This window comes from Lascolabacillus massiliensis (assembly GCF_001282625.1).
Classification (GTDB): Bacteria; Bacteroidota; Bacteroidia; order Bacteroidales; family Dysgonomonadaceae; genus Proteiniphilum; species Proteiniphilum massiliensis.
The window spans coordinates 348529-463871 of the sequence record NZ_CTEJ01000002.1 but is presented as its reverse complement, the minus strand read 5'-3'; the positions used below and the strand labels follow the sequence as shown (position 1 = coordinate 463871).

Sequence of the window (115343 nt, the reverse complement as noted above, 5' to 3'; positions counted from 1 at the left end):
CTTTAATTTGAAAATAAATCCCTTATCACCTAAAACTCTCCAACGTCCTTTTCATTCCCTCAATGGCTGAAACCGGCATACTCTCAATCCCAAGGGCTCTTTTTATCTTATCATTACTTACAATGTAGTTCTCTGTAAGCTTACGCAGCCTTATTTTATCCAAAGGAAGATGCAGAACACCACCAATTGAAGCAGCCACATTAATAAGCCCTTTAGGGAGCCTCCAGATGCGAGATCTTTTGCCTACCGACTCACTAATCATCCCGATCAGTTCGTTAGTGGAAATAGGCTCATCATCCCCCACATGATAGGTCCCACTTTCAATATCATCTTTCACTATCAGTTGTTCCACCACGAAACTGATATTATCTATAGAGCAAAATGATCGTAAGTTCTCATAAGAACCCAGTGGCCATGGAATACCCTTGCTTACCACATTGTAAAGTAAATTTAAATTACCTTTATTGCCTGGACCGTGAATCATACAAGGTCTTAGTATATATATATTCTTATCATGAACTCTGGGATCATTTTTCATGAAGTTAAGGATATACTGCTCTGCCTTTATTTTAGACTCACCATAAGGGCCAACAGGATGCGGAACCACATTTTCTGTAAGAATATCTCCCGGAACACTATCAGCTGCAGCTTTCACCGAACTGAAAAATACAAAAGTTTTAGCATCACTTTCCATGAAGTAGTCAAAAATCTTTTGTGTTAACCCAACATTTATATCAAAATAGCTATGAGTCAATCTCTTATTCTTAGTGTCATGCGCTTTACCTGCAAGATGTACAATGGCGTCCAAAGGAGGTAAATTGTCCAAATTATTCCAACCAAATATTTGTTCAACACCTTCTTTATTAGGTTGTATTATATCCAATCCGAATAACTTGTGACGCTTGCTCCAGCTGTTGGTGAAGTTAGTACCAACGAAGCCGTTTATGCCGGTTATGAGAATTCCTTTCATATATTATAAGTAACTTAATATTGATTTAGCCATTTCACGATTGATGTTGTTACGGCTGAATTTTGCAATAAAGTCTGTACGTTTTTCGTTTATGTAAGTATAATTTTGCAATCCAGATACCATAGCATCCACATCACAGGGGTTAAATAAAATCGTGTTACTAACATTTTCTGTGATGAATTTATTAGCGTAACCACCCACTCCAGCTATAATTGGTTTATCGAATGTTGCTAATTCAAATATCTTGGAAGGAAGCACCTTCTCAAAAGCTTCGTATACATTAAGGTGAAGGAATAAGAAATCCGAGCCGTTATATATCTCCAATAACCTTTCACGTGTCACTGGTGGAATTAAATCTACATTCTTCAAACCCAATTTCGCAATTTCATCCTCTAACACCTTCTTTGCTCCCCCATCTCCGATGACTTTAAACTGATAGTTAGGTCCTAGTTGTGATGCTACTTGAGGAATAATTTTATGTAATCCTTGGCCTTCACCAATGTTTCCAGCATAAGTTATTGTTTTTTTAGTACTAGCATTCAGGCTACTGCTCTTGTTGTTGTTTAAAAAGACATCATCGATACCATTAGTGAAAAAAGAGTATTTTGCGTTATTGTATTTTTTGAAATATGGTTTGAAACCTTCAGAGATAAGGTTTATATGAGATGCATAAGAAAACGTTCTTTTTTCAATTACTTTAAGAAAAGGAAGAATAGCTGTTTTAACCAACTTATTCTTCAACACATCGTCAATTGTATCAACAAAAATATCCCTGATATCCAAGTAAAGAGGTATTTTCTGTTTTCTGGCTATAACTAAACCAAGATATGCCGTAAAAAGTCTTGAAGAAGAAGCAAACACTAAATCATACTTTTCGTTTCTTGTAATCTTTAATGCTTTTGCAAAATAACGTCTGAAAGAGCGTACCTGATCTAGCATACCACTTTTATGAGAAGGAAGATCAATCCTATGAATACTCATATTTCCAATATCTTCTCTCGTTTTTGCTTCAACTTTAAAAGAACTATATCTATTGGGTTGTGTAGTGACCACATCAATATGGCAATCCTCTCCACACTGCTTAGAGAGTTCCATGGCAAGGGGTGTATTTCTAAAAGAACCGGCACATAAATCCGGTTCAAAGTAGAATGTTAAATATAAAATATTCATTTTAGTTTAATATTAGTAGTCAAGTTTCCACGGAAAGACACTTCAATAGACATGCTTTCAATACGTATATTAAATTCAGGCGAGTAGTGTGTGGTTTTTAATGTTAGTGACAATGCGTTTTTAAACACTACAACAAAATCCTTACCCATAACCTTATTCTCTGAGATTTTTATTTCTTCATTAGGATGAAAATGAAAATGTGCTATCCCTTCACCATTCAATATATCATCTTCAATAAAAACTTCAGTTTCATTTATTCTAATACCCCTTTTGTGAATGACTCCAAAACGCTTAAAATACCCATCGTGAGAAGCAGTTACACAAAAATCTGTATCTTCAACAACCTTCGTTTTAGCTCTTTTCCCAACACGATGTCCGGCCCATACCTGACTTGAATTTTCATTATTTATAGTCACAGTATTATGTGCAGCTGTGGAGCGCTCATAAAACCTAGTTTCGTTCATCTCATAAGTCGAAGTTCCGGTATCAACGATTACAGGACGACCTTTTATATATAGTTCAAAAGATAATGTATCCGCATGTGCATGACCCGGTTGATAAGTAGGGCCAACTTCACCTATGTCAAAGAATAATTCGATATTCTCAGAAGCCAGTTTTCTATACCCCGAATCTGACAATTTTAAATATTTTTTAGGAGCTAGATTTAATTCTTTTGCATATGATTGTAACTGATTTGGGGTGGGAGCTATACTGTTTGCTGCATCATTAAACAATGGAATATCACCATTTCTGAAAGTGAAGTTACTTATAAATGCAAGCATTTTCTCAGCCCTATCTTTTAACAACTGAAACAATTCTTGGTCGAAAAGATTATTATTAGATACTAAATTAAAACAATCCAGTACTCTGTAAGTCATCAAACAATGATACATTGGGCTTAATTCAAAATGTGCACCATCTTCTAAAATCTGTTCGTCAAGCTCATTAATCAAAATACTCCTCGCCTGTTTATATAAACTAATATCGTTGAAATAATAAGAGCCAAATAATAAAGCAAAACCATTTTCTAATAAATGATTTCCTAACAAATGATACTCTTTTTGTTTACACAACAAATGTAGTTGTAGCCATAAAGATTTATCATACTTAGAATCCTTTATATTATGAGTAATAAAAAATCTTATCCAATTAATTATTCTCAAAGAAATCGGATAAGGTTCCAATCCGACTTTATTATTACTGATTGTTTCTATAAACTCATCAATAAGTTTTAATCCTTCATTTACTGTAATAGTTCGTTGATTAAGAAATTCAAAATAGTTCAGATTATATGCCCATAACCTTCCGTACTCAGGGTAATTCCAATCTATTTTATCAGTAAATGAATGTTCTAAATTAAGAAAAGTAAAGCTATTACTTGATTTATAAGAATTACAATTGTGTATAGCTTTACTGAATTTAAGCTTTTCTACTTTAGGTTCCGAAATAGAAGTTCCGGTTTGCAATGATGGATTTTTACCAAACCTATTTCTAATAAAATACTTTAATCTATAGCGTATCTGAATTGGTTTCAGATAACGAACTGTATTAAATAGTAGCGCTATTTTAGAAATATAACCCATTACTAACTACCTCTCCCCGATAAACTCAATTATCCTCTCACAAGCCTGTCCATCACCATAAGGATTATTTGCCTGCGACATTGTGTTGTAGTATTCTTCATCATCCAATAAACGTGAAGTTTCGGAAACTATAAGATCATAGTTAGTGCCAACAAGCTTTACAGTACCGGCTTCCACTGCTTCAGGACGTTCTGTAGTGTCGCGCATCACCAATACAGGTTTACCCAATCCTGGGGCTTCTTCCTGTATACCACCGCTGTCGGTCAGTACCAAAGTACTCTGATTCATCAGATAGACAAAAGGAAGATATTCCAGAGGTTCAATAAAGTGGATGTTATTAATAACAGATTCTCCAAAAATCTCTTTAATTGGTTTTCTGACATTTGGATTCAGGTGCATAGGATAAACAAAATCCACCTCAGGATATTTCTCAGTGAGAGTTTTAATAGCGTTACACATATTTATAAACCCATCTCCAAAGTTTTCTCTCCTGTGCCCAGTTATAAGTACCAGCTTACGCTTATTTGGAAGAGGTGATGTAAAATCCTCTACCATCTCACCGGGCAGACCACTATTTATAAGAGTAGCTTTAATTTCAGACTGCAGACTCTTATCACTCTTGATCTTATCTAAAACCAAATACAAAGCATCAATAACTGTATTTCCTGTAATGGTAATAGTAGATTCATCAACACCCTCCTTTAATAGGTTCTCTTTACTAAGAGCAGTAGGAGCCAGGTTATATACCGAGATTCTGCTTGTAATCTGCCTGTTCATCTCTTCCGGCCATGGACTGTAAATGTTGTGAGTTCTTAGCCCTGCCTCAATATGAGCAACCGGAATCTGTTGATAAAATGCGGCCAGTGCTGCAGCCATTGATGTGGTTGTGTCTCCATGCACGAAAACAACATCAGGCTTTGATTCACTATAAACATCTCTTAGTCCTGTAAGCACACGAGCTGTAACATCATAAAGGTCCTGACCCTGTTTCATTATATTAAGATCATAATCGGGCTTTATATCAAAAAGATGTAGTACCTGATCAAGCATTTCGCGATGCTGACCTGTTACACATACAATTGTTTCAAATCTATCGGTATGTTTTTGAAACTCCTTCACCAGAGGAGCCACTTTAATTGCTTCCGGACGAGTACCGAATACCAGCATCACCCGTTTTTTTTGTTCCATTATATTTTATTTGAAAGATTAATTTTAATTGCCAAGACATCATGATTTATAATCATGTGTACTAAGTAATAATTACTATTTTCTAAATACCCCTGCGAAATCAAGAATCACCTTATCATCACTCCAGGGTAGTTCCTTGAACTGATTATGGGCAACCAGTATAGCTATAATATCAGCCTTATCATAAGCTTCTTTGTAATCAGTCAGTTTAAATACCTTGTGATCATCAATATTAGGCTCAACAATAAGGAAATCAGCATTATTATGTCCCTGCATAACCTTAGTTGCAATATACTTGGCAGGAGATTCACGCAGGTCGTCAATGTTAGGTTTAAAAGCCAGTCCCATCAGTGCCACAACAGGTTCTCTGCCGTGCTCCAGTTCAAAATTCTTAATAGCTGTCTGTGTTTTCTCTGCACACCAGAAAGCCTTGTAATTATTAAGCTCTCTTGCCTTACCAATAATCTGACTCTCCATAGGGAAAGCAGAAGTAATAAAGTATGGATCCACCGCAATACAGTGACCACCCACACCACTACCCGGCTGAAGAATATTCACCCTTGGGTGTTTATTAGCCAGTTCAATCAGCTCCCATACATTAATACCTGCTTTATCACAAATAATAGACAACTCATTGGCAAATGCAATCTGCACATCTCTTGATGAGTTTTCTGTAAGCTTACACATCTCTGCAGTGCGAGTATTTGTTTTGTGACAAACACCTTTTACAAACTTGCTGTAAAACTCAACAGCCTTTTCTGTTGATTCAGGATTAAGTCCACCTATAACCCTGTCATTATTCACCAACTCATAAATAATATTACCTGGAAGTACCCTCTCAGGGCAATAAGCAATATAAATCTTATCTTTTAGTTCCGGACGTTCACTGAAAATCAATTCCGCCATATTCTCAGTAGTTCCAACTGGTGAAGTTGACTCAATAATGTACAGATCCCCCTCTTTCAGGAAAGGAATAACATTACGGGTAGCTGCTTCCACGTAAGAAGTGTCAGGCTCGTGATCACCTGTAAATGGAGTAGGTACCACTATAAGAAACACATCACTTGATTCAGGCTCTGACTGTGCTTTAAGCCAACCATTACTTACTACTTTCGCAGCAAGGTCTGCCAGTCCCGGCTCCACTATATGAATCTTACCCTTGTTGATAGTCTCAACTACATGAGGGTTTACATCCACCCCAACTACTTCAACACCGTTATCCGCAGCAACTATTGCTGTAGGGAGACCTATGTATCCCAGTCCTATGAAACATGCTTTCATATTATATTATTATAAATTGCCTTTTATTTAACATCCACCCACCTATTCTCCTTCAAACTCTCAATAGCAGCAAAGCTTGCCTGCGTAGTATTTACTATACTATCAAATGGAATTAGAGCTTCTCCTCCTGATTGGATAGTATTAATCAATCTATGAAACTGATTCTTATGCCCCTTATCCATTGTAGTCTTTAGTTTAGAGAAACCTCTAACACCATACCCCTTAGTCTCACGGAAGTTATCCATGATAATAGTACGTTCCTGAGAAAAAACTTCCACACGCTCCTTAGAATAAGCCTTAGAGCCATTTGCAAAGTAGTTTATAACCCCTGTCGATCCATTCTCATACTTCAATAAAATAGAAGCATTATCTGTATTCTCCTCAGGATTAATTCCCATAGCATTCATACAAACAGACTTTACTTTACTACCAGTTAGAAAACTAATCAAATCGATATAATGACAAGCCTCACCAATTATTCTGCCACCTCCGGTTTTCATGTCATGAACCCACACATTAGCAGGAATAAAACCGGCATTCATAGTAGCTATTACATTCATCTGACTGTCGCCAACAAGGCTTTTAATCTTTTCGATATGCGGAGAGAACCTACGGTTGAAACCTACTGTGAGGGTCTTACCTGATTTCTCATAAACATCAATAATATTCTGAAGTTCTTTCTCATTAAGAGCAAGAGGTTTCTCTACAAACACATTCTTACCTGCCTGAAGACCCTCAACAACCAATTTAGCGTGCAAATCGTGTCGAGTAATGATAAACAAGGTATCAACCTCGTCATCCTTCAAGATCTCTCTGTAATCGGTAGTAGAATGCGAAAAACCGAACTTCTTAGCAAGGGTAGTACTTGAAAGCCCACCTTGACTTGCAATATATTTAAAATACGCCCCACTATTTTTAAGTGCTGGCATCAAAGTCATTTTTGTAAAGTTACCAGCCCCAACAACGCCTATAACACCCTTAGCACCCTTAAAGCTATTAATAGCAAACGAAACAGTGTGAGATGGTAAGTTTTTCTCACCACTATCATAACTTATTATAGTAGCAATAGACTTGTGAGAACCAATATCACCATAAATCTTTTTATACTCATCAAGTGGCACAACCTCCGTAATCATCTCCTTCACCTGCAGAGCACCCGAAGAGATGGCATAGAGTACCGACTCAAAATTCCTTTGTTCCGTCCATCGTACAAACGGTAGCGGGTAATCCATTCCTTTTTGTTCGTAGTTATCGTCGTATCTTCCCGGACCATAAGAACAGGAAACCTGAAAAGTAAGCTCCTTATCATAAAACTCGGCGCGACTAATATTTAAACCAATCACCCCAACAAGAACAATCTTACCCCTCTTTCTGCTCATCCTTGCAGCCTGAGAAATGATAGTATCCGTGTTAGCCGATGCAGTTATTATAACACCATCAGCACCAACACCACCAGTCTGTTCCTCCACGAACTTCACCACATCACCCTTACCCGAGTTAAAAGGTATTATACCCCACTTCTCGGCAAGAGCAAGCTTCTCCTCATCCAAGTCAGAACCAATCACTCTACAACCATTAGCTTTAAGCAACTGAGCAGTAAGCAAGCCAATTAAGCCAAGTCCAATCACCACTACAGTCTCACCAAGAGTAGGATTCAGCAATCTTATACCTTGAAGACCAATAGAACCAACAACAGTAAAAGCCGCCTCTTCATCAGAAACATTATCAGGAATATGAGCCACCAAGTTCTTCGGCACACACACAAACTCAGCATGCGCACCATTAGAAGCAACCCTATCACCAACCTCAAAACCACTAACACCTTCACCAACAGCAATAACCTCACCCACATTGCAATAACCCAAAGGGATAGGCTCACCCAGTTTATTAAACACCGCTTCAACCGTTGGTTTCAGTCCATCAGTTTTAATCTTATCTAGCACCTGCTTCACCTTATCAGGCTGTTGCTTCGCCTTTTGCAAGTAATTAGACTTGCCAAACTCCACCAGCATACGCTCCGTACCTATAGACACTAACGACTTTGAAGTCTTGATGAGCAAGCACCCCCTTTTAACCTGCGGTACAGGAACCTCTTCCAATATTGTTTCTCCTGTTTTAAAGGATTGTATTATTTGTTTCATCTTATAGTTTACGAGTTAATATGATATGTTTTTCGGTTATGGTATTTATCACCATTTCGGTTATATTTAACATAAGTTCTGTAGATGCAATTACTTCACTTAAATCTCGGTTTTCTTTCTTAAATGGTTGCATAACAGAACGTTTGTGCCCTACGTCTTTTGGGAAGTATTTTTGAGTATATTTCTTTTCATTATCCCAAATAGTTATTTTTCTAAAATCATCAATTTTAGCAATAATAGTGTCATATTGAAAGTTTATCGTTTCATTTATACCCTCAAATGGCTCTGTTCGAGAAGAAATTGTAATAGAAGTCAAATCTCCTTCTGGCGTAGTGATTGAAATAGAAATATTATCATCTGGTTCTTTCTTATTTGAATATGCTATTTGAACAAGAAAATCTTTTGGTATATATCCCCTCCAATTATAAATATGAATCATTAAATCTAACCAATGTCCAATATTTCCACATACACGTGTGCCTTCCTCTGGATTTCTATACCAATGATCCTTTTGAATATCATGAGCAGAGATAAAACAATTAAGTGTAAATTTTTTACTTATATTATTTTTTAATTTGTATTGACTTTTTATTTTTTGTATAGCTTTTGAGTAAGGTCTATTATAGCCAGCAAAAAAACTTGCTGAACTATTTTTGATAGTTTCCAAAAGAGAATCGAATTGATTGAAATTCACACAAATAGGTTTTTCACAAAATACATCAACATTCTTTTTTAAAAACTCTATTGCATACTCTGCATGGGTAGCATGATTTGAAGCTATATAAACAAGTTTTGTTTTTTGTAGCTTAAAAATATCTTCATAATTATTAATGATATGTGGAACTTTATAAAAACCAGCAAGTGAATTCGCATTATTTTTATTCACATCATAACAGAAATAAAAACGATTTGTGTGATATTTAGATAAATAAAAAGCTATAGTTGAAAATTGAAATTGTCCACAACCCAGCAAGCCAATAAATGGATCTTTATTAAAAAAGAATGGTCTGAAAATAAACAACCCTCTCTTTCTTCCAGCAACTTTGGTTAATGTTCTGGCTATTCCATAAATAGATGTATAACGTAATACCTTCTTTAATCTAATTGACATTTTAAATAGTTTCCCTTGTTTTACTTATAGCAGTTCTTAATAATTTAACAAATCAAATTTATTTTATAAGCGACTCATACAAATCGATATACTCTTTATACCTATCCTCTTTTCTGTAAAGTCTATGTGCTCTTTCTACACAAGCATCGGAATAATACATTTTACCTTTACTTTTAATTTCATTGATAGCATCCACCAACTTGATTATATTTCCCTGCTCCACTATTATACCTGTAGAATCATCAATAGCCTCCGGACTGCCTCCAGTTTTGTATGTAATTACCGGTGTACCGCAGGCTAATGATTCTAAATTAGTTGTTGGGAAATTATCTTCGTAAGTTGGATTCACAAATACATCGCTATCTTGATACAATTCAACGAGCTCATTTACACTTTCAGTTCTTTTTATACCTATAATATTATTAGGTAACTGTTTAATCTGCCTACTGTTCAATCCAACTAATACAATTTGGAATTGATCATTAAGTAATATACTCAAATCAAAAAAATCTTTTAGACCTTTTCGTGGTTCCCAAATGTTAGCAATACCAAGTATTATAAATTTATCCTGTAATTTGTGTTTCATTCGAAAACTAATACCAGAAGTAGGTCTGAAAACATTTGTATCTATACCATTGTGAATTACTTTTGTTGGTTTGTCTTTTAAGAATGATATTTTAATTAATCCTGATAACCAATCAGACACAGGAATTAAAGTCAAATTAGGGATATTCTTAAATAAGCTCTTCTTAAGTATATAGTTTTTTCTTGATCTATCGAATATCCAGCTGGCTGGGTATTCTTTTTTCTGGGGACATTTATAGCATTCTGTTTTCCATTTCTCACAACCAACATATGTAAAATAAATACAATGTCCGGTAATTGGCCAACAATCATGAAGAGTCCACACAATAGGAATATTAGTTTTGTTTAAATATTCAAATAATATATTATAATTCAGATAATAACCATGTATATTATGAAGATGTATAATATTCGGTTTGATTAATTCAATGTCATTTATAAATTTATTAGTAGCCCTATCAGAAGCCAGTCCATGATTATCAAATAATCTTGTTTGAATTCCATGTAGTTTTAGATCCCAACTACTTCCAATTCTTAGTGTTTTAGATGTGCTGGGTCGTTCATTTCTTCCGTATGCGATATAACTTTCCCAACCAACTGACATTGCAGCTTGACCTATTCCTTCAGCAATCCTACCTGTAGAACCTGTATTAACTACTGAATTTATTTGTAAAATTTTTTTAGTCATATAAGACGTATTGTTGATAGTAAGAGGGTATACTTCTAGTCTCTATGATCGTATGTTTGTTAAAAATAGAAACATAGGGGTAATTGACAAGATTTACATCGGAGTAATAAGGCCCTTGATCAATAAACGAGTTGATATTCTTAATATATAGAATAGTCATAATAGCGATAATAAAACTATAACTTAGGATTCTATTCCATTTCTTAAAGAAAAAATAAACTAAGAAATCAACAAGTAAAATTATCTCTAAATATCTCATATAGACATTTATTCGAGATGAAATCAATGGACTGGTCATAAATACCAAATAAATCATGAAACCGAGAATATATATTTTTAGAAATAGTTCACGTGTAGAATCTTTTTCAAATATTTTGTGAGTAAATAAAATAGGAACAAATATTATTATCCTTAATAGTAAACTAGTAATATCTAATCCAACATTTTCTGTATAGTAACTTATTTTTCCTGCAATTACCTCTATAGCAGTAAAAAAAGAAAATAGAAATTGATGCAATAATAATCCAATTGTTAAAGCAATTACTGAAACGATATAAACTTGAGAAGTTTTGTAATTCTTGATCAAATTGACAACTGGAATAACAAAAAGTATAATACTTGAATAATGGATAGTAAAAAGTAATAAGCTTAATAAATAGAACTTTAAATAGGACCTATTTTGAAGAAGAGGGATAAGATAGTATATAAATATGCTAATGGAAATTGATTGCCTTATAGCACTGAAAGGATAAATCAGATAGAATACGCAATAGAAAAACAGAAGGCTTGTAATTGGTTTAAGGCTATATTTATTTATAAATAACCATACCAGTACAAATGAAACAAATGAGAATAAAGCATTGAGAGATTCCGGTGAAAAATGCAGTATCTTTAACCATATATATGAGAGAGCTGTAAAACTTATCTCTTGTGTAAGAATACTAAAATCTTTATTCTGTAATGCATTTTCAAAACTGTTTGCAGAAACATCAAATAAGTAAATGTAATTAAAATAATCTGACCCTTGACCGTACCTAAATGTGACAAAAAGTAGCATCAGAATAAATAAGCATCTTTCTATTATTTTGTCGTTTTTACCAAAAAATTCAAAAAATGAAAAAGCTAACAATATGACAAATAAAAGATGATACATCTAACAATCAGTTTATATTATACTTTTCAATAAACTCTAAAGTTTCTTTAAACCAAGGCATTTCTTTATCAAAGTAAATATCTTTTCCATTCTCATCTCTATAATGTGACCAAATGATTACCCCATCACACAATGGATAAAGAGTTTCCAGTTGAAGTCTCCAGAAATCAGGTTCTACAAATTTATAACCTAAATCATGTTTACTTGGTAATGGATTATATTGAGGCCAAATAAATACATAGATTGGTTTATTCTTATTGCGCTTTTTAATGGCTGATATACCATTTTTTACCATCGCTATCCATTCATTTCTATTTGTGCCATGCGTGTAGTAACACGGATAAACCACATTAGAAGCATTATAAATATCACTTGAGATAGCCCCATAATGAAAAACAGAAACTAACGAATTAGAGTCTATTGCTCTATACAATTTAATCAATTGAAGATAAACCTCTTCAGCTTCTTTTTTGGTCTTTGCATCATATAACAAATGTCCCCAATATTCAACATCCAGAACAGTAGGAACTTTCTCAATTTTTTTAGATTTGTTTGCTTCCTTTGCAATTTTATTAAAATCAACAAACCTCCAACTAAAATCGCCCTTCTTTTTTTTATAATTAGTAGAAATTACTCCATCTTCATAGATCAAATTAATCTCAGAAAAACCGTATTCAGTTAAACTTGGTGTATCTTTAAATAATAAAGCATTAAATACCTTGAAATCTTTCTTCTTGGGATATAAATTAAACGGTAATAACAGAACTAAAAATACTATTACAAGAGTGTTATTTATTTTCATTATCTCTACAATATTTTATTTTCCACTAAATAAGTGCATTTATTAGTAATATCAATAAGATAATAAAATTGTCTTTTCGTTTAATTCTATAATCAATAGCTTTTCGTAACGCTTACAATTGGAACAGATTGATGATATTCATTTCCAAATCTATCAGTAGCTTTTATAGAAAAAGAGGCCTTATCATTTATTGGCTTTAACCTGTATAGATGATTAGTCTTCATATACCAGTTTGTACTTTCACTGATATTCAATGATTTATTATAGGAGTATACCTCGGGAGCATAATCATTATACCTTTCCATCTCTCCTCTGTTAACACCATCCTCAAATAGCTCTATTTTCCAGTCATCATCAGCGTTCCATACATTTGCAATAACATATCCATCTTTATCTGTAAATTTAAATGGTGTTATCAGATTTATTTGGTAATCCTTATCGCGTCTTACCGACTTATAATACCAATTCTTCATCTTGTTACCACTAATTTCATATACAGCATACCCATTCGGAGCGCCGCACTTATTCACTGTGCTGCTCCACCACATACCACTTGCTGCTCCGGTAATATGTTCATAGATATTTAATTCAGAGTTTATAATGTTTCTGTTAGCATGCCAGTGGCCTGACATAATATGAACCTCGCTATATCCTGAAATAGCCTCAAGGAACTGTGATTTACGCTCCATCGTCGTACTGTTTAATACAGGTATATGCACACTCACAATCAGCATTTTATTTTTTGGTACATGCTTTAAGTCAGATTTTAACCAATCTATCTGCTCTTCAGAAAACCCCCAGTTATTAGTAGTTACCCCATAATTAAATACATTATTCATCACTACAATATGAACGTTACCACGATTAAATGAAAAATCCAGTGGACCAAAATGAGATACAAACTCTTTTGACCCTTCCGCAGGATCATATTTTACAGCAGAAAAATCGTGATTGCCTATAGTATGAAAAACAGGGATATTAGTTGAAATAAATGATTGTTTTACTTCGCTGAATAAATTAAGACTGTCAAATGCAAGATCACCCAATGTCAGACCATAAACATTATCATACTCTTCTACAGTGCTGATAATATCAGGAATAGTTTCATTATTTAATCTTCTCAAATGATTTGCATTTTGTACCTGAGGATCTCCAATTGCAATTAATGTAAATTCCTCCTCGGCACCATTTATCAGAGGCTTTAAATTAAAATTAATCTGAACTGAATCTTTCTCTAAGTCAATTTGATTGAATATCTGAGGTATTCCGTTTTTCATTGGTATCTCAAATTCTTCAGGAACAGATATGAAAACATGCGTTGCACCCGGAGCTGTTTCAAATCGGTAATTACCCTGACTGTTTGTTAGAGTAGTCGAAAACCCATCACTGATTACAGCATTGCTGACAGGAGCCTTAGTTTCGTTGTTAATGACTTTTCCGTAGACAATTGTAACTGGTCCATCCGGTCTTACATTTGGGATGTCAACAAAGCATGAGCTAAGTGAAATTAAAGTTAATATAAATAATAACATTTGAATTTTTCTCATATATTTAATTAGCTATTTCTTTTCAATTGCTTATTAAATAAGCATTGAAACTATGATGGGGCTCTTGTTGTTCTTTTGGGGGCAGTTGCATATAATCACCAAATACATTTGTCAAATATTCTTCATAACCAGCCATTATCTTATACTTTCTCCCTTCAAAATCTTTAGTAATATAATCATTGTAAACACTCTTACTGCACCTCTCTTTACTGGCATAGCCCCAAACTATATTTCCGATATAATCAGACTCTTCGTAATCATTTTTAGTTGCAAGTCGTATTATTTTATTAAGTAAGTATCTTATAGGAACTAACAGTAATAAAATCCTGGCCAAAATTATAAAAACATTTTTATGAATGGCTCTTTCTTTTATAATTATTATTCTTTTTAATTCTAATAAATTTCGATAAAAATTACTCTTATTAAAAATTCTGACTGATTTTTTACAAGATGATGGCAGACCATCAATCGGAAAAATATCAATGTTTACGCCTATTTCATAATTATTATTGTAGTTTTCAATAAATAAAGTTCTTTCATCTGAAACTTTAATAAACGGATACGGATATTTTTTGTTTAACCGCAAATCATGTATTTTCAAATATGAGTTTTCAGTTTCATGAAAAGTTTTTAGAAATCTTTCGTAATCAGGTCTGGGCATTGAAATATCAATGTCATCATCCCAAGGTATATAACCCTTATGTCTTATTGCGCCTAAAAGTGTACCTCCATATAATGAATATCTTATATTATTCTCCTCGCAGAAAGTAGTTACTTTATCAAGTATACCTATTTGAATTCTCTTTAATTCATCTTTATTTATTTCAGTCATATTCTTTTTAGTAACTGTTTGGTGGCTTCTGATACTCTTTCGGAGCTATGATCGTCAATATAACAATGAAATCTCTGAATTGACTTATTTGAGATACTATAATAAGTTTTTTCTATTATTATCTCGAATAACTCATTCCAGTCATTAGCTTTTATCCCTTCAATTTCTTTATAGTAATCGTAATATAAAGGACGAGATTCTCTTGAATAACTCTCAATATCAAATGGAGCTAAGATAACAGGTTTTCCCGTTAAAATAAAATCAAAATAGACACTCGAGTAATCAGTAATAAGTATATCAATATCTTTTAAAAGCCTGTATAAATCTGTGAAATCCTGATTAGATAAGTTTATAAAACGTTCAGTGACCTGATCTGCACTCGATTGTTTCACTTCAAAATTGTGTCCCTTATTCAGAAAGACTGAATTACTTGTGTTCAGTATTTCCGATAGAGTTTTCGAGTCAAAACCATATGAGTCAAAAGGGTTAAATGATTTCCCCTTATTAGTAAATGCATCCCTCCATGTTGGTAGATACAATATTTTAGTTGGGTTATTATATTTCTCATTTAACTCTTCTATCAGAATCTCTTTATCTTTTACAAATAAACCATCATTTCTGGGATAACCGGTAATTAATATTCGATCATTTGTCAGATTAAATGCAGAACTAAAATATGGTGTAAAGAATTCAGAAGTATTTATTATATAATCAGGATTGTATGTAAATTCTGGAAAGATCAGTTTTTGAAAGAACTGAAAAATATTTTCTTTAAATCCATTTATCTGTTTTGAAAATAACCGGGCATCATGACCTATTTGCTTCATCATCAAACCATGCCAAAGCCAAATTTGCAAAGATCCATTTATTGCTCTCGCATTCACATCCTTGGGTGTATTGTTTATGAAAACAACACCAGCTCTTAAAGAAGTAATTATTCCTTTCAGCGAGTTTACCATCAGAACCGGTTTATTTTCTTTAGAGAGCTTGTTGTATATCTCCTTATTTCTGGTTATCCAAATAGCATTTATCTGTTTCTCATTCCTTAGAACATATTCATACAACCATTTTGAGTTATCAAAGTATAGTAATCCCGAACCGGCTCCAAATAACCAGATATGTTTATTCCGAGGGAATAGTTTCTGTATATACCAGAATGGGAGAGTAAAAATCTTTAATAATAATGTTATTAACTTGCCGACCATTAAAATTACAGCTTAATAATGTTATGTCCCTCCCTGAATTTCTGGATTATTCCTACAATTGCAATTGACTCTTCGCTATTTAATTTTAAGTAATTACTTTGTGGGTTATTAATAAGTGAAACGAATTCACTTATTTCGTAACGTAAACCATCATCTTCGAACTTCGCAAAATATTTACGATTTTTATTCAGATCTTCATACCTAAGTTCAAAGAACTCAGTCTTCCACCATGGTGCAGGCACATATGCATAACCTTTAGTACCGGAGATTATTAGCTCACCTTCAGTTTTTACACCCAATCCAACCTTAAGAGACGCTACGGCATTGTCAAATTGAATTATTGCACGAGTAAATACATCAATATTATTCTCGAATACTGAGTAGAATGTGATATCCCTGTACGATGTTCCGAATAGTTTAATAATTGGTAGTAAAGGATATGATGATAGCTCTGTCATGCTTCCTCCTGCTTGTTCAGCAGAAAGTTCTCTAAAATTACCAGTCATTAATTTTGTAAAAGAAGCCTCAATATCCCTGACTGTTCCAATTGCACCACTTTTTACATAAGAAATAAGTTTGTGAAACGCCGGAGCATAAGCAGTTTTAATTGCTTCCATCAATATCAGATTTTTTTCTTCCGCTAAGCTATAGAGCTCTTTTGCTTCATCTTCCTTAAGAACAAGAGGCTTTTCACATAAAACATGCTTACCATTCATTAAAGACTTTCTGATATAGTCAGCATGTGTAGGATGAGGTGATGCAATATAAACCGCATCCACTTTTGAATAAAATTCATTTAAATCATCAGTATAGAAGCTTATCTCGTGATTCTCAGCAAATGCTTTAGCAGAATTGATATTAGGGTTATAATTTCCATTCACATTAATTCCACTGACATACTTTGACTCAGGAATAAACCTGTTTGCAATTCTTCCGCTACCAATTACACCAATACTTATGATCTTTTGTGTTTCACCTCTTAACATCGTACTGGAAACACCTTTAGTACGTTCAAGATAGACAACCTCGCAAAACTCATTAAGATAGTCGAACTTACCTTTCCAGTCAGAACCAATAGCAAATATATCTACCCCATATTTCTGAATATCATCAATCTTCTGACCTTCATATTCCTCAATAATAATTTCATCTGCCAACCCGGTATTGCGCACATCCTCAATTCGTTCTAAAGTACTTTTACTCACATTTAGTTTCCCTCTGCCTCTGTCGTAGTTTTCAGTTGTTACACCTACAATAAGGTAATCACCAAGCTCTTTTGCTCTCTTTAAGAGATTGATGTGACCATGGTGCAACAAATCAAAAGTACCGTATGTAATTATTTTCTTCATTTCTTTAATTTTTAAAATACTTAGTATCTGACTGACAAGTATATTTTATATATTCTAAAGAATATGTTTATTTTTTTTGATAATAACCAAATATGTATTTTATGATGCAAAGATAAATTAGAACTAAAGATTTTTGAATCTGTTTCAGGAAATATTTCTCTTGCTTTTTTTACACCATACATCTTTGTGATAATTCGAATCTTGAGAATTAGCTTTGAATCAAGTATAGCTTTTTCATATTTTACTTTGTCATCAGTATTCATTAGAAAGTCATAAGCAAGTACTGATGCTTTAATTCTGTCTTGAACAAATACAGAGTTAAAATCTCGCATATTTTCAGACCTCGATATTGAGTGACCATGAATACGATAATGATAATATGAATCTGATATTCTCGAAATCTTTTTAGAGTAATAAAACAATTTTACTAGCGCATAAAAATCTTCACGTATATTTACGCCATCAGGAAAATCTATCTTATTATTATCATAGAGTTCTTTACTAATAAGTTTTGTACATAAGTAGGGAGTTAATTTAGCTGTTAAAATTGCTCTAATACACTCTATATTACTGTCACTATAAAAATCTATTATTTTATCTGTATTGCTATTTTTTTCTTTTATTGTGTCACATAATACTATATCAGCTTTATTTGCTTCAGCATTCAAATAGAGTTTCTCATAAAGATCAGGATCTACCCAATCATCACTATCACAGTGGATGATATATTTACCAGTTGAATTTCTCAACCCTATATTTCTAGTCGCTGCTATCCCTTTATTCTCTTTGTTGTGAATTATTTTGACTTGATTTCTTCTATTAGGATAGTCATTTAATACATTTGTCAAAATATCAAAACTCTTATCCGGTGTACAATCATTAATAAAAACAAACTCAATATCATCCAGAGTTTGTTCAAATAATGATCGTGCACAATTCTCAATATATCTTTCTACATTATACACAGGGATAATCACAGATATTTTGGGTCTATCTTTATACATAGTTACAATAGTACTTTCAATTTTTATTACTTTATTATAGATTCTCTTTTATAAACTGAATAGAAGATGTTTTCTCCCTTTCCAGAATACTATTTACATTTTTCCAATCAATTTCCTTATATCCAGTCAGATTAAAATCACTTAGTGAATGTACTAATTTATCTTCTAATTGAAATAACTTTAACAACGATGTAAATCGAGTTGTTCCTCTGCTTTCATTAGCAATTGAAATAAAGGGCTTGTTAAATATAATGGAAAATACAGTACCATGAAAAGAGTCTGTTACAACAAACTCTGCATCCATAAAACCACGTATCCATTCTTCCACAGGTGGGAAAACACATTCATCAATCCCATTTCTGTCTATATCAGAGAACCTCTTCGGTTGCATAACCGAAAAAGTTTTCAAATTATATTTATTAGAAATCTTTTCAATTATACTATTCTTATCATTTGTAGAGTCAAGAATATAAGTAAAAAGATTACCAGAGCTTTTTTCAATCTTCTCCTTTTCCACTAAAGATATATACTCATTTCTAGCAAGCAGCATTGTAGGATCCAGCATGTGAGCAGCATCCACGCCAAAGTGTTTTTTACATAATTCAATAGCAGTATCCTCTCTGACAGATACAGCATCAAAGAGTTTTATAAGTCTTTTATACTCTTTTGTTTGTGGCTCTGTAAATTCCCATTCATCAACTCCAAATGAAGCAGCAAAAGCAATCTTTTTGACTCCATAGTTATTCTCTAAAAAATCAAGAAAATAAGTAGACATCTGGGGAGAATATTTTGGTCTCCAAACCTGGTCACTTCCCACAATATAAGCATCAAAACTATATTTATCTATTAACTTTTCATCTAATTTTTTAGTAATTAAATCTGTAGTTGTGATATTTTTCTTAATAAATTGTTGGGTGTATTTAGATATAATTTCTTTTTCTTCTTCTGTTGGCCAGGCACGCACTCTAATTTTCTGACCAGATAACTTTAAAACAGTTCTTTTTAATAATGAAGCATATTTGCGCAATTTTAAATTCTCTCTGTTTTTTATATTTATAGTTTGAGATTCATGTCCTAATTTCTTTAGAGTTGTTTGTAAAGCAAAGTTTTGCAATAAACCACCATAATTATTGTGTAGAGGTTGTGTTAGAATGCCTATTTTCATATTCTTAATCTTCTTTTGATCGCCCTTACGTAATGATATATTCTGGTTCTTTTCCTTAAGTTCTCTCTAGATTTAAACATAGTCTGATCAAATTCTAAACTATCTTTTGAAACAGGCCATTGTACTAAACTTAGCTTTCTTACAGCCATCCGCTGCTTTTGTACTAATTTAAAATCCAGTGAAATATTTTCATTATCGTGACGCTTTGGTGGAATAATAAAACCTTTACTTTTAGCTAATTTTATTCTATATCCCAAAGCTTTTTGCCGATGGTTGAAACTTCCTTGTTGAGAAGACAGAAAATGATCAAACTCCAAAGTATCTACAGCTAACTCTTTGTGGATGATCCCATCATTAATTAATCTTTCAGCCAATTCTGTTCGTGTAACTATAACATTTGTCCCTTTTCCATCCTTGTTATATGGATTTATCCATGCATCACCTAACGAGATATCAGCTAATTCTGTTGTAACATCATCACAAAAATCACAAGCATTGTTTTTGAACATACCGGATCCCCACATATCACCTACTTTTCTCATTTTTATTGTGTGCTGTTGACCATTGATGTCATTACAGCCAAAAGAGTAGTCTGATGCAGTACTCTGTAGATCTTTAATCCTGAACTTTGGTTGACTGAATTGATCACTTGAAACGCCAGTCTTACCAGCTAGGTATTCGGCAAAAAATTTACTTTTTACTCCACCACATATTATACCAATTGTAAATTTTATTTTATCTTTTAATTCAGGATGATAGAATTGTAAAAGTCTTACAGATTTAATAAAACAAGCAATCCCGACAACCGCAAATCGCTCAGTTGAATTTTTCAATTGATCAATAACTGTTCCTAATGTTACAGGATAGTACTTGGTCTCAGAAGTTGATATTAACTCGTCTGTTGATCTTATAACAGAATATTCGTAGAAACTGTCTTTACCTTCCTTTACCGTAATAACTGCATCTATAATATCTTCTTTAAAAAGTTGATCTATCAGATAAGTAGCTAAACCACCAGATGAAGATGTCAGGCGATATTTATTTGAATAACCAACATAGGTGTTATAAAATTTCCCAACTCTCTTATGATGATTTGGAGCATCATTTAAAAATATATCAGCAATTTCGTTTTCAGTTCGTACCTCTTTGTCCGGAAAAGGATTGAAAGGACAAACCTTCAAACTTTTTTCAGATTCAAGCTCAGGTGTTTCTGAAGTTGGAATAAGAAAACCCTCCTTACTCCAATTCATAGATATATTGTCATTTGATGAAGAGTATAAACAAGCACCGCATCCTATGCACATATCTTGTTTTACTACAGCATCAAATATGTTTTTTTTCATTAAAGTCATTCTCTTTTTAATATTTTATTGAAACCACTGATTACAAACTTCCTTTCAGAACTGTTAAAACCTATAGAATATACGATTATTGAATTCCAAATTATAGTAACAAATACTATGATTATAAGACGAATAATTTTTTCGTCCATGTAGTAACGTATGAAAAGAGGTAGAGCAAGAGTAAGCAGAATAACAACAATATTTTTCAACAAAATCTCACGAATAAATGTTTTTACCGGAAATTCTAATAACTTCCATACCAGATATAATCTAAATGATAATGCAATTATTGAAATAATAATGTTTACATAAAGGGTAATCTCAGGAGAATAGCCCTTTTTTAATAATATATATGATATTGGTAATATGAGTGTTAAAAGTGAACCAACCACCGCCTGATACACTTTGATTTTGCCTGTTGCTTGAATAGCTGTCATTAATGGACCTGAAACACAGTCTATCAAAATAATAACTAACACTAAAATTGTAAATATTGAAGAATATTCAGGCACCGTCTTCAACCATAATTTTAATATTTGATCTATTTCAATGATAATAGGTAATGAGAGTATATATAATAGGTAAAATGAAAATTTTGAACTTCTAATTACCAATGACGACATATATCCTTTTTCATCAGCAGCATAAGATTTAATGATTTGAGGGTTTACAGCCATTTGAAAGTTGCTTACAAAACTATTAACAGCAGACTGCACTTGCATTGCAATGCCTCTGGCTGCATTTACTGTTGGACCAAAAAACATATTTAATAATATATTAACTCCTTGTCCTTTTGTCACACTCGCTATATTACCAAAAAGATTCCACCCCGAATAACTAATTAATGTTTTATAAAGTCCTTTATCCTTTACTACTTCAAATTTTGACTCTTCAAAATTTTTACGAGTATATATTCTATATATTGCAGCAATAAGTAACACTACTGCAAAATACAATATTCCATACAGTTTGAGTTTATCATAAGTAATCCAGGTCAGCATAAATACAATTAATAACTTAAGTAGTACCTCAATAATGCTTACATAAGCATAAACATTCATTCGCTCATGGGCTATGATGGTTGCGTTATAAGGTACTTGTATGATAGACACCATAAAAGAGAGCACCGAGAAATGGTAAACCCATATGGCTGCATTTAACCTTTCCGGTGGAATTACCAAGTAGTTTTTCACAAACCATAAACCAACCGTTTCTGCTAATATAAATATAAGTACTGCAATACCGATATGAATTATTTGTGTAGCGTTAAAGGTCTTTCTAAGTTGGTCATAATCACTTTTACCAATTTCATATGAAAGAAATCTTTGTGTTGCTGAAGACATTGCACTATTGAAAAATGCAAACATTGTCACAACTCCACCTACAACGTTATAAATACCATAGTCTTCAACACCCAGTGTATTCAGTATTACACGAGAAGTATAAAAGGATACTAACATTGTTAGTATCATCCTAAAATACAACATTAATGTATTCTTCGCAATACGCCTGTTTTTTTGTGAATTTGTTGCAGTAGTTTTTTCCAATGTTTTTAAATTAATGATTTTATTTTTCAAACACACTTCGTGCCCACCTGTCCCATTTTGCAATGCAGGCTTATCACAATAGTACTGAATATAATATTTAAAGCGATGATAATAAAAAATGGATTAATCAAAAATCTGCCCCGAGACATAAATGAAGTATATGTCTATTTAACAATTTTAGAATTAATCCGTTACAATTAGTCCGTTTTCTGACAAAATTAAATTTGCTCTAAATATATTAGTGCGAAATTACTAAAAAATACGATAAGTTTCATCTTATAAATTGCCAAATCCTATAATGATGAGATATCTTTCTACATAAAGAAACCCGAGTCAAATTTAATTGCTCGGGCTGATATAGATGGTTACTGTATTGGAAATGTCTTATATCCAAATACGAATGTTTATAATTAAGACAATTAATTTGTTAAAATTCCAAAGTTATACTTATGAAATAAAGAACGTTTTTATATTTCTATGATAATGTAACTTATTTGACGAATAGTATAATTAAGTTTGAATCTACCTTATTGTATAAACAATAGAAACCGCCCCTTTAGTTGGTCCATAATATTTTTTTCTGCCCATACCATCCTTAGCACCGGTACTAACTGAATATGTATCATATTCTATTCGTGCCATCCCAACACCGGCAGTAAACTCAATTGTCCATCTGTTTTCAATAACCCAGGCATAGCCATAGCTAATCCCTGCACCATATGCCGATCCCTGCACATACCTGTTTTTAAGCTTACTAAGCTTGTTAATCCCCAGATCCCAGCCACCAACATCAAAGCCACCTCCAACACCGTGAAAGCCAAAGAAATGACCGTTGAGCGACTCATAAGTCCAGTACCTCAATTCCGGCCACACCACCCAGTGCTTTAATCGTGCATCCTCACCAAACTTGAATGGGTTATATCCTCCAGTAAGTTCAAAGCTGAAATTCCTTGCAAAAGCATACTCAACACCAATATTTGGAGTCGTTGTCAACAGATAGGGTAGGTTAGTCTTCACCACCAGATCCTGTCCTATTGATTTAATAAGGAGAGATGATAGAGCTAGTAAAATTACTGTTAGTGTGATTCGTATATAGTTATTCATAAGCGGTCATACTATTTCAGATTTTAAGGTAACAAGTATAGATAAGATTTGTTAGAAATGCAAATCATGAAACACCAATCTCCTTCTCAATTTTTGATGACGAACGGATTGGAGCGTTATACCTGGCCAAATCCTTTATCACACCAACCACTCTGCGAAGATCCCAATCAGAAAGAGAAGCCCCCGATGGCAGGCATAATCCTTTACGGAACAGATCACTGCTGGTGCCATCACCATAGAAAGGCGCATCTTCAAATACAGGTTGCATATGCATAGCCTTCCAAAGCGGTCGAGTCTCAATATTCTCCTCTTTCATCTTCAGGAACAGATCTTTATTTGTAAATCCGGTAACCTCAGAATCAATAAGAATACAAGTGAGCCAGTGATTAGAGTTAAAATCAGATGAAGGATTATCAAAAACCGTGATACCATCAATAAGCGAAAGCTCCTTCATGTAGAAATCATGAATAGCCCTCCTTCTGGATACAAATTGTTCCACCTCAATCATCTGCCCCCTGCCAATACCGGCACAGATATTACTCATCCTGTAGTTATAACCAATATTCGAATGCTGATAATAGTGAGTATCATCACGAGCCTGTGTAGCGTAATAGAGAGTCGTTTCAGCCTCCTCCTCAGTACGGCAAATCAATGCACCCCCTCCTGAAGTAGTAATCATCTTATTACCGTTGAACGACAAGCATGCAAACTTACCAAACGTGCCGCATTTCCTGCCCTTGTACTCCGATCCCAGCGCCTCTGCAGCATCCTCCAATACAGGAATACCATACTCATTAGCGATTGCCATAATCTCATCCATCCTAGCCGGCATACCATACAGATGCACAGGAATAATAGCCTTAGGCTTCTTGCCCGTCAGTTTAATCCTATCCTTAATTGCTATACGGAGAAGATCAGGCGACATATTCCATGTTTCTATCTCACTATCAATAAACACCGGAGAAGCCCCCAGATACCTGATAGGATTTGCCGAAGCCACAAAAGTAAAGCTCTGGCAGATCACCTCATCCCCCGGGCCCACACCCAGCTGAAGCAGCCCAAGGTGAATAGCCGCAGTCCCCGAGCTTAGTGCCACCACATGCACATTCTCATTAAGATACAACTCCAGATCCTGCTCAAAACCATTCACATTTGGTCCAAGCGGAACCACCCAATTCGTATCGAACGCCTCATTAATAAAACCCTGCTCATGGCCAGTCATACGCGCAAGAGACAGCCAAATCTTTTTGTTCATATATGTGTTCTGATTTCTTATTTTTGATTTTAAATGTCCAAGATTGTAAAACTGTACACCTGAAATTGAATTAAAAATTAAAATAATTGTGTCTATGGAATTATTGAATAAAATTTAAGTTATAAAATGTAAACATTCATCTTCAATTTTCAAGTCAAAAAGTGTTAGAAGAGATTTCCACAACATTTGATATTATATTTATAAGTAACAAACATAACCTCTAATTTAAAAAGGCATGCTGAAATAAAATAACCAAAACTTTAAAGTGAATTTTAAAATTTAAGACTCTTAATCACCTTACATCTATTTCCAGCAGCAAGTGAATAATCAGGAATATCTTTTGTAACCACAGAACCTGCTCCAATAACACACCACTTGCCAATTTTCACTCCGGGAATAATAGTGACTCCGGCAGTTATCCAACTCCCTTCACCTACTGTAACATTACCACATAACGTAGCATGTGGTGAAATATGTACAAAATCATCTAAATGACAATCATGATCCACAGATGCACCTGTATTTATAATACAGTGCTTACCAACCACAGACGAAGCCTGAATTATCGCTCCTTGCATGACTACACTACCCTTATCCAGAGTAGCATAATTAGATACAATAGCAGATGGATGGATAGCATTTCCATATAAAATGTCTTTAGGAAGCCTATCAACAATCTTTTTCCTGATGTTATTTACACCAACAGAAATAATTAATTCATCATTCCCAAGTCTGTCTGCATCAAAAGGTCCAAAAACAGGAAATTCCAGAAGTGATTTCACATCAGGGTCATCATCAAACAGACCTAAAACCTGTATACCCGAGGCAATCAGCGAATCGATGATCACCTTAGCATGACCACTTGCACCAAATAAAAACATAATTGATTTAACAGTAAAAAATTAACGATTACCTTTAAACGGTTCCATTGTAGAACTTGTATCAGAGTTGATACCCTCACGTTTAAAGACTTTTTGTATAGTTCTAAATAATACCTTAATATCTAAACTGAACGAAATATTATCGACATACCAAATGTCGTACTCAAATTTTTTATCCCAGCTAATAGCATTACGCCCATTCACCTGTGCCCAACCAGTAATGCCTGGTTTGACTTCATGTCTTCGCTTCTGATTTTCATTATATAAAGGCAGATATTGCACTAATAAAGGCCTTGGTCCAATTAATGACATATCCCCTTTAATAACATTTATAAGCTGAGGAATCTCATCAAGAGATGTAGAACGTACAAACCTGCCAACCTTAGTCAACCTCTTAGCATCAGGTAGTAGTTTACCCGAAGCATCCCGCTCGTCGGTCATTGTTTTAAACTTAATCACCTTAAATATCTTCTCATCCTTACCTGGGCGTTCCTGAAAAAACAGAGCACCGGCACCTTTATTGGCAATTGTTAGCCATACCCAAACTATGATGAATATGGGGCTAATGACTATAAAGCCAATGAGTGAAAGTGTAAAATCAATTAGACGTTTGAAGAAGTGTTTGTACATATATCATGATTATCCAATATTTATTTATTGGATATCTTATTAAATACACTTAAATATTTATCTACTGCTACCTCCAATGAGTATTTTTCTTTTGCCACGGATAAAGCATTTTCTTGCTGTTTTAGTATATGATTCTCATCTAGAGTGTACTTTACAAATTCAGAGGCTTCTTTATTAGTTATAATAGGAGGTAAAACATACCCAATATTGTATTCTCTAATAATTTCCGCTTGCCAACCCTCATGATTAATTAAAATTGGTTTGCCAGCAGCTAAAGTATCAAAGAATTTATTGGCAGAATTAGCCCATAATTCTTTAATATTGATTACAAATGAGGAGCCCATTGAAGTAGTGTTATACCATGTAGGAAGTTCGTTTTTAGATACTGGATCTAAAATAAAAACATTTTTACTAAAAACACCGATTTGTTTAGCTAATTGAATTACATTTTCCTTTTCTGCCCCTGTTCCTATTAAAATATATACAAGTTTGTCATCAATTAAAAGAGTTTTCTGAGCAAGATCAATTACTCTATCAATACCATTAACTTTTCCAAATGTACCGGCATAAAGGACCGAAAATCTAGGTTTAAAACCAGTAATATTCTCCAAGTCAATCTCATCTTCAATATTCTGAAAACGATTAATCTCAGATATATTTTCTATAACAACTGACGATTTATCTGTAAATTGTGGATACCTATTTACTATCGACTTTTGCATATCGGTTGAGAGAGGCACAACAGCAGATGCATTTTTATATACTACTCTTTCTAGTAAATAAAGTAATTTCTGCATCATCTTGTTTCTTATAGCACCTATTGCAATAACAGCTTCCGGCCACACATCACGAACCTCAAAGATATAAGGAGTCTTACCAAACCATTTCTTAAATAGAGCAGGAATTCCTATTGTTAAAGGAGTTGAAGTAGCTAAAACAAAATCACCTTTAAGTTTTAATAAGCGAAAAGTAGAAAACCATAAAAACTTAAAAAACACAAAAGACCTCTGAAAGTAAGACAAATGGTTTCCATATGGTAGATAAATGTAATTAACTAATAAGCCATCTCTTTCTATAACCTTCCACTTCTTTTTAGATTTATGATTTATATCTGAAGTAGCTGTAACAACAACCACTTCAATCCCTTTCTTCACAAAAGATGTAGCTAAGTCATAAGATCGGGTACCTCCTGTTTCGTCAGGGAATTTGAAATATTGGTGAAGGTAGATTAGTTTCATTATTATAATAAAATTAATTGAATATATCGATGTTTAATAGAGTTAAAATTCTTCTACTACTTCGTTTTCAATTGGGATTTTATTGTAAGTTAATCTCTTAATGTCATCCATGTATCTTAACATCTCATCAGTTCCCTGGCCTCTGTTCACAAGGCAATTTATTGACTTGTTTGAAAATGGTTGCTTATCATATTTTAAATTAAATCTTTTTACTATGATGTCATTAATCCATTTTCTATTTATTGGAGATTCGCGTCTGAAAATTTTGAATTCATAATTAAACAGAAAATACAACATGGATATTAATTTGAAAACTTTGTCTCGTTTTCCAATTTCTCTATAAACTGAACCACTATACATACTACCCAAGTTAGGGTAAGAAAAATCCTGATATTTATGTCTCTTAGAATGAAATAACTCCATTTTACGTTCAATGTCGTATTGATTTCCTAAATCAACATTAAAAAAACATTTGGTAACTATTCCATTTATTTTACCCTCCCTTAAATAAGAGTTTCTATAATGCAAACCAAGATCTTTAGCTTTTATTATTTGTAGAACACCATCTGTATCTACCATTTCAATAGAATTAAGTACGTCCTTTATTTCATATCCATATGCACCAGCATTCATAAAAACTGCTCCACCAATTGTACCAGGTATTCCTTCTAATCCTTCAAAACCTTTTATAGAATTAATCAATGCAAATCGAGATAAATCTGACATCATTACACCACTTCCTCCTACTATTTCCTTCTTTTCAAGATTTAGTTCCATCTTTGTTAGTTTTGAGGTAGATATTAGACAACTGTAAGAAGTATCGTCTAAAAACATCAGATTCGAAGTTGCACCTATAACCTTGTACCCTACTCCATTTATCTTCAAACCTTGTATTAAAGATACGACCTGATCAGTTGTATTTGGATAAATAATTAACTTTGCGATTCCACCAGTTTTCAAATAAGTAATATCTGAAAGATTTATATTAGTGGAGTATTCAATGTTTTCTGTCTTTAATATTTGTAAAACTTCAGTCATAAATTAGTTGATAATAAATAGATATAAATTATAGTATACGAAAATCCAAGAAAATTTGAGCTGAAAAGAATATTTTAAAATAATACTCCAGTGATTCTGTTTTAAAATTAATAATTAAGCATTGATTGCATTTTTGAGAAATTGGATTGAAATTGATTTCATTGATTCCATCTTTTCATTGACCAAATCATAATCAATTGTCTCATTTACTTGTTTTAATGTCATTTTCTCAGAATAAATTCTATTTTCAAGACCTAGAATTTTCAATATATTTAGTATTCTTTCGTCCTTTCCTTTATCTCCAGTAAGAATCGCTACGAATGGTTTATTTAATATAATAGAAATTGCTATACAATGAAATGAAGCAGACACTATTAATTCAGAATCTCTAATAACACTGATGAAATCTGTAGGTGACATAGTATATTTAACATGTATCTTACTGTCTATAAAATCATTAATCGTTAAACTCCTAGATAGTTTATATACATGCTTACCTTTTAAATCATACTTTGTAGAATATAAAAAACTCTCGAGTTGATTAGGTTTATTTGTATAACTAAACACATATGATCTATTATCAATTTTCTTATTAGACATTTGTTCCCACCGAGTTTTAGAAAGCAGAAAAACAGGATCTAATACTAATTTAGCTTCTCTATTTGTAAGCTCTTTTACTAATTCAACTCCATATTGCTCTCTTACTGATAAATACGCAATACGAGACAAATATGTACTATAAATATTTTTTTGTTCTATTGGAATTTCAGAAATTCCAAAGCTTGAAGAATAGGATACTTTTTTTGAATCATCATCTACAAAACTTAATAAATAAGCATCATCATTGCCATTATTCTTATAATTCCATACCTGATCACTTCCTACAATAAACTTGAAATAATCGTTATTCAACGATTTAGCATCATTAGAAGTAGAGTATATTTTTGATGTACACTTAAGGTTATTTTTATAAAACTTATTAAATCTAATTTTCCTTAAATTCATAAAGGGAGCTCCTAATATATATTTAATTGCTCCTATGAAATCATTCTTTTTTAATGAATCTATTATATGGTGACTCATACTATATGAGTTTTTTCTGTGTTGATTTTGATAATTTATATATTCATTTTCATATCCCATGTCTAAAAGTGCCCTTTGTAAGGCGTAAGCTTGTAATGCTGCTCCGTAATTTGCTGCATTATGAAAAGATAAAAGAGCTATTTTCATATTAATTATTATAAAGTTCTAAATATCGTTCTGCGATATTTCCCCAATCAAAATCTTTCTCTAGATCCAACTTAGATATATTTGATGAAATCTGATCATAGTTATCTATAATTTGTTCTATCTTATTAGCTATATCGTTATAATCTCTTGCATTCACACCAAAACCAATACCAATATTACTATAGTAACCATCAAACCCTTGTCCTTTGGCATAAATTATTGGTAATCCTTGACTAAGTGCCTCCACATAAACTAAACCAAATGTCTCAGGAATAGATGGCATTACGAAAATGTCACTTTTGTTGAATATTTGTCGAAGTTCTTCTTTTGGTTTATAATCTAATACTTCAATCCATTCTCTTTCTGATGCTAATTCATATATTTTAGTTGTATATGTTGAATCTTGTTTTCTAAACTTCAACCCTTTACCAATTATAGTAAAATTAATATTCAATCCTTTATTAATAAGAACATCTAAAGCATAAATCACCTCTAATATATTTTTGCCTTTGTTAAATGCACCTGCAAAAATTATTCTAATTGGAAAGTTGATTCTTCTTTCTATAGTACTTCTATTTTTTAAATAAAATGGGTCTACTCCATTAGGAATAACTACACTTTTTTCTACTAACTCAAGTGCAGTTTTGTTATTGACTTTGTTTTTGATATTATCTAAAAAGGTTTTCTTGTATCTAGGAGATAAAAAAACAATATTTTTAGCTTTTTCTAATATTGTATGAAAATATTTTCTTTTCCAAAATAGCTTTTTGTAATATGTATTTACATCAGTATTTCTTACTGCCACTATATAAGGAATTTTATACTGGGAGTACAATTCGTAAGCAACAGCACCATCTGAACAAAACAACCCTGCATGTATCAAATCAACTCTTGATAAATCAATTTTTTTCTCAATTTCTTTTGTTATCTTACTAATTTTTGCCGTATAAAAATACCTGTGATATGTTTTTAAAATTGTAGAATATATTATTGATGACCCAGAAACAGAAAAAGGGACCATATGATTTCCTATCCTATTTTGATTCTTTGGGTTTAGTGGAACGAAAACTGTTTGTTTGACTCCCAAATGGTCTAAAGATTGTATAAGATTAGTATATACTTCTGTTCCACCGTAACTATTAGCGATGTGTAATATGTGCATTTTTTATTGATTAATTAGTCGATTCCTACTTATGTTTATATTTGAATCCCGATAACTCTGGATAGTTCATTTTCTTCATAGGTGATTTAACATTATCACCTATGAAAAAATCACAATTAAGTTCTTTGTCTATTAGTTTATAGATAGGAGCTCTATAGTGTGCTGCTAAATTAAAGATGCAACATGTTTTCTTCATTATATTTTTAAAAAAAAGACTTATTCTTAAATGTTGTTAATACCTGTAGTGTAATATCTTTCAAGTAAGTTTCTTTACCCTTTAGTCTAATTTCAATATACTTTCCTTTATAGTAAACAGGTATATTAGTGATTTCATTTTCTTTAGCAAACGGATTTGTTGCAACTCACATAAGTTCTCCATTTTTTCCAATTCTTCTTACAACTGACATGCTTTATTATAACAATTCACATGCTTTTACAGTTATAAAACTCTATTTATCCAGTATAACAAGATTTTAAATTGATTGTTCTTTCTGTAATACCTTCTTATACACACTCATTTCCTTCTCCAACGTTGTTTCCCATAAAAACTCCTTAGATAATTGTTTTGGCTTCTCCCCATTTTCTAATATTTCAATTGCACGCGTTGAAATATTCTTAAGAAAGTCATCATCCAAATTAAAGCAATTTTCTTCTCCTATCGATTCTGAAATTCCACCGACATTAGAACCTACTACCGGCACGCCATATGACAAAGCTTCTAGAGTAACTAGAGGCAATCCTTCATTAAGACTTGGGAGCAATAATAAATCAAGAGAATTCATAATATCTGGAATTTGTTCAGGATCCAACTTTCCAGTAAATTTTACATTTTGAATTTTATACTTCAGAATTTTGACTTTTAATTTATCTAATAATTTACCATCACCTACTATAATAAAACTTACATCATGTATTTTATTTAGAATTATTCTAAAGATATCAGGCAAGACCATAACATTTTTAATCGAAACAATATTTCCGATAAAACCTACAAGATATTTTGTTGATATATTAAGTTCATTTCTTATATACTCTTTGCTATGTTGTGGTGGATTTAAATAAATGTCTGCAGGACCGCTATACAAATAATCTTTTTTACCCTTTTTTGTTATTTTGTCAGACGTATGCATTAATCGTCTACTAACAAAAAAATTAAAATCTGCATTTTCAATAATCAGCTTCGTAGTTTTAAAGCCTTCTTTATTAACAAATGGCCAAACATTAATATCCGAGCCATGCCAGGTAGTTACAAATGGAATACCATATTTTTGTTTTACCAGATATGCAATATACTTATCCGGAAGAGCATGAACAGAAAGTAAATCATAGTCTTTAAACAAATCAACAAACTGTCCTAGCTGAGACTTACATGAAATATCCTTTAACTTCAATTTTTTAGATAGGATATAATCAATCATTTTATGTTCTACCCATAGGTTTCTATAACTCACCCCATCAATAGTGGTAATTCCTTCTTTAGGTGCTCTTTTTGTGTCAATGGGTTTAAACCTTTTGCGAACTAATCTAAACAACCAGCTGTCGTAATGTTGAATTAGATAAACATCCACCTCAACATCTTCCAAAGCTTTCAGATGTTTAATTCTACCGTGTACACTATTAAATACTCCCTTTCTATTATTGGTACTACCTGTACTTAAAATTGCAATTTTCATTTTCTTGATCTAAATAAATTTGAAGGATTCCCTCCAATTATGGAAAATTCAGGAAATGTCTTTGTTAGTACGGACCTTGCTCCAACAATACTCGCTGTTTTAATTTCTCTACTTCCTTTGATCATAAGATCTCGACCTATCCAAACATCATCCCTAAAACCTATAATACTGTCTCTGAGTATTCTTCCTTCAAAATGATAAAACTTCTAGCTACGTTCTCAATATTAAATCTTTCGATATTGTGTACTACTTTTCCTCTGCTGTAGTTCGCATCTAAGTACTCGTGAAAGATATCCTTCTGATCAAAAGATGTATCTATATCTAAAATTGGTCTTTTAGAAGTAGCATAATCAATTAATTTGCTAGGTTGCTGTACTCCTGATTTATTTTTAAAATTGATTAAAAAATCCATTTTAGATAATTCGTATATTAACTCTTCCCGAGGGATATAATCTCTTATTTCTAATTTATTACCTAACCTGTGTTTAAATTGGTTAAAAGCACTAACACTTTTTGTATAAACTATAAATCTAAAATCACTTTTTAAGGTGCTAAGGTACTTTAAAAACTCTGTTGGATCTCTTAAGCCATCATACACTATACCTGAATAAGCAAATGTAGGGATGGTATTGGGAGTATAATCAAATAACCTAATATCTCTAAAACTAAATCCTTGTGGTATAACTTTGATTTTTCCGCTAAACTCTGGATAATAAGCCTTTTTTGCTTCTTTAATTGGAACAGTAATATAATTACATAATTTTCCCCATTTTTTCTCAACATTTTTGAAGTAGAATGGATGTGGGTGGAATGGATTTTTCATAAATGGATCACCACAATCTGCCACCCAGAATTTCACTTTTCCTTTATTTTTTTTTATAAAACCAGACGCACCCCAATGAATAGTATGAGGACTAGCAATTGTTATTAAGTAATCTATATTATTTTCGCACTCCAATGCATTTTTAACCATACTTACAAGTTCTATATTTGGAAACTCAAGATATTTTCCGAGAAATTTTCTTATAGCACGATAAAAGTAATTGCGTTTACTAAATTCTGTATTATCTGAGATTCCGAACTTCGATATACCTAAATTCTTAACTTTTACTTTTGTCTCCTTTTCAAAACTCATATAATTATAGTTACCGAGCAATGCATACAAAACAACTTCATGTCCTTGTCTTGCTAATTCTTTTGCAAGCTCAGTTGCTCTGTGAGATCTCGGTCCCAATTTTGGAAAACAGTTGCGTGCTATTATTACAATTTTCATAAAAAATCTATCAACCCAATTTAAAAGGACTTGTAAACTAAAAAAAACAATTTTTACTTATATTTATGTATAATAAGATTGAGTGTATTATCTACTCCTTCTTTATGCTACAATCAAATATTTATAAATTAAATAAAAAGGGCTTGAAACAAAGAATTCAAAATCTAATACTGTAAGATAACGCTGAATCCACCCATAAAAAGAGAACCAAAAGATTACGGGCATTGCATAAAGAAATTTCTTATATTTTACTCCATTAAAATTTACTAACCAAATATAAGCAATTAATGGATAAGCCAATGTCATATACCGTCCTCCTAAAGAAGGAACAGCCATTGTAAAATTGACAAATGTCATATAAACCAACAGAAATAAGTAGAAGCTTTTAGATTTAGGATTCGCTTTAATTGTTTTTGAATTTCGTATGAATAGATAAACCATAAAATTCATATAAAACCTTACAAGGGTACTAAATAACCTTTGAACCCAATAAAAACCTGTTCCTCCTTCACTTCTCGATTGTATGTATTCTGGATCGGTATAAGACGCTATCATTCGTTGCATAAAAGCTGGTAATAAATCGGAAGTCTCTTGTAATAACTCAACTGCAATAGAGCCAACAAAGAAACTTATAAAAAATAATACTGCCCAAACTTTATCAAATCTCATAAGGAGATAAGCTAATACTACTACTGCTATAAAAATCCAAAAAGAACCGTGGAAAAAAGGTGTTACTAAAAGTAAGAGGAAATACCTTTTATTCTTCTTCCCAAATATCTGAAATAATGCATATACACCTACCCAAGCTGCTGTCCAAAAGCGCATCCCGTTGATATTGAATATCTGATTTGCCATAAACAGATATGCGAGAATAAAAGAGGCGAAAGATATATCAAACTTATTATCAGTAATGAATAACTTGAAGGTTTTTAGAGAAAAGAAAGCAAAAATAATGGCAAATACCATAAACATCACGTGATAATTATCTGTAATGCGCGAAACATAGAATGCCACAGTATCAAAGTAGTAATCTTTTTTACCTTCATCAAAAGTAAGAAACTCATTTAATCCTTCATAATAATAATTAGATGATTTGAGTTTATACTCTTCAAAGTGCGCTCTATAGCTAATACCATCAATAGAACCTTCTGTTCTGATGTTACCTACAGAAAACGACATACCAAAAAACACTGCAAACAAAAAGAAAACTACATAAGAGGATCGTGTATTCATTGTGCGCAATGAATACAGAAATGAAAAAAATGGAGATATCAAAAACAATACTATTTTTGCAGCTTTATCGTATCGGTTTTCTTTTTGCCAAACAGACATATAAATAAATTATTATAAAGTTATGGTGGAATCTACTGCGATTGATTTAAAATATTTCTTTAAATAGTCTATTTTCTATTCAAAAGTGGCTTAAAAATCGACAAATAATCTAACTTCATCCATAAAGAGCACAAAAAATACAAAACAAAATAAATGGTAAAACTAATAAGTAATGTCAATATATAATTCATGTCTAAAATACCTACAAACACAAAATATATAACAGTTAGAATCAATATAGACGGAAAAACAATTTGAAATAGTAGTTTCCAAGGGAACAATTGATATACTTTAATTTTGAAAAATTTGGATACCATCCAAAGTAATGCATAAGTTTTAACTAATTGGCATATTAGGGAAACGACACTTATTAAATATGGAGAATTAAATAATTTTACAGCCGCGTACTCCAAGATAATTACTGAAATCGCAATAATCATATGGACATTTGCATAATATTTGACCTTTCCAATATTAATTAGTAAAGGAGCGTAAATGATTATATTGAAAAAATTTATAATCACTTTAATTCTGAAGTATATAGAAGAATTTTCATACTGATTCCCAAACAGGACAACCATTATAATATCTGCAAAAAACCATGAAAAAATTACTAATGGGTAAATTAGCATTGCTGATTTTTCAAATACACTTTTCCAAACAGGGAATATTTCCTTCTGTGGATCTACTTTCTCATTGCTCATTCGTGAAAATATGGGTGAAAGTACCGTCGAAGTTGCACCGACAATCATAGATACAAAAGGCAGCTCTAATGATCCATTTGAAAATTCAGCAAAAACTTCATTACCAAAATATCGACTAATAAAAAATTGATCGGTTGAACTTATAAGTATTCCCCATAGACTTGCATATAATAAGGGTAATGCAAACTTAAATATTTCACTGTAGGTAATCTTACACTTTTCGTTACCACTGTTTTTTACAGGTTTGTATTTAAAGTGCAGTGCTATTAAGAATGATATAAAAGAAGCAAGAACAAAACCCATAATCGCTTCTTTATAACCTCCTCCTAAAATAATAACAGGCACCACTACACAGAGTAACATCAATATTCGAGTTAAAACTGTATATATTGCTATAAACTTTGTCATTCTATAAGTAGAAAGTATTCCTTCAAGACCCATAGTTGGTAACATTAATAAAGGAACCGGAGAAAATATGCGTATGGCTTCTTCAAGATCTGGGTTATTCAATATAATTGCAATCTCTGAAGAAAATAGAAATAGAATTAAAGAAAACAGACCACCTAAAATGAAAAATAAATTGGTAACCTTTTTAATTAGATTTTTGGCTTGCTCAATAGGTACTCGTGGTAAAAAATAACTGAATGCTTTAGGTAGTCCAAGTGTGAACACTGTTAGCAAAGTATTATACACGTACAATACTTGCTTATATGTCCCGTAGTCTTCTTTTAAAAAATATCGACTTAGAATCATCGAACTGACTATCGTAAATCCAAAAGAGAACAAACTGCCAATGGCAATCCAAGAAGCTTGTTTAGTATTGTTTGTTTTATGCATTTAAACCAGTTATCTTAAAACTGCTGTATTAATAAAAATATCTTGTTAAGATTGTTCTTAATAATCTAATTAAAACCCAAATGTAAAAACTCAATTATCCTCTCACAAGCCTGTCCATCGCCGTAAGGGTTGTTTGCTTGCGACATAGAATTATAATACTCCTGGTCGTCTAACAAGCGTGATGTTTCAGAAACAATCAGGTCGTAGTTTGTGCCAACAAGTTTAACTGTGCCGGCATCTACTGCTTCGGGGCGTTCTGTTGTATCGCGCATAACTAAAACGGGTTTGCCTAAGCCGGGGGCTTCCTCTTGAATACCACCGCTGTCGGTCAGCACCAATGTGCTTTGATTCATCAAATACACAAAAGGAAGGTACTCTAATGGTTCAATAAAATGTATGTTAGAATCAGAAGATTTCTCTTCTATATTCTTAGAAACTGCAGCTTCACCAAATATCTCTTTTATGGGCTTGCGCACGTTTGGGTTCAAGTGCATGGGATAAACAAAATCCACATCAGGATACTTCTCTGTGAGGGTCTTAATGGCATTGCACATATTAATGAAACCATCACCAAAGTTCTCTCTTCTGTGACCAGTGATAAGTACCAATTTACGTTTGTTAGGCAGTGGCGACATAAAGTCCTCTACCATCTCACCCGGTAAACCACTCTCTAGTAGAGTATCTTTTATTTCCGATTGCAAGCTCTTATCGCTTTTAATCTTATCTAATACCATGTATAAAGCATCAATAACAGTATTTCCAGTAACGGTAATAGTATATTCATCAATTCCCTCCTTCAACAAATTCTCTTTACTAAGAGCAGTGGGAGCCAGATTATATACCGAAATTCTACTTGTAATCTGCCTGTTCATCTCTTCAGGCCACGGACTGTATATGTTGTGAGTGCGTAACCCCGCTTCAATATGAGCAACTGGTATCTGCTGATAAAATGCAGCAAGCGCTGCAGACATAGATGTAGAAGTATCACCATGCACAAACACAACATCAGGCTTAGCCTCCTTCAAAACATCCCTTAAACCAGTAAGCACACGAGCAGTTACATCATACAAGTCCTGCCCCTGCTTCATAATATTTAAATCATAATCAGGCTTTATATCAAAAAGATGCAACACCTGATCTAGCATCTCGCGGTGCTGACCCGTTACACACACAACCGTTTCAAACCTATCGGTATGCTTCTGAAACGCCTTCACCAATGGAGCCACTTTAATAGCTTCAGGGCGTGTACCGAAAACCAGCATCACTCGTTTTTTTTGTTCCATAATATTTTTTTTAATGATCAATTATTTCAGATCATAGTTAGTTAATGGTATAGTTTAATTGTTATTTTCTAAAAACACCAGCAAAATCAAGAATCACCTTATCATCATTCCATGACAACTCCTTAAACTGATTATGCGCAACAAGCATCACAACAATATCAGCCTTCTCGTAAGCCTCCTTATAGTCGGTAAGCTTAAACACCTTATGATCCTCAATATTAGGTTCAACTATAAGAAAATCGGCATTATTATGACCCTGCATCACCTTCGTAGCAATATACTTAGCGGGCGACTCACGCAAATCGTCGATATTAGGCTTAAAAGCAAGTCCCATAAGCGCAACCACCGGCTCCCTGCCATTCTCCAACTCAAACTGCTTCATAGTCACCTGAGTCTTCTCTGCACACCAAAAAGCCTTGTAGTTATTAAGTTCACGAGCCTTACCAATAATCTGACTCTCCATCGGGAAAGCCGAAGTTATAAAGTACGGGTCCACCGCAATACAATGGCCACCCACACCACTACCAGGTTGAAGAATATTTACCCTCGGATGCTTGTTAGCCAACTCAATCAACTCCCAAACATTTATACCTGCCTTATCACAAATTATCGACAACTCATTAGCAAAAGCAATCTGCACATCGCGTGATGAATTCTCAGTAAGCTTACACATCTCTGCCGTGCGAGCATTTGTCTTGTGCGAAACACCCTTCACAAACCTACGATAAAACTCAATAGCCTTATCAGTCGACTCCGGATTAATACCACCAATCACCCTATCGTTATTCACCAACTCATAAATAATATTACCCGGGAGAACCCTCTCAGGGCAATAAGCAATATAAATCTTATCCTTCAGTTCAGGACGCTCACTAAAAATAAGCTCCGCCATCTGTTCCGTTGTACCCACAGGCGAGGTAGACTCAATAACAAACAGATCACCCTCCTTCAGGAAAGGCAAAACATTACGAGTCGCCGCTTCCACATACGAAATATCAGGCTCATGATCACCCGTAAAAGGAGTAGGCACCACGATAAGGAACACATCACTCTTTTCCGGTTGCGTTTGCGCCCTCAACCAACCATTCTTCACCACCTTAGCAGCAAGATCAGCTAACCCCGGCTCCACAATATGTATCTTACCTTGGTTGATAGTCTCAACCACGTGTGGGTTTACATCCACCCCCACTACCTCAACACCATTATCTGCAGCAACAATTGCTGTGGGGAGACCAATATACCCCAGTCCTATGAAACATGCTTTCATATTATATTAATCTATATACACACTGATTTTAAAAAGAAATAAATCTACAACTTCCCATCAATCACCTCTTCTCTCAGAACACCCTTCACATCATACACAACCCTGTTACCATTTGTAATCTTGGTTATATCAAGGTTTTTGAACTTGTCGTGTGCTACAGCAAGTATAATTGCATCATATTTGCCTTCAGGAATATTACTGTGAAGTTCAATTCCATATTCATGTTGTGCAATTGCAGGATCAGCCCATGGGTCGTGAACAACTACATTAGCTTTGTATTCCTCTAATGTGTGTACAATATCGATAACTTTGGTGTTACGCACGTCTGGACAGTTTTCTTTGAATGTGAAGCCTAAGATTAGTACTTTTGCACCTAATACCTGTATTCCTTTTCTGAGCATCAACTTTACAACCTGGTCGGCAACATATTCACCCATGCCATCATTTACTCTTCTTCCGGCAAGTATTATTTCAGGATTATATCCTGTGCGTTGTGCTGCCTGTGCAAGGTAGTATGGATCCACACCAATACAGTGGCCGCCAACCAGTCCGGGTTTAAATGGCAAGAAGTTCCATTTAGTGCCGGCTGCTTCAAGAACATCTTGTGTATCTATATTCATCCTGTTGAATATCTTTGCAAGCTCATTCACAAATGCAATGTTGATATCTCGTTGAGAGTTCTCTATTACCTTAGCTGCTTCCGCAACCCTGATACTTGGTGCGAGGTGAGTTCCTGCAGTGATAACAGATGCATAAACTTCATCTACAATCTTACCAATCTCAGGTGTACTTCCTGAAGTTACTTTCAATATCTTTTCAACGGTATGTTCTTTGTCACCCGGGTTAATACGTTCAGGACTATATCCGGCGAAGAAGTCTTTATTATATTCCAGTCCACTAAATTTCTCAACAACCGGAATACACTCATCTTCTGTTACTCCAGGATATACTGTTGATTCATATACAACGATATCACCTTTGGAGATTACCTTGCCCACTGTTTCACTTGCGCCAATTAATGGGCGAAGTACCGGATTGCGATTCTCATCCACAGGGGTTGGTACAGCAACAACGTAGAAGTTACAGTTTCGGATATCATCAATGTTAGTAGTGCAAACCAAACCTTTGTCGGTATGCTCTTTTCCCATATTGATTGCACTTTGAAGCAGATCATCAGCCACTTCAAGGGTACTGTCTGTTCCGCTCATAAGCTCATCTACACGAGCTTGATTCAGGTCGAACCCTACAGTGCGGTACTTAGTGCTGAAGAGTCTTGCAAGCGGCAGGCCCACATATCCCAGGCCTATTACGCAAATGCGTGGGTTATAATATGACGTTTGTTCTTCCATCGTTTTCTATGAATTGATTGTATAAATAGATTTTTCTAAGGTTAGATATTATTTAGTTAAAACTTATCTACTATTTTTCTTGTTTACATCTATTCTTTCATCCACTAACTATTCATTTACTATATGATTTAAAACTCGTTTCACTCAAACAATAAATCATATTTAACGCTCATTTCATAGAGTGGATCCTGAAAGAATATCTGAGACTTCGAAAAACAGTATTGAAATTATAGTCAACTAAATAAAATCTATAAATTTTCCCAGTACCACTTCACTGCCTCTTTAAGACCCTGCTTCATAGAAAACTTCGGATCATATTTCAGCAGCTCGCGAGCCTTGTCGATATTAGCAAGAGAGTGGGGGATATCGCCTGCACGATTAGGACCATGCTTAACCTCTACATCTGCAATTGCAGAATCATACTCAGAGAGATACTCCTTCAAGTATTGAACAAGCTGATTAAGTGTGGTTCTTTCACCGTAAGCGGTATTGTAAACAGTATTTACTGCTTCAGGATTTGTTGTCTCCATTGCAAGCAGATTCATCTGAATAACATTGTCAATATAGGTGAAGTCGCGACTATACTCACCATCACCATTTATAACCGGCGATTCGTGAGCCATAAGTTTCTTCACAAACAGAGGGATCACTGCAGCATAAGCCCCGTTTGGATCCTGTCTTCTTCCAAAAACATTGAAATATCTCAAACCTATAGTCTCAATTCCATATGTTTTAGAGAATACATCAGCATACAGTTCATTCACATATTTTGTAATAGCGTATGGAGATAAAGGCTTTCCAATAACATCCTCCACCTTAGGAAGCGATTTGCTGTCACCATAGGTTGAAGAGCTCGCAGCATAAATAAAACGCTTAACAGCTGCATCCCTGCTTGCCACAAGCATATTAAGAAACCCAGTTACATTCACATCGTTTGATGTAATAGGATCTTTAATTGAACGAGGAACAGAACCTAAAGCTGCCTCATGAAAAACATAGTCGATACCTTCAGTTGCTTTTTTACAATCATCCAGATTACGAATATCACCCACCTGAAGAGTCAATGCTTCCGGATATTTTTCCAATAGAGGCAGTAAATTCTCAATCTTACCTGTTGCAAAATTGTCTAGTATTCTTACAACATGTCCTCTCCCCAATAATTCTTCCGCGAGGTTAGAACCAATAAAACCTGCCCCCCCGGTAATTAATATATTACTCATATTCTAATGCTATATTCTTTTAGTTTTAATTTATTTTCGAAACATCAGTTATTTTTTGGGTACCTGTTCGATTAAGGTCACGTTAAGAAATATAATTTGTTTGAGCTTTGCGAGTTATTATATTTCAAGTGATCGAATCGCAAACAGGTCAAAAAATAAATGTAGTAAGAAAATAATTAAAAACGATACTTCCAAACACACTTCGTGCCCACCTGTCCCATTTTTGAACAAGCCTCACACACCAATTATTTTAAAAATTTATACTAGATCCCAATCAAAAAATGGTTCAATAGAAAACAATATGGAGAGGTGCATATTAATAAATAATACACCTCTCCAAACTGGTTTCTAGTTATACCATATTAAGTTGTTTGCTTGACAATGTCATAGAAGATCGGGTCTAAATCTGTCTGCAAAATTACGAATAAAAATGTTATAGAATAGTGTATTATTGTCAAAAAATTTTAAAGTGTTAGGCACAGTTTATATTGTCTGATTTGTTATATACTTGTCCTATATATAATTGCAAAAAAGAGAACAAAAATTGCAATAACTATTTTTTTCTTAATTCCAGACCTATCGGAACTTGCTTTTTTTAATTGCATATTTTCACTCTCCAACCTTTCGTTGTGAAGTTTCAGTTTACTATTTAAGACAGCAAGGTTCCTGTTCTCTATTAAAGATTTCTTAAGAAGTGACTTAAATTCCTGTAATCTCTCCTCGTAAAGAGTTTTATTTACCATGTAAGACTCACTTTTTACTACCGGTCTTTTCGTTATTGAGTCAACTGCTGTGTCGGTATCATAATTAATTTCATATCTAACTGTTTCACTTCTCAAATTGATATTCTCTCTCCTGGCACTTTTTAGTTCACTCTCAAGTGTTGCAATCTGCATCTCCCTGATATGCAAACTATCTTTTAACTGGAGTATGGTTGAGTCATTGCTTTGCGAAACTATACTCTCTGTTATTACCTTTTGAGGTTTGCAGCTATAAGATAATAGGAGAGTTGCAGAAGTTAAGGCAATCAGGAAGATTGGTTTTTTTACAAACCCTGTTTTAAAAACTGACTTTAAGAAGTTAATAACCCCAAGTATTGGTATTAATAATATCCCACATTTTAATATCCCTATGATTCGTCCCATAATAATCAATTTAATTCAGCTATTTCAATAGCTTCAAGAAACTTAAAATAATAACCTGCAATAATATTAGCCTGATCAAGACCGTTTATGATTTTTCTTGCGTTATATGGATCATCTCTGCGGTTGTTGAAGAAATTCTCCAGCGAAACACCTGTAAAGTCACCACGATTGGAAATCCCTCTTGTCATTCCCTCAATCATAATCCTTGCACTTATCTCTGGCTTCAATGCTAATTCAGGTTGATTTAAAAGCGGCATGTTCAACAGTCTGCCCATCATTTCATAGTTTTCGTACCAAGTGAGTTGTACATCACCACGACCATAATAAATCCTGTCCGGCGTACTGTATCTTGTGCCATCATACTTAATTTTCTTTCCATAAGGCTTGCCGGCACCTTTTCCAATCTCTTCAACCGGCTGCATTGTTCTTCCTGTCTCATGGTAGGAAGTGGCAAGCATATAAGCTCGCCATCGATTATCTGTAATATCATATTTGTCGAATACTTTGAGTTTTTGCCGGATTCCTGCTTTTTGGCTGCTCGTAAGTTGTCTGTTGAATAGTGTTTTTGCAATTTCGTTGAAGAATATTTGATTGTTTGTTCGTTTCATAATTTTCAATGCTGTCTTTTTTTATGTTGATTGTGGAGTTTTAAATGGATATTTCATGAATTGCTGACTGTGAGTTTTCTTTTTCGAACAGGGAGAGACTTGTTGTTTCGCAGACCTCAGATAAATTTATCGGGACCCGATCTGCGAAATGAGCGTAAGATTTGATTTTCTGTTTGAGCGAAGCGAGTTTAAATCAAATAGCGAACGAGCAGTAAACGGGTGATAATATTATCGTAGCCGAGAAACAATAAGTCAAATCCCAGAAAAAGAAACGTTACAACATCATCCCCTTTTATAACTCCCAATCGGCGGCTTCCGAATATTGCAATCAACGATCTTGCAATAGTGGAAGTCAGCATCCTTGCGCCACGACAACTCACGTTTAACAATCTTCTCAAGTCCTGTAATACGCCTGTGATCTTCTGTTCTCTGCAACTGCAAAAACTCAAGATCCTTTTTTAGCTTGTTGTTGATGCTGTCCTTCTCCCTTACCATCTTCAGCAGGCTTTCAGAGTTTGTCTCATTATAAGAGTTCATCTTCTCCATGTGGGCAACAGTACGCTCCAGTAGTCCCATCATCTCCGATGCTGCAGATGCATCCTCTCTTTTTGCCATTGCTTCGGATTGTATTGCCTCGCTCTTCTTTATACGCCTTATCTCTTTCCTGTTTACAATCCTGGAGATAAATCCTCCCAGAGCTCCACCACCTAAAATGGTGCTGATTGTTCCTATCAGCTCGTAATTGATATTTAGTAACTGGTTCATCACATTTTCATAGTTAAAACGAACCGCCCCCGGGTTAAAAGGAGCGGTTCAGAGTTAATTAAAAAAATAAGAATACAGGGTTATGCATCAGGTAACTTAAAGCAACCCATATACATGCTGTCAGATATCAGCTTGCCATCATCTGAAACGAAGCCAATATAGACTTCAAGCTCATCGCCCAGCCAGTGATCATGGAAATCAACTCCGGTATAACCTCTTGATCTGGTTTCCCCATTAACATCCACAATTACTTCATCTTTGGTTTTGTTGTAAAGCAGTACTATTGCGTAGTCATCTGAAGAACCGTTGGCCAGAGGCTTCGGATCCCAGCCAATTGCAATCTCGCCATTATCAATCATCGCCTCACACAATAGTGGTTTGTAAAGAGGACCTCTTGAGATCATCACCTTTTCATAATCTATCTCATATTCTCCATCCTGGCCGATAACTGCATTATGAATATGATATGACATCGCAGCATTGATTGCGGTCTGATTATTTGCAAAGTTCCTGAAACCAATATTTAAGATTGGTGTGAACTTGGTAAGGAATTTAATAACTGTTGCAAACTTACTCCTCTGGTTCACCTGAGCCGGTGTCCTTGGATTTCTAACGCTTGCCGGAAGACTTCTGATATAGTCGATACTCTTCCAGCTTGCTCCAACTACGGAGCCCACTTTTCCGGAGAATCCTCCGAGAATACCTTTTTTAATTCTACCCATTGTTTTTGTAATTTTTAAAATGTTAAACTTAAGGATCTCGAATGGCCATTTTTCTAATCCGGAAGCGAAGTTCAGCAATTTAAAAGAGGTAAAAAAATATCGGTCAGAATGTCGCGAAATGTCGGTGATTGGTATTGATTTGGTATGATTTGTCGTTTATATAAACTCGCTTCGCTCAAACAGTATATAAAAAGTTCGATTCCGCTATGCGCTACAATCTGTTTCTACACCTCCACTAACCCAAACTTATCAATCAAAGTAGTAAGCGAAGGGTTCTTATCAATCATTTTTTGCAGGGCCGGACTTGGTTCACGAGAGGGTAATTTGATATTGTTTGTAGGGCCTGTTTCCTCACCTGCAGGTTCATTTGAATCACTTTCATTTGAGTCACATTCACCTTTTTCATTCTCACCATCACCTTTCAACTTCTCTATAACATAATCGGCAAATCGTAACCGTTAATCAGTTGCTCTTCTGTTGCATGTTTTTCCACAACATCGGAGACTTCCATTGTGCAGTTGACTTCGCGACTGATTCTTTTAATCTTTTCTGCCCATTTTTCATAGCATCCGGCATCGGGGAAGAGCATTACGTTTCTGTCCCTTAAAACTCTTGATTTAGGTACATTAAGACCATTCAGGTTTCCTGCAGCAAGCCAGATGAAGTCGGGCGTGTGAATACTGCCTATTACAGCTGTTTTCTCTGCTTCAACGATTGCTACAGGCTTGTTGGGATAAAGCTTCAGCAGATGCTCTCCAAAATAGCACTGGCAAAGATTGTAATTCTGAAACACATAGCTCCTCTTTTTCAAGATATTATGCACCCAGTTTATACCGCCTCTTTCATTTCTGACACGCTTGCCGGTCAGTGGGTTGTACTGCATAATCTTGCCGGTACGAACATTGTCATCATTATCAATCTGCCAGAATATCACCCTTCTGTTTCGGGTTGCCCCCAGGGCATATCTGTCGATCGCCTCTTCAATCCTTTCGCCGGGGAAGTGATCATAAAGAAAAGATACAAAGTTTGAGTCGCTCGATTTTGAGCATATCACGTATCTGTGTGAGATACAGTCGATCTTTTCATCAAGAATTTTTATATAATCGATTGTTTCTGATTGATTGTTGTTCATCCCTGATTGATTACTGTTCACTCCAAACAGGTCTCCGGTCACAACAGTTTTATCACTAAACTTCCCATTTCTACTGATTTGTTTTCCATTTCCACTGATTTGTTCTCCGTTTCCCTTTGACTGGTTACCATCAAACAGATCTCCACATAGAGGAAGATTATCCCTGTAATACTCCCTGGGAGTGTAGTGATATCCACACTTGATTTCACGATCGCATCGGCCCACTGTCCTGTGAATCGGCTTCCCCGTTTCAGGATCAATATAAAAAGTGAAAGTTCTTGCATGGTTGCAGCGTGGACAACGGTGTCTGCTATCTCTGGTTGTATATGGTTCCAAATATGGTAAATTAGATATTTTCATATTATCAAAGTTTTTTAGTACTCATTATATTCTTAATACCTATTTTTCTTTCTTTCTTTCTTTCTTTCTTTCTTTTTATGAACGAAATGAATGAAATGAACGAGATATTATAACATATATATTCAGCTTGTGAATAAATAGGGATGTCAATAAAATAATGTTTGATTTTTTCGTTCATTTTGTTCATTCATTCATTCATTCTAAATATGCTACCAATGCATGACTCTTACGGACTATCTTAATTCCTGATTTTCTTAAATTGGAAGTAAACATTCGTTTTGTCAATATATATAGTTTATTCGTTACACAAAATATATGATAATGCTCATAAAGTTCACTGATAGTAATAAAATCTACAGTAGATTCAGTAAAGCCGGATTCTCTAAGGAATAACGTGACAGAATCAACCTCCTTCATATATTCATTTGTAATTGCATCAGTCTTCCAGCTTTCTGTAAACTCTTTTTGTGTCACCAGTCTTTTAAATCCTTCAAGAACCCAACTGAAAACCCCTGGCAGTTCGTTTTTGATTATCTTGTTTGCAAGTTGTTTGTCCTGCTCCTCTTTTGGTATTGTAACATCAAATGGTATAATAATAAATCTTCTATAAAATGCTTCGGAATAATCTTTTGTTTTAGGCAGATAATTGCAGTTGAAAATCATCTTGCCATAGTTAGTTAGTATAAATGGATCACCATATGGCATTCTTGCTTCAACTGGTTCTCCCGAAGCAAGTTGTTTGAAAATCGACTCATTAATCTTGCTACTTATCTCAGTTGCATAGTTCAGTAGTTTTCCTCCAAGCATTGCACGATGATATCCACTTGCACTTGTGAGATTTTCCAGAGAGAAGTTGCAAACGTTTTCCTTGCCACCCAATAAAGCATAGATAATCTCAAAGAAAACGGATTTGCCATTAGCTCCTGATCCGTGTAGCAGAAGCACTTTTTCAAGTTTCAAATATTCAGACTTGATAAATATATAACCAATATACTCTGCAAGAATCATCTGAAGTGTTTTATCTGGTAGTACTCTATTGAGAAACTTTTCGAACAGCGGACATTCAGCTTTCTCATCATATTCAAAATTGAGCTGATAGGTTAGGAAATCATCTTTGTCAGGCTCCCTTAATTTCAATACCTGATCGCTTAACTCAAATGTTCCGTTCTTCAGGTTGATCAATGCCTTGTGGCAATCTTTCTTACTTCTTTCTAAAACGCTATCTACATAAGCAGCAGACATGAATTGTTTTGCCAGTTGTTCTTTGAAAGTATATATCTCAGCAGTAAATTTGTTTACCCCCATTTTTACTGCCGATCTTCCCATGAAATTCTGAAATGCCAGCAGTGGAATTTGACGCCAGTACTCACCATTGAAGGCATATATCTGCCCATCCCGATAACAGAGTCCGAGTCCAAGACTATCCATAGCCTCTATTAATTTCTCAGTGCAGGTATATATGTAGTGCCTCAGGGTTGGTTTCTTATTTTTATCATCTTTACCAAAATCGGCCTCACTCTTGAAATCCACTACTTCGAGCTTTTTGTAGATATACTCCGGAATCTCGGAATGTTTAAGTTTTACCTCACATCTCGGTTTAACCTTTTTCCCATCCGTTGTTTTCTTGAATCTGTTCAACTCCTGATCCAGAAGATCCACCATATCCTTTTTTACACTGTCGCTCATTTGGGATCTCCTTTCTTTTTATTGTAGTTGCTCTTGAGAAGTGCTATGATGTCCGACTTGCGATAGTAGCATCTGCCTTTCACCCTTGAATATGGAATCACCCCATTCAGGCGCCATCTTTGAAGTGTTCTTTGTGTAATCTTCAGTTTTTTTGATACCTCATCAGCATCTGCCCAGTCAGGCCATTCCAAATAATCTTTTTCTTTCATGTTATTTAAATTTAGATTCGAAAATTTGAATGCCTACAAATATAAGTGTGAAAAGAGGCATGCTGAAAATTTAGGTTACTACAAATTTTCAGCTTAGGTTACTACAAGGTTACTACAAATACGACTATTTATAGATTGTTAACAGTTTTCCGACTGGTGGTTGATCAAAAAACCACCTGAATTTCTCATTGTGATATAAGAGAAAAACAGGTGGTAGTCAAATGTTAAGACTGATTTATCTATGAAAAACGCAATTATGAATATAGTTTGATGTTTTCCTTTATTTTCTTTGATAAAGAAGGTAATAACTCTTTAAAAAAATCTGCCACTACTTCCAGATCCTTTATATCTTTTTCATCCTTATAATTGATCTCCATTCTTATCCTGATATTTTGAAGATTTCTGCCAGTGATAACTTTAATTACTCTCGCTATAAAAATCTTGGCTGTATTATTAAAATTTACACCTAATTCCTTCAGTATTAAAACAATTGCTTTTGTCTGTTGAGAACAGGTTAATGCACCAAAGGTTGTGGTTTCATCCCTTTCTGATACTAAATCCGCCTCTTTAAGCTGCTTTATATATTTATCTTCTATAAAATCTGAAAGCAGACTTAGCATAACTCGTTGTTCTTTTGCTATATCAAAATTGTACCTGTCAGACAAATAACAAATTATCTCCTTTACAGTTAAGTCCAGAGCATCATCACCGGTATTAATATCTTCAACTGTAATTAATGCTTCATTAACATTACTTGAGTTTACTCTTATCTTATCAAAAATCTCGTATGCCATGTTAAATGCTTTAAGCCACCAATTGTAGTCTTTGCTCAGTTTATAGTTACTTTTATCATGGTAGTTTTTATTATCTATGTCTGTCAGAAACATACATAGTTTGTTTTTTGGGTAATCTTCCTTATAACTGCAAATTAATTTATTTATATTGTTTAATGTGTTTTCATCAACTACTTTTGGACTATACCCTTTTAACTTTGGATAGTTGGTGTATGTATTATCTCCATGCACTAAGTAATTGTATGCAAAAATAAAAGTGTCATCAAGTAAAATTGTGTTCAGTATCTCTAATCGCACCAGAGCAGCTATATTAGGATCAACTTCACCATCTATTAATTCAAAATTTTCTTTTGAAATGTCACCATTACAATTTTTTGATTCAGCCTCATACCTGGCGTCAGCATAAAGGTAGCGATTTAAATACTCAAATGTTTTAATTTTGTCTCTCCTTAATGGGTACAAATCATAGATAGTTTTTTTTACTAAATCATAATAACGAAAAGTATGCTTTTCATTTTGAAGGCATTCTTTGCTTCTCATAACTATTAATTTAAATAAAAAAAGTATTACAAACCAGGAAAAATACCCGATTTCATCTGTTAATAATTTGTCTTGTTATTGATTATATGGTTTTTCACAAATATACTAAAAATTTACGATATGTGGACAAATTAAAATGAATAAAAATGGCTGTCAGGGCTGTTCACGTGATTCGTTGTAAATGAGATAACTAATCGCAGCTAAATATTATAATTATGAAACCAATTTGGAATGGGGCTATTGGGTTCGGACTGGTGAATATTCCGGTAAAACTGTACTCGGCAACGGAGAGCAGTACGCTCGATCTGGATATGCTGGATAAAAAAGATCTGTCGATTCAGGATTTCACCATTCGCAATGCGCTGGATCGTATTGCTAAAAAGGGTGATATCTTTTCTCCTGTGCTGGGAAAGGGTGTTGATTTGATTAAGGCACTGGATAGTATCAACCGGTCTAAACTTTCCTGATATAGACTGAAACGGAGCCTTCTCCAACGGGGAAGTTGGCGTGACCATCTTCTTCGATTATTATTTCTCCTTCTGTATGGCCTAATTTATCAATCCATGCTGTTCCTGAATAGTCATCTCCCACAAATATTCGCTTATCGCCTGCTTCGTCATTGCTCATAACTACTACGCAGCCATCGGGATGGTTTTCATCGCCACGACGTATCCAGGCTACTATGCTGTTATGGTCAAAATAATCATCCTGGTCGCCATAGGCAAAATCGCGCCTTATATCGAGCAGCTGATCAATTATCCATTGTTGTCCTTCACGTGGATTGGGTCCCTCAATTCCATAGTAGTCGCCAAAGAATATACAGGGGTAACCATCTTTACGAAGCAGGACCAGTGCGTATGCCAGGGGTTTGAACCAATCCAGTACATAGAGATCTTCATCTTCAAGATGGGAGTCGTGGTTGTTTACATAGGTGACTGCCAGTTCGGGATATTTCTCCACAATGGTGTCGTTTAAAATGGTGCTCATGTCGTAGCCGGGACCGTCAAGACTGCATTGCCTGAAGTGGTAGTGGAGTACTACATCGTACAGATCGAGTCTATGTTCTACATTGGCAAGGAATGGGTCGAGGTCCATATCTACATAATAGGAGTATTCTCCTGCAATAAAAAATTCTTCTCCAAATTCTGCTCTAACGTGACCGATAAACTCCCTGATGAACCAGTCGCTCATATGTTTTATTGCATCAAGCCGCAAGCCGTCAACTTTTGTTTCATTGATAAACCAGCTGATCCATCTTTTCAGCTCTTCACGTACATCGGGGTGTTTGAAATCGATATCGTTGTAGAGGAGGTAGTCGAAGTTGCCGAATTGTTGGCCGACCGACTTATCATCGGGGTTTACTCCTTTATTTTCGCCTTGGATTACATAGATTGCATCTTTTGGGTCTCTGTGGTTATAGTCCGTTGCCGAGAAGTGTTCCCAGCTCCATTTGAAGTCGGAGTATTTTCCGTTTCTCCCGGGATAGGTGAAGGAGGTGTATGATTCAATCTCAAATGGTTCTGATATCACTTCGTTCCTGTCTTCAGGGTTAACTTCCACCACGGTGAAGGTCTGCAGCTCATCTCCACCCCCTTTGTGATTGAGCACAACATCGGCATATACGCCTATTCCTTGCTCGTGCAGGGCATCTATAGCCTGATGAAGCTCCTCTTTTGTACCATATTTTGTGCGTACAGTCCCTTTCTGGTCAAACTCCCCCAGGTCGTAAAGATCATACGCTCCGTATCCCACATCGTTGGAGCCTGTTCCTTTTATACAGGGTGGTATCCATACCGCGGTTATGCCTATCTCTTTGAGTCGCTCCGCATCACCTTTTAGCTTGTTCCACAAGCTTCCGTCATCTGAAAGAAACCATTCAAAGTATTGAAACATTATTCCATTTATACGCATATTTTTTGCTTTTAGTTTGATTGTTTATCTATTACTGAATCCCTTATTGGATTCTTCAAATTAATTGACTCTGATAGACTTATTAAAAACAGACAACTAAAAGGTTTGGTTTTCCATCTATCTTCTGCATTATAGATTATTATATATTGTTGTGAATTAGATTGATACAATTAGCGGTTAATATTGTTATAAGAGTAGTATTATAAAATTGGGACAATATGAAACTGCGTACACCTGAAGCTTTTTGGTTATTAAAAAACGGGATATTGAAGAGTTATCCTTCGTTGGAAAGTGATATTAATTGCGATATTGCTGTTATCGGTGGTGGTATCACCGGATCGCTTATCAGTCACGCCTTGCTGAAAGCGGGGTATGATACGGTGGTTATCGACAAGCGTGATATTGGTACGGGGAGTACTGCTGCTACTACCTCTATGCTGCAGTATGAGATTGATACACCGATGGTTAAATTGGCGGAGATGATTGGACCCGAAGGGGCGGTTTCATGTTACAATGCCGGTATTGATTCAATAAATATTCTGAATGATTTAGTTAAAACCGAAAATCTTGATGCCGGTTTCGAAATGAAGAGATCTTTGCAGGTTGCTCATAGTAAGGAGGCTGTAAAGGATCTGGAGAGTGAGTATGAGTATCGGAAGAAGTATGGACTGAATGTTGAATGGCTTTCCCCTGATACTATAAAGAGAAATTATAAGATGGAGTCTTTTCCCGGAATCCTTTCTGAAGAGGGTGCATCGATAGATGCGTTTATGTTTGCTCATGAACTGTTTCGTAAAAATAGCGAAAGGGGATTGCGTGTGTTTGATCATACATCGATCAAGAAAATAAACTATGGTTCTCCTGTTACAATAATTACTGAAGAGGGTTATAAAGTGGTGTGCAAACGGGTTGTTTTCTGTACTGGCTTTGAAACATTCAGGATGTTCAAAAAAAGATATGCAAATATAATTAGTACTTTCGCCTGTGTGAGCGAGCAGAATATTAACCTATATGATGAGTTGAAGGATATATTGATCTGGGATACCGATTTGCCATATATTTATATGCGTACTACTGATGACAGGCGACTGCTGGTGGGTGGTGAGGATGTGCCTTTCAGAAATGGTGAGATTCGTGATAAGATAAAGGACCGGAAAGCAGTGAGGCTTCAGGAGAAATTGAGGAGGTTGTTCCCGACTATCTATTTTAAGGAGGATTATAATTGGACGGGTGCTTTTGGTACAACTAAAGATGGTTTGCCTTACATTGGTGAGCATCCTGATTTTAAAAATGCAATTTTTGTACTGGGACTGGGTGGTAATGGTATCACTTTCTCTGTTCAGGGGATGAATCTGGTTCTTAAAATTCTTGCGGGGGAGTATGATCCTCTGTTGTATTATTACAGATTTAACCGTTGATTTTCTCCCGATTTGTTAGAATTATATAATTCTGCAACCTGTTGATAAATACAGCTTATTAGCAAAAATTTCAACCTGTTGTGGTTTTTTATGCCTTTTTCTGTTAATAAAATAATTATATATATCGATATGTAAAAATAAAATATTACATTTGCAGACTCAATTAGGTTGTAAATAATTAATAAATCCAGCTTCCATATTTAATCAATAAAATATATGAATTATAGAAGTTATCTGGCACAAGATGTCAGGCACCTGGAGGTGAAATTTAAAGATGGTACCAAGACTAACTTGAAGACGTCGTCCAACAATAAAATTGTTGTGATGAAGGTTTTACCCCGGGCAAAGAATCCTTTCGTTGTATCGGTTTACGAGAATTACTCAAACGGAATTACAGCTGCTGAGCTGGCTGAAAAGTGTGGTTATGAGTGTTTCAGGACTTTCCAGCGTCACTTTAAGAAGCATTTTGGTGACACAACTTATAACTGGATCTTTAGGACTAAAATGGAGGATGTTTCTTCTCTGGTCTTAAATACAGATCTGCAGATGTCGGAAATCGCAAAAAAGTTCAAATTTAAAAGTCCCGCTCACCTGACTAACGCTTATAAGAGACAGTTTGGAGTTTGTCCCCAGAAACACCGTGAACAGGAGGGTTTGAGCTGACAGGCTAACTGCTTCCTGCATAGTATCCTGCCGAATTCCTCCCATCTGTCGATGTGAGGTAAACCCAGAAGTGCAATTTATCTCTTTTGCTGCTTATTATGTCGCTAAGATTAATCTCTGCATTACCATTTTGACGCAGAGCGCAGTCTATAAAGCTTTTTGCTTTCGATATAGTTTCATTAAGACAGATAAAATTCACCTTGTCAACTGCTCCTTCCCTGTGGGAGCTGCTGTTAAACTCTCCATCCCATTTGAATGATGCTGTGGCCGATTCAATATCGCAGCTCATTGTCACGCCCGGAAGTGACTCAAGTTCTCCCTCTGCAATCTTTATCCTGCTGTAGTCAACGCTATAGTCGGGATACTCACCCTGTATAGCATTCTTCAGGATTTGGGAGACCGTTTTCCTGTATGCATTTGCCTGATTGCTGAAACTTCGTTTTAATGCTTTATTGAGAGGTGATGCCGCACTGTTGGCAAGTCCAAACCTCATTCTCGATGCCAGCTGTTTCTCAGTTCTCGGATCTTTGGGCACGACATATTTTTTAAATACCTGTTTTCCGGTTTTAGTAACATATGCAATAATTGGTCCTATCTTCCCGGAAATACCCAAACTGTTAATATCGATTTTTCCCATTTCGTTAGATTTTCGTTATCCTGCAATATAACTAAATTTGGACACTTTTCAAACTTTTTTTCCCATTTAGAACCTGTCTGAACAGCTGTTTTTTTAACGAAAAAAAAAATAATATATATCGATTCAAAAGAATTAATGTTTATATTTGGGGCCTTGAAACAAGAAGCTTACCACAGTCTTCTACATAATTAATTAATAACCATAATATATTGGGAAAACATTAATACTTGGTTTTTTAATCAGGTATAAATGTCCAATTATTGTAAATAAGTGATGAACAAACAGGGCTTAAAAAAACTTGAAGACAAACAATACGAAAAATTTCTGGCAAAGGATGTCAAAGGTTTGGAGATAATCTTCAAAGATGGCACCAAGGCAGAATTAAAATCGACATTCGAAGATAAGATTGTTGTGATGAAGGTTTATCCCAATTCCATCACCTCAGACTCTTTCAAATTTTCAGTTATACAGAACTACGCAACCGGGGTGAACGCCTCTGAGCTGGCCAGACGATGTGGTTATGATTGTCTCAGAACTTTCCAGCGACATTTTAAGATTCACTTTGGTGATACAGTTTATCAGTGGATACTTAAACGAAAAATGGAAGATGTTCATTCTCTCGTGATAAATACAGATATGCATATGGCAGAAATTGCCACTAAGTTAGGCTTTAACAGTCCCGCCCACCTAACCAACACTTATAAGAAATATTTTGGGGTCTGTCCACTCAAACATAGGGATAAGGAACGAAGGATTCCAACCAGGTTTATAAATCAACCACAGTAATCACTCTATATTATAGGTACATAGTCCGTACCAACATCATTGTTTGACGATGTTGCATTGATGTTGCATTGATGTTACATTGATGTTGTTACGGCCCAGGTATAGACAATTCATTGTTTATCTTTAAATAAAATGAACGATTTAACGGTTATATTGGTTTAATAAGAGAGTTATACCAAATTTAATTTATTACATTTGTATTAATAAGTTTCATTTCTGTTGATAGAAAATTGCAACTTGGTTTATAAAGATTAATTCAAATCTAAGCTCATGTAATGATCGAAAATGCCTGGATAAAATATTTGGATGGTGATAATGATTCACTTTCAGAGGTCTATCTTATAAGCTTTGAAAAGATGAAGGCATATGGATTGAAAATCGGGTTCGATCAGAAAACTTGTGAGGATGCTATTCAGGATATTTTTATTAAAATTTGTTGTAACAGGGAGAAGCTCACTCATGTGAAAAGGATTGAGTTTTATCTGCTAAATTCGTTGAAGAACCGACTGTTCGACTACCACCAGGAGGAGAGGCGCAGAAGTGTTATTGATAAGGATGAAGTATTTCAGAAGTATGAGGATAGTGTGATAGAGAGTATTATACTTACCGAAAGTGAGTTGTATATGAAGCTTGAGGTGGAGAGGTTTATGCAGTCGATCTCTCCCAAACAGCGCAGGATTTTGCACTATTATTACCAGCTTAACATGTCGGCAGATGAGATTGCCACAATTTTTGATATTACTCCGGATGCTGTGAGGAGGTCGATCTCCCGATCCATAAAGAAGATACAGAGTGCTCACCCGGAGATGATCTTATCATAAATAAATTATTTTTTATTCAACTTACGTTAATAACTGTTAATTATGTCTTGTTTCAATAGTTGTAATCGTCTTTGAACAAAAAAGGCGATGAAACCCTATTATAGCATTGAGGACTTTTTGAGTGATGAACTGTTCATTTACTGGCGGTTGTATCCCTCTAAAGAGCTGGATCGGTTCTGGGATGAGTTCATTACGAAAAATGATCACCTGAAGACTCCGTTTGAAAAGGCTATTGAGGAGTTTGAAAGTATTAATAATCTGCCTGCTGCTAAATTTGAAACCAAAACACTAAGGGAGTTAAAAGAGATTGAAAGAATTAATACTATTTCTTTGATCGGGGAAAAGCAAATTAATGGAGAAAATCAAATCTCCGGAGTTAATCATGCAACAGAGGATAAGATTACTTGGGAAAATCAGGTTTCAGGAAAGAATCAGGTTTCAGGTAACAATCAATTCTCAGGCAAGAATCAAGATTCCATTGATAATCAAAAGTCTAAGAAAGCAAAACCTAAAATTATATATTATATAACTTCTGCAGCTGCTGTTGCTCTTATCGCTCTTATCACAACTCTCTATTTTACTGACATAAAGAAATCTGAAAGTGAGCCGGAGGTTGCGTCAATTGGTGAGGTTATGCCCGACAATTCTGTGCAGCTTTATAGTGGTAACCGTGTTATGGCGCTCGATAATAACTCTGCACTGAAAATCTCCGGGAAGGATAAAACTGCATTGATTGAGGATGCTGATTCGGATCATGAGATGCTGCTGGATAATGTGAGCAACAGGCTGGTGGTTCCTTATGGTCACAGATCTTCGATTTTGCTGTCGGATGGTTCGATGGTTTATCTTAATTCCGGAACAACCATTGAGTTCCCTACAGAGTTTGATAACGACAAAAGGGAGATATCTGTGAGCGGTGAGATCTTTATAGAGGTGGAGAAAGATGAGAAAAAACCCTTTATAATTCGCACACCTAAGTCGATCATCACCGTCCACGGCACCTCTTTTAACCTCTCTTCATATGCCGACGAGATGAGCGAGTCGGTTGTGCTGTTGGAGGGTTCCGTTGAGATTGAGAATTCTGGCAGCTCTCTGTTGCTTAAGCCCAACCAGAAGGCTGAGTTTGCCGAAGGGAAGATTTTATGCAAAAATATTGATGTTTCGGAATATATAAGCTGGATGAAGGGTTACCTGGAGCTGAACAATATTCCGCTGACCGATCTGCTGATGAAGATAAGCAGGTATTATAATGTTAAATTCAGGTTTAGTAACGAGATGGATCTGTCGGTTCACAGATGCATGGGCAAACTGTTCCTGTCGGATAACCTTGATGATGTGCTGGATGCGTTTACAAACCTTACTCACCTGAGTTATGAAAAAGAGAGTGATAGTATGATATATATTAACGACCTAAATATTGAGCCTATGAAGAGACTGATTGAATGATACTGAAAAAACTAAAAAAGTCGGATTAATACCCCCGTACTATCCGACTATGTGAATCCTAATTAGCTATAACAAATTAAAATTCAAAGACAAAGTTATGCAAGAAAAACAAAACCGTAAAGAAAATATTACGAAAAAGGACAACAAGATTCTAAAAGTCATGAAATTATATCTCGCAATAACGTTACTTTTTGTTTTATCCATTTCTGCAGAGAACAGTTTCTCGCAGACAAAATCGATATCGGTTGACCTTAATGGAATAACACTGAAGCAGGCTTTCAACGAGATAGAAAATAGCAGCGATTATCTCTTTATCATTATTGATAATGCATACTCCGAACTCAACAGAAGAGTGGACGCTGATTTTCATGATAAGTCGATTAATGAAATCCTTGATATCATTCTGGATAAGACTGATCTTGTTTACACAGTTGTGAACCGCCAGGTTACCATATCCGGGGAAAAGGGTATGGAGAAAAACAGAGTTCCTGAAGCTGAGGCAATGAAGAGTGCTGTTGAGAAGGTTATGCAGCAGAACAGGAAGGTGATAACCGGAAATGTGCATGATGATAATGGTATCTCCATTATTGGTGCTAATATCGTGGAGATGGGTACTACAAATGGTACGATAACTGATGTTGATGGTAATTTCACTCTTGAGGTTGCCAACAATGCCTCTATCCAGGTATCATATATAGGTTATATTGCCCAGGTGATAAACACATCGGGGCAGACACGCTTTACAATTACTCTCGTGGAGGATATTGAATCGCTCGAAGAGATTGTTGTAGTAGGTTACGGTACACAGAGAAAGGCGAGTTTGACAGGGTCGGTCGACCAGGTATCGAGCGAGGTGTTTGAGAATCGTACTGTGACCAATGTTACACAGGGTTTGCAGGGTGTGATTCCCAACCTTAATATCAAGCCGCTTGATGGTAGACCAAATCAGGCTCCTGCATATAATATCAGGGGAACAACCTCTATTGGTCAGGGTGGTGATGCTCTTATTCTTATTGATGGTGTGGAGGGTGATCCAAGTTTGATCAACCCTAACGATATCGAGAGTATATCTGTACTTAAGGACGCTGCTTCTGCATCCATCTATGGAGCGCGTGGTGCGTTTGGTGTGGTACTGATCACTACAAAGAATCCTGCAAAGGAGAAGATGAATCTTACATATACAACCAATCTGTCGCTCAAGAATCCTGTGGTGATGCCCGACTATGTGTGGGATGGATATACATGGGCAAAGATGTTTAACGAATCGCACTACAACTGGGAGGGATCTTTCCCAAGTGCGGCAAACAAGACTATCCGCTTCTCTCAGGAGTATCTTGAACAGCTGAAATACAGATCGGAACACCCGAATGAATTTGCCGAGCAGTGGGAGATCAACCCTGCAAATGGTGAGTATGTTTATTATTACAGTACCAACTGGTATGAAGAGCTATACAAGAAGTTCACAGTTGCAAATGAACATAATGTGACATTGTCAGGCAGTACGGGCAAACTTAACTACATGGTTACAGGCAGGTATATGGGACAAAATGGTCTGTTCCGTTACAATACTGATAAGTATGACATGATGAACTTCAGGGGTAAGGGTAATATTCAGATCTTCCCATGGCTGAACATAGATAACAATACTCAGTTCTCAAGCACCTCTTATCATACTCCTCTGAATGTTGGTGAGGGTAGTGGTGTATGGAGAAATATATCTGACGAGGGTAACCCTATGTCGCCTATGTTCAATCCTGACGGTACTCTTTCTCACACTGCCGTGTATCATGTTGGTGATATGTGGTATGGCAAGAACGGGTATGACAATGTGAAGAGAATATTTAAAAATACAACTGGTTTCACTGCCAGCTTCTTCGAAAATGTGTTTCGTGTGAGGGGCGACTTCACTTATCAGATTACTGATGATAATGAGAAGCGCAGACAGGTGCAGGTGCCTTATTCAAAGAAGCCGGGTGAGATATCTTATGTGGGTGCTTCTACGAACGACCTGAGGGATATTTGGCGTGAGACTCAGTATTTGGCTACCAACCTTTATGGTGAGTTTGAGAAGATGTTTAATGATGCTCACTATATTAAGTTTATGGCGGGAGTCAACTATGAGCAGTCGCTCTACAAAAAACTTGAAGCTGAAAGAAATGGTTTGATCTTTGAAGATGCAATCGACCTGAGTTTGGCTTTGGGTGATGGTATCAACATTGATGGAAGCTATCAGGCATGGAATATTTTTGGTGGTTTCTCAAGGTTGAACTATGCATATAAGGACAGATATCTGATCGAGATCAACGGCAGGTATGACGGTTCTTCAAAATTCCCTGAAAATGAGAGATACGCTTTCTTCCCATCATTCTCCGCAGGATGGAGGGTGTCGCAGGAGCCTTTCTGGAAAGTTCCCTACACTGCAATATCCGACCTGAAGCTGAGAGCATCTTACGGATCGCTGGGTAATGGTAGCATCGCTCCATATCTCTATCAGGAGATATTCAATATCAGTCAGTCAGGCCGCCTGCTTGGAGGTACACAGCCACAGCTGACCAGTCGCCCCAGCGTATTACCCGACGGACTAACATGGGAAACTTCAACAACAACCAACTTCGGTCTGGATATGTCGTTCCTCTCTAACCGTTTGATTTTTGTGGGTGACCTCTATCAGCGTGATACTAAGGATATGTTTACAATTGGTATGACTCTTCCTGCTGTATTTGGTGCTACATCGCCAAGGGGTAATTATGCCGACCTTGAGACTAAGGGTTGGGAGGTTTCTCTTACCTGGAGGGATAAGTTCACAGCAGGTAATAAGCCATTTAATTATGATGTAAGGGTTACACTGGCTGATAATAAATCTGTAGTAACAAGATATAACAATCCTGAGAAGAGGCTGGACGACTACTACGCAGGTATGGTGATTGGTGAGATCTGGGGTTACACAAATGATGGTTTCTTCAAGGATCAGGCTGATATAGACAGTCACGCCGATCAGAGCAGGTTCAAGACTACCAACGCCAGAATCATCTATCCGGGTGATATCAAACTGAAGGATATTAATGGTGACGGAAAGATTGATCCGGGTACCAACCGTGTGGGGGATACAGGTGACAGAAAAATTATTGGTAACTCGAGACCAAGATATACTTATAGTATTAATCTGGGTGCCGACTGGAACAATTTCTTCTTCTCTTCTTTCTTCCAAGGTGTGGGTAAGCAGGATTGGTGGCCAAATTCCGAAGCGAGTGTGTTCTGGGGGCAGTATAACCGTCCGTACAACTATCTCCCAAGGTGGCATCTTGACAACCACTGGACACCGGAGAACCCGGATGCTTACATGCCGAGGTATGTTGGTCGTGTCGCCAACAGAACAGATGGTATTCTGACTGATAATCCGCAGACAAAATATCTTCAGAATATTGCATACATAAGAATGAAAAATGTACAGGTGGGCTATAACCTTCCGGAGAATGTGAAGTCTGTGATTGGGGCAGAAGCGCTGAAAGTATATCTTTCAGGAGAAAACCTGTGGACTTGGTCGCCCCTCTACAAAATCACAAGAGATATAGATGTTGAGAATGCCGGTCCGTCCGACATGAAACTGTCCGACGGTGGATCAGGTGATGGATACAACTACCCCATGCTGAAGAGCATCAGCGTTGGTTTATCAGTAACATTCTAATAACCTTTAAAACGATTCAAATGAAAATAAAATATTTTATACTCATAATAATTACCGCTCTTGTGGCTAGTTGCGACCTGGAACAGTTGCCGCAGGATACAGCATCTAAGAATGCAGTTTTTGGCAGCGAAAATGGATTAAGGTTATACTCATACTCATTTTATGATTTCCTGCCGAGTGCGAATAATATCCATACTGCCGATAATATGGCGGACTATACCGCGAGAAGAGGGGCACCTGCATTTATAATGGAGAATGCGTTCAGTCCCACTTCATCAGACGACAGCAGTGCATCTGGTGGTGATGTTGTAGCGTTGGGAAGTGACAGAAACTGGGGTTGGGGAAGTTTGAGGAATTTCAACTTCTTCATACAGAACTGTACAGATGAGAATGTGCCGCTTTCTGTAAGAAACCACTATATTGGTCTGGCACGTTTCTTCAGGGCTTACTTCTATTTTGAAAAGGTGAAACGTTATGGTGATGTGCCATGGATTGGAAAGGCGCTTGATGTTGAGGATCCCGATCTGTATAAACCTCGTGATCCGAGAACGCTGGTGATGGATTCGGTGCTGGCCGACCTGAACTTTGCTTGTGAGAATATCACTATGACTAACGACGGTACACGCAGTCTTGTTACCAAGTGGGTTGCCTATGCTTTTAAAGCGAGGGTTTGTCTGTACGAAGGTACATACCGCAAGTATCACACTGAACTGGGATTGCAGGGCAGTGCCAATGAATGGCTCAACGAAGCTGCCAATGCGGCGAAGAAGGTAATGGATGAGTCAGGTTTCAAACTTTACACCGGTGCCGGTACCGACAGATCATACAGGAATATTTTCTCCAGCGGTGCACCTGTTGCTGATGAGATTATGATGGCTGTGATAAGGGATGCTGATCTGGGATTGCTTCATGCTGCCAACTGGTATTATACCAGTACAACAACCGGTATCAGGTTTAATTTCACCCGCTCTTTCATTAATACTTATCTGAAGATTGATGGTACTCCTTTCACAGATACTCCGGGATATGAGACTATGCCGTTCTGGGAGGAGACTGCCGACAGGGATAAGAGGCTGAAGCAGACTATCAGGTTGGGTGATTTTGAGCGACTGAGAAATAATGTTCCGTTTAAGGTGGCTCCTGATATGCTCTACTCTTATACAGGTTATCAGCCGATTAAGTGGACGCTGGATGATACCAATATTGATACGCGTGACCTTAACTACAACTCTGTTTCTCTCTTCCGCTATGGTGAGGTGCTGCTGAACTATGCTGAGGCGAAGGCTGAGCTGGGTATGCTAACTGATGCTGATTGGGCGATGACGATTGGTGCGCTCAGAGAAAGAGCAGGGATTACGGGGGGACTTACAACGAAGCCTACCGTGGTTGATCCTTATCTGCAGGAGACCTATTTCCCTGATATCACAGATCCTGTTATCCTTGAGATCAGAAGGGATCGTGGTATTGAGCTTGCTATGGAGGGATTCAGGTTTTATGACCTGATGAGATGGAAAAGAGGTGAGCTGCTTGAGATGGAGTGGAACGGTATGTATGTGCCTGCAATTGATACTCCGCTGGATCTGAATCAGGATGGTACACCCGATGTTGTATATTATATTACTCCGCCTGCAACTACTCCTCCTTATCCTGCAATACCGGTGAGCGAGACTTATGGCGGACAGCCTAATCCATATAAGCTGAGAGAGGGTGATCATGGTGAGATCATCTGGCTGCACAATATAAAGAGGAAATGGGAGGATAAGAACTACTATTACCCAATTCCTGAAACTCATATTTTGACAAATCCTAACTTAACACAAAACCCGGGATGGGAGTGATATTTTGACAGGAATATAATTTGAACCAGGTTTAGAAATCTTAGGTAATAATTTTAGAAATCTAATGTAATAATACTGCAAACAGGTAAAGTTATTACTGAAAGATTGGAGAAGCAACTTTTTTAGAGAAAAGGTTGCTTCTTTTCTGTAATGATCAGTTTGTTAGTTTGCTGAAATTAATAACTTTGTAGAATTAACAAAGCTCCTAAAGCGAATTGTTTAGTGCCGCCTTATTGTAAAAATGATGAATAACATGAGAAAAATAATGACACTTATCGTGATTATGATAGCTGCTTTTTCTTGTAAACAGCAAGTACGGAATGAAAATATTGTAGATTTAAATAATATGATTATCAGAATCTCAGAAATAGTAATCGACCCCAATTACCTTGATGAGTATTTATCAATTCTGAAAGAGGAAGCTCAAGCTTCAGTTAGGCTGGAGACAGGAGTAATATCAATTTATCCTATGTATCAGAAGGAGAATCCTACCGAAATCAGGATTTTGGAAATATATTCAAGCAAAGAAGCTTATGAAGCTCATTTACAAACACCACACTTCAAATATTATAAAACCAATACACTAAATATGGTTAAGTCATTGAGGCTGGTAGATATGGAAGCTATAGATCCTGAAGCTATGCCTATGATTTTTAGAAAAGTGAAGTGAAGTACCGTTTTTTCTTCAAGAGTATAAGTTGTTATCTCACAATTACCACTGAACCACTTGTTGTTCACCTCGAATGGAATTTTATGGAATCCCATTACACTGAAATGCTCTTTACAATTTATCTCTACTTTTAAGCGTATAGGTTGCACCGGAGGTATTTCAGACTCCATCCTGAATAGCATTGCTCCCTCAAGAATTCATCACTAAATATATCCACCAATGCACGGCTGATTATCAAATCTTGTTCAACCATTGCAAAATCAGTCCATGGAACGAACTCATTCCAAGCCATTATAGAAGCTCTGTCTATCATAATTCATCTACTTCAGAAAACTACTCTACAAACTCTATATATTTTTTTATTAAAGAGTAAATTGATAAATTTGAGGAGGAATCATTTCTTAACATAATTTTAATTCAGAAAAACAACTCATGAATAATTTTTAAATAAGCTATGAAATACCCTCATCTAATTCTCAAAAATCCGTTGGGCATATCAACTAAAATTAACACATCCAGATATAGGAAAAATAAAAATAAAAATAAAAAAGTTGTAGTAAAAGATTATTCATTCCAGAAAGAACGGTTAAAGCATAGTCATGAGGATTTTAAACAAAAAAGAAATCTTAGGAAATTACAAAGAACTATTGAATTGCCATATATTTTGGAATATATAGAGATTAATTTCTTTGACCAGTTCAATAATGATATTCCAAATAAAGATTATTATAAAAAGATCTATGGCTTAATTCCTGTTAGTCAAAGAGCTTTCAATAAGACTGTTCTTTTCTATATAAGTAATGAAAAACTGTTTTCCAAATTCATTAACCTGATTGAAAAGTTTTATAATAGCTCTGATGCTGAAAAGCCTTCAGATCATGACTGGAGTATAATTACAATCATTCATTCCTTTGAGTTTTTATCATCCGACAAAATAAAGAGAAGCATTTCAGATGATATGATAACAGTCTCTCTTACAGATGGGTTAAAGGGTGAAGAACGCTGGGATACAATCCATAATGAGTTGATATCATATTTAGAAGCAAACCATATAGACTTTTCATCGGATACAAACGGATTAATAGAGATAAGAAATGCAAATAGTTATATTGATGAAATAGTAAATAATTTTGATGTAATTCAAAAGGTACAATCAAATCCACCTATGCATGTTAGTCCAAGTGCTTTTGGTACAAAAAAGCTTGGTTGGGGTTTTTACACAGAAAAGAATGATAATTTACCGGTAGTAGGTGTTATTGATACAGGTATAGGTGATATCGATCCATTAAAGCCATTATTGGTTGGAGAAATTTCAATATTGGATCGATCTTGCGGAATTGGAGACAGTCACGGAACAAGTGTAGCATCACTTGTGGCTTTTGGTACGGATTTAAGTAACGGTAAGAGACTTAAAGTGTCGTCCGCAAATCTATTTTCAATCCAGGTTATTTATAAAGAAGAGGGAAACTTTTCTTTTATAAAACTAAAGAATGCAATTATAGAAGCGCATAAAGTGCATAATATCAGAATATTTAACTTGTCGATATGTAATCCGTATAGTTTCGAATATAATGCTGATTATTCGGAATATGCTAAAATGTTGGATGAATTGGCTTATATTTATGACCTTTTAATATTTATCGCTGCAGGAAATTTATCGGAAGATTATAGAGAATATGTAAAGTGTGAGTTAAGTGAAGATACTAGTTTGGTTAATTATCCAAATCATTTTTATAATGAACATAATCAATGTTACAGCCAACCAACAAATATTGGATCACCTTCTGAAAGTATGAATAACATCACTGTTGGAGCAATTGCAAGTAACATTTATGACAACCGTACCGATTTAACAATATCACATGAACTACCATCTTATTTCAGCCGGAAATATCATATAGACTATACACAACAAATAAATGAGAGCGATTTTAATAAACATCAAAAGAATTATAATATTTTCAAACCTGACATTCTAATGCCTGGAGGTGATTGGGAAACCGATGATTCCAAGATGGAAGTTCTTGGTAGAGGTCAGCTGATGGATTACTATGTTAAACTCTCGGGAACCAGCTTAGCTGCTCCCTTGGCAGCGAATTTAGCAGCTAAAATAATAGCAAGGTATCCGGATATTAATATGCAAAGTGTAAAAGCACTGTTAATTAACTCAGCAGAGAGCACTAAAATAGGAACTCTCCTGTCTGATACTATTAATAAGTTGAAAGATATAGAATCAAAAAAAATATATGGCTGTCCCTTTAATGGTTTATCAAGTACAGAGAAAAGTTTAATATCCAGGAAATATAGTTGTGAAAGACTTGCTAAATACATTGAAGGACATGGTGTACCAGTCGAAGATAAATGTCTTAACTCGACAAATAAGAGAGTCACATTTATTATTGAGGATACTATAAAATCAGATCATTTTCAGGTCAGACATATTAAACTCCCAAAATATCTCTTAGAGTCCAGTAAATGTAGTGTCCTTTCGATTACCGGAACTATATGTTTTAAGTTCAATCCCATAAACAACAATTCAATTGAATATAATAGCCTGCATATTAGCTTTAACATATATAATGCTCAAAGCAGTAGTGATGAAACTGCAAGAATTTTGTCAAATGAAAAAGATAAGAATAGGGAACCTTTAATTAAAACTGAGGATCGGCATGATATATTAGATATTAAAAGCAGCAACTCATGGTCAGAAGATTTTGGCTTTGTTAATCGCCAGATATTTTCGAATACGCAAAAAATGAAAATGAATATCAATATAGGCGATTTGCAGAAAGTTGATAATGAAATTGCGGTAGCAGTGAGATGCTTAACTAAAAAGAGTGTGGCAAAAAATATTGAACACCCTTACTCTCTAGTTATTACAATTGAAGAGTATGATAGTATTGATTTGGAAGATAATCTATATGAAAAAATAAGTGCGATAAATGATGTTAAGGCAGTTGCTAGTTTAGATACATCCCTGGAAATAGAAATAGCGAATTAATATTCGCTATTTCTGTTTTGAATCTCCTTTTCAATTAGTGAGTTCCAAACTGTGGTGTTAATAATTATTTTATTTGGCAGAATGTCGACTTCCAGATCTAGTAAACTACGTTTAAGGGCTGTAAGAAGTGTATGCTGAATTATATAATAGGATAATCCTATACATTTATTTATGATTTGGTTTGCCTTTGTTTTATTGTCGAATGTGATTTTCTTGTTTTTAAGAGTATTCTTAACCAGTTCTTTAATCTGATCTTTATTTGGCAGATCTAACTTTAAAGAAAGATCAAACCTTCTGATCAACGCTTCGTCAATCATATTAATCTGATTTGTTGCAGCAATAACAACAGTGCGTTTTGGCAGGAAATCAAACAGCTGTAGTATTGTATTGACTACACGTTTCATTTCACCATGATCCTGGTCATAGTCTCTTACCTTACCTAGGCTGTCAAATTCATCTAAAAAAATTATAGAATCTTCTTCTGAAGCTATTTTAAAGAGTTTAGAAAGGTTCTTGCTTGTTTCTCCTAGCTTTGATGACACAATAGCTCCCAAATTAACCACATACATCATACGCTTCATTTCACCGGCAATTACATAGGATGCCAATGTCTTGCCACAGCCTGATGGTCCATAGAGTAATACTTTATTTGCTGCAGGAAGGTCCAGGGTATTCAGCATATCTATCGAGTGCTGCTCTTTGAGGAAATAGGATAATTCTCTTTTTGTTTCAACTGAACTTATTAAATCTGATAACTTATAATCTGAGGTTAACTTTTCAATAATAAGTTCCTGAATCTCCTTGTCTTCTTCAAGTTGTTTAAATTTTGATGAGCCATATAAAGACATTCCACCCAATTCCTGCCTTCTGATTCCATCCTTAATTATTGATTGAAGCTGAATTGCGAAATTGGTTCTTTTAGTACGTCTAGAATGCTCAACAAGATCATTTAATCTCTGAATAAGCTGATCTTTATCGTCATTAAAGCTGTATTTGGCTATATCTTTTATTAAATCGTACTGACTCATGATAATCTGTAATTTGAGTACAAAATAACTCCATTTTATTTATAATGCAAACTTTTGGTACCTCTATTTCAAATCTGTTTCATTTAAACAAACTACTCAACTGATTGATTGTATTCGGAAGTATTGAAATATTCTTCGCTAAAATAAACTAACTCTAAAAAAACCTTTTGTTAATACTTTATCCCTTATTGTTCCAACATATCAGAATTCACTGGTTCCTTATATAACCCTAACCAATATTGACTTTATTTATCTTAAATCTATAAATAATAACAAATTATTGAAAATGTTTTGGCTGTATAAATTTCTTTTATACATTTGCATGTTCAAACAAAGTGCGATATGATTAAACATGCTATGAAGAAATTCTTAGATAAAACATTAATTTTTAAATAATTATTCAAAATGTAAAATTATGGTACAATGTAACCGATTAAATTCTAAAATGACCTGCCGGCACTATTTAGTTGTCGTTTTTGCTCTTGTTTTTTTTACATTTGGTGGTAACCTATTGTATGCACAAACACAGCCAATAGTGGTGAAGGGGAGTGTAATGGCCGATGGCGAGCCTGTGATTGGTGCTACCGTAATGGTGAAGGATCTTTTAACCGGTACCGCAACTGATATTGACGGTAACTTCACACTGGAAGCACCTTCAAATGCTACACTTGTCATTTCATACATAGGGTATGAGACAGTGGAAGTAGCCATTAATGGAAGAAATTCTATAACTGTTGAATTAACTGCCGATACCTTTACTCTCGACGATATTGTTGTAGTGGGGTATGGTGTTCAGAGAAAAGTGAATCTGACCGGTGCGGTGGCATCGGTGTCAACCAGAGAACTGGAAGGTAAACTGGTATCCAATGCGCTTGAAGCTTTGCAAGGTACAACCCCAGGTCTGATCATTCAGCAGGGATCTTCAAATCCCGGTAGTCCCCCATCAATCAACATTCGTGGCTTGAATACCATGAATAACAATGATCCCCTTATCATCATTGATGGTATTGAGGGCTCAATGGCTAACCTTAATCCTGCTGATATCGAGAATATATCTATCCTGAAAGATGCATCTTCAACTGCAATTTATGGATCGCGTGCTTCAAATGGTGTTGTACTGATCACAACAAAGAAAGGTGCGAGTGGTAAGGCTAAGTTCAACTATGAATATATGATCGGTTACCAGAATCCTACCTCTCTGCCTGAAATTGCCGACTCATGGATCTATGCCGAGCTTTATAATGAGGCTGCCGTGAACTCGGGAAGAACTACAAAGTTCACTGCCGAGGATATTGCAGGTTTCAGGAATGGTGGAACCAACGTTAACTGGGTGAGGGAGCTATACAAGACAAATTCTCCGCAAAGTTCGCATAACCTGTCGATGGCTGGCGGAAATGACCAGCTCTCATATTTTGCATCTCTGGGCTATCTTGACCAGAATAGTATGTTCAAAGGTCCTGATTATGGCTATAATCGCTACAATGCACGTTTAAATGTGAGCCATAAGGCTACCAAAGATTTAACGATCTATCTGACATCTCAGTTTGCCAGAAATGATATAAAGGAGCATGCATATTGGACTGAATGGATCATTGAGCAGGCTAACCGTATGCCGCCTATCTACCCGATTATGAAAGAGGATGGAAGCTACAACTACCCGAGCGGTAGTAACTCCAACGGGTTGCAGCGACTGATGGATGGTGGCTATCGTTCAAATGCCAATGATGAATTATTGGGTACCGTGCGTGCTGAGTGGGATATTTTCAAGGGTTTCAAGCTTACGGGCAGTGTAGGCGGTCGCATATGGAACAACAATATGCGTGAGAAGAGAATTGCTTTTGAGGGTACTGGAGATGCAGAGAATAAGCTTACTGCCCAGTTCTATCGCTCAAAGAATATAACTACCAACCTGATGGCTTCATACAATACCCAGATTGGAAAGCACTCCATTGAGGGATTGGCAGGATTTGCTTACGAAGGGTTCAACGACTTTCAGTTTACTACCAGCAGAATTACAGAAGATTCTAAGTTTGATGTTTTTGTTGGTGAGCAATCTGGTGATGATATAAGGAACTCGGGAGGAGCGGGCGACTGGTCGATCTACTCCGGTTTCGCAAGGGCTTCATATAACTATGATCAGAAGTATCTTCTGGAGTTCAATATAAGGAACGACTACTCATCATATTTTGCAAAGGGCAACCGCTCTGGGCTGTTCCCCTCTCTTTCTGCAGGTTGGAGAATCTCTGAAGAGGAGTTCTGGGGAGATGCGGCCAATTATGTTCCTTCACTGAAGCTGAGGGGATCATGGGGCTTGGTTGGTAACAACAGGATTGGGGCTTATCAGTATATGAGAACTGTTTCTACAACCAACGGAATAAGTTTTGGCGATAATGTGGTGGAGACAGCCTACTTCTCATCGGCTAACCCTGATATCAAGTGGGAGACAACAAGGATGGCAAACATTGGGGTTGATCTTGGTTTGCTTAACAATAGTCTGAATGTGACGTTCGACCTGTTTAACAACCGTACCGACAATATCCTGGTAAATCTTCCTGTTCCGGGCCTGTTTGGCTTCAGTGCTCCAATTCAAAATGCGAGTGTAGTTGAAACAAAGGGCTGGGAGTTGTCGGTTAACTACCGTCTGACCACCGGTGCTGTTTCTCACAATATATCGGGTAATATCTCTGACAGCTTCAACGAAGTGATTGATAATAAGGGTACAGAGATTATTGGCGGATATGATGTACAGACAATAATTAAGGAGGGATATCCTCTGTTTTCATACTATGCTTACCGTGCTGATGGGTTCTTCCAGAACGAGGAGGAGGTTGCAAAAGGTCCGCACCTTGAAGGAATAACTCCTAAGCCCGGTGATATAAGATATCTTGATAAGAATGGTGATGGAATCATCAATCCTGACAATGACAGGTTTATTGTTGGTAATGATTTCCCGAGATATACGTTTGGATTTTCGTATGGACTTGAATTCAAAAACTTCTACTTCTCTATGCTGTGGCAGGGAGTTGGAAAAAGAAGCAAATGGATGAGGGGAGAGTCGGTCGAAGCATTCCATAATAACAACGAGGGTCCGTTGCATGTATTTCATATTGATCGCTGGACACCAACCAATACTGATGCAACCTACCCGCGCCTGACAATGGGCAGCGAGTCTGCAAACAACGCAGCCAAATCTGATTTCTGGATTCAGGATGCAAGCTACCTCCGTTTGAAGAATGCACAGATTGGATATGTTTTGCCAAAGAAATGGGTGAATCCTGTTGGAATTGAGAATATGAGACTATTTGTAAGTGCACAGAATCCATTGACATTTACCAAAATGAAGGGAGGATACGACCCTGAGTATACAGCTGACGGAAGCGGTCGCGCCTATCCAGTCTCCTCTACATACTCTTTTGGCTTGAATATTAATTTTTAAAAAGAATCAGTATGAAAACAATTATAAGATCACTATTTATATTTTTATTAATAATGTTTGGTGCGGTCTCTTGTATCGAACTGGATACAGTTCCGTATGACAGGGAGTCGGACCTCACATTTTGGGACGAAGATGAGGGAGCGGCACTCAAGGCTCTCAATACATGCTATACCTACCTGGCAGGGATAGAGGAGCTTATGTACAGTGAGGCGATGACCGACAATGCTTATACCAAGCAGCCAAATGATGCTACGCAGAATATTGGTAACGGTTCATACTCAACTGCAGATCCTTATGTAAGAAATGTGTGGAACAGTAGATATACAGGTATTCGCATGTGTAACCAGCTGCTGGAGAATATCGACCGTGTACCAAATCTTTCGGCTGAGTTGAAAAACCGCTATATCGGTGAGGCAAAGGCTATCCGTGCATACCACTACTATGAGCTTTACACCAAGTTTGGTGATGTTCCATATACTGAAAATGTGCTTTCCATCGAGGAGAGTATGACAATCGAGAGAACTGCCAGGGCAACTGTTGTGAGCAATATCGTTGCTGATCTTGATGAGGTTATCTCAGGAAAATACCTGCCTGAGTCGTACGACGCCAGTAACACGGGGCGCATCACTCATTGGGCAGCAATGGCTATCAAGGCAAAGATTCATCTATTTGAGGGCAACTGGACAGAGGTTCGTGATCTCACATCTCAGATAATGAATAGTGGTGATTATACTCTTTTTGCAAGCTATCCTGGACTTTTCGAGATAGCAAACGAGTATAACAGTGAGGTGATCCTTGATGCGCAATATCGTCCTTCAAGCCGTGAGCATCATATCATGTATGAGTTTTTACCACCATCAATGGGAGGATATTCACAGCTATCGCCATTACAGTCGCTCGTCGACAGCTACATCATGCTTGACGGAAAATCAATTGATGAATCTGATCTTTATGATGAGAATGCCCCTTACGACAATAGGGATCCACGCATGAGGGCAACAGTAATGTATACAGGCAACTCATATACTCTCGCTGATGGTAGTGAGGTTGTTATCAATGCTGACCCTGGACAGGGCAGAGATGGGTTTGGTGTATCATCGGATGTTACCGCTACAGGCTACTACATCAAAAAGTACTGGGACAATACATATAGGGCATCGCTCTATTCAGGTCTTAACCCGATCATTATCCGCTATGCTGATATTTTGCTTATGCATGCTGAGGCGGTTGCCGAACTAGGCAATTTCAACAGTGCAGCATGGGATATCACCATCAAGCCGATACGTCTGAGAGCAGGATTTACAAACCCCGAGGCTGTTGAGTTTCCTGCTGCTTCACAAAATGAACTGATCCAGATTATCAGGAATGAGCGACGCTCTGAACTTGCTCTTGAGGGTCACAGACACAAGGATATCTTCAGATGGAGAATTGCTGATGAGGTGCTGAATGGATGGTGCCATGGCATTAGGACAAATGATGCTGTGGGTACAGACAATGGCTATGTTCGCATTGAGAATAGAAGTTTTGATGCAAGCAAGCATTACCTCTGGCCTATACCTCAGGCTGAAAGGGACCTTAATCAAAATCTGACACAGAACCCCAATTGGTAAAATTGAAAACGCTTTAACAGTATAGAAAATGAAAAAAATAATATCAATATTTATAGTTGCACTGGCATTGTTAGGCTGCCAGGAAAATTATGAGCTGAATACCGACTTCACTGTTCCCACTGAGCTGAGCTCGACCTCTGCAATTTTGTTGGATGTGACATCAAATGTTCCGGTTCAGCTCTCATGGAGCGGCGGTGAAGCTGCCGATGGTGGTGTGGTGCTTTATGAGGTGTTGTTCGACAAAGCGGGAGGTGATTTTTCAAATCCTCTTGCAAGAATGAAAAGTAATCTTGGAGCTCTTCCAAACTTATCGGTTACCCAGGCTGTTCTAAATACGATAGCAAGAAACGCAGGTATTATGCCGGAAGAGACAGGAACGATAATATGGACTGTAATCGCATCCAAGGGGGGTGTTGTTAAAACCACAGATAAGGTAGCATCTATCCAGGTGACAAGGGGTGAGGGTATCGATAACATTCCTACTGCTCTGTTCCTGCATGGTTCGGCAACTGAGAATGGCGGGCAGACAGGTATTCCTTTCCGAATGGTTGAGGAAGGTGTCTTCCAGATATATACAACTCTTTCCGAAGGTGAGATGATATTCAAATCTGCTGCCTCCGGTGAGGCTTTCAGCTACTATATCGACGACACTTCAAAGCTGAGGGAGGGGGAGGTTGCAATGGCTGCTCCTGCATTGGATCAGGTGGTGAGGCTAACGGTCGACTTCGGCACAATGTCCATGAAGACGGATATTATTGGCAACTCGGTAAGATGTATCTGGGGTGCTACATTCGATAATATTGCTGTTCTGAACTATGTTGGCAATGGTAAGTTTGTTGGTGAGGGTGATATAATATTCATTGATCAATCGCGTCCCGAAACTAACCCTCCAAGCTGGCTGGGATGGACAGAAGAAAGATACTACTTTATTGCTGTTGTAAACGGACAGGAGGTGTGCTGGGGAAGAAATGATAATGTAAGCCCTGAACGCCCCGTAGGCGGTGAACCTGCTTCATTCTATTCACTTTATGAGTTCCCATGGAGCCAGTGGGATCACCTCTGGAAAATGAAGGGAAGTCTGGACTACACACATGCAACTATCACGATAGATACAAATGCAAATGGTTTGAAGATACATACATTTACTAATGTAACTTCAATAAAATAAACTGAGTTCAAAATGAAGAAGTTAATGTTTCCTTTAATATTCATCACCCTGATGCTAATATCATGCTCGGGGGATGATATTGAGGAGTATATACCGCCGGAGCCTATAACTCCGGAAGAGCCGGAGGAGCCGGTGGCATATCACACAAAAGCCAAAGATCTGTTTGATCTGATCAATCAGTTTTATGGCGTGAGGAGTGGGGCTGCGGTTGGACTGTTTAACGAGAATTATCCAAAGAAGAGTGGTGATAATATAGCATCTTATCTATGGCCATATGATGGCTTGGTTTCGGGTGCAGCACTGCTTCATAAGTTGGGTTATGATGTGAAATATGCCGATCTTGTTGACAATTTTGATGTCTATTACCGAACCTCTGCCGATGGTGTGAATATTGGAGGCTATGGTTCTTCCACAAACGGAACAACAGGGGGAGGAACCCGGTTTTATGATGACAATTCGATTGTAGGAATCAGTCTGGTTGAGGCTTATAAGCTTACAAACAATCGTGACTATCTTGATAAAGCCAGACAGATTGTGCAGTTCTTGAAGTCGGGTGAAGATAATATTCACGGTGGTGGACTGTGGTGGAATGAGAGTGAGAAAAATATTTCCGGAAATGAAAACTCAAACAAGCCAACCTGCTCCAACGGGTATGCAACTCTGTTTTTATTAGAGTATTACACTGTTTGTGATCAGAGTGAGAAGTCGGATGTCCTTGCCTTTGCCAGGCGTCTCTACACCTGGGTTTACAATAATCTTCGCGACCCTGCAGATGGCTGCTACTGGAATGATGTACAGGTTTCAGGGTCGGTGAATAAGATGAAGTGGACCTACAACACGGGGGTGATGATCTCCAATGGTATTCGTCTGAGTCAGATACTGAGTGATCAGAAATATCTTAATGAAGCGATAGAATCGGCACAGGGTGCATACAGTTATTTTGTTCGCCCTGCAGGCAAATTAGCTTTGGCATACCCCAATCATGATCCATGGTTTACTACAAAATTGATTCGTTCATTTGTTGAGATAGAACCATATTACCCGAGTGCTGCTAACTATATCAAGACATTTATAAATTTTCTTGATTATGGTTATACCCACGCGAGGTTCAGTAATGGTCTGTTTTACGAGGACTGGACAGGTTCTGATCCTAAAAGAGCAGAACAGTTATTAATGCAGGCTGCTGCGCTTGAATCGTTAGGGGTTGTTGCCCTGTATAAAGGTGAGTCGGCAAACGCCAAATAGAATATCATTGTATAAAACATGATGAAGAAGCTTAATTTACTAGTCGCAATTATGGTGGTGACGGCCTTTAGTTCTCAGCTAAAGGCCCAAACCCCATATAAGGAGAGGGCTGAGGAGATGTTTCAGCTTGTGTGGGACCTCTATCGGGTACCGCAATATGGACTCTTTTCAGAATATTATCCAAGTGAGCATAAACCAAATCTGACCTATTTTAATGACTCAGACAAGCAGGCTCAGGAGGTCTCTTATTTATGGCCGATGAGCGGTATCTTCTCTTCAGCTGTACTTATGGGTTCAATGGATCCTGAGAAATATGGAGTCTATATCGACTCTATGGTGGTAGCCATGGAGGAGTATTACGATACGAGTCGGGTTCCTTTTGGATATCAGGCTTACCCGGTAAGATTTGAGAAGGTTGACAGGTATTATGATGATAACGGACTTGTAGGGATTGATTATATAGATTCTTATATGGTTACCAAAAATCCTCACTTTCTGGAGAAGGCCAAGCAGGTGATGACCTTCATTCTAAGCGGATGGGATGACAGGTTTGAAGGTGCTGTGCCATGGGTGGAAGGGACTCGTGACCAGAAGCCGGCATGTTCAAACGGCAAGGCTCTGGTATTGGCACTGAAGCTGTATGAGGCGACAGGTGACAGTTACTATCTTGATCTTGGGAAACGTTTTTATGACTGGATGGACAGGTATCTGAAAGATCCTGTAAGAGGGGTAGTGTGGAACTCTCTGAGTACCGTTACCGGTGAGGTTGTTCCTGATCTGTATACTTACAATACAGGTACACTTCTGCAGGCTGCAGTTGCTCTGTACAGATTCACAGGTGATAAGGAATACCTGAATAATGCAGAGTTTTTAGCCGAAGGAAGTTATAAGGTTTTCTTTAAATATACCGATGAGGGAATACCCTATATAAGTGATCTGCCATGGTTTAACCTTGTATTGTTTAGAGGATATCATGATCTGTATGATGTGACAAAAAACTCCAAATATGTTGATACAATGATAAAGGGACTGGATTTTGCATTGGAGCATGCAGTGGATCAGGCAGGGTTGGTTTATCACGACTGGACCGGTCGCACAGACGAACGCAACAAGCCCAAATGGCTGCTCGATTCATCTGCCGTGCCGGAGTTTTTGATCAGAGCGGCAATGATTAGGGGGGAAATAGGAAAATAGTAAATAGCCGCCAATCTTTAAAGTAAATTTCCGTCAATCCATAAAATAAAAAAACCGTAAATCCTTAAAGTGATTTGCGGTTTTTTCTTAAAGTATTGGTTGTAACCGTTGGTTGCCTTAAAGATTGAGGATTACAATTTATTATTATTATTTGTAATATTCCTGACGGACTCAATCTTATAAGTAAAAGAATCAGCTCTGTACCAGCCGATGTTATATTCGATGGGGAGGCCATTCTTATCACTCACGGCTCTTTTACGGATCAGGATGGGATCTCCTGTTTCAATCTCCAGCTTTGATGCTATGAAATCATTTGCAGGGGCGGCGCTGATCTCTTCCCTGGATGTTTTGACTATAATATCATAATCGTTCCTGAGGATCTCGTAGAGCGGTCTGTTGAAGTTTTCCATGCCTGTAAGCGGTATCTGCGGGTTAAATTCAGATGAGAAATAGACAAACGGGAAGTTGGTTTTTCCTCTGAGTCGCTCAAGCTTAAGTACTCTGGTATCATCAGTTATCTGGAAAAATTCTTTTGCCTCTTTGCTGGGCGCCTGCTTACTGATGTGAAGCTCGAAATTCTCAATCTCCAGTCCCAGCAGCGCCATCTCCTGAGAGAAGCTGAGCCAGTTGGTTGCCTCACTGGCAATGTTTTTCTCGGCCACCTGAGTACCAATCCCTCTCTTGCGAATCAGTAGTCCCTCGCTAACAAGAGTATTTATTGCCTGTCTTAATGTATTGCGCGACATTTTCAATTGTTCAGACAATTCAATCTCGTTAGGCAGCATTTTGCCCTCTTTGTACTCATCTTGTTCAATCAAGTTTCTTAAGTATAATTCTGCCTGCTTATGTAAGGGTAACTTCTGTTTCATCATCTTATTTTTTTCTCAAATATATAAATTATAACAAAAACTTCAAAATTGTTTGGATATATTTACATTCTTTTTTACATTTGCATGTTCATACATATAATGATAATGATTAAACATATGCAAAATTACAAAAGTAACTACGACAAATTCCCTGCTACCTATATTGAGGATGGCGTTCTTTTTAGTGGGTGGAACAATATATTGGATGAGCTGATCTCTAAGGCTGACAACATGATTATATGTATTGAAACCTATCATGGGGTTCACAAAGATCAGCTTATAAATAACTTTAAGAATATACCACATGCACTTTTCATCGATTCAAGTGAGTATTTCAAATCTGAAAATGAGGTGAGAGGTATGACTGAAAATTTCATGAGGGATGATGCACTGTTCGGTTATTTGAGTAATCTGAAGATTGAAGATTATCTGGATAATGAAAAGGTTGAAAAGGCGAGAAAGCAGATAGCATCCTCAGAAAAGAGCGGGAATATTATTGTTTTTGGTTACGGAAGTAGTTTGGTTGCAAACCCCGATATACTGATATATGCTGATATGCCGCGCTGGGAGATTCAGCAGAGAATGAGAAAGAGCTCTGTTATGGGTATGGGTGTGGATAATCATCAGGAGCCTTTTTCGATACAGTTTAAGAGGGGGTATTTTATCGACTGGCCTGCATTGGATAATTATAAAAAGAGAATCTTTAAAAGGGTTGACTACTGGCTTGACTCGGTTAAGGAAAATCCATTGATGATTGACCGTGAGACTTTCTTCAGAGGAATTGAGAAGACTGCTAACTCTCCATTCAGGGTTGTTCCCTTTTTTGATCCTGCTCCATGGGGTGGTCAGTGGATGAAGGAGGTGTGCGACCTGGATAAATCGGTCACAAATTACGGATGGTGCTTTGATTGTGTGCCTGAGGAGAACAGTCTTCTCTTTAATATTAAGGATGAGCTGTTCGAGATGCCTTCTATCAATCTTATCTTCCTTAAAACGAGAGAGATTCTTGGTGATCCTGTTGAAGCGAGGTTTGGGGACAGCTTCCCGATAAGATTCGACCTGCTGGATACAATGGAGGGCGGTAATCTGAGTCTGCAGGTGCACCCCACAACTCAGTATTCAAGGGATAATTTTGGGTTGCCTTATACTCAGGATGAGAGTTATTATGTGGTGGATGCCAAAGAGGATGCACAGGTATATCTGGGTTTGAAGAAGGGTATTGACAAGGATGAGATGATTGCTGATCTGGAAAAGGCTAACAGTACCCCCGGCGTAACTTTTGATGAGAAGAAATATATAAATATACTGCCGGCAAGGAAGCATGATCATTTCCTTATTCCTGCGGGAACAATTCACTGTTCCGGTGGTAATGCTGTTGTTCTTGAGATCAGTGCTACGCCTAACCTGTTTACGTTTAAGCTGTGGGATTGGAACCGGCTGGGCCTGGATGGCAAGCCGCGTCCGATCAACCTGAATCGTGGTAAAAAGGTGATAAGATGGGAGAGGGATGCTGATTTTGTTAAAAAGGAACTGGTTAATCAGTTTGTAGAGATATCAAAAGGTGATGGATGGGTTGAAGAGAAAACGGGTCTCCACAAAAATGAGTTTATCGAGACAAGAAGACATACTTTCAACAAACAGGTGAAACATAATACCGGTGGTTCAGTAAATGTGCTGACATTACTTGAGGGCAGAGAGGTTATTGTGGAGAGTCCAACCAACTCCTTTGAACCATTTATCGTTCATTATGCTGAGGCGTTTATAGTTCCCGCTCACATTGGAGAGTACACTATAACTCCATATGGAGAATCGGAAGGACAAAAGTGTATAACCATAAAAGCAAGCGTACGTTACTAATATGGATCAGATGAAAACAAAAAGGAATATCATACCTGTGATTGCCGTATTCTTCGGTTTCTTTATCATGGGTTTTGTAGATGTGGTGGGAATTGCCACAAACTACGTGAAGATTGATTTTAACCTGTCTAACTCATTGGCAAACACTCTTCCTATGATTGTTTTCCTCTGGTTTGCACTGTTCTCGATTCCGGCAGGTATACTGATGGGAAAGATAGGCAGAAAGAATACTGTTTTGATATCACTCGCTATAACTGCATTAGCGATGATTATACCGTTTTTCATTTATAGTTTTGCATGGGTGCTGGTGGCGTTTGCGCTGCTTGGAATTAGTAATACTATTCTTCAGGTATCGCTAAACCCACTGGTGGCATCCATGTTTAACAAGGACAAGACGGCGAGTGTGCTCTCTACGGGGCAGTTTATCAAGTCGATATCATCTTTATCAGGACCTATCATCGTGGGTTTCTCTGCTCTCTATTTTGAGAACTGGAGGTTTACTTTCCTGATATTCTCGGCTATATCGCTTTTGTCGGTTCTACTTCTCGGCACTTCAAAGATTGATGAGTCAGGTAACATCAACCAACAGAGTTCTTTTGGAACAGTGGTTGCTCTCCTGAAAAACAGATATGTTCTATACAGTTTTCTTGGTATTGTTCTGATTGTGGGACTGGATGTGGGTATTAACACATCCGCTCCACAGTTGCTTATGAGCAGGGCGGGTATGGAGATAAGCAGGGCGGGACTGGGCAGCAGTGTCTATTTTATCGCTAAGACTATCGGTACTTTCCTTGGTGCATTTTTATTGCTTAAAACTAAGCCGTTGATGTTCCTGAGGGTGTCGATGGTTATTGCTATGCTATCTTTTGTTCCTCTGGTTCTTGGAACGAACATGTGGGTTATACTGATTGCGATTTTCCTGATTGGGCTTACCTGCGCTAATGTCTTTTCTATTCTTTTCTCGCTTGCTCTTAACAGGGTTACCGATCGTGCAAACGAGATTTCGGCTCTCATGATTATGGGAGTTTCCGGTGGAGCTGTGATTCTGCCGCTGCAGGGGGTTGTGAATGATGCATTCGGATTGATTGCATCGTTATTGGTGCTTCTTGCCTGCTTGGTCCTTATTCTGATTCTAACAAAAAATCTGAAAGAAAATGCCTGATAATAAACAGAATGCAATTTTAACTTTAGATGCCGGGGGAACAAGCTTTGTTTTTTCTGCAATAGTTGATAACAGGGAGGCAGTGGAGCCGATCTGTTGTGAAGCATACCCTTCAGATCTGGGTAGATGCCTGGACTCAATGGTAGCATCATTTAAAAAGGTGATTGATAAGCTGGGGTATTATCCCGCAGCGATTAGTTTTGCTTTTCCGGGTCCTGCCGATTATCTGAATGGGGTTATTGGCGACCTGCCAAACTTCCCTGCTTTCAGGGGTGGGGTGGCTTTGGGTCCCTACCTGGAGGAGAAGTTCAATATCCCTGTATTTATTAATAATGATGGTAACCTGTTTGCCTATGGGGAGGCGATTGCAGGTGCATTGCCGGAGCTGAACGGTGAACTGGCCGGGCTGGGGAATCCGAAGCAGTACAAAAATATGCTTGCTGTGACTCTCGGAACCGGTTTTGGCGGTGGTGTGGTAATAGATGGTGAGCTGCTCAGAGGTGATAATGGTTGTGGCGGCGATGTGTGGTTGTCTGCCAATAAGCTTGACAACTCGCTGATTGCTGAAGAGGGTGTTAGTATCCGCGCCGTGAAGCGTGTATATCGTGAGTTGTCGGGTGACAATAGTGAGCTGACTCCTAAAGATATATTTGATATTGCAGAGGGTGAGAGAGATGGTGACAGGGAAGCGGCTGTTGCAAGTTTTGAGCGACTGGGAGAGGTTGCCGGTTTCACTATCTCTGAATCGCTTAATATAGTGGATGGAATTGTTGTTGTGGGGGGTGGTATATCAAAGGCTTCCAAATATATCCTTCCATCTATGATCAGGGAGATGAATGGTGTGAGGAAGATGGTTACAGGTGAAGTTTTCCCACGTTTGCAGATGAAGGCGTATAACCTGGAGGATGAGAATGAGAGGGCGCTTTTCATGAAGGATGACTCTAAAACAGTGACTGTTCCGGGTAGTGATAAGACGGTTCTGTATCATCAGACAAAAAAGATTGGTGTGATGGTGTCGCGACTGGGCACGAGCAGGGCTATCGCTTTTGGGGCTTATAATTTTGCTTTAAACGAACTAAATAACAACTCTACAAAAATCAATAACAGGTAATGAAGATATTATTTCAAAAGCACTTTTTAATTTTAATCTCATTATTAATTATACCATCGGTAATCACTTCTCAGAATACCGCAATCTGGGAAATTGGAAGTAAGGATAATTCTGCTGCTGAATTTGCACTTTACCCATCGGGCTATAAAGATTTCCTTGAGCATAATTTTGGTTTTGAGGATGAGTTCTTCCTGATAAATCATTCGGAAGAGAAGAAGAATTTTCCATATGTGCTGCCGGGACCGGTTGACACGTGGGGTGGTACTTATCACACTGCGGGCTGGAGAACGCATGAGATAAATACAGGAGTGTTCTCAGCTACTAAATATTCAAGAGCTTAAGTTTTACAGAGTGCAACGCTTAACGGCAAGCCTCTTGAGACATTCTGGTTCCCGGCTTCGGAACTGCTAAAAGGAGGAGAACTTATACTGGAAATGGGTCCCAACCCAAATACTAAATGGGGAATAGGAGTTCCTGAGAGGTAGTGCAACGAATACGAATCAATACAAATCGATACGAAATATTATATATTAAAAGGAATCAGTACAGATCAATATAAATCAATACAATCAAATACAAAACAATAAAAACTAACTTATGAGATCAATTTCAATACTTGCACTAAGTATATTACTAATTACAAGCGCCTGCTCCACATCCGGCAGTAGGTCGATATCCCTTTCCGGAAGCGGGACAAAGACTCCCTCTGAGTGGGTGGACCCAATGATTGGTACAGCTCACTCAAGGTGGTTCTTCTTTACACCTGCAGCGCTGCCGTTTGGTATGGCAAAGCCTGCTCCTTCCACCGATGCGCATCTTGGAAATGCTGATGGATGGCAGGCGGTTGGGTATGACTTCAGACATACATCGATAGAGGGTTTTGCTAACTTCCATGAGTTTCAGGTTGGCGGTGTTGTGCTTATGCCTACGGTTGGGGAACTGAAGACTGTGCCCGGGGAGCTGGACAACGTGGAGAGTGGTTATCGATCCAACTTCGACAAACAGGATGAGATTGCAACGCCTGGTTATTATTCTGTTGTACTTAAGGATTATGGCGTTAAGGCAGAGCTGACATCAACTGAAAGAGTTGCCCTTCATAGATATACATATCCCGAATCGGATGAGTCGCATCTGATCTTCGACATTGGGAATCAGCAGGGAGAGAGCGGTCCGGTTAAAACAGCTCAGGTAACATATACCGAAGATGGAAGGATTGAGGGGTTTGTTACAACCTTGCCTGCCTACATTCAGAAATATCAGAGAGGTGCCGACCTGACAATGTATTTCAGTGCTGTGGCAGATGTTGAACCGGATGCGTGGGGTACTTTCATCAAGGATGATGTGAGACCAGGTTCACGCAGCGAAGAGGGCGTTGGAGCGGGTTTGTACCTTACCTTCAAGACAAAGGAGGGGAGTAGTGTTAATGTGAAGGTGGGACTTTCATATACCTCTGTGGAGAATGCGCGGCTAAACCTGGAGAGTGAGGCGAAGGATCTCTCTTTTGACAAGGCCTGGAAGAGTGCTGTGGATATGTGGAACGACTACCTTGGAAGAATAATGGTTGAGGGTGGTACGGATGAAGATATGACCAAGTTTTATACAGGTCTCTATCACGCACTTCTTGGAAGGGGTGTGGCGAGTGATGTGAATGGTGCTTACCCTAAGAATGATGGGGGTGTGGGACAGATTCCTCTGGATGAGAATGGTGTTCCTCTCTATAAGCATTATAATACTGATGCTATCTGGGGGGCATTCTGGAACCTTACGCAGTTGTGGAGTCTGGCTTACCCGGAGTATTATGCCGACTGGATACAGAGTCAGCTTCTTGTTTACAGGGATACGGGCTGGTTGGGTGATGGTATTGCCAACAGCAGGTATGTTTCGGGTGTTGGAACAAATTTTGTGAGTCTGGCCATTGCAGCTGCTTATAACGTGGGGATAAGGAATTTTGATGTGGAGACCGGCTACGAGGCTGCGCTGAAGAATGAGATTGAGGGTGATAATCGTCCTGAGGGTGCGGGTAAGATGGATGTGGGTCTTTTTGTGAAGTATGGTTATTCCCCATATAATGGCAATTACCACATGCAGAGCACTCCGCAGGGATCGGGCTTTGCTGCATCGCATACGATGGAGTATGCCTTCAGCAGCTATGCGGTTGCCCAGCTTGCCAAGCATCTGGGAAAGATGGATGACTACAACAAACTTATGGAGCTATCTAATGGCTGGAAGCATCTGTTTGACAGTGAGACAAAACTAATCCGTCCAAAGGATGAGAATGGTAAGTTTTTGGAAGATTTTGATCCTCTTGCACCATGGATTGGTTTTCAGGAGGGTAACGCTGTGCAATATACCTACTATGTGCCTCACCAGATTGAAGAACTGATCTCAATGGTGGGGGAGGATGAGTTTAATGAGAGACTCAACAAGTCGTTCGAGATTTCAAGAGAGAATATCTTTGGTGGGGGACAGACCATAGATGCTTTTGCGGGACTTCACACGATGTATAATCACGGAAATCAGCCTAATCTTCATATATCATGGCTTTTTAACTTCTCAGGTAAGCCATGGCTGTCACAGAAGTGGGTGAGAGCAATCTGTGATGAGTTTTACGGTACCGAGGGTATTCATGGTTATGGATTTGGTCAGGACGAAGATCAGGGCCAGTTGGGTGCATGGTATGTGATGGCCGCAATGGGTCTGTTCGACATGAAAGGGTTGACCGGGATTGATCCCAAGCTGCAGATAGGCAGTCCTCTCTTCGATAAAATAACCATCAAGCTCAATAAGGATTACTACAAGGGTGACACGTTTGTGATTGAGACAAGGAACAACAGCAAGGAGAATATCTATATTGAGTCGATAAACCTTAATGGAGCAGACTATAACAGTGTGCAACTGGATTATGCCAAGGTTGTTGATGGTGGAAAGATGGTGATAACCTTGAGTGACAAGCCTAACTTCAATGTTGTTTTAGAACCTTAGCCTTATAAACCGCGGTCGATATAGATTAGGGTTTTTATTGATCTCATTGAAGAAATCGAATGCATTTACATTGTAGCTGATGATCAGTTCCCCCGGCTTAGAGAGTCGGGGATGAGCCTTAGCATTGTAAACTATGTAGTTTTTCTGATCCGGTTCGCTGCATTTCCAGAGATTAATGACAGGGCCAAAAGGACCGTAGGGAGTTGATCCCAATCGGAGTCCAACCCACCTGCTCACTCCATTTACCTGGAAAATAAGCGCATATCTTCCATCAGGCAATGGAGTTACGCTAAGCTCGTTGGAAACGCTGTCAGTCACATAAGCTATACTGTTTTTGTTGGTATTCCATCCCATACCATCCCAGAAGCGCCATTCGTCGAACTGTTCAAACTGTTCAGGTTTGACACGTGCTATGATCAGGTTTTTCTCCACCCCTTTTACTCCATAGACATATACATAGCCATCCGGATTTGGTGCTCCTGCCTCTTTGGTGTTGACAAAAATGCCTGCTCCAAAAGAGCCATTATCAGGCTCGCTTTGACCCTTATAAAGAAATGGAGTCTCTATCTGCTGATGATCGTGGAAGGGTGGGCGACTGCCTTCAGGAATTTTAATGAGAACATTTCCTGCCTGGATGAAGCTCCAGTCGTCACTGCTCAAATTACGCATTCGGTATGCAAAGATATATATGCTGTTATCCATGGCTTTGTTGACAAAACCATCGCCAAGCCAGTAGTAATCGCCCGGCTCCGACTCAGGAGTGGTGGGGTTGAATATCGTTTCGGCCTCATACTCTTCATTTTCATCATAATAGAAACTGATATTTTCCTTGTTGGGATCAACGCCCTGCATATAGGCAACCGAATTGTGCACCATTCTGCTTCCCGGTTGTATTTTGCCATCAACAATATCACCAACCATTGTATCGCTGAAGATAAAGAGAGTACTATCGGAATCGTCGGGCGAATAAACACCATTCAGCGGGATTGAGAAGATGCCATCGGCACCAAACCACCCGGAAGTGCGGTTGAATAGTGCAGTCCATTCAGGAGCCTCCTCTATAGTGAAACTGAACTGAGTTTGGTTGGCACTTTTTTGACTATCCTTCTGCACAGATGCGCATGATGTTAATAGTGTTACTAATGAACTTATCAGTATTAAATTGAATATGTGGTTTACTTTCATTCTCTTTAGGTTGTTTTTTGAATTGAATTGATTTGTTATTAATTGATTAATTGAGAAATTGATTATTTAAATATGCTCTCTATTTCTCAACGACTACCTCTAATTGCTTCTCTAATTTTGCCGATTCTTTCTCTGCTTTCTTCTCAATATTCCCAATACTTTGATTCATGTTTTTTTCTCTCCACTGGATTGGACTGCAATTCATCTTCTGAGTGAATGCTCTTCCGAATACTGATAATGAGCTGAATCCGGATAGTTCTGCAATGTTTGTAATGTTTAAATCGGGACGCGAAAGGAGCAGTCGCTTACTCTCCTCAATTCTGTAACGCATAACAAACTGATAGAAGCTTTCGCCATAGCCCTCGTTGAAGAGACGTGACAGATAACTGCGATTGAGGGGAAGTATTTTGAGTGCATCGCTCAGCTTAAACTCCTTGCGCAAATAGGGCTTCTCTGTTTCCATCCACTGCACGAGTTTTGCTTTGTAGCCGGGGAGTCGGTCGGTAAACGACTTATTAATAATGGTATCATTTTCCTGTGTAATCTGAACTGTCTTCTCATTCATTCCATCTTTGAAGTGGTTTTCGGGGTAGGGACTTTTCCAGAACAGTACCCGGTAGAATCCATATAGGAAAAAGACCAGGAATATGATGTTGTGCATGAGGCCGGTTCTTACATCGTTGCCGAAAACTACTATCAGACAGGAGATTGTGATCATTAAATTGGCGTAGATATAATCACTAAGCCACTTGATATCGATATTTTCCATTGATGCAAAATTGTTCTCGCACCATTCTATATAGCCCTTACGGTACTTGAGCATGACTGCTATCCCGAAAATGGGGTAGGCAAGGATCAGTATAATCAGGAAGATATAGGATCTGCTGGACTCAAGCAGGAATGTGGACAAATCTTTGAAAGTGGGTGTTGTGATATTAAACACCCTGGTCTCAAATAAATATAATATGAGGATGAAGAGTGCCGGAGTGAAAAGCAGGGCTGCTCGCTTTATTGTAAGCCAGCCGGGACGGAAGGCTTCGAGTGGGTATAAAATGAAAAAGTATGCGTAGATAATGCCGTAAAGGAGCATGGGTGCCGACATGAAATTGTATTCAAAAACTGCTGCATATCCGATGGTGAACCCTCTGATAAGTGATAATAAATTAGTAAGCCCGACCATTATCATCAGAAATATAAATAGCATATCTGCCCGTACCCATTTTTTTTGTAACAGTAGCATGAATGCTCCGTAGAAACATATCACGCATATCATCGACATTGTTGACTGACGGATATACCTGAACAGGTCCATTGGAATCTGCATGAAGTAGTGATGTCCCAATAGAATTAATAACAAAAAAAGTACATAGATGATTGACCTCTTAGATTTTATTAGGAAACTTAATTGGGCGTTTTTCATAAAAGAAAAATTAGTAGTTTCATTTTCACTATTGCAATCAATTTTTATTGAAAAATTTATTCACAAATGTATGTCTATTTTCTCTATGATACAATATAAATGTAAAAATGACAATTTAAATGTATTGATTAACAGTGAAATAAAGGGGTGTTGAGGTGACCATTTTTTACTTCATGCAAAAAAATTTACTTATTGTATAGTGGTTTTTTTTACTCATAGTAGATATGTTTTTACCTTATGCAAATACAAATATTATTGCATATTTCGGAAATATCTACCTTTGCGATGTGAAAATTTGATGTCTATTTTCACATTTAATACTGTCGGTATTATATAATAATGTATCGTTTTTAATAAACTTGTATTTATATGATGTTTAAAAGTTTAACGCTGCTTAATTTGATTTTGTCTCTGGTTCTTTTATTAACACTAATCAGTTTTATTTTTGTTATTGTCTTGAATAAGAGGTTGTTGAAGCCAAATAATTTGATGATCTATTTCACTAAGCAGTTAGTTAACAGGTTAAATGGGAGTCTTGAAGTTCAATACTCATCTGAAGGCGACGTTATTTATAGTATGAAACTGCCTCTGGAAAAAGAGATTAAGGTTAATCAGAATGAATATATAAGAATACACCGACCGGTAATAAATGAAATTGCTGAAGAGAGTGTATCTGAAATGAAAATTGATACAGAGTTTCTTGATCGAATTACCACAATTATATATAGAGAGATCTTAAATACCGAAAACCTGATAGAGGTTATCTCTTCGGAACTGTGCCTGAGCTCATCACAGCTTAACAGAAGGATAAAACTGATGACAGGTATGACTACTTCTAATTTTATCCTTAAAACGAGACTGAACAGGGCAAGAAAGCAGTTGTCGGTTACTCAGAAACAGATAGGCGAAGTGGCCATGGATTGCGGTTTCAACGATTTTGCTTATTTCTCCCGCTCCTTTAAAAAGGAGTTCGGAATGACCCCCTCTTCGTTTCAGCGCTTAAATAATTCTTTGAATTAATATTAGTGTTACTTATGTTTAATAAAACATAAGAGAAATATCTTGGCGAACAACTAGTATAGAAAATATTTAGGTTATGTCAATAAAAAGGAGCTGTCCTTATGGACAGCCCCTTATATAATACTATTAACTATTATAATTTATAGGAATTAAAAATCCGGATTAGTTACCATACTTCCATTATTAGAAATTCTTGCATTGGATTTTGGAACTTTAATATCCAACACTACCTTATAATTACCATTAGTAGTTGGTTGAATATCTCTTACTATGAATACACCAAACTTGTTATTAATTCCTATAGTATGTCCCCAAGCCATAATACCAACATAATCTTTTATCAATTTATCGGTATTCATTCTGTTCGCAGATGGATAAGAGTATGTATTCCAGTAATTCTTAACCAACTGATTCATAGAGCTTACGTCTGTTACGCTATCGTAGTGTTCCGGTAAAGTTTCATCTGCATTACCTGGTCTGCGACCTCCTAACATAGTATATGTCAGTCTTTGGAAACCATTTACGTAAGGTGCTACGCGTTCTTTGTAATCGGGATGGCTGTAACCTATAATTGCAGAATAAAGTCTCACCTCGTCCACTGAATGAACTACAGGTGCAAAATCCATCATATTAGATTTGCTTCTTGCCTCTTCCTGAGTAAATGCAACCATATCAGGACTTGCATATGCCGAGAACCAGTTTTTCTTACCAGGACCAATTTCTGTTGTAAGTTCAACACCTTTATATTCTACAATTTCGTTTGATGGATCATATCCGGGATTGTCAATCACCACATTCTGTCCACTTGTACTTGCCGCTTCGGTTCTTGCATCAACCTCGGTGAATTTTATATCAAATACAACTTTGTAATTTCCATCTGTTGTTGGAGTAACTTCTTTAATAAGTAAAAATGAATAGTGATTATTCTGACCAATTCTTGGACCCCAACCTTGTATTAGTACACGGCTATCCCCTGTAATCTGAGATTGCAAATTATGGCTTGTCATCCTATCTGCTACAGGGAAATTATAACCGGTAGCTGTCAACTCTACTATTTTTTCTACAATATCTTCAGTAGTCTGAATCTCTTCAAACATTGATGTGGGATACAACCTATTCATGTTTGTGATCATAGTGAGTTTTTCAAACCCAATAGTGTATGGCCAGATATATCTTTGATAATCACCTCCATGTTGCCATCCTATAATCGATGGGTGAAGTTTAATATTTGAACCATGTCTTACCAAAGCAAAATCCATCATATGAGATTGTTCTGCTGCTTCTTCAACTGTAAAAGTGTGACCACCCTCACTGTTTGTAGCATAAGCAGCGAACCAATTCTTTTTGCCTGGTCCAATCTCTGTTGTCAATTCAACATCTTTTAAATGGATTAATTTAGGAGGTGGTAATTTGGATACAATCAGATAGATTACATCTTTATTTGTATTTATAGATGCATTCTCATCACCACTTACCACAGTCATCTGTATTGGTAACAAATATTTCACTCCATTTTGCATATCACCAGAGGTGAAAGAAATATTTACGTGAGAAGACAGATTAGTATATTTTGGAAATATAAACTCTGCTACATCAATATTATAGGAGCTTGGCGGTAATGCCAAATAATTAGTTTGCTGCTTTTCGTTGTACTCATCAACTAAAGTACTGTTGGGTTCTACACCAACAACAATACCGTATGCACTAATTTGGTCAACCTCAGCCTGTAGCTCAACTTTATTCTGTCTTGCGGGATCAACAACAATTTCAATTTCGTTGCTATCATCCTTTTCAACCATCGAAATCACCTTAGGTCCCGTCTCATAGATACTCTTCTCTTCGCTACAACTGAAGATTGTTCCAATCAGAACGACACCAAGAATGAAATTAAATATTTTATATTTGTTCATATGGTTTTTACTTTAAAATTTAATCGTAACTATTAATCTCTTCCTAAAATTTTCACATCCACAATAACAGGCAGGTGATCCGAAGCAGTAGCCGGGTTTCCTGATTTTAAGAATCTTATCACCTCTGTATGTAAAACTTCGCACTTTACACCGTTATTATATTGAAAAACGTAATCAATGCATCTGTTTGGACTATGTGAAGGAAAAGTAGGCTGAGTGCTTGAAAGCAAGGTCCAGTCTTCTTTTAAATAGGCAATTGTTTCACTATCAGGATAAGCGTTGAGGTCGCCTGCTAAGAATACAGGCTTATCTGAAAACTTGTATTCCTTCTCAATAGCTTCATTTATTACCTTTACCTGATCAATTTGAGCCTCAGAACTAACATGGTCTAAATGAGTTGTGGCGATAACAAAATCTTCCATTTCCATTACTACCAAAACTCTGGGCTCTGCTCCAACACCTTTTGGAAGCCCCACAGTAAATTTCCTAACAGCCTTTTCCCTGGTAGCAACACCTTCACCGTAAGATCCACCTGAATAAGGCATGGCAGTACCAAACTTAAAATCCCAATCACCCAAAGCCTTAGCAAACTTTTCCAATTGATAGTCTCTGTTTGATCTCATGGTAAAACTATCTAATTCATTAACACAAACCGCATCCACATCTTTTTCATTAACCATGTTTGCAATAGTTTGGTAATTATATTGATCGTTTTTGTCATGAACAAATCTTAGGACATTATATGCCATAATTCTAATGGCTCCTTCCTCTTTCTCGTATTTTGTTTTATGTGGCGGAATCTCAAAATCTAACTCATTATTATCTTTACCACATGCGCTAAAGCTAAAAAGTATCGACAGCGCTAACAGAAAATAGAACTTCATTCTTTTCATTTTTATATTTTTTTTCATTTTTATTGTTTACTAAAACTCTAATCCATCGTCCCATCCGGGGTTCTGTGTAAGAACACCACCAGTTAGAATTCTCTCATCAATTGGTATAGGATATAAATAGTCTCTCTCTTCATTCCATTTTGCAGTCATGTTTTTATAAGGTGAGATATATCCGTAATCACCTTCAGAAAGAAATATTTCCTCATCCACTTTACGAGCGAGTACACCTGAAGGGATAGATGGCGTGGCACCTTTATAAAAATGAACATCGGGACTACCATCTCCATCAAAATCGTAAGGACCAAGTTCCGGGATATATACACCATGATAATCAGTCTCAAAAGTTTTTCCCTCTTTCCATCTCATCATATCGTCATAGCGGAAACCTTCCATAATAAGCTCAATGGTTCTTTCTCTTCTGATTTCCAAAATAACTCCCTGATTCTGACCTCGAACATGTGGATAACCAGTTTTTGGGTCTAACAAATATGGATCAGGATCTGCATTTGCATCTACCATATCAAGCGGAGGCATTCCCACACGTGCTCTTATCTGGCCAATAGTCCTATCCAAGTCGCTCTGTGTTAGTGTTCCTAACTCTGCTTTTGCTTCAGCATAGTTCAGGTATACTTCTGCTGTGCGAAAAATAGGTAAATCGTTTTCACTCTCAGAGTTTGGACCGTCGTATTTGGTTTCCATCACAAATTTAATTGGCTGGTAACCGGTAGAACTTGTCAATAAATCAGGAACAAGAGTGTTAGTTCCATCTAAGCGTTTATACCCTGGAGTTCTAATTGTTTGAGAAAGGCGAGGATCTCTGTTTGCTGTTTCATCAACAAAACTATATGTCTCATAGCCGGGATTGTCTGTAAAACGACTTCCGTCTGCCATTAAATAACTATTAACCATTCGTTTTGTAAGACCGGGTCTGCCATAAGTAACACCTAATGTATAAAAATTAGCGTTATGAGACTGACCTAACGATTTGTTATAATTGCGTGCAAGAATAATCTCTTCGCCACGTGCATCATATGATGCAAAAAGGTCCCTGTATGCAGTTGTTGTACTTGTTCCTTTGTAAAGAGTATAACCACTCTGGTTAATAAAATCTTCACTTGCTTTTGCTGCCTGTTCAAGATAATACTCATAACCTACACCATCCACCGTTAAGTTATGATACTTTCTGAATGTACCTTCAAAAAGAGCGGCTCTCGATTTCAATGCCAATGCAGTCCATTTTGTAACCTTATATAGCTCTTTACCGGCAGGAAGATATTGAATGGCAAAATCCAGGTCTTCCATCACTTTCGACATAATAAATTCACGTGAATCGCGTGGCTTCACTAAATCCGGATCATTAGATGCTAACTGTTTGTCATACCAGGGTACATCGCCAAAGCGTTTTACTTTCTCGAAATAGAAATATGCTCTGAAGAAGCGAGCAACAGCATCATATCTATTTCTTACTTCACGATCAGGACAATTTACTGAATACTCTAAAAGAGTATTGATGTCGCGTAGTTGAGACCAAGACCACCCGCTTCCTGAACCGGGTATAATCCTCGTTCCTTTGAGCTCATCGCTCATATCGTTTTTAGCAATATGATCTACACCCTCTCTTATTATAGCGCTTTCTCCCGGCAATTGGGTGTAAAACTTGTTACTAAACATTTGCAGCTCACTCTCATTTCTGAAAAAATTCTCCGGAATCATCCTATCCTTAGGCATTACGTCCAAAGAGTCATTGCAAGAAATTGCACTAAATATTAATACAAGTGAGAAAAATAGTCTGTTTCTTAATATTGTTTTCATTTTTACATTCATTTTTTAGTTAGAATCTAATATCTATTCCCACAGTATAAACTTTCGACCATGGATAATTACGTGCAAGGTTGCTTGCATCACCATATATACTATTTGTAACAACCGACTCCGGATCGATATAATCCGATTTAAGTCCTGGAGACCAGGTTAATAGATTCTCTCCTGTTAAGTATAATCTTACATTTTCAAGCTTGACCGCTTTCATCCAGTTTTTAGGTAAAGTGTACCCCAGAGTAAGATTCTTTAAACGAAGGTATGCTAAACTTTGTAAGTATCTGTCGTTCACAGCAGTAAGCTGTCTTCTCTCACCTTGAAGTGCTGTATAGCCTCTTGGGCGTGGGAAATATGCATCAGGATTTTCTTCAGTCCAGTACTGCGTGTGGAAATTCTTAGGTATGTATGTTGCATATGGTCTTGCATACATGTGCCAGAATGCCATTGTATTAGGTTCAGGATACCAGTCGCGTTTACCCACACCTTGTAAGAAAGCTGAGAAATCGAAGCCATACCAAGAAACATTAAATGTTCCACCATAGTGGTATCTTGGTTCAGAATTACCAATTATTTCTTGGTCACCAGGATTATTTACTGAAGTTCCGGGACGTATAATATTATCACCGTCAAGATCAAGGAACATAAGATCGCCTCCCCTTGGTTTACCTTCAGGACCTGCAGATTGAAGAATTATTTCATTCACATAACTTTGATCAACTCTTGAGGTGTATTCTGTTGCCTCAGCATCACTTGCAAATAAACCGCCAACTCTATATCCCCAAATTTCTCCTAATCGTTTGCCTTCGTAATGCTTTTTAGCAAATGATTTATCAGGGTTGTCATATTTGGTTATAAAGCTAATATAATCATTAAATGTTAAGGTTACGCCATATGTTAACCTATCGCCTAATACCTCATAAGAATCGCGCCAGCTTAGATTAAGCTCATAACCTTGAGTTCTAAGATCGGCCGAGTTTGCTCTTGGAGCAGAAGCACCATATACAGCCGGTAATGCAACACTCTCTCCAAGCATATCTTTAGTATCCCTTATATACACATCTGCTGTTAAACTAAGTCTGTTTCTAAGAGTAACAATGTCTATCCCGGCATTATAGTGAATTGCTTTTTCCCAAGTTAAATCTGCAGTTGTTGGAGCACCAATACTTGCCTGTACCGGTCTGTTGTCCCCACCAAACAGATAGTTATTTTGAGTACCCATTGATATTAATCTCAGATGATCATAATAACCAACCTGTTGATTTCCCAATGTACCATATGAAAGTCTTAACTTCACATCCTCGAGCCAGTTCTTAGCGCTTTCGAAAAACGCCTCATCACTAATTCTCCATCCTGCTGAAGCCGAAGGACTAAATGCCCATCTGTTGTCTCTTCTAAAGCGTGAAGTACCATCATATCTACCACTAAATTCTAAAAGATATTTACCGTCATAATCATAGTTTAACCTACCAAAAAAGCCCATAATGGCAAACTCATTATAACCACCTGAAACATCAGTTAGCTTATTGCCATCAGCATCCTGTCCAATTAAATTCATATCACTCAATGAATCATCAGTCAGGTTCCATCCAGTAGCTTTAAGATCTTTATAAGTTTGTCTTTCCCAGTTGTAACCTAACATACCTTGTAAATTATGCTTCTCTTGGAGTGATTTTGTGTAGGTACCGAAGGCATTAAATGCGTAATAATTATGGGTATTTACCCTTTCATACAGTTTATTTTCAAAACGTGCTCCTGTTGTCAAAGTTTCTATCACCCCAGGGTATTTAGAATACTCAACATTTGTTTGGCGGTTCATAAAACCTTGACTGTTGTATCTGTAGTTGAAATTTGTTTTAAACTGCAACTCTTTAGTAGGCTTGTATGTTAGCTCTCCAATAAGAGATGTCTGATCACGTTTGTCTCTGTTAGTATTGCCCGGATTCTTTAAAACCATTGGGTATCCATCCATAATTACATAACGCGATAGCGAAGTTGCGTATACCATTGTACCGTCGGGGTTCTCTGGTTGCAGACTTGCGAGTCCGTGCACCTTGTCGTAGGTGAAAGCATTATTAACTCCACCTATACCCGGATATGTGTATGAATTATTCAAGTAACTAACGTTAGTTGAAAAATCCAACTTGTCGTTTATTTTAAAATCAGTCTTTGCTCTAAAATCAATCTTTTTGAATCTATCTGTATTTGTTTTTAAAATACCATCAGACTGATGAAATCCTGCCGAAACAAAATAAGATGCAGCATCAGTACCACCTCTTAACGAAACGTTTTGATTAGTAGAAGGACGAGTTCTGTTATACAAATAACCATACCAATCAGTATTAGCGTAATATGTATAAGAATCCCTGCCATCTCTCTGATCAATAACTGTCCAAGGTCTGTCCGGATGCTCTACCTTATCGTTTCTTCTTATCCATAACTCATCATAATCCTGTTCGGTATATGTAGTATAATTATTTCCTGCGTAATTTCTCCAGAATAAATCGTTAAGATAGGCAGAGTAGTAACCTCTTGTTTCGTAGTCTGTTGAAGTAGTATTTTTTCCCCAACCAAACTGACCATTATAACGAACCTCAGTCTTACCTTTTTCACCCGCTTTTGTAGTAATCAGAATTACACCAAATGCAGCTCTTGCTCCATAAATTGCTGAAGCAGAAGCATCCTTTAATACTGAAATACTTTCAATATCATTTGCATTAATAGTTTCCAAATCACCCTCAATACCATCAACAATAACGAGTGGATCCCCTTTATTAATAGAGTTAACACCCCTGATATTAATACCAGAACCTGCACCCGGACGCCCTGATGAAGGAGTAATAGTAAGTCCGGGAACCTTACCCTGTATCATCTGACTTACAGAATATCCCGCTCTATCACTAAGTTCGCTACCGTCAATGGAGGCAACAGCACCAGTTAAATTTACTTTCTTCTGTACACCATAACCCACAACAACTACCTCTTCCAGCATTTCTGAGTCTTCCTCGAGTCTAACCTCAATGAAGTTTCGCCCATTTCTTCTGATCTCGATACTTTCGAAACCGATATATGAAAATACTAATGTAGCATCTGCATCAGTACTTAAAGAAAATCGTCCATCATAATCGGTAATGGTACCATTGGCGGTGCCTTTTTCTAAGATATTTACACCAATGAGTGGCTCATTGTTAATATCTACAACCACACCTGTAACTACAGACTGTTGTTTAATCTCGCGAACTTCATTTGTAGTCTTTGATACCTCGCTCAAAATCAGATAGTGATTTTCCTCTTTCTTTTCGTAAGTCAAATCTGAATCGGCTAATGATTTGTTCAACCATTCTTCCATGTTGTTAGTCTCCACTTCAATCATGGGTGCATACTTACCGTTCAAATCCTTCATGTTGTAAGAAACGGATTGTCCATCACTTTTTCCCAATTCATTAAGACGTTCAATACGCTCAACAAGCGATTCCGCAGGGAATGCTGTAATACTCTGAACGTTTGCATTAATGGCAACTGTTCCAATTTGTTGGAATAAGAACAGTACCAAAACATTTCTAATTAGTGTTTTTAATGTCATTTTTGTCATAAATATTATACATTACTATATTTATTTTGTTAAAAAAATCTGAGATCCTTCAATTTTATAGGTAGATTTTGTAAGCTTACATATAGCTGTCAAAACATTATCGATTGATGATGTGGTAGTGAAAAATGTATATATGAAGTCATCGCCGAAGCTTGTTTCATCATATACCATTTCTAAATTGTAAACTTGTTTAATCCTAAACGCAACTTCCGAAATGGGAGCATTTTCAAAAACTATTCTTCCGCTTCGCCAATCCGAAACAGCCTCTGCATCTGTTGTGCCGAGCTCAAATTGTCCTGCAGAATTCGAAATTGTAACTTTATAGTTAGGATCTAATATAATCTTGTCCTCGTTTTCGTTAATAACCTGTACCCTTCCGGTATTTACCGAGATAACCTGATTACTTAAATTAGAATATGACTTTATATTGAAAGAAGTGCCAAGTACTTGTGTGCTTATACCATTACTTGTATGCACTATAAAAGGTCGGGATTCATCTTTAGTTATATTAAAAAAAGCTTCACCTTCATCTAACCATACCTCTCGTGTATATTCATTAAAGCTTTCTTTTCGTAAAGAAAAACTGGTTTCTCTATTCATGAACACCGTGGAACCATCTGGTAGAGTAATTTCTTTTAAATCCTTTTCAGTAGAATATCTTTGGTCCTCAATGTAGTTTTGAGCATATTCATAACCCAAGTTGTTAGATGGTTTAAGAAAATAATTATATAGCGTTAGCACTAAAATTATGGCTGCAGAGGCAGCAGCTGAGCCAATTATAATTCTATATCCTAACTTGCTGTTTTTCTTAACCTCTGTTGAGCCATTCCTCTTTTTAAGTAATAGCTCCTTATTGCGTTTTACAGCCCTGTTCAACTCACGTTTAGAGAGTTTTCCGGCCTCACTTGTCTTAGAATTCCTCTTGAGATTTCTAATAAGTGAAACCTCTTTTTCCGATAGATCATTACTCTCCATTTTACGAAGAAGACCTTTAATGAGTATCCTTTTATTATTCATTACATTCCCTTTTACATATGTTACGTAAATACTTGTAAGTTTTTCTTGCGAAATTAAGTTAATAAAACATAAAAACGTCTATCTGTTTTCAAACCAGCTTATTGGCAGAGACTTATATCACGCTTAACATAAATGTAATTAAATCTTCACATTAAATTAATTGTGTTGTTATTATAGGTTAATAATAATATTGTATCTTTATCGCCTTTGAAGGAACCCACTATATGAAATCTAAGGACAGTAAATTATTAAACTTAATTGCTAATAAGGATGAGAAAGCATTTGATCTATTTTATCATAAGTATATCAAGCTGATTTACAAATTTGTATATAGCGAATTAGGAGATCAGGAGCAGACTGACGACTTAATACAAGATTTTTGGGTACGTGTTTGGGAAGATCCTTCCTTCCTCAAATGTAACGAATCGGGCTCAGTAAGATCTTACATGCTGCAACATTTAAAATTCAGAATCCTCGATCTTTACCGTAGAACGCTCTCTCAATTAATAAATGAAACTGACCCCGATGAAATAGAAAATGAGATATTTGAATACAACAATATTATTTCTCAATTAAGCGAACAAGAGTTATTAGCCATAATCCAAGAGGCATTAGAAGATGAAACTATGCTAGTGCGCAATGCTTTTATAATGAGAATAAACAACTGGTCGGTAAAAGAAATTGCAAAAACCTTATCTATAAATCCAAAAACAATCTATAATAATTATGCCTCCTCTCTTGCCATAGTTAGAAAGCATATAGAAGATAATTATCCTGAATTTGTAAAACTAAAAGAATCGAGATAGTCTTTATTTTATTCTTAGACTCCATTTACATATCTGAATCCGGAATGAATTATCACAAATAAAAGTAGAATTAATATTAGTGTTACTTATGTTTAATAAAACATAAGAGAGTTCAGTGGTGACGAACAAAGAGAACATGTATTTGGTTTTATATATGTAAATGAGTTGGTTACCGGGGTTTCTCATGTATATCACTATCAATTGCAAACGATTTAATAATTAAGGGTCAATTTAATAATTAAGGGTCAATTTAATAATTAAGGTTCATGAAAGAAAATGACAGTAGTAAGAGCAAATCTGAAAAACAGCAAGATTTAGCCGTAAACAAAGGAAGCGGTTACGGCAAAAGACTCACAACCAACCAGGGGGTGAAGATTAATGATGACAACAATACTCTGAAAGCGGGTGAACGGGGTCCTTCTCTTCTTGAGGATTTCATCATGCGTGAGAAGATTACACATTTCGACCATGAACGTATTCCTGAAAGGATTGTGCATGCTCGCGGTTCAGGCGCTCATGGTGTTTTTAAAGTTACTAACCCTATTCCTCAATTCACAAAAGCGAAATTTTTATCTGAAATGGGAAAAGAGACCTCGGTATTTGTTCGTTTCTCAACGGTTCAGGGCAGTAGGGGGTCAACTGATATGCCTCGCGATGTGCGTGGCTTTGCTGTAAAATTTTACACAGAGGATGGTATTTATGATTTAGTGGGAAATAATATTGCTCCTTTTTTTATTAATGATGCTATAAAATTTCCCGACTTTGTTCATGCAGTGAAGCCTGAGCCCCGTAATGAGATACCTCAGGCTGCTTCGGCACATGATACATTCTGGGATTTTGTTTCCACATCACCGGAAACATTTCATGCTGTTTTTTGGCTGATGAGCGACCGCTGCATACCGCGTAGTTTAAGAATGATTGAGGGTTTTGGTACTCATACATTCAGGTTTTTAAATGATAGTGATGAGTCTTTTTTCGTTAAATTCCATTGGAAGCCTGTTATGGGTCTGCAATCTCTGGTATGGGATGAAAATCAGAAAATATCAGGTAAAGATCCGGATTTCCATAGGAGAGATCTCTGGGATGCCATTCAGGTTGGTGAGTTTCCTGAATGGGATCTTGGAGTTCAGATATTACCGGAAGAGGATGAGTTTAAGTTTGAATTCGATCTGCTTGATCCTACCAAACTAATTCCTGAAGAGCTTGTGCCTGTGCAGATTGTAGGGAGGATGACACTGAACCGCAACCCTGACAATTTCTTTGCAGAAACGGAGCAGGTGGCATTCCATCCGGGACATATTGTGCCGGGTATCGATTTTACCAATGATCCGCTTTTGCAGGGAAGGCTTTTCTCATACACTGATACTCAACTATCACGTTTGGGAGGTCCTAACTTTCATGAAATCCCAATTAATCGTCCTGTAGTGCCTGTGGTAAATAATCAGCGAGACGGGATGCATCGTATGACTATAGATGTGGATGAAACCAGCTATCATCCCAACACAATTAACGATAATTACCCGCATCAGACATCAAAAGCGGAAGGAGGATTCATAACTCATCGCGAGCGAATAGATGCCTATAAAGTGCGTGCCAGAAGCAAAAGTTTTCTTGATCATTATTCCCAGGCTATTCTTTTTTATCACAGTCAGACCGAAATTGAGAAAAGACATATTGCAGATGCATTCAGTTTTGAACTTGGTAAGGTAAAAAGGATAGAGATCAGGAGAAACGTGATCAAGATGATTAATCAGGTTAATAAAGATCTTGCGGTTTATGTAGCCGGCAAACTTGGTCTGGATATACCAAAAGACATTCCTGAAAACATGCAGCATAGTCCCAATGCAATGCCCGAAGATTATAATACTATATTCGTTAAGCCAAAACTGCAGGAATCGAAGGCACTTAGCATACTTAAGAACAGGAAAACAGATAATATCCGCACTCGTAAGATTGCTGTATTGTGTGATGATGGTGTTGATGGGGACCAGGTGGATGCTTACAAGGACCAGCTGAATGGTGAGAAAGCAATGGTGAGGGTGGTAGCGTCGCACTTGGGAACCATTAAGGACGAGAACGGTAAAGAGGTGATGGTGGATGACACTGATATCACAACTTCATCTGTACTTTTTGATGCTTTGTTTGTACCGGATGGAACAGAGGAGATGTTTGAAACAATGAGCTCTGATACATCTTTCAAAGAGTTCGTAAGAGATACATATCTTCATTATAAACCGATTGCAGCTAATGGTAAGGCTGTTGGATTTATCAAGAAAGTAATTGGCGAAGATTTAACCACTACGGAAGGTATTGTGGAGGATGGAACCGTTGAAGAGTTTGTAGATGCTGTTAAGGAAGCCAGATTCTGGAACAGGTAGTTCATAAAAGGTTGAATTCAATTAACAAGGTTAAAAATGAGTATGGAGAATAACGACTATAATATTACAATCTGCCCGCAAAACGTAGGGAGTGCAGAGAGAATAATCTCGATTGTGGCAGGAGCGTTGATTTTTTCAAGAGCTGGAAGCGGGAGTAACAAGCTGCTAAAGGCAGTTGTTGGCGGTGCCCTGCTCTATAGGGGTATTAAAGGTGTTTGCCCTGTTTACAAAACTATAGGTATGAACACTTCAACGAACTCTAAATCTGTTCTTGTTGAAGCTGATGTTACTGTAAACAGACCACGGGATGAGGTGTATGCCTTCTGGCGTCAGATCGAAAATCTTCCTCAGTTTATGAATCATCTTGAATCGGTGCGTGCGCTAAGTGATTATCATTCTGTATGGAAAGCAAAAATCCCCGGTGGTTTCGGAACTATAGAGTGGAAATGTGAGATCACTTCTGACGTGCCGGGTGAGTATATTAAATGGAAGAGTATGCCTGATTCGCAGGTTGAAAATACGGGACTCGTAAGATTTATCGATCTGGATGATGATAGTACGCTGATCAGGGTGAATATTTCATACAAGGCTCCGGCAGGAAAACTGGGCTCAGGGGTGGCTAAGCTTTTCACTCCTTCGCTGGAGAAAATTATTCGTGATGATATAAAAAACTTCAAACGTGTTATTGAGGCAATCTGATTGTCGAATCGTCTGATAGTTTGTAAAATATGACTGTCTGAATGTATAACTGATTGTCTGTAAAAATATGACTGTCTGTAATATAACTGATTGTCGGAGGAATAACCGTTAAAAAAAGAGATGTAAATTGATAATCCTGATTTAAGGTTGTCAAGTAATGATTGGAATATCACACAGGTTTCAATCGTACAAAAAAAGAAAATTCGTTTTAAAATTCGAATAATGTGTGATCAACTAAATTAAATTAATTATGGCAACAAAAAAAGATGAGAATAAGAGTAAATCGACGAAGAGCAGCACAAAGGCGCAGTTGAACAAAGAGGATGAGGGTAAACTCAAGGAGTTTCTGACAGATTCTTTAAAAGATATATATTACGCTGAGGGAGAGATTCTGAAGGGTCTTAAAAAGATGGAGGCTGCTGCAACATCGGGAGATCTTAAAAAAGGTATCAATAAACATTATACTCAGACGCAGACTCAGGTTAAGCGACTTGAAGAGGTTTTCAAGCTGCTGGGTGAGAAGCCTGAAAAGAAAAAATGTGATGCTATTGATGGTATCCTGAAAGAGGGTGAAAGTGTTCTGGAGGATACCGAAAAAGGAACAATGGTGAGGGATGTGGCTATAATAATTGCTTCTCAGAAGGTGGAGCATTATGAGATAGCAACATATGGAAGTTTGGCTGCTCTGGCAAAGACGTTGGGACTGTATGAGGCAGCTAACGTTCTTGAGGAGACTTTGCTTGAAGAGAAATCTACTGATTTGTCTCTTACTGATCTGGCAGTGACGGCTGTAAATAAAGAGGCGAAAGCTGAGTAGAGAACCTTAACTGAGAGAATGTTCTTTTTGATGCGACTTTCATGCGTATTAGAAAGAACATTTTTTTTATAAACTGGATTTATGAAGACAAAACAGCCTGAGAAAATAAGACCAAAACAGGAGCAGAGACGTCCCGGTACGGAGAAACGGATGAAGCCTGAGCCGGAATCGACTCCACTGGACAATTATAAAAAGCTGGATGGGAAGGTGGCTTTGATTACGGGTGGTGATAGCGGTATAGGTAAGGCTACTGCACTGCTTTTTGCTTCTCATGGAGCGGATATTGCAATTGCATATCTGAGCGAGACTGAGGATGCTGAATCAACGAAAAAAGAGATTGAACAAGCAGGCAGGGAGTGTTTGCTTATCAAGGGTGATTTATCAAGAGAGGCCAACTGTAAAAAAGCTGTGGATAGAACTATTGCTAAATTCTCTAAGTTAGATATCCTTATAAATAATGCTGCGCTGCATTGGGAGTCGGAGAAAATAGAGGATATAACGACCGAACAGCTTGAACGCACTTTCTATACGAATGTGTTTTCCTATTTTTGGGTAACTAAATATGCTATGCCTCATTTGAAAAAGGGGAGTGTTATTGTAAATACGGCATCAGTGACTGCCTACAGAGGTAGCTCCAAGTTAATTGATTACTCGGCAACTAAAGGTGCAATAATTAGTTTTACAAGGAGTCTGGCTCAGAACCTGGCTCCTAAACATATTCGTGTTAATGCTGTAGCACCCGGACCAATCTGGACTCCGCTTATTGCATCCTCTTTCGATAAGAAAAGGGTTTCGGAATTTGGTAGTGATACTCCTTTTGGAAGAGCGGGTGAACCTAATGAGGTGGCAACATGCTTTCTGTTTCTTGCATCTGAAGATTCAAGCTATATGAGCGGGCAATGCCTGCATCCGAATGGTGGGGAGATAATTAATGGTTGATTAATTAATGGTGTTAAACACTGATATTGATAAGAGTTGTTGTTAATGATAGGAATCATTGTTAATGTTAGGAGTCATTGATAATAACGTTATGAATCATTGATTATGACAGGAAACGTTTTTGAAGTCAGTAATCGTTTATAATGATTTTAAACTGAAATGAAGATGTTTCGAGACTTCAGTATTAGTATGACTTAAAAATGATGTATAGTCACTTTTAATAGTCCCACTTCAATCTGCTGAAGTCCCGAAATGTTTTATATTTATATTAACTTATAATCAATAATATTATTGCCTCCGGGTGAGTTATATACCTCTTCCAGGTTGCATAATATCATGACTTCCCTGCCTCGCGCATCTTCATTTTCTTTCAGATTAAGCCGATCTTTTGCATCCCTTCCGACTCCAAATTTAACAGGCAGTATTTTTGTAATATCTTCTTCCTTTGGGATATCTGCAAGAACTATACTTTCCGTTGAATTTGTTAATACATATTTGTTACTTAACTCATAGGTATCGCTATTATTACAATCAGCAAATCCAACGATGTATCCTTTTACCCATACTACTGTATCTCCCTGATTTGAAATAGCCTCGGCAACGGAATAGGGAAAGTCTGATGTGCCATCACCTGTATATGATTTTTCGCTCTCGGCAGGTATGGTTGCTTCGGTGTCGTCAGGCTCTACTTCGTGGATAGTCTCTTCTGAAATATCTTCCCATGGTAATATCGTGATGCCGCCGGGTATGACTACTACCGTTTTGGGTGTTAGCTTGTAACTGCAGATTATTCTTTTATTTGGTAATAGCTCTGATATATCAGGCTTAAGGGTGTAGATGTTTCCATTAGGTGTCTGTACAACTGTCTCTGCATCTGAGAGGTTCCATCCGGGAATCATAATTGCTGTTGCGGTTATCCTGTTTTCTAATGAATCATAATTTATTACTGGTTTGATTGTGTCCCCTGATATCTCTGAAGGGGTTACTGTTCCATCTTTCAGATTCATAACTCCTTTTGTGACTGCGTTGATAATGTTTATCTCAACTCCTTCGAGTGAGATATCCTCCGAAGCAGTGATGTTGAGACAGAACTGTGAAAGTGAGTGTGTGAAATGTAAATCTACTTCGGGGTTATCTCTGTTGTAACCGGTTGCTTTTGCATATAGAATATCGATTGCTGAGTGTGGTGATTGTTGTGAGATATCGACTGATAAACTGAAATCGTTTACTCCGATATACCCGGTATCTGTATAGGGGTAATAGGCGGTAAAATCGAGCATTTCTTTGGTGTCGGGATACTTTATAGCTGTTTCTGCAGCCTCAAAATTGGCTATGCTGCCATCACTCTTATTTATATATTTAATGTTTTTATAGTTGTTGTAGATTGATGAATCTGACAGAATCTCTCCGTTGCTGATTGCGAAAACCCCTATTGCATCACCCGATTCCCACTTGTCGTCCGACATCCGGGTTGATGGCCGGATTGTTGTAATAAAGGTTGCTTCTACATCTTCTCTGTTTTCACCGTAAAGATCCAATCCTTTTTCTTCACAGGAGGATAAGCCTGCAGTTAAAATTAATCCTAGCGCTAAAGCTGAATTTCTTACATTGCATTTGAAAGAATTTAGTCTTAACATTTGAAATAAATTTAAAATAGTTAATAAAATAGATAAGAAGTTGTCCAATATGTTAGATTGGGCAACAAAAAATAGCTTTATCGAGAAGCTATATAAATTGTTAACTTAAAATTATAAATAGTTTGAGTAAAGTGCAAATTTATAGGTCGTTTGTAGTCCCAAAAAAGAGAATGACAAGTTTCAGACTGGTGTAGCTAAGACCAATTAGAAGTGATTTTTCATAGCAAATTTAAACATTTTTTGTACATTTGATGTTCAAACATCATTACCTCGTTGGTTGAATGCCATGGGTACTGTATACTGATGCTATAAAACTATAAAAATGACAAAAACAGCTTTGATTACCGGAATCACGGGACAGGACGGATCGTATCTTGCGGAGTTTCTTCTGGAGAAAGGGTATGAGGTGCATGGACTTATGCGCAGATCTTCTTCTTTTAACACAGGGAGGATTGAACATCTTTACCTGGATGAGTGGGTGAGGGATATGCATCAGAAGCGACTGATCAATCTGCATTATGCTGATATGACTGATTCGAGCTCTCTTATCAGAATAATTCAGACAATTAAACCGGATGAAATATATAACCTTGCCGCTCAGAGTCATGTTAAGGTGAGTTTTGATGTTCCGGAGTATACTGCCGAGGTGGATGCAGTGGGTACGCTGAGACTGCTGGAGGCGGTTCGTATTCTCGGCCTGGAAAAGAAAACCCGTATTTATCAGGCTTCAACGTCTGAGCTGTTTGGACTGGTACAGGAGGTTCCTCAGAAGGAGACTACACCTTTTTATCCCCGAAGTCCTTATGGTGTTGCTAAGCTTTATGGCTTCTGGATTACGAAGAACTACAGGGAGTCGTACGGTATGTACGCTGTTAACGGTATTTTGTTTAATCATGAGAGTGAAAGGAGAGGGGAGACTTTCGTTACTCGTAAGATAACTATTGCTGCTGCACGTATAGCACAGGGGATGCAGGATAAACTTTATCTGGGCAATCTTGATGCTAAGCGTGACTGGGGATATGCCAGGGATTATGTTGAGTGTATGTGGCTGATTCTGCAGCATCCTGAACCTGAAGATTTCGTGATTGCAACGGGTGAGATGCACTCTGTTCGTGAATTTTGTACTCTTGCTTTTGCTGAAGCCGGTATTAATCTGCGCTGGGAAGGTGAGGGTGTGAATGAAAAGGGTATTGATGCTGATACAGGTCGTATTATTGTTGAAGTGGATCCTAAGTACTTCCGCCCGGCAGAGGTTGAACAGTTGCTGGGTGATCCTACTAAAGCACGCACTCTACTTGGCTGGAATCCAACTAAAACTCCTTTCAAAGAGCTTGTGAAAATTATGGTGCAGCATGATATGCGTTTTGTTAAAAAACTTAAGTTGAAAAGTGATATCGATCTGGAGGTTAACGGGAATAAATGAATTGAAAACTGATTCATTGGAATGAATATCCTTTATGTTTCTACACTATGTTCAGACAGACTAATAAAAGAGTTGTTTGATGCCGGATATAAGCCAATACAGGCAATACAGAAGTTTAACAAGTTGCTAGTTAACGGATTGGCAGAGAACGGATGTGATCTTTATGCACTTACTGAAATTCCTAAAACTGTAGGTCCAAGGTTTCTTAAAAGAAAAAGGGAGACCGAAAATGGTATTGCCTTTACTTACTGCAGGAAGATTGATATCAAGCTGTTTTACAACCTCTATATGTTCTTGTCGGGTTTCTTTCTGACTCTCCGATGGGGGTTGAAGCATCGTGATCAATCTGTTGCTATTATGGATGTGCTGCAGACTGAGTTCTGTTCAGGTGCTCTATACGCTTGCAAGCTTCTGAGAATTAAAACTGTTGCTGTTGTTACTGATTTGCCGGGACTGCCGGGGATGCTGGCCGGAACCAGGAGAACTTTTATTCACCGCTTTGTAGAGAAAGCGATTAACAGGTATGCTAACAGCTTCGATGCATATATCCTTTTGACAGAGCAGATGAATGAGGTTGTGAACCTGAAAGGCAGGCCTTATATGATAATGGAGGGACTTGTTGATGTGAACATGGCTGATGCGGGCGCAACTGTTAATGGTGATGGCAGAAAGATTGTGATTTATGCCGGGGGACTCTACGAGGAGTATGGTATTAAGTATCTTATTGATGGTTTCAAGATGCTGGATGACAAGGATGCTGAGCTGCATCTGTTTGGTCACGGTCCCATGGTAAACGAAATAGAGGAAGAGATTAAGAGGGATGGTCGCATCCGCTTCTTGGGTATAGTACACAATAGTATGGTGGTGGAAGCGGAGCTGCAGGCCACATTACTGGTTAATCCCAGGCCTACTGTTGAGGATTTCACAAAATACTCATTCCCATCTAAGAATATGGAGTATATGGTATCAGGTACTCCGGTTTTAACAACTAATCTGCCGGGAATGCCAAAGGAGTATCACGACTATGTATATCTTCTTGAGGATGAGTCGGCTCAAGGTGTCAGTCAGGTATTGAAAAAGCTGCTTGTTGATACTCCTGCTTCTGAGCTTAAAGATAAAGGATTGAGTGCAAAACAGTTTGTGTTAAAGAATAAAAATAATATATTTCAATCAAAAAGAGTTATAGATTTTATAAAACAACAAAATGTCGGAATTCACTAATAAAACACTTCTTATAACCGGAGGTACAGGTTCCTTTGGTAATGCTGTTCTGGACAGGTTTCTTGATACGGATATAGGAGAGATTCGTATCTTCAGCAGGGATGAAAAGAAACAGGATGATATGCGTCACAGGATTCAGAACGCAAAAGTGAAGTTTTACATTGGGGATGTACGTGATAAACGCTCTGTTGACACTGCAATGCGTGGTGTTGATTATGTTTTTCATGCTGCAGCTCTTAAGCAGGTGCCATCGTGCGAGTTTTTTCCAATGCAGGCTGTGAGAACAAATGTTATAGGTACAGAGAATGTGCTTGATTCGGCTATCGAATTTGGAGTTAAGCGTGTGGTGGTGCTTAGCACTGATAAGGCTGCTTACCCTATAAACGCTATGGGAATAAGCAAAGCGATGATGGAGAAGGTGGCAATTGCAATTGCACGCTCTCTGGGTAAGGATGCAACCACAACTATCTGCTGTACGCGTTATGGTAATGTGATGGCTAGCAGGGGTTCGGTTATTCCGCTTTGGGTTGAGCAGATAAAATCTGGAAATCCTATCACGATTACTGATCCAAATATGACCCGCTATATGATGACGCTGCAGGATGCGGTGGATCTTGTGCTTTATGCCTTTAAAAATGGTGAGAATGGAGATCTGTTTGTTCAGAAAGCTCCTGCGGTTACACTATCAATTCTTGCTAATACTCTTCTGGAGCTTTATAATGCGAATAATGAAATAAAGATAATTGGTACCCGTCACGGCGAGAAGCTGTATGAAACGCTTGTTACACGCGAAGAGATGGCCAAATCGGTGGATATGGGCAACTATTTCAGAGTGCCGGCTGATGATCGTGACCTGAACTATGATAAGTTCTTTATCGAGGGACAGGAGGATGTCTCTAATGTGGAGGACTATCATTCTCATAATACTTATCGACTGAACAGTGAGGAGATGAAAGAGTTGCTCCTCAAGCTCCCGGAAATAAGGGAGGATTTGCAGAAATAGTAGTGATTTTTTATTATTCGATGTTTTACTAAATTGTTTATCGGCTCTACTAATTCATTCTCTTCTAAACAACATAGTAAAAGCAATGACGAATTATAAAAACCTAAACAATAAATTATGAATATACTGATTACCGGAGCGAACGGTTTCATAGGGAAGAATCTTGTTGCAGAACTGAGCAGTTCAAGACCTGATTATACTTTGCTTAGGTATGATATGGAGACTGATCCTGCTCTTCTTGATGATTTCTGCAGAGAGGCTAACTTTGTATTCCATCTTGCCGGTGTGAATCGTCCAAAGGAACAGAGCGAATTCATGGAGGGTAATTTCGGATTCACTTCTAAGCTTCTGGATTGTCTTAAGAAACATAATAACAGTTGTCCAATAATGTTGGCATCATCTATTCAAGCAGAACTGGATAATCCTTACGGAGCCTCAAAAAAGGCCGGGGAGGATCTCCTGTTTGATTATGGAAGGGAGAACGGTGCTGATGTGCTGATTTATCGCTTCCCTAATGTGTTTGGGAAGTGGTGCCGACCAAACTATAATAGTGCTGTTGCAACATTCTGTAATAATATTGCTAATAATCTGCCAATTAAGGTGAACGACCCGAGCGTTATGATGACTCTGGTATATATCGATGATGTGGTTAATGAGCTTATATCTGCGTTGGAGGGTAACCCCAACAGAGAAGGAGAGTTTTGTAAAGTGGCTGTGGAGCATCGTATTACCTTGGGTGAGATTGTAGATCATATCTACTCGTTCAGGGAGAGCAGGAACTCGCTGCAGTTGCCCAACCTGTCTGATCCTCTCGTAAAGAAGCTATATTCTACATATCTTAGCTATTTGCCTGTTGATGGATTCTCGTATCCCCTGAAGATGAATGTGGATAACAGAGGTTCGTTTACAGAGTTTCTTAAAACGCCCGACAGAGGGCAGGTATCGATAAACATCTCCAAACCGGGTATCACTAAAGGTCAGCACTGGCATCATACCAAAAATGAGAAGTTTCTTGTGGTTAGCGGAAGGGGAGTGATCCGATTTCGTAAGATTGGTGAAGAGAAGGTTTATGAGTATTTTGTTTCGGGTGACAAACTGGAAGTGGTTGATATACCCGTTGGATATACTCATAATATCGAGAATCTGGGTGATGAGGATATGGTAACGGTGATGTGGGTGAATGAGGTATTTGATGCTGAGAGGCCGGATACTTATTTCCTGCCGGTATAGATCAGTCTGACAAACCTGTAGTCTGATTTTGCTGACAGGAAACAGTTCAGAAACAGTGTCAGTAACGATTTCAGAACGGTTATTGAAACTGCCTCAGAAATAGCAGGTGAACATTTAATAGAATTATGAAATAATCAGAAACTAAATATATTCCTAAAGTGAAAAAATTAAAAGTATTGACAGTTGTAGGCACACGTCCTGAAATAATCAGGCTCAGCTGTGTGCTGCAGAAACTTGATACATCAGAAGCAATAGAGCATGTTCTGGTACATACCGGTCAGAATTACGACTTTGAACTTAACGAGGTGTTCTTCGAGGATCTGGGTTTGCGTAAGCCCGACTATTTCCTGAATGCTGCCGGTAAAAATGCTACTGAGACTGCAGGGCAGATACTTATAAATATTGATCCTGTGCTTGAGAAGGAGCAGCCTGATGCTTTTCTTGTGCTGGGTGATACAAACTCATGTCTTTGTGCTATTGCAGCGAAAAAACGTCATATACCAATATTCCATATGGAGGCGGGTAATCGTTGTTTCGACCAGCGTGTGCCGGAGGAGAGCAACCGCAGGATTGTGGACCATACTGCTGATATCAATCTTACTTACAGTGATATTGCCCGTGAGTATCTGCTGGCTGAGGGGTTGAGGCCCGACAGGGTGATAAAGACGGGTAGTCCGATGTATGAGGTGCTGATGAATTATCTTCCAAAGATTAATGCTTCAAATATACTGGAGACTTTAGGTCTCGAAAAGGATAAGTTTTTTGTTGTTTCTGCTCATCGTGAGGAGAATATCTCTTCTGAGAAAAACTTCTTTAATCTTGTTGAGATTCTTAATACTATTGCAGAAAAATATGATTTCCCGGTGATTGTCTCTACTCATCCTCGCACAAGGAATATGATTGAGAAGAAGGGGGTAACGTTTCATGAGAATGTGAGATTGATGAAGCCGATGGGATTGAGCGACTACAATAAGTTGCAGATGAATGCTTATGCTGTGTTGTCTGATAGTGGTACAATTTCGGAGGAGTCGTCTATTCTTAACTTCCGCGCGCTTAATATTCGTGAGGCTCACGAGCGTCCGGAAGCAATGGAGGAGGCGTCGGTTATGATGGTGGGACTTAATCCTGAACGTGTTTTACAAGGTATTACGCAGCTGAAGTATCAGAATGTGGGTGCGCGTGACCGCTTCCCGATTGGTCAGCCTAATAATGTGTTCTTCCGTCCTGTTGCCGACTACAGCATGCCTAATGTGAGTGATAAGGTGGTGAGAATTATAATATCTTATACTGATTACATAAAAAGAGTGGTTTGGGGGGAGTAATTCATATAGTTAGTTGTTTAATATAAAAAAACTAAATTATGGCTTGCTGAGGAACGGCGATGGTCCTGTTGTTATGCTGCGTGCCGATATGGATGCGCTCCCAGTGACAGAGGCTACCGGTCTGCCCTATGCAAGCAAAATTGAGGGTGTATCTCATGTTTGCGGACATGATTTGCACGTTGCATGGCTGATGGGGGCATCGGAGACTATTCTCTGAGTTGAATTAATCAAGCTCTTTCAAAAGGTCTCGCCAGTCGAGTGCTTCTGTGTACATATCAATACCTCCCTCGGGAGTTGAAGGCCACTGATCTCTTGGCTTATCCCAATAGAGTTCAATTCCGTTGCCATCAGGATCATTAAGATATATCGCTTCTGATACACCATGATCACTTGCACCAGTAAGTGGATAATCAGCCTCTAAGAGTCGCTTGAAGATCATCGCCAGATCTTTTCTCTCCGGAAACAGAATTGCCACGTGATAGAGTCCTGCCGAATTTGCAGGTGCAGGCGCGCCTCCCTTGCTTTGCCAAGTGTTGAGACCTATATGGTGGTGGTAACCTCCGGCTGATAAGAAAGCGGCCTGACTACCATAATTCATTGTGACCTCAAATCCAAGGAGTCCGCTATAAAATTCAATAGCCCTATCGAGGTCGGATACTTTAAGATGTACATGCCCAATGCGTGTTTGAGCCGGAATAACATATTTATCGTTGTTCATAATTTAATTTTCTGTTTTATTACTGACTATTATCTTGTGCTGACTTTTGTCAATTCCAACTATAGTTGTTGCTTTTATGTTGACTTTAGTCTCTTGGTACGACATTAGTCTTTCTGTTTATTTTGTCTCTATTAACGAGATAAAGTCAGATTAGTTTAATACTATTTTTATGTTTATTATAGATGCCATCAATTACACCCTCTCCTTTTACTCCAACTATTGTATGCCCTAATAATTGTTATAATTCAATTATTTTTCTAATTTTGAGGCTTATACTTATTATCAGCATGAAATCTTTGAAAAATCTAATTATCGCTTTATCAATTAGCTTGATATCGTGGGGATCTGTTTACGCCCAAGACACCCGAAGTAACGAAAATGGTGAGGAGTCAGTACAAATAGTACTTGCCGACACTGTAGGAATTAACATTCAAAACAAAAATTTTGTCTACGTTGCTAAAAAAATGAAAGGTGAGATCACTCTGGATGGTGTTCTTGATGAGGAGGACTGGCTGAATGCCAATCAGATGGAAAACTTCAGGCTGGTAACTCCGGTTGACAGTGGCTACCCATATCAGAAGTCGACAGGGATGATAACCTACGATGATAAGGCTCTCTATATTGCAACAATCTTCTATGACACTATACCGGGTAAAAGGATCATGGAGTCGTTCAGAAGAGATTACAGATTTAATTATAATGATAACTTACTAACGGTATTTGATACCTTCAGGGATCAGACCAATGCCTACACTTTTGGTAGCTCTCCCTCGGGTGCTATCTGGGATGGTATTGTAACCGGATCGCAGACAAACCTTAACTGGGACAGCAAAATTGAGGTGGAGGTTAAGAATTATCCCGATAAATGGATCACCGAAATAAAGGTTCCGTTCAGATCACTCCGATATCCCAAAGACAGCAAGGTGTGGTATGTGAATTTTGGTCGCCTCGACCTCAAAACCAATCAGAAGTCGGCCTGGGCCCCCGTTCCCCGTCAGTTCCCCCACGCTTCTCCAGCATATACGGGGGTACTTATCTTTGATGAGCCTTTGCCTGAGCCTCGACTCAACTTCTCTCTTATTCCCTATGTTCTGGGTGGATATCACCGTGATTTTGAGGCTAATGAAGAGGCGGGTTACCGTAAAAGCTTTGGTTTTGATGCCAAGATAGGGTTCACTACTTCAACTAATCTGGATCTTACTTATAATCCCGATTTTGCACAGGTGGAGGTGGATCAGCAGCAGATGAATCTTGATCGTTTCGAGCTCTTCTTCCCCGAAAAGCGCCAGTTCTTCCTTGAGAATCAGGACCTGTTTTCAGAATATGGTCAGTATGATATTACACCTTTCTTCTCCAGAAGGATCGGTCTGGATGCGCCTGTTCTTGGTGGTGCCAGGTTTACAGGCAAGATTGGGAATGATTTCAGGTTGGGCTTCATGCATATGGTTACCGATCAGACCAGCATGATGCCTACCCGTAATTATTCTGTCCTCTCAATGCAGCAGAAGATATTCTCTCGCTCAAACATCAGCTTTATGTTTGTTAATAAGGAGTACTCCGGCAGTGATCAGTTCAACCGCGTTGCTGCTCTGGATTACAATATGGCAAGCAATAATAATGTGTGGACCGGTAAGTTCTTCTATCATCGATCTTTCAGACCGGGTAATCCTGATAAACAGTATGCCCAGGGTGCATATATCAACTATAACAAGAGGAATATTAAGCTAGAGCTCAGACAAGCGGCTGTGGGTAAGAATTTCCTTGCGGAAACAGGTTATGTAAGACGAAACAACTATATCTTGTTCAATCCTGAAGCGCAATATACTTTCGTGCCAAATAAGCTTGTAGTGGCTCATGGTCCCTTTATCGATATGGAGGCATACTATTCACATGAATATGAGAAGCTTGATCATGTGTATGAGGCAGGTTATTTTGTGAATTTCGATGGAAATACAACGGTAACAACAGGTATTTCTGATAACTATGTTAAGCTGATGGAGGATTTTGATCCAACGCATGTGAGTGATGTATACCTCCCTGCCGGCAGTGAATATGATTTCCTTTTATGGTTTGGCAGGATAGAAACCAGTCCCCGCCGCCCTCTTAACGGAACACTGCAATATTCAAAAGGTGAATTCTTCAATGGACATGGCGATATGATTGAGACCAACATTGCATACAGATATCAGCCCTATATCAATTTCTCTTTAAACACTGTTTATACTAATCTAAGGCTTCCTCAGCCATTTACAAATCAGCAGTTCTGGCTGGTTGGTCCCAAGCTCGATATCACCTTCTCGCCAAAGGTTTATCTAACCACATTTGTTCAGTACAACGAGCAGGTCAACAACACCAACGTTAATATCAGACTGCAGTGGCGCTACAAGCCTGTGTCGGATCTTTTCATAGTATATACCGACAACTATTTCGCCGATACACGCGATGTTCGCAACAGGGCGCTTGTTCTGAAGCTTACATACTGGTGGAATTAGGGATTAGGGTTGAACCTGTTGTTTGTGGAACAATCTTAATGGTAAGATAAAATTTAAATATTTGTGGAACAATACTAAATCTAAATTATACTATTATTAATTTTATTTGAATCAATTAAAAAAATGAGACTACTATTTATTGCAGTTGCTGCACTCTTGGTTTCCTGTGGATCAGGAAAAAATGTATCCGATAACAAGGATAATGCGTTTAAAAATTTCAATTACCCCGAGGTTAACTTTATAAACAAGGCCGAGGGTACAAAAGGATGGGAGATATACAACAGAATTGTACCGGACCCCGTGGCTCTTATTCAGGAGAGCAGTCTGGGCGTGGTAAAGACACTCTATTGGAGCGATGCGGACAGCATCCCATCTGTTAAAAAGATCAATTACTCATTCGAAGATAAGAGAGGAATCTCTGCAAAAGGCGGCAGTGTGCCTGAGATAAGCATATTCTATAGTAGTCGCTGGGTGGAACAATCTGCTGAGAATGGTGGTGACGACAAGGTGTTGTACGAAACAGAAGGTGTTTTGTTTCACGAGCTTGTGCATGGTTATCAGCTGGAGCCACAGGGTATAGGATCTTATGGTACAAACAAGGTGTTTTTTGCATTTATAGAAGGAATGGCAGATGCTGTTCGTGCCGATAATGGTTATTTCCCCGAAACAAACAGAAAGCCGGGAGGTCACTGGCTGGATGGATACCAGACAACAGGATTCTTCCTTCAGTGGCTGAAAACCAAGGACAGCGATTTCCTTAAGAAGTTCAACAGATCAGCTCTTGAGGTTGTTCCATGGAGCTTCGACGGAGCTATCAAGCATGTTCTTGGAGACAACTATTCAATCGATGAGCTTTGGGATGAGTATCAGGAGTTCCTAAAAAGCTAACAGTATTATCATATAAAAATAAATCAGGGATAACTTAATTGCTATCCCTGATTTTTTTATAAGAATGGTATCATTAAATCAATCTACTTGAGCTTCGGTCCAAACAACGTCCACTCTGACAGCTGGAACAGGTTGCTACCATTGTTCTCAGTAATCTGCAGCTTGTAGTACTGATATAACTCATCGTTTTCAACTTCAAACCTCTGAGTACTTTCTCTTCCAGGGAATGTTATGTTCCTGCGTTCGTCAAGAACTACCCAGTTTTCACCATCATTAGAA

Annotated in this window: 91 protein-coding genes and 1 pseudogene (1 of these 92 running past the window's edge); 34 read left to right on the top strand and 58 right to left on the bottom strand. The window is 37.3% G+C overall.

All coding sequences use genetic code 11. The annotated features are described in order from the left end of the window. Nucleotides 1–25: 25 nt before the first annotated feature. From BN1354_RS06735 to BN1354_RS06520, 43 genes are all read right to left on the bottom strand, one after another. On the bottom strand, nucleotides 26–970 hold the full coding sequence (locus tag BN1354_RS06735; protein ID WP_053826640.1) for an NAD-dependent epimerase/dehydratase family protein: 945 nt from the start codon (nucleotides 968–970) through the stop codon (nucleotides 26–28). 3 nt (nucleotides 971–973) lie between these two features. Next, nucleotides 974–2065, bottom strand: a complete 1092-nt coding sequence (locus tag BN1354_RS06730; protein ID WP_231623084.1) for a glycosyltransferase family 4 protein — start codon at nucleotides 2063–2065, stop codon at nucleotides 974–976. 71 nt (nucleotides 2066–2136) lie between these two features. Then, entirely contained in the window at nucleotides 2137–3723 is a 1587-nt protein-coding gene (locus BN1354_RS06725) for a heparinase II/III family protein (RefSeq protein WP_053826638.1), read from the bottom strand. A gap of 6 nt (nucleotides 3724–3729) precedes the next feature. Then, on the bottom strand, nucleotides 3730–4911 hold the full coding sequence (wecB, locus tag BN1354_RS06720) for a non-hydrolyzing UDP-N-acetylglucosamine 2-epimerase (RefSeq protein WP_053826637.1): 1182 nt from the start codon (nucleotides 4909–4911) through the stop codon (nucleotides 3730–3732). Between the two features lie 75 nt (nucleotides 4912–4986). Then, the gene (gene wecC / locus BN1354_RS06715; RefSeq protein WP_053826636.1) at nucleotides 4987–6192 is read right to left on the bottom strand and encodes a UDP-N-acetyl-D-mannosamine dehydrogenase; all 1206 of its coding nucleotides are present in this window, start codon (nucleotides 6190–6192) and stop codon (nucleotides 4987–4989) included. Nucleotides 6193–6215: 23 nt separating this feature from the next. After that, the gene (locus tag BN1354_RS06710) at nucleotides 6216–8333 is read right to left on the bottom strand and encodes a bi-domain-containing oxidoreductase (RefSeq protein WP_053826635.1); all 2118 of its coding nucleotides are present in this window, start codon (nucleotides 8331–8333) and stop codon (nucleotides 6216–6218) included. 1 nt (nucleotide 8334) lies between these two features. Then, nucleotides 8335–9444, bottom strand: coding sequence for a Gfo/Idh/MocA family protein (locus BN1354_RS06705; protein ID WP_053826634.1), 1110 nt, complete (start codon nucleotides 9442–9444; stop codon nucleotides 8335–8337). Nucleotides 9445–9502: 58 nt separating this feature from the next. Next, the gene (locus tag BN1354_RS06700; RefSeq protein WP_053826633.1) at nucleotides 9503–10717 is read right to left on the bottom strand and encodes a glycosyltransferase; all 1215 of its coding nucleotides are present in this window, start codon (nucleotides 10715–10717) and stop codon (nucleotides 9503–9505) included. Beyond that, nucleotides 10710–11870: an EpsG family protein gene (locus BN1354_RS12200; protein WP_053826632.1), complete on the bottom strand. Its 1161-nt coding sequence runs from the start codon at nucleotides 11868–11870 to the stop codon at nucleotides 10710–10712. Before BN1354_RS12200 ends, BN1354_RS06700 begins: the two co-directional genes overlap by 8 nt. 7 nt (nucleotides 11871–11877) lie before the next feature. Beyond that, entirely contained in the window at nucleotides 11878–12672 is a 795-nt protein-coding gene (locus BN1354_RS06690; protein ID WP_053826631.1) for a hypothetical protein, read from the bottom strand. 92 nt (nucleotides 12673–12764) lie between these two features. Next, complete coding sequence (locus BN1354_RS06685) at nucleotides 12765–14219, bottom strand: calcineurin-like phosphoesterase C-terminal domain-containing protein (protein ID WP_053826630.1); 1455 nt, start codon at nucleotides 14217–14219, stop codon at nucleotides 12765–12767. Nucleotides 14220–14241: 22 nt separating this feature from the next. Then, nucleotides 14242–15051: a LicD family protein gene (locus BN1354_RS06680; protein WP_053826629.1), complete on the bottom strand. Its 810-nt coding sequence runs from the start codon at nucleotides 15049–15051 to the stop codon at nucleotides 14242–14244. Next, nucleotides 15048–16256, bottom strand: a complete 1209-nt coding sequence (locus tag BN1354_RS06675; protein ID WP_053826628.1) for a CDP-glycerol glycerophosphotransferase family protein — start codon at nucleotides 16254–16256, stop codon at nucleotides 15048–15050. The genes BN1354_RS06680 and BN1354_RS06675 overlap by 4 nt, the downstream gene beginning before the upstream one ends. Nucleotides 16257–16261: 5 nt before the next feature. Then, nucleotides 16262–17605, bottom strand: a complete 1344-nt coding sequence (locus BN1354_RS06670) for a Gfo/Idh/MocA family oxidoreductase (RefSeq protein ID WP_053826627.1) — start codon at nucleotides 17603–17605, stop codon at nucleotides 16262–16264. 20 nt (nucleotides 17606–17625) lie between these two features. Then, nucleotides 17626–18609, bottom strand: a complete 984-nt coding sequence (locus BN1354_RS06665) for a glycosyltransferase family 2 protein (RefSeq protein ID WP_053826626.1) — start codon at nucleotides 18607–18609, stop codon at nucleotides 17626–17628. Nucleotides 18610–18643: 34 nt separating this feature from the next. Continuing rightward, complete coding sequence (locus BN1354_RS06660) at nucleotides 18644–19774, bottom strand: polysaccharide pyruvyl transferase family protein (RefSeq protein WP_053826625.1); 1131 nt, start codon at nucleotides 19772–19774, stop codon at nucleotides 18644–18646. Next, nucleotides 19771–21117 carry a Coenzyme F420 hydrogenase/dehydrogenase, beta subunit C-terminal domain gene (locus tag BN1354_RS06655; RefSeq protein WP_154904832.1) on the bottom strand — a complete coding sequence of 449 codons (1347 nt, stop codon included), beginning with the start codon at nucleotides 21115–21117 and terminating at the stop codon, nucleotides 19771–19773. Before BN1354_RS06655 ends, BN1354_RS06660 begins: the two co-directional genes overlap by 4 nt. Before the next feature lie 5 nt (nucleotides 21118–21122). After that, entirely contained in the window at nucleotides 21123–22664 is a 1542-nt protein-coding gene (locus tag BN1354_RS06650) for an oligosaccharide flippase family protein (RefSeq protein ID WP_082331586.1), read from the bottom strand. A gap of 522 nt (nucleotides 22665–23186) precedes the next feature. Further along, nucleotides 23187–23768 carry a DUF3575 domain-containing protein gene (locus BN1354_RS06645; protein ID WP_053826623.1) on the bottom strand — a complete coding sequence of 194 codons (582 nt, stop codon included), beginning with the start codon at nucleotides 23766–23768 and terminating at the stop codon, nucleotides 23187–23189. A gap of 64 nt (nucleotides 23769–23832) precedes the next feature. Then, nucleotides 23833–25023 (bottom strand): DegT/DnrJ/EryC1/StrS family aminotransferase, encoded by a 1191-nt coding sequence (locus BN1354_RS06640; RefSeq protein ID WP_053826622.1) that lies wholly within the window; start codon nucleotides 25021–25023, stop codon nucleotides 23833–23835. Between the two features lie 272 nt (nucleotides 25024–25295). Beyond that, on the bottom strand, nucleotides 25296–25904 hold the full coding sequence (locus BN1354_RS06635) for an acetyltransferase (RefSeq protein WP_053826621.1): 609 nt from the start codon (nucleotides 25902–25904) through the stop codon (nucleotides 25296–25298). A gap of 21 nt (nucleotides 25905–25925) precedes the next feature. Next, nucleotides 25926–26534 (bottom strand): sugar transferase, encoded by a 609-nt coding sequence (locus BN1354_RS06630; RefSeq protein ID WP_053826620.1) that lies wholly within the window; start codon nucleotides 26532–26534, stop codon nucleotides 25926–25928. A 20-nt stretch (nucleotides 26535–26554) separates the two neighbouring features. Next, entirely contained in the window at nucleotides 26555–27772 is a 1218-nt protein-coding gene (locus tag BN1354_RS06625) for a glycosyltransferase family 4 protein (RefSeq protein ID WP_053826619.1), read from the bottom strand. A gap of 42 nt (nucleotides 27773–27814) precedes the next feature. Further along, a complete protein-coding gene (locus BN1354_RS06620; RefSeq protein WP_053826618.1) occupies nucleotides 27815–28810 on the bottom strand; it encodes an FAD-binding protein in 996 nt (331 codons plus the stop codon). Nucleotides 28811–28924: 114 nt separating this feature from the next. Beyond that, nucleotides 28925–30040: a polysaccharide pyruvyl transferase family protein gene (locus BN1354_RS06615; RefSeq protein WP_053826617.1), complete on the bottom strand. Its 1116-nt coding sequence runs from the start codon at nucleotides 30038–30040 to the stop codon at nucleotides 28925–28927. 1 nt (nucleotide 30041) lies between these two features. Continuing rightward, nucleotides 30042–31202, bottom strand: coding sequence for a glycosyltransferase family 4 protein (locus BN1354_RS06610; RefSeq protein WP_053826616.1), 1161 nt, complete (start codon nucleotides 31200–31202; stop codon nucleotides 30042–30044). A gap of 473 nt (nucleotides 31203–31675) precedes the next feature. Continuing rightward, entirely contained in the window at nucleotides 31676–32875 is a 1200-nt protein-coding gene (locus tag BN1354_RS06605; protein WP_053826615.1) for a glycosyltransferase family 4 protein, read from the bottom strand. Between the two features lie 160 nt (nucleotides 32876–33035). After that, the gene (locus tag BN1354_RS06600) at nucleotides 33036–34148 is read right to left on the bottom strand and encodes a glycosyltransferase family protein (protein WP_053826614.1); all 1113 of its coding nucleotides are present in this window, start codon (nucleotides 34146–34148) and stop codon (nucleotides 33036–33038) included. 102 nt (nucleotides 34149–34250) lie between these two features. Continuing rightward, entirely contained in the window at nucleotides 34251–35480 is a 1230-nt protein-coding gene (locus BN1354_RS06595; RefSeq protein ID WP_053826613.1) for an EpsG family protein, read from the bottom strand. Nucleotides 35481–35548: 68 nt separating this feature from the next. Next, nucleotides 35549–37021 (bottom strand): oligosaccharide flippase family protein, encoded by a 1473-nt coding sequence (locus BN1354_RS06590; RefSeq protein WP_053826612.1) that lies wholly within the window; start codon nucleotides 37019–37021, stop codon nucleotides 35549–35551. A gap of 65 nt (nucleotides 37022–37086) precedes the next feature. Next, nucleotides 37087–38304, bottom strand: coding sequence for a non-hydrolyzing UDP-N-acetylglucosamine 2-epimerase (gene wecB / locus BN1354_RS06585; RefSeq protein WP_053826611.1), 1218 nt, complete (start codon nucleotides 38302–38304; stop codon nucleotides 37087–37089). Between the two features lie 61 nt (nucleotides 38305–38365). Next, nucleotides 38366–39571 carry a UDP-N-acetyl-D-mannosamine dehydrogenase gene (gene wecC / locus BN1354_RS06580; protein WP_053826610.1) on the bottom strand — a complete coding sequence of 402 codons (1206 nt, stop codon included), beginning with the start codon at nucleotides 39569–39571 and terminating at the stop codon, nucleotides 38366–38368. A gap of 44 nt (nucleotides 39572–39615) precedes the next feature. Next, complete coding sequence (locus BN1354_RS06575) at nucleotides 39616–40920, bottom strand: nucleotide sugar dehydrogenase (protein WP_053826609.1); 1305 nt, start codon at nucleotides 40918–40920, stop codon at nucleotides 39616–39618. A 248-nt stretch (nucleotides 40921–41168) separates the two neighbouring features. Next, complete coding sequence (locus BN1354_RS06570; RefSeq protein WP_053826608.1) at nucleotides 41169–42140, bottom strand: SDR family oxidoreductase; 972 nt, start codon at nucleotides 42138–42140, stop codon at nucleotides 41169–41171. A 500-nt stretch (nucleotides 42141–42640) separates the two neighbouring features. Continuing rightward, nucleotides 42641–43285 carry a hypothetical protein gene (locus BN1354_RS06565; RefSeq protein WP_053826607.1) on the bottom strand — a complete coding sequence of 215 codons (645 nt, stop codon included), beginning with the start codon at nucleotides 43283–43285 and terminating at the stop codon, nucleotides 42641–42643. A 5-nt stretch (nucleotides 43286–43290) separates the two neighbouring features. Continuing rightward, nucleotides 43291–43893, bottom strand: a complete 603-nt coding sequence (locus BN1354_RS06560; RefSeq protein WP_053826606.1) for a glycoside hydrolase family 19 protein — start codon at nucleotides 43891–43893, stop codon at nucleotides 43291–43293. A gap of 282 nt (nucleotides 43894–44175) precedes the next feature. Then, the gene (locus BN1354_RS06555; protein WP_053826605.1) at nucleotides 44176–44658 is read right to left on the bottom strand and encodes a hypothetical protein; all 483 of its coding nucleotides are present in this window, start codon (nucleotides 44656–44658) and stop codon (nucleotides 44176–44178) included. An 80-nt stretch (nucleotides 44659–44738) separates the two neighbouring features. Beyond that, nucleotides 44739–45380: a DUF6266 family protein gene (locus tag BN1354_RS06550; RefSeq protein ID WP_074010775.1), complete on the bottom strand. Its 642-nt coding sequence runs from the start codon at nucleotides 45378–45380 to the stop codon at nucleotides 44739–44741. Between the two features lie 224 nt (nucleotides 45381–45604). Next, the gene (locus BN1354_RS06545; protein ID WP_053826603.1) at nucleotides 45605–45805 is read right to left on the bottom strand and encodes a hypothetical protein; all 201 of its coding nucleotides are present in this window, start codon (nucleotides 45803–45805) and stop codon (nucleotides 45605–45607) included. A gap of 5 nt (nucleotides 45806–45810) precedes the next feature. Then, nucleotides 45811–46872 carry a DUF6371 domain-containing protein gene (locus BN1354_RS06540; RefSeq protein WP_053826602.1) on the bottom strand — a complete coding sequence of 354 codons (1062 nt, stop codon included), beginning with the start codon at nucleotides 46870–46872 and terminating at the stop codon, nucleotides 45811–45813. Between the two features lie 195 nt (nucleotides 46873–47067). Continuing rightward, entirely contained in the window at nucleotides 47068–48558 is a 1491-nt protein-coding gene (locus tag BN1354_RS06530) for a DNA primase family protein (protein WP_053826600.1), read from the bottom strand. Further along, complete coding sequence (locus BN1354_RS06525; protein ID WP_053826599.1) at nucleotides 48555–48767, bottom strand: helix-turn-helix domain-containing protein; 213 nt, start codon at nucleotides 48765–48767, stop codon at nucleotides 48555–48557. The genes BN1354_RS06530 and BN1354_RS06525 overlap by 4 nt, the downstream gene beginning before the upstream one ends. Nucleotides 48768–49021: 254 nt before the next feature. After that, a complete protein-coding gene (locus tag BN1354_RS06520) occupies nucleotides 49022–50101 on the bottom strand; it encodes a hypothetical protein (RefSeq protein ID WP_053826598.1) in 1080 nt (359 codons plus the stop codon). Nucleotides 50102–50316: 215 nt separating this feature from the next. Between BN1354_RS06520 and BN1354_RS12075 the strand changes: the two genes are divergently transcribed. Further along, nucleotides 50317–50568, top strand: a complete 252-nt coding sequence (locus BN1354_RS12075) for a hypothetical protein (protein ID WP_053826597.1) — start codon at nucleotides 50317–50319, stop codon at nucleotides 50566–50568. On the opposite strand, the gene BN1354_RS06510 is transcribed toward BN1354_RS12075, so the two are convergent. Beyond that, entirely contained in the window at nucleotides 50555–52012 is a 1458-nt protein-coding gene (locus BN1354_RS06510; protein WP_053826596.1) for an alpha-amylase, read from the bottom strand. The two genes, BN1354_RS12075 and BN1354_RS06510, sit on opposite strands and share 14 nt — an antisense overlap. Before the next feature lie 218 nt (nucleotides 52013–52230). On the opposite strand from BN1354_RS06510, the gene BN1354_RS06505 reads away from it, so the two are divergent. Then, a complete protein-coding gene (locus BN1354_RS06505) occupies nucleotides 52231–53430 on the top strand; it encodes an NAD(P)/FAD-dependent oxidoreductase (RefSeq protein ID WP_053826595.1) in 1200 nt (399 codons plus the stop codon). Nucleotides 53431–53646: 216 nt separating this feature from the next. Continuing rightward, a complete protein-coding gene (locus tag BN1354_RS06500; protein ID WP_053826594.1) occupies nucleotides 53647–54093 on the top strand; it encodes a helix-turn-helix domain-containing protein in 447 nt (148 codons plus the stop codon). A 4-nt stretch (nucleotides 54094–54097) separates the two neighbouring features. Here the strand turns inward: BN1354_RS06500 and BN1354_RS06495 are convergent, their stop codons facing one another. Then, nucleotides 54098–54730 (bottom strand): DUF6266 family protein, encoded by a 633-nt coding sequence (locus BN1354_RS06495; protein ID WP_053826593.1) that lies wholly within the window; start codon nucleotides 54728–54730, stop codon nucleotides 54098–54100. Nucleotides 54731–55003: 273 nt separating this feature from the next. Between BN1354_RS06495 and BN1354_RS06490 the strand changes: the two genes are divergently transcribed. From BN1354_RS06490 to BN1354_RS06465, 6 genes are all read left to right on the top strand, one after another. Further along, nucleotides 55004–55516 (top strand): helix-turn-helix domain-containing protein, encoded by a 513-nt coding sequence (locus BN1354_RS06490; protein WP_053826592.1) that lies wholly within the window; start codon nucleotides 55004–55006, stop codon nucleotides 55514–55516. A gap of 275 nt (nucleotides 55517–55791) precedes the next feature. After that, nucleotides 55792–56337, top strand: a complete 546-nt coding sequence (locus BN1354_RS06485) for an RNA polymerase sigma factor (RefSeq protein WP_053826591.1) — start codon at nucleotides 55792–55794, stop codon at nucleotides 56335–56337. An 87-nt stretch (nucleotides 56338–56424) separates the two neighbouring features. Beyond that, complete coding sequence (locus tag BN1354_RS06480) at nucleotides 56425–57783, top strand: FecR family protein (protein WP_053826590.1); 1359 nt, start codon at nucleotides 56425–56427, stop codon at nucleotides 57781–57783. A gap of 97 nt (nucleotides 57784–57880) precedes the next feature. After that, a complete protein-coding gene (locus tag BN1354_RS06475) occupies nucleotides 57881–61468 on the top strand; it encodes a TonB-dependent receptor (RefSeq protein WP_197272025.1) in 3588 nt (1195 codons plus the stop codon). 20 nt (nucleotides 61469–61488) lie between these two features. Next, nucleotides 61489–63306, top strand: a complete 1818-nt coding sequence (locus BN1354_RS06470; RefSeq protein WP_053826589.1) for a RagB/SusD family nutrient uptake outer membrane protein — start codon at nucleotides 61489–61491, stop codon at nucleotides 63304–63306. A 253-nt stretch (nucleotides 63307–63559) separates the two neighbouring features. Next, the gene (locus BN1354_RS06465; RefSeq protein ID WP_053827230.1) at nucleotides 63560–63976 is read left to right on the top strand and encodes a putative quinol monooxygenase; all 417 of its coding nucleotides are present in this window, start codon (nucleotides 63560–63562) and stop codon (nucleotides 63974–63976) included. Nucleotides 63977–63987: 11 nt separating this feature from the next. Here BN1354_RS06465 and BN1354_RS11920 read toward each other — a convergent pair. Further along, nucleotides 63988–64289: pseudogene (locus tag BN1354_RS11920) on the bottom strand (nucleotidyl transferase AbiEii/AbiGii toxin family protein); the annotation flags it as partial. 141 nt (nucleotides 64290–64430) lie between these two features. Here BN1354_RS11920 and BN1354_RS06455 point away from each other — a divergent pair. Beyond that, a complete protein-coding gene (locus tag BN1354_RS06455; RefSeq protein WP_053826587.1) occupies nucleotides 64431–66977 on the top strand; it encodes a S8 family serine peptidase in 2547 nt (848 codons plus the stop codon). On the opposite strand, the gene BN1354_RS06450 is transcribed toward BN1354_RS06455, so the two are convergent. Further along, entirely contained in the window at nucleotides 66974–68005 is a 1032-nt protein-coding gene (locus BN1354_RS06450; RefSeq protein WP_053826586.1) for an AAA family ATPase, read from the bottom strand. The genes BN1354_RS06455 and BN1354_RS06450 overlap by 4 nt on opposite strands. 445 nt (nucleotides 68006–68450) lie before the next feature. Here BN1354_RS06450 and BN1354_RS06445 point away from each other — a divergent pair, with 445 nt between their 5' ends. Genes BN1354_RS06445 through BN1354_RS06425 form a run of 5 tightly spaced genes read left to right on the top strand, consistent with a single transcriptional unit; the run spans nucleotide 68451 to nucleotide 76658 of the window. Further along, complete coding sequence (locus BN1354_RS06445; protein ID WP_316931634.1) at nucleotides 68451–71441, top strand: SusC/RagA family TonB-linked outer membrane protein; 2991 nt, start codon at nucleotides 68451–68453, stop codon at nucleotides 71439–71441. A gap of 11 nt (nucleotides 71442–71452) precedes the next feature. Further along, the gene (locus BN1354_RS06440; RefSeq protein WP_053826584.1) at nucleotides 71453–73051 is read left to right on the top strand and encodes a RagB/SusD family nutrient uptake outer membrane protein; all 1599 of its coding nucleotides are present in this window, start codon (nucleotides 71453–71455) and stop codon (nucleotides 73049–73051) included. A gap of 28 nt (nucleotides 73052–73079) precedes the next feature. Next, entirely contained in the window at nucleotides 73080–74219 is a 1140-nt protein-coding gene (locus BN1354_RS06435) for a SusE domain-containing protein (RefSeq protein WP_053826583.1), read from the top strand. A gap of 12 nt (nucleotides 74220–74231) precedes the next feature. Next, the gene (locus BN1354_RS06430; RefSeq protein WP_053826582.1) at nucleotides 74232–75464 is read left to right on the top strand and encodes a glycoside hydrolase family 76 protein; all 1233 of its coding nucleotides are present in this window, start codon (nucleotides 74232–74234) and stop codon (nucleotides 75462–75464) included. Nucleotides 75465–75515: 51 nt separating this feature from the next. Further along, complete coding sequence (locus BN1354_RS06425; RefSeq protein ID WP_231623118.1) at nucleotides 75516–76658, top strand: glycoside hydrolase family 76 protein; 1143 nt, start codon at nucleotides 75516–75518, stop codon at nucleotides 76656–76658. 131 nt (nucleotides 76659–76789) lie between these two features. On the opposite strand, the gene BN1354_RS06420 is transcribed toward BN1354_RS06425, so the two are convergent. Beyond that, nucleotides 76790–77527 (bottom strand): GntR family transcriptional regulator, encoded by a 738-nt coding sequence (locus tag BN1354_RS06420; RefSeq protein WP_053827229.1) that lies wholly within the window; start codon nucleotides 77525–77527, stop codon nucleotides 76790–76792. 117 nt (nucleotides 77528–77644) lie between these two features. On the opposite strand from BN1354_RS06420, the gene BN1354_RS06415 reads away from it, so the two are divergent. From BN1354_RS06415 to BN1354_RS06395, 5 genes are all read left to right on the top strand, one after another. Then, a complete protein-coding gene (locus tag BN1354_RS06415) occupies nucleotides 77645–79384 on the top strand; it encodes a class I mannose-6-phosphate isomerase (RefSeq protein WP_394331729.1) in 1740 nt (579 codons plus the stop codon). Nucleotides 79385–79394: 10 nt separating this feature from the next. Next, nucleotides 79395–80546: an MFS transporter gene (locus BN1354_RS06410; protein ID WP_053827228.1), complete on the top strand. Its 1152-nt coding sequence runs from the start codon at nucleotides 79395–79397 to the stop codon at nucleotides 80544–80546. After that, entirely contained in the window at nucleotides 80539–81657 is a 1119-nt protein-coding gene (locus BN1354_RS06405) for an ROK family protein (RefSeq protein ID WP_053826579.1), read from the top strand. Before BN1354_RS06410 ends, BN1354_RS06405 begins: the two co-directional genes overlap by 8 nt. Next, nucleotides 81657–81998 carry a polysaccharide lyase family protein gene (locus tag BN1354_RS06400; protein WP_053826578.1) on the top strand — a complete coding sequence of 114 codons (342 nt, stop codon included), beginning with the start codon at nucleotides 81657–81659 and terminating at the stop codon, nucleotides 81996–81998. The genes BN1354_RS06405 and BN1354_RS06400 overlap by 1 nt, the downstream gene beginning before the upstream one ends. Before the next feature lie 256 nt (nucleotides 81999–82254). Next, the gene (locus tag BN1354_RS06395) at nucleotides 82255–84639 is read left to right on the top strand and encodes a GH92 family glycosyl hydrolase (protein WP_053826577.1); all 2385 of its coding nucleotides are present in this window, start codon (nucleotides 82255–82257) and stop codon (nucleotides 84637–84639) included. Here BN1354_RS06395 and BN1354_RS06390 read toward each other — a convergent pair. Continuing rightward, nucleotides 84628–85824 (bottom strand): DUF4185 domain-containing protein, encoded by a 1197-nt coding sequence (locus BN1354_RS06390; RefSeq protein ID WP_053826576.1) that lies wholly within the window; start codon nucleotides 85822–85824, stop codon nucleotides 84628–84630. The two genes, BN1354_RS06395 and BN1354_RS06390, sit on opposite strands and share 12 nt — an antisense overlap. 79 nt (nucleotides 85825–85903) lie before the next feature. Continuing rightward, entirely contained in the window at nucleotides 85904–87244 is a 1341-nt protein-coding gene (locus tag BN1354_RS06385) for a helix-turn-helix domain-containing protein (protein WP_231623083.1), read from the bottom strand. A gap of 489 nt (nucleotides 87245–87733) precedes the next feature. Between BN1354_RS06385 and BN1354_RS06375 the strand changes: the two genes are divergently transcribed. Continuing rightward, entirely contained in the window at nucleotides 87734–88264 is a 531-nt protein-coding gene (locus BN1354_RS06375; RefSeq protein ID WP_053826575.1) for a helix-turn-helix domain-containing protein, read from the top strand. Nucleotides 88265–88413: 149 nt separating this feature from the next. Here the strand turns inward: BN1354_RS06375 and BN1354_RS06370 are convergent, their stop codons facing one another. Genes BN1354_RS06370 through BN1354_RS06350 form a run of 5 tightly spaced genes read right to left on the bottom strand, consistent with a single transcriptional unit; the run spans nucleotide 88414 to nucleotide 97491 of the window. Beyond that, nucleotides 88414–90174 (bottom strand): DUF1735 domain-containing protein, encoded by a 1761-nt coding sequence (locus BN1354_RS06370; protein WP_053826574.1) that lies wholly within the window; start codon nucleotides 90172–90174, stop codon nucleotides 88414–88416. Between the two features lie 32 nt (nucleotides 90175–90206). Then, nucleotides 90207–91067, bottom strand: a complete 861-nt coding sequence (locus BN1354_RS06365) for an endonuclease/exonuclease/phosphatase family protein (protein WP_053827227.1) — start codon at nucleotides 91065–91067, stop codon at nucleotides 90207–90209. 30 nt (nucleotides 91068–91097) lie between these two features. Continuing rightward, nucleotides 91098–92879 (bottom strand): RagB/SusD family nutrient uptake outer membrane protein, encoded by a 1782-nt coding sequence (locus tag BN1354_RS06360; protein ID WP_053827226.1) that lies wholly within the window; start codon nucleotides 92877–92879, stop codon nucleotides 91098–91100. Between the two features lie 19 nt (nucleotides 92880–92898). Next, on the bottom strand, nucleotides 92899–96465 hold the full coding sequence (locus BN1354_RS06355; protein ID WP_074010773.1) for a SusC/RagA family TonB-linked outer membrane protein: 3567 nt from the start codon (nucleotides 96463–96465) through the stop codon (nucleotides 92899–92901). Between the two features lie 30 nt (nucleotides 96466–96495). Continuing rightward, the gene (locus BN1354_RS06350) at nucleotides 96496–97491 is read right to left on the bottom strand and encodes a FecR family protein (RefSeq protein WP_053826572.1); all 996 of its coding nucleotides are present in this window, start codon (nucleotides 97489–97491) and stop codon (nucleotides 96496–96498) included. Nucleotides 97492–97715: 224 nt separating this feature from the next. On the opposite strand from BN1354_RS06350, the gene BN1354_RS06345 reads away from it, so the two are divergent. The 5 genes from BN1354_RS06345 to BN1354_RS06325 all read left to right on the top strand — a co-directional run bounded on the left by BN1354_RS06345 (nucleotide 97716) and on the right by BN1354_RS06325 (nucleotide 103130). Beyond that, the gene (locus BN1354_RS06345; protein ID WP_053826571.1) at nucleotides 97716–98297 is read left to right on the top strand and encodes an RNA polymerase sigma factor; all 582 of its coding nucleotides are present in this window, start codon (nucleotides 97716–97718) and stop codon (nucleotides 98295–98297) included. A gap of 266 nt (nucleotides 98298–98563) precedes the next feature. Beyond that, nucleotides 98564–100675 (top strand): catalase, encoded by a 2112-nt coding sequence (locus BN1354_RS06340; RefSeq protein WP_053826570.1) that lies wholly within the window; start codon nucleotides 98564–98566, stop codon nucleotides 100673–100675. A gap of 36 nt (nucleotides 100676–100711) precedes the next feature. Then, nucleotides 100712–101374, top strand: coding sequence for an SRPBCC family protein (locus BN1354_RS06335; RefSeq protein WP_082331550.1), 663 nt, complete (start codon nucleotides 100712–100714; stop codon nucleotides 101372–101374). A 250-nt stretch (nucleotides 101375–101624) separates the two neighbouring features. Then, a complete protein-coding gene (locus BN1354_RS06330) occupies nucleotides 101625–102191 on the top strand; it encodes a YciE/YciF ferroxidase family protein (protein WP_053826569.1) in 567 nt (188 codons plus the stop codon). 81 nt (nucleotides 102192–102272) lie between these two features. Continuing rightward, nucleotides 102273–103130, top strand: a complete 858-nt coding sequence (locus BN1354_RS06325) for an SDR family oxidoreductase (protein WP_053826568.1) — start codon at nucleotides 102273–102275, stop codon at nucleotides 103128–103130. 263 nt (nucleotides 103131–103393) lie between these two features. On the opposite strand, the gene BN1354_RS06320 is transcribed toward BN1354_RS06325, so the two are convergent. Continuing rightward, entirely contained in the window at nucleotides 103394–104767 is a 1374-nt protein-coding gene (locus BN1354_RS06320; RefSeq protein WP_053826567.1) for a fimbrillin family protein, read from the bottom strand. Nucleotides 104768–105089: 322 nt separating this feature from the next. Here BN1354_RS06320 and gmd point away from each other — a divergent pair, with 322 nt between their 5' ends. The 6 genes from gmd (at nucleotide 105090) to BN1354_RS11850 (ending at nucleotide 111183) form a co-directional block, all read left to right on the top strand. Beyond that, complete coding sequence (gene gmd / locus BN1354_RS06315) at nucleotides 105090–106190, top strand: GDP-mannose 4,6-dehydratase (protein ID WP_053826566.1); 1101 nt, start codon at nucleotides 105090–105092, stop codon at nucleotides 106188–106190. 21 nt (nucleotides 106191–106211) lie between these two features. After that, on the top strand, nucleotides 106212–107411 hold the full coding sequence (locus BN1354_RS06310; protein ID WP_053826565.1) for a glycosyltransferase: 1200 nt from the start codon (nucleotides 106212–106214) through the stop codon (nucleotides 107409–107411). Next, nucleotides 107395–108414 (top strand): polysaccharide biosynthesis protein, encoded by a 1020-nt coding sequence (locus BN1354_RS06305; protein ID WP_053826564.1) that lies wholly within the window; start codon nucleotides 107395–107397, stop codon nucleotides 108412–108414. Before BN1354_RS06310 ends, BN1354_RS06305 begins: the two co-directional genes overlap by 17 nt. A 117-nt stretch (nucleotides 108415–108531) precedes the next feature. Further along, nucleotides 108532–109644 carry a capsular polysaccharide biosynthesis protein CapF gene (locus tag BN1354_RS06300; RefSeq protein ID WP_053826563.1) on the top strand — a complete coding sequence of 371 codons (1113 nt, stop codon included), beginning with the start codon at nucleotides 108532–108534 and terminating at the stop codon, nucleotides 109642–109644. 158 nt (nucleotides 109645–109802) lie between these two features. After that, nucleotides 109803–110966 carry a non-hydrolyzing UDP-N-acetylglucosamine 2-epimerase gene (wecB, locus tag BN1354_RS06295; protein WP_053826562.1) on the top strand — a complete coding sequence of 388 codons (1164 nt, stop codon included), beginning with the start codon at nucleotides 109803–109805 and terminating at the stop codon, nucleotides 110964–110966. A 43-nt stretch (nucleotides 110967–111009) separates the two neighbouring features. Continuing rightward, entirely contained in the window at nucleotides 111010–111183 is a 174-nt protein-coding gene (locus tag BN1354_RS11850; protein ID WP_288010394.1) for a M20/M25/M40 family metallo-hydrolase, read from the top strand. A 6-nt stretch (nucleotides 111184–111189) separates the two neighbouring features. On the opposite strand, the gene BN1354_RS06290 is transcribed toward BN1354_RS11850, so the two are convergent. Further along, on the bottom strand, nucleotides 111190–111684 hold the full coding sequence (locus BN1354_RS06290; protein ID WP_053826561.1) for a VOC family protein: 495 nt from the start codon (nucleotides 111682–111684) through the stop codon (nucleotides 111190–111192). Between the two features lie 287 nt (nucleotides 111685–111971). On the opposite strand from BN1354_RS06290, the gene BN1354_RS06285 reads away from it, so the two are divergent. Next, entirely contained in the window at nucleotides 111972–114176 is a 2205-nt protein-coding gene (locus tag BN1354_RS06285; protein WP_053826560.1) for a DUF5916 domain-containing protein, read from the top strand. A gap of 114 nt (nucleotides 114177–114290) precedes the next feature. Next, nucleotides 114291–115064 carry a basic secretory protein-like protein gene (locus BN1354_RS06280; RefSeq protein WP_082057331.1) on the top strand — a complete coding sequence of 258 codons (774 nt, stop codon included), beginning with the start codon at nucleotides 114291–114293 and terminating at the stop codon, nucleotides 115062–115064. 83 nt (nucleotides 115065–115147) lie between these two features. Here the strand turns inward: BN1354_RS06280 and BN1354_RS06275 are convergent, their stop codons facing one another. Next, nucleotides 115148–115343, bottom strand: the 3' portion of a protein-coding gene (locus BN1354_RS06275) for a DUF4998 domain-containing protein (protein WP_197272022.1). Its footprint extends 998 nt past the window's final position; the window shows 196 of its 1194 coding nt (coding positions 999–1194); its start codon lies off the right edge, out of view — the gene reads right to left on this strand; it ends in the stop codon at nucleotides 115148–115150.

Excerpts from the sequence above, each read along its gene's own strand:
- BN1354_RS06420 (WP_053827229.1), bottom strand. The coding sequence starts at position 77,527 with ATGAAACAGAAGTTACCCTTACATAAGCAGGCAGAATTATACTTAAGA.
- BN1354_RS06285 (WP_053826560.1), top strand. The coding sequence starts at position 111,972 with ATGAAATCTTTGAAAAATCTAATTATCGCTTTATCAATTAGCTTGATA.
- BN1354_RS06700 (WP_053826633.1), bottom strand. The coding sequence starts at position 10,717 with ATGACTAAAAAAATTTTACAAATAAATTCAGTAGTTAATACAGGTTCT.
- BN1354_RS06325 (WP_053826568.1), top strand. The coding sequence starts at position 102,273 with ATGAAGACAAAACAGCCTGAGAAAATAAGACCAAAACAGGAGCAGAGA.
- BN1354_RS06430 (WP_053826582.1), top strand. The coding sequence starts at position 74,232 with ATGAAGAAGTTAATGTTTCCTTTAATATTCATCACCCTGATGCTAATA.
- BN1354_RS06385 (WP_231623083.1), bottom strand. The coding sequence starts at position 87,244 with ATGAAAAACGCCCAATTAAGTTTCCTAATAAAATCTAAGAGGTCAATC.
- BN1354_RS06370 (WP_053826574.1), bottom strand. The coding sequence starts at position 90,174 with ATGAACAAATATAAAATATTTAATTTCATTCTTGGTGTCGTTCTGATT.
- BN1354_RS06425 (WP_231623118.1), top strand. The coding sequence starts at position 75,516 with ATGGTGGTGACGGCCTTTAGTTCTCAGCTAAAGGCCCAAACCCCATAT.
- BN1354_RS06455 (WP_053826587.1), top strand. The coding sequence starts at position 64,431 with ATGAAATACCCTCATCTAATTCTCAAAAATCCGTTGGGCATATCAACT.
- BN1354_RS06300 (WP_053826563.1), top strand. The coding sequence starts at position 108,532 with ATGAATATACTGATTACCGGAGCGAACGGTTTCATAGGGAAGAATCTT.
- BN1354_RS12200 (WP_053826632.1), bottom strand. The coding sequence starts at position 11,870 with ATGTATCATCTTTTATTTGTCATATTGTTAGCTTTTTCATTTTTTGAA.
- BN1354_RS06435 (WP_053826583.1), top strand. The coding sequence starts at position 73,080 with ATGAAAAAAATAATATCAATATTTATAGTTGCACTGGCATTGTTAGGC.
- BN1354_RS06610 (WP_053826616.1), bottom strand. The coding sequence starts at position 31,202 with ATGCACATATTACACATCGCTAATAGTTACGGTGGAACAGAAGTATAT.
- BN1354_RS06335 (WP_082331550.1), top strand. The coding sequence starts at position 100,712 with ATGAGTATGGAGAATAACGACTATAATATTACAATCTGCCCGCAAAAC.
- BN1354_RS06480 (WP_053826590.1), top strand. The coding sequence starts at position 56,425 with ATGAAACCCTATTATAGCATTGAGGACTTTTTGAGTGATGAACTGTTC.
- BN1354_RS06495 (WP_053826593.1), bottom strand. The coding sequence starts at position 54,730 with ATGGGAAAAATCGATATTAACAGTTTGGGTATTTCCGGGAAGATAGGA.
- BN1354_RS06735 (WP_053826640.1), bottom strand. The coding sequence starts at position 970 with ATGAAAGGAATTCTCATAACCGGCATAAACGGCTTCGTTGGTACTAAC.
- BN1354_RS06470 (WP_053826589.1), top strand. The coding sequence starts at position 61,489 with ATGAAAATAAAATATTTTATACTCATAATAATTACCGCTCTTGTGGCT.
- wecB (WP_053826637.1), bottom strand. The coding sequence starts at position 4,911 with ATGGAACAAAAAAAACGGGTGATGCTGGTATTCGGTACTCGTCCGGAA.
- BN1354_RS06345 (WP_053826571.1), top strand. The coding sequence starts at position 97,716 with ATGAAATCTAAGGACAGTAAATTATTAAACTTAATTGCTAATAAGGAT.
- BN1354_RS06450 (WP_053826586.1), bottom strand. The coding sequence starts at position 68,005 with ATGAGTCAGTACGATTTAATAAAAGATATAGCCAAATACAGCTTTAAT.
- BN1354_RS06660 (WP_053826625.1), bottom strand. The coding sequence starts at position 19,774 with ATGAAAATAGGCATTCTAACACAACCTCTACACAATAATTATGGTGGT.
- BN1354_RS06400 (WP_053826578.1), top strand. The coding sequence starts at position 81,657 with ATGAAGATATTATTTCAAAAGCACTTTTTAATTTTAATCTCATTATTA.
- BN1354_RS06305 (WP_053826564.1), top strand. The coding sequence starts at position 107,395 with ATGTCGGAATTCACTAATAAAACACTTCTTATAACCGGAGGTACAGGT.
- wecC (WP_053826636.1), bottom strand. The coding sequence starts at position 6,192 with ATGAAAGCATGTTTCATAGGACTGGGATACATAGGTCTCCCTACAGCA.
- BN1354_RS06675 (WP_053826628.1), bottom strand. The coding sequence starts at position 16,256 with ATGGTCGGCAAGTTAATAACATTATTATTAAAGATTTTTACTCTCCCA.
- BN1354_RS06710 (WP_053826635.1), bottom strand. The coding sequence starts at position 8,333 with ATGAAACAAATAATACAATCCTTTAAAACAGGAGAAACAATATTGGAA.
- BN1354_RS06485 (WP_053826591.1), top strand. The coding sequence starts at position 55,792 with ATGATCGAAAATGCCTGGATAAAATATTTGGATGGTGATAATGATTCA.
- BN1354_RS06685 (WP_053826630.1), bottom strand. The coding sequence starts at position 14,219 with ATGAGAAAAATTCAAATGTTATTATTTATATTAACTTTAATTTCACTT.
- BN1354_RS06705 (WP_053826634.1), bottom strand. The coding sequence starts at position 9,444 with ATGTCAATTAGATTAAAGAAGGTATTACGTTATACATCTATTTATGGA.
- BN1354_RS06615 (WP_053826617.1), bottom strand. The coding sequence starts at position 30,040 with ATGAAAATAGCTCTTTTATCTTTTCATAATGCAGCAAATTACGGAGCA.
- BN1354_RS06655 (WP_154904832.1), bottom strand. The coding sequence starts at position 21,117 with ATGAAAAAAAACATATTTGATGCTGTAGTAAAACAAGATATGTGCATA.
- BN1354_RS06330 (WP_053826569.1), top strand. The coding sequence starts at position 101,625 with ATGGCAACAAAAAAAGATGAGAATAAGAGTAAATCGACGAAGAGCAGC.
- BN1354_RS06665 (WP_053826626.1), bottom strand. The coding sequence starts at position 18,609 with ATGTATAAAGATAGACCCAAAATATCTGTGATTATCCCTGTGTATAAT.
- BN1354_RS06410 (WP_053827228.1), top strand. The coding sequence starts at position 79,395 with ATGAAAACAAAAAGGAATATCATACCTGTGATTGCCGTATTCTTCGGT.
- BN1354_RS06605 (WP_053826615.1), bottom strand. The coding sequence starts at position 32,875 with ATGAAAATTGCAATTTTAAGTACAGGTAGTACCAATAATAGAAAGGGA.
- BN1354_RS06360 (WP_053827226.1), bottom strand. The coding sequence starts at position 92,879 with ATGAAAACAATATTAAGAAACAGACTATTTTTCTCACTTGTATTAATA.
- BN1354_RS06530 (WP_053826600.1), bottom strand. The coding sequence starts at position 48,558 with ATGAGCGACAGTGTAAAAAAGGATATGGTGGATCTTCTGGATCAGGAG.
- BN1354_RS06505 (WP_053826595.1), top strand. The coding sequence starts at position 52,231 with ATGAAACTGCGTACACCTGAAGCTTTTTGGTTATTAAAAAACGGGATA.
- BN1354_RS06340 (WP_053826570.1), top strand. The coding sequence starts at position 98,564 with ATGAAAGAAAATGACAGTAGTAAGAGCAAATCTGAAAAACAGCAAGAT.
- BN1354_RS06560 (WP_053826606.1), bottom strand. The coding sequence starts at position 43,893 with ATGAAACGAACAAACAATCAAATATTCTTCAACGAAATTGCAAAAACA.
- BN1354_RS06645 (WP_053826623.1), bottom strand. The coding sequence starts at position 23,768 with ATGAATAACTATATACGAATCACACTAACAGTAATTTTACTAGCTCTA.
- BN1354_RS12075 (WP_053826597.1), top strand. The coding sequence starts at position 50,317 with ATGAAACCAATTTGGAATGGGGCTATTGGGTTCGGACTGGTGAATATT.
- BN1354_RS06525 (WP_053826599.1), bottom strand. The coding sequence starts at position 48,767 with ATGAAAGAAAAAGATTATTTGGAATGGCCTGACTGGGCAGATGCTGAT.
- BN1354_RS06570 (WP_053826608.1), bottom strand. The coding sequence starts at position 42,140 with ATGAGTAATATATTAATTACCGGGGGGGCAGGTTTTATTGGTTCTAAC.
- BN1354_RS06520 (WP_053826598.1), bottom strand. The coding sequence starts at position 50,101 with ATGAGAAGCAAAGAATGCCTTCAAAATGAAAAGCATACTTTTCGTTAT.
- BN1354_RS06640 (WP_053826622.1), bottom strand. The coding sequence starts at position 25,023 with ATGAACAAAAAGATTTGGCTGTCTCTTGCGCGTATGACTGGCCATGAG.
- BN1354_RS06620 (WP_053826618.1), bottom strand. The coding sequence starts at position 28,810 with ATGACTGAAGTTTTACAAATATTAAAGACAGAAAACATTGAATACTCC.
- BN1354_RS06550 (WP_074010775.1), bottom strand. The coding sequence starts at position 45,380 with ATGGGTAGAATTAAAAAAGGTATTCTCGGAGGATTCTCCGGAAAAGTG.
- BN1354_RS06310 (WP_053826565.1), top strand. The coding sequence starts at position 106,212 with ATGAATATCCTTTATGTTTCTACACTATGTTCAGACAGACTAATAAAA.
- BN1354_RS06625 (WP_053826619.1), bottom strand. The coding sequence starts at position 27,772 with ATGAAACTAATCTACCTTCACCAATATTTCAAATTCCCTGACGAAACA.
- BN1354_RS06725 (WP_053826638.1), bottom strand. The coding sequence starts at position 3,723 with ATGGGTTATATTTCTAAAATAGCGCTACTATTTAATACAGTTCGTTAT.
- BN1354_RS06575 (WP_053826609.1), bottom strand. The coding sequence starts at position 40,920 with ATGGAAGAACAAACGTCATATTATAACCCACGCATTTGCGTAATAGGC.
- BN1354_RS06395 (WP_053826577.1), top strand. The coding sequence starts at position 82,255 with ATGAGATCAATTTCAATACTTGCACTAAGTATATTACTAATTACAAGC.
- BN1354_RS06415 (WP_394331729.1), top strand. The coding sequence starts at position 77,645 with ATGCAAAATTACAAAAGTAACTACGACAAATTCCCTGCTACCTATATT.
- BN1354_RS06390 (WP_053826576.1), bottom strand. The coding sequence starts at position 85,824 with ATGAAAGTAAACCACATATTCAATTTAATACTGATAAGTTCATTAGTA.
- BN1354_RS06635 (WP_053826621.1), bottom strand. The coding sequence starts at position 25,904 with ATGTTTTTATTTGGTGCAAGTGGTCATGCTAAGGTGATCATCGATTCG.
- BN1354_RS06475 (WP_197272025.1), top strand. The coding sequence starts at position 57,881 with ATGCAAGAAAAACAAAACCGTAAAGAAAATATTACGAAAAAGGACAAC.
- BN1354_RS06440 (WP_053826584.1), top strand. The coding sequence starts at position 71,453 with ATGAAAACAATTATAAGATCACTATTTATATTTTTATTAATAATGTTT.
- BN1354_RS06290 (WP_053826561.1), bottom strand. The coding sequence starts at position 111,684 with ATGAACAACGATAAATATGTTATTCCGGCTCAAACACGCATTGGGCAT.
- BN1354_RS06490 (WP_053826592.1), top strand. The coding sequence starts at position 55,004 with ATGAACAAACAGGGCTTAAAAAAACTTGAAGACAAACAATACGAAAAA.
- BN1354_RS06365 (WP_053827227.1), bottom strand. The coding sequence starts at position 91,067 with ATGAAAAGAATGAAGTTCTATTTTCTGTTAGCGCTGTCGATACTTTTT.
- BN1354_RS06375 (WP_053826575.1), top strand. The coding sequence starts at position 87,734 with ATGATCTATTTCACTAAGCAGTTAGTTAACAGGTTAAATGGGAGTCTT.
- BN1354_RS06595 (WP_053826613.1), bottom strand. The coding sequence starts at position 35,480 with ATGTCTGTTTGGCAAAAAGAAAACCGATACGATAAAGCTGCAAAAATA.
- BN1354_RS06670 (WP_053826627.1), bottom strand. The coding sequence starts at position 17,605 with ATGAAGAAAATAATTACATACGGTACTTTTGATTTGTTGCACCATGGT.
- BN1354_RS06320 (WP_053826567.1), bottom strand. The coding sequence starts at position 104,767 with ATGTTAAGACTAAATTCTTTCAAATGCAATGTAAGAAATTCAGCTTTA.
- BN1354_RS06405 (WP_053826579.1), top strand. The coding sequence starts at position 80,539 with ATGCCTGATAATAAACAGAATGCAATTTTAACTTTAGATGCCGGGGGA.
- BN1354_RS06680 (WP_053826629.1), bottom strand. The coding sequence starts at position 15,051 with ATGACTGAAATAAATAAAGATGAATTAAAGAGAATTCAAATAGGTATA.
- BN1354_RS06355 (WP_074010773.1), bottom strand. The coding sequence starts at position 96,465 with ATGACATTAAAAACACTAATTAGAAATGTTTTGGTACTGTTCTTATTC.
- BN1354_RS06630 (WP_053826620.1), bottom strand. The coding sequence starts at position 26,534 with ATGTACAAACACTTCTTCAAACGTCTAATTGATTTTACACTTTCACTC.
- BN1354_RS06690 (WP_053826631.1), bottom strand. The coding sequence starts at position 12,672 with ATGAAAATAAATAACACTCTTGTAATAGTATTTTTAGTTCTGTTATTA.
- BN1354_RS06510 (WP_053826596.1), bottom strand. The coding sequence starts at position 52,012 with ATGCGTATAAATGGAATAATGTTTCAATACTTTGAATGGTTTCTTTCA.
- wecB (WP_053826611.1), bottom strand. The coding sequence starts at position 38,304 with ATGGAACAAAAAAAACGAGTGATGCTGGTTTTCGGTACACGCCCTGAA.
- BN1354_RS06500 (WP_053826594.1), top strand. The coding sequence starts at position 53,647 with ATGAATTATAGAAGTTATCTGGCACAAGATGTCAGGCACCTGGAGGTG.
- BN1354_RS06565 (WP_053826607.1), bottom strand. The coding sequence starts at position 43,285 with ATGGGACGAATCATAGGGATATTAAAATGTGGGATATTATTAATACCA.
- BN1354_RS06730 (WP_231623084.1), bottom strand. The coding sequence starts at position 2,065 with ATGGAACTCTCTAAGCAGTGTGGAGAGGATTGCCATATTGATGTGGTC.
- BN1354_RS06590 (WP_053826612.1), bottom strand. The coding sequence starts at position 37,021 with ATGCATAAAACAAACAATACTAAACAAGCTTCTTGGATTGCCATTGGC.
- BN1354_RS06350 (WP_053826572.1), bottom strand. The coding sequence starts at position 97,491 with ATGAATAATAAAAGGATACTCATTAAAGGTCTTCTTCGTAAAATGGAG.
- BN1354_RS06555 (WP_053826605.1), bottom strand. The coding sequence starts at position 44,658 with ATGAACCAGTTACTAAATATCAATTACGAGCTGATAGGAACAATCAGC.
- BN1354_RS06465 (WP_053827230.1), top strand. The coding sequence starts at position 63,560 with ATGAGAAAAATAATGACACTTATCGTGATTATGATAGCTGCTTTTTCT.
- BN1354_RS06540 (WP_053826602.1), bottom strand. The coding sequence starts at position 46,872 with ATGAAAATATCTAATTTACCATATTTGGAACCATATACAACCAGAGAT.
- wecC (WP_053826610.1), bottom strand. The coding sequence starts at position 39,571 with ATGAAAGCATGTTTCATAGGACTGGGGTATATTGGTCTCCCCACAGCA.
- gmd (WP_053826566.1), top strand. The coding sequence starts at position 105,090 with ATGACAAAAACAGCTTTGATTACCGGAATCACGGGACAGGACGGATCG.
- BN1354_RS06445 (WP_316931634.1), top strand. The coding sequence starts at position 68,451 with ATGACCTGCCGGCACTATTTAGTTGTCGTTTTTGCTCTTGTTTTTTTT.
- BN1354_RS06600 (WP_053826614.1), bottom strand. The coding sequence starts at position 34,148 with ATGAAAATTGTAATAATAGCACGCAACTGTTTTCCAAAATTGGGACCG.